This window comes from candidate division KSB1 bacterium, assembly GCA_034506255.1.
In the GTDB taxonomy this organism is placed as follows: Bacteria; Zhuqueibacterota; Zhuqueibacteria; order Zhuqueibacterales; family Zhuqueibacteraceae; genus Coneutiohabitans; species Coneutiohabitans thermophilus.
This window is the reverse complement of the sequence record JAPDPX010000006.1, coordinates 288,358-403,700: the sequence shown is the minus strand read 5'-3', so window position 1 is coordinate 403,700 and position 115,343 is coordinate 288,358. Positions and strand designations below refer to the sequence as shown.

88 protein-coding genes and 1 pseudogene (2 of these 89 only partly in view) are annotated in these 115,343 nt (G+C 60.8%); 54 read left to right on the top strand and 35 right to left on the bottom strand.

Annotation, left to right across the window (positions count from 1 at the left end):
• Nucleotides 1-820: the 3' end of a M1 family metallopeptidase gene (locus tag ONB52_14665; GenBank protein ID MDZ7417378.1), read on the top strand. Its footprint begins 1,100 nt before the window's first position; only the last 820 of its 1,920 coding nucleotides appear in the window; the start codon falls outside the window, past its left edge; its stop codon occupies nt 818-820.
• A gap of 132 nt (nt 821-952) precedes the next feature.
• Nucleotides 953-1,258 (top strand): hypothetical protein, encoded by a 306-nt coding sequence (locus ONB52_14660; GenBank protein MDZ7417377.1) that lies wholly within the window; start codon nt 953-955, stop codon nt 1,256-1,258.
• A gap of 39 nt (nt 1,259-1,297) precedes the next feature.
• Here the strand turns inward: ONB52_14660 and ONB52_14655 are convergent, their stop codons facing one another.
• From ONB52_14655 to ONB52_14625, 7 genes are all read right to left on the bottom strand, one after another.
• Nucleotides 1,298-1,711 (bottom strand): acyl-CoA thioesterase, encoded by a 414-nt coding sequence (locus ONB52_14655; protein ID MDZ7417376.1) that lies wholly within the window; start codon nt 1,709-1,711, stop codon nt 1,298-1,300.
• A 566-nt stretch (nt 1,712-2,277) separates the two neighbouring features.
• Entirely contained in the window at nt 2,278-2,643 is a 366-nt protein-coding gene (locus tag ONB52_14650) for a cupin domain-containing protein (GenBank protein MDZ7417375.1), read from the bottom strand.
• 584 nt (nt 2,644-3,227) lie between these two features.
• Complete coding sequence (locus ONB52_14645) at nt 3,228-4,187, bottom strand: acetyl-CoA carboxylase carboxyltransferase subunit alpha (GenBank protein ID MDZ7417374.1); 960 nt, start codon at nt 4,185-4,187, stop codon at nt 3,228-3,230.
• A gap of 276 nt (nt 4,188-4,463) precedes the next feature.
• Nucleotides 4,464-6,629 carry a glycosyltransferase gene (locus ONB52_14640; GenBank protein MDZ7417373.1) on the bottom strand — a complete coding sequence of 722 codons (2,166 nt, stop codon included), beginning with the start codon at nt 6,627-6,629 and terminating at the stop codon, nt 4,464-4,466.
• 51 nt (nt 6,630-6,680) lie between these two features.
• Nucleotides 6,681-7,436 (bottom strand): polyprenol monophosphomannose synthase, encoded by a 756-nt coding sequence (locus tag ONB52_14635; protein ID MDZ7417372.1) that lies wholly within the window; start codon nt 7,434-7,436, stop codon nt 6,681-6,683.
• 131 nt (nt 7,437-7,567) lie between these two features.
• The gene (rfbD, locus tag ONB52_14630; GenBank protein MDZ7417371.1) at nt 7,568-8,485 is read right to left on the bottom strand and encodes a dTDP-4-dehydrorhamnose reductase; all 918 of its coding nucleotides are present in this window, start codon (nt 8,483-8,485) and stop codon (nt 7,568-7,570) included.
• 184 nt (nt 8,486-8,669) lie between these two features.
• The gene (locus tag ONB52_14625) at nt 8,670-9,605 is read right to left on the bottom strand and encodes a carbohydrate kinase family protein (protein ID MDZ7417370.1); all 936 of its coding nucleotides are present in this window, start codon (nt 9,603-9,605) and stop codon (nt 8,670-8,672) included.
• Nucleotides 9,606-9,848: 243 nt separating this feature from the next.
• Here ONB52_14625 and ONB52_14620 point away from each other — a divergent pair, with 243 nt between their 5' ends.
• The 11 genes from ONB52_14620 to ONB52_14570 all read left to right on the top strand — a co-directional run bounded on the left by ONB52_14620 (nt 9,849) and on the right by ONB52_14570 (nt 22,903).
• Nucleotides 9,849-11,684 carry a PDZ domain-containing protein gene (locus ONB52_14620; protein MDZ7417369.1) on the top strand — a complete coding sequence of 612 codons (1,836 nt, stop codon included), beginning with the start codon at nt 9,849-9,851 and terminating at the stop codon, nt 11,682-11,684.
• A 162-nt stretch (nt 11,685-11,846) separates the two neighbouring features.
• Nucleotides 11,847-13,817, top strand: coding sequence for an aconitase family protein (locus ONB52_14615; GenBank protein MDZ7417368.1), 1,971 nt, complete (start codon nt 11,847-11,849; stop codon nt 13,815-13,817).
• A complete protein-coding gene (locus ONB52_14610) occupies nt 13,753-14,742 on the top strand; it encodes a hypothetical protein (protein ID MDZ7417367.1) in 990 nt (329 codons plus the stop codon). Before ONB52_14615 ends, ONB52_14610 begins: the two co-directional genes overlap by 65 nt.
• On the top strand, nt 14,743-14,925 hold the full coding sequence (locus tag ONB52_14605) for a DUF4351 domain-containing protein (protein MDZ7417366.1): 183 nt from the start codon (nt 14,743-14,745) through the stop codon (nt 14,923-14,925). It begins immediately after the preceding gene.
• 4 nt (nt 14,926-14,929) lie between these two features.
• Nucleotides 14,930-15,346: a secondary thiamine-phosphate synthase enzyme YjbQ gene (locus tag ONB52_14600; protein ID MDZ7417365.1), complete on the top strand. Its 417-nt coding sequence runs from the start codon at nt 14,930-14,932 to the stop codon at nt 15,344-15,346.
• A 6-nt stretch (nt 15,347-15,352) separates the two neighbouring features.
• Nucleotides 15,353-16,714: a BamA/TamA family outer membrane protein gene (locus ONB52_14595; protein MDZ7417364.1), complete on the top strand. Its 1,362-nt coding sequence runs from the start codon at nt 15,353-15,355 to the stop codon at nt 16,712-16,714.
• Between the two features lie 6 nt (nt 16,715-16,720).
• Nucleotides 16,721-17,368 carry a DUF4390 domain-containing protein gene (locus tag ONB52_14590; GenBank protein MDZ7417363.1) on the top strand — a complete coding sequence of 216 codons (648 nt, stop codon included), beginning with the start codon at nt 16,721-16,723 and terminating at the stop codon, nt 17,366-17,368.
• Nucleotides 17,365-18,840, top strand: a complete 1,476-nt coding sequence (locus tag ONB52_14585) for an ATP-binding protein (protein ID MDZ7417362.1) — start codon at nt 17,365-17,367, stop codon at nt 18,838-18,840. Before ONB52_14590 ends, ONB52_14585 begins: the two co-directional genes overlap by 4 nt.
• 49 nt (nt 18,841-18,889) lie before the next feature.
• Complete coding sequence (locus ONB52_14580; protein ID MDZ7417361.1) at nt 18,890-20,188, top strand: alginate export family protein; 1,299 nt, start codon at nt 18,890-18,892, stop codon at nt 20,186-20,188.
• 6 nt (nt 20,189-20,194) lie between these two features.
• A complete protein-coding gene (locus ONB52_14575) occupies nt 20,195-21,223 on the top strand; it encodes a hypothetical protein (GenBank protein ID MDZ7417360.1) in 1,029 nt (342 codons plus the stop codon).
• A 333-nt stretch (nt 21,224-21,556) separates the two neighbouring features.
• Complete coding sequence (locus ONB52_14570) at nt 21,557-22,903, top strand: ammonium transporter (protein MDZ7417359.1); 1,347 nt, start codon at nt 21,557-21,559, stop codon at nt 22,901-22,903.
• A gap of 463 nt (nt 22,904-23,366) precedes the next feature.
• On the opposite strand, the gene ONB52_14565 is transcribed toward ONB52_14570, so the two are convergent.
• Together ONB52_14565 and ONB52_14560 are read right to left on the bottom strand one after the other, a co-directional pair.
• Nucleotides 23,367-24,503 carry a trypsin-like peptidase domain-containing protein gene (locus ONB52_14565; GenBank protein MDZ7417358.1) on the bottom strand — a complete coding sequence of 379 codons (1,137 nt, stop codon included), beginning with the start codon at nt 24,501-24,503 and terminating at the stop codon, nt 23,367-23,369.
• A 146-nt stretch (nt 24,504-24,649) separates the two neighbouring features.
• Nucleotides 24,650-24,922, bottom strand: a complete 273-nt coding sequence (locus tag ONB52_14560) for a hypothetical protein (GenBank protein ID MDZ7417357.1) — start codon at nt 24,920-24,922, stop codon at nt 24,650-24,652.
• A gap of 207 nt (nt 24,923-25,129) precedes the next feature.
• On the opposite strand from ONB52_14560, the gene ONB52_14555 reads away from it, so the two are divergent.
• The 3 genes from ONB52_14555 (at nt 25,130) to ONB52_14545 (ending at nt 26,859) form a co-directional block, all read left to right on the top strand.
• Nucleotides 25,130-25,750 carry a ribonuclease HII gene (locus ONB52_14555; GenBank protein MDZ7417356.1) on the top strand — a complete coding sequence of 207 codons (621 nt, stop codon included), beginning with the start codon at nt 25,130-25,132 and terminating at the stop codon, nt 25,748-25,750.
• A 54-nt stretch (nt 25,751-25,804) separates the two neighbouring features.
• Nucleotides 25,805-26,167: a YraN family protein gene (locus ONB52_14550; GenBank protein MDZ7417355.1), complete on the top strand. Its 363-nt coding sequence runs from the start codon at nt 25,805-25,807 to the stop codon at nt 26,165-26,167.
• Between the two features lie 272 nt (nt 26,168-26,439).
• Nucleotides 26,440-26,859: a secondary thiamine-phosphate synthase enzyme YjbQ gene (locus ONB52_14545; GenBank protein MDZ7417354.1), complete on the top strand. Its 420-nt coding sequence runs from the start codon at nt 26,440-26,442 to the stop codon at nt 26,857-26,859.
• 3 nt (nt 26,860-26,862) lie between these two features.
• Here the strand turns inward: ONB52_14545 and ONB52_14540 are convergent, their stop codons facing one another.
• Nucleotides 26,863-28,095 carry an AAA family ATPase gene (locus tag ONB52_14540; GenBank protein MDZ7417353.1) on the bottom strand — a complete coding sequence of 411 codons (1,233 nt, stop codon included), beginning with the start codon at nt 28,093-28,095 and terminating at the stop codon, nt 26,863-26,865.
• 496 nt (nt 28,096-28,591) lie between these two features.
• The gene (locus tag ONB52_14535) at nt 28,592-29,530 is read right to left on the bottom strand and encodes a DUF4097 domain-containing protein (protein ID MDZ7417352.1); all 939 of its coding nucleotides are present in this window, start codon (nt 29,528-29,530) and stop codon (nt 28,592-28,594) included.
• A 349-nt stretch (nt 29,531-29,879) separates the two neighbouring features.
• Between ONB52_14535 and ONB52_14530 the strand changes: the two genes are divergently transcribed.
• The 3 genes from ONB52_14530 to ONB52_14520 all read left to right on the top strand — a co-directional run bounded on the left by ONB52_14530 (nt 29,880) and on the right by ONB52_14520 (nt 34,295).
• Complete coding sequence (locus ONB52_14530) at nt 29,880-32,501, top strand: T9SS type A sorting domain-containing protein (protein ID MDZ7417351.1); 2,622 nt, start codon at nt 29,880-29,882, stop codon at nt 32,499-32,501.
• Nucleotides 32,502-32,597: 96 nt separating this feature from the next.
• On the top strand, nt 32,598-33,113 hold the full coding sequence (gene purE, locus ONB52_14525; GenBank protein ID MDZ7417350.1) for a 5-(carboxyamino)imidazole ribonucleotide mutase: 516 nt from the start codon (nt 32,598-32,600) through the stop codon (nt 33,111-33,113).
• A gap of 30 nt (nt 33,114-33,143) precedes the next feature.
• Entirely contained in the window at nt 33,144-34,295 is a 1,152-nt protein-coding gene (locus ONB52_14520) for a 5-(carboxyamino)imidazole ribonucleotide synthase (GenBank protein ID MDZ7417349.1), read from the top strand.
• Nucleotides 34,296-34,767: 472 nt separating this feature from the next.
• On the opposite strand, the gene ONB52_14515 is transcribed toward ONB52_14520, so the two are convergent.
• Nucleotides 34,768-35,835: a hemolysin family protein gene (locus tag ONB52_14515; protein ID MDZ7417348.1), complete on the bottom strand. Its 1,068-nt coding sequence runs from the start codon at nt 35,833-35,835 to the stop codon at nt 34,768-34,770.
• Between the two features lie 158 nt (nt 35,836-35,993).
• On the opposite strand from ONB52_14515, the gene ONB52_14510 reads away from it, so the two are divergent.
• From ONB52_14510 to ONB52_14480, 7 genes are all read left to right on the top strand, one after another.
• Nucleotides 35,994-36,941 carry an ABC transporter ATP-binding protein gene (locus ONB52_14510; GenBank protein ID MDZ7417347.1) on the top strand — a complete coding sequence of 316 codons (948 nt, stop codon included), beginning with the start codon at nt 35,994-35,996 and terminating at the stop codon, nt 36,939-36,941.
• Nucleotides 36,922-37,725, top strand: a complete 804-nt coding sequence (locus tag ONB52_14505) for an ABC transporter permease subunit (GenBank protein ID MDZ7417346.1) — start codon at nt 36,922-36,924, stop codon at nt 37,723-37,725. The genes ONB52_14510 and ONB52_14505 overlap by 20 nt, the downstream gene beginning before the upstream one ends.
• A 247-nt stretch (nt 37,726-37,972) precedes the next feature.
• On the top strand, nt 37,973-38,671 hold the full coding sequence (locus ONB52_14500) for a phosphonatase-like hydrolase (GenBank protein ID MDZ7417345.1): 699 nt from the start codon (nt 37,973-37,975) through the stop codon (nt 38,669-38,671).
• Between the two features lie 122 nt (nt 38,672-38,793).
• A complete protein-coding gene (locus ONB52_14495) occupies nt 38,794-40,014 on the top strand; it encodes a thiol oxidoreductase (GenBank protein ID MDZ7417344.1) in 1,221 nt (406 codons plus the stop codon).
• A 174-nt stretch (nt 40,015-40,188) separates the two neighbouring features.
• Entirely contained in the window at nt 40,189-40,623 is a 435-nt protein-coding gene (locus tag ONB52_14490) for a Rieske (2Fe-2S) protein (GenBank protein ID MDZ7417343.1), read from the top strand.
• A complete protein-coding gene (locus ONB52_14485; GenBank protein MDZ7417342.1) occupies nt 40,620-41,834 on the top strand; it encodes a hypothetical protein in 1,215 nt (404 codons plus the stop codon). Before ONB52_14490 ends, ONB52_14485 begins: the two co-directional genes overlap by 4 nt.
• A 589-nt stretch (nt 41,835-42,423) precedes the next feature.
• Nucleotides 42,424-45,219: a TonB-dependent receptor gene (locus tag ONB52_14480; protein MDZ7417341.1), complete on the top strand. Its 2,796-nt coding sequence runs from the start codon at nt 42,424-42,426 to the stop codon at nt 45,217-45,219.
• A gap of 199 nt (nt 45,220-45,418) precedes the next feature.
• Here the strand turns inward: ONB52_14480 and ONB52_14475 are convergent, their stop codons facing one another.
• The gene (locus tag ONB52_14475; protein ID MDZ7417340.1) at nt 45,419-46,981 is read right to left on the bottom strand and encodes a hypothetical protein; all 1,563 of its coding nucleotides are present in this window, start codon (nt 46,979-46,981) and stop codon (nt 45,419-45,421) included.
• 48 nt (nt 46,982-47,029) lie between these two features.
• On the opposite strand from ONB52_14475, the gene ONB52_14470 reads away from it, so the two are divergent.
• The 4 genes from ONB52_14470 to ONB52_14455 all read left to right on the top strand — a co-directional run bounded on the left by ONB52_14470 (nt 47,030) and on the right by ONB52_14455 (nt 55,585).
• A complete protein-coding gene (locus ONB52_14470; protein ID MDZ7417339.1) occupies nt 47,030-47,878 on the top strand; it encodes a glycerophosphodiester phosphodiesterase family protein in 849 nt (282 codons plus the stop codon).
• A 205-nt stretch (nt 47,879-48,083) separates the two neighbouring features.
• Nucleotides 48,084-50,408, top strand: coding sequence for a DEAD/DEAH box helicase (locus tag ONB52_14465; protein ID MDZ7417338.1), 2,325 nt, complete (start codon nt 48,084-48,086; stop codon nt 50,406-50,408).
• A gap of 327 nt (nt 50,409-50,735) precedes the next feature.
• Nucleotides 50,736-53,615, top strand: a complete 2,880-nt coding sequence (locus ONB52_14460; GenBank protein MDZ7417337.1) for a hypothetical protein — start codon at nt 50,736-50,738, stop codon at nt 53,613-53,615.
• Between the two features lie 62 nt (nt 53,616-53,677).
• Nucleotides 53,678-55,585 (top strand): PorV/PorQ family protein, encoded by a 1,908-nt coding sequence (locus ONB52_14455; protein MDZ7417336.1) that lies wholly within the window; start codon nt 53,678-53,680, stop codon nt 55,583-55,585.
• Between the two features lie 123 nt (nt 55,586-55,708).
• On the opposite strand, the gene ONB52_14450 is transcribed toward ONB52_14455, so the two are convergent.
• From ONB52_14450 to ONB52_14390, 13 genes are all read right to left on the bottom strand, one after another.
• Complete coding sequence (locus ONB52_14450) at nt 55,709-57,208, bottom strand: Ig-like domain-containing protein (protein ID MDZ7417335.1); 1,500 nt, start codon at nt 57,206-57,208, stop codon at nt 55,709-55,711.
• A gap of 3 nt (nt 57,209-57,211) precedes the next feature.
• Nucleotides 57,212-57,826, bottom strand: a complete 615-nt coding sequence (gene rdgB, locus ONB52_14445; GenBank protein MDZ7417334.1) for an RdgB/HAM1 family non-canonical purine NTP pyrophosphatase — start codon at nt 57,824-57,826, stop codon at nt 57,212-57,214.
• A 10-nt stretch (nt 57,827-57,836) separates the two neighbouring features.
• The gene (locus tag ONB52_14440; GenBank protein MDZ7417333.1) at nt 57,837-58,103 is read right to left on the bottom strand and encodes a EutN/CcmL family microcompartment protein; all 267 of its coding nucleotides are present in this window, start codon (nt 58,101-58,103) and stop codon (nt 57,837-57,839) included.
• Nucleotides 58,104-58,370 (bottom strand): EutN/CcmL family microcompartment protein, encoded by a 267-nt coding sequence (locus tag ONB52_14435; protein ID MDZ7417332.1) that lies wholly within the window; start codon nt 58,368-58,370, stop codon nt 58,104-58,106.
• Nucleotides 58,371-58,414: 44 nt separating this feature from the next.
• Complete coding sequence (locus ONB52_14430) at nt 58,415-59,674, bottom strand: S1C family serine protease (GenBank protein MDZ7417331.1); 1,260 nt, start codon at nt 59,672-59,674, stop codon at nt 58,415-58,417.
• Nucleotides 59,675-59,680: 6 nt separating this feature from the next.
• On the bottom strand, nt 59,681-60,283 hold the full coding sequence (locus ONB52_14425) for a zf-HC2 domain-containing protein (GenBank protein MDZ7417330.1): 603 nt from the start codon (nt 60,281-60,283) through the stop codon (nt 59,681-59,683).
• Between the two features lie 64 nt (nt 60,284-60,347).
• Nucleotides 60,348-60,947: a sigma-70 family RNA polymerase sigma factor gene (locus tag ONB52_14420; GenBank protein ID MDZ7417329.1), complete on the bottom strand. Its 600-nt coding sequence runs from the start codon at nt 60,945-60,947 to the stop codon at nt 60,348-60,350.
• A 141-nt stretch (nt 60,948-61,088) separates the two neighbouring features.
• Nucleotides 61,089-62,132, bottom strand: a complete 1,044-nt coding sequence (holA, locus tag ONB52_14415; GenBank protein ID MDZ7417328.1) for a DNA polymerase III subunit delta — start codon at nt 62,130-62,132, stop codon at nt 61,089-61,091.
• A gap of 307 nt (nt 62,133-62,439) precedes the next feature.
• Nucleotides 62,440-63,252, bottom strand: a complete 813-nt coding sequence (locus ONB52_14410; protein MDZ7417327.1) for a transporter — start codon at nt 63,250-63,252, stop codon at nt 62,440-62,442.
• A gap of 69 nt (nt 63,253-63,321) precedes the next feature.
• On the bottom strand, nt 63,322-65,190 hold the full coding sequence (locus ONB52_14405) for an ABC transporter substrate-binding protein (protein ID MDZ7417326.1): 1,869 nt from the start codon (nt 65,188-65,190) through the stop codon (nt 63,322-63,324).
• A complete protein-coding gene (glmS, locus tag ONB52_14400; protein ID MDZ7417325.1) occupies nt 65,187-67,019 on the bottom strand; it encodes a glutamine--fructose-6-phosphate transaminase (isomerizing) in 1,833 nt (610 codons plus the stop codon). The genes ONB52_14405 and glmS overlap by 4 nt, the downstream gene beginning before the upstream one ends.
• A 70-nt stretch (nt 67,020-67,089) precedes the next feature.
• On the bottom strand, nt 67,090-67,476 hold the full coding sequence (locus tag ONB52_14395) for a hypothetical protein (GenBank protein ID MDZ7417324.1): 387 nt from the start codon (nt 67,474-67,476) through the stop codon (nt 67,090-67,092).
• A 310-nt stretch (nt 67,477-67,786) separates the two neighbouring features.
• On the bottom strand, nt 67,787-70,282 hold the full coding sequence (locus ONB52_14390) for a TonB-dependent receptor (protein MDZ7417323.1): 2,496 nt from the start codon (nt 70,280-70,282) through the stop codon (nt 67,787-67,789).
• Between the two features lie 415 nt (nt 70,283-70,697).
• Between ONB52_14390 and ONB52_14385 the strand changes: the two genes are divergently transcribed.
• The 3 genes from ONB52_14385 (at nt 70,698) to ONB52_14375 (ending at nt 74,244) form a co-directional block, all read left to right on the top strand.
• Complete coding sequence (locus ONB52_14385) at nt 70,698-72,053, top strand: bifunctional folylpolyglutamate synthase/dihydrofolate synthase (protein MDZ7417322.1); 1,356 nt, start codon at nt 70,698-70,700, stop codon at nt 72,051-72,053.
• Between the two features lie 269 nt (nt 72,054-72,322).
• Nucleotides 72,323-73,207, top strand: coding sequence for a VOC family protein (locus ONB52_14380; GenBank protein ID MDZ7417321.1), 885 nt, complete (start codon nt 72,323-72,325; stop codon nt 73,205-73,207).
• A 128-nt stretch (nt 73,208-73,335) separates the two neighbouring features.
• A complete protein-coding gene (locus ONB52_14375; GenBank protein ID MDZ7417320.1) occupies nt 73,336-74,244 on the top strand; it encodes a PEGA domain-containing protein in 909 nt (302 codons plus the stop codon).
• Between the two features lie 45 nt (nt 74,245-74,289).
• On the opposite strand, the gene ONB52_14370 is transcribed toward ONB52_14375, so the two are convergent.
• Complete coding sequence (locus tag ONB52_14370) at nt 74,290-77,340, bottom strand: Ig-like domain-containing protein (protein ID MDZ7417319.1); 3,051 nt, start codon at nt 77,338-77,340, stop codon at nt 74,290-74,292.
• 730 nt (nt 77,341-78,070) lie between these two features.
• Between ONB52_14370 and ONB52_14365 the strand changes: the two genes are divergently transcribed.
• Nucleotides 78,071-79,420, top strand: coding sequence for a DUF4809 family protein (locus tag ONB52_14365; GenBank protein ID MDZ7417318.1), 1,350 nt, complete (start codon nt 78,071-78,073; stop codon nt 79,418-79,420).
• A gap of 147 nt (nt 79,421-79,567) precedes the next feature.
• On the opposite strand, the gene ONB52_14360 is transcribed toward ONB52_14365, so the two are convergent.
• From ONB52_14360 to ONB52_14335, 6 genes are all read right to left on the bottom strand, one after another.
• Nucleotides 79,568-81,103: a metallophosphoesterase gene (locus ONB52_14360; protein ID MDZ7417317.1), complete on the bottom strand. Its 1,536-nt coding sequence runs from the start codon at nt 81,101-81,103 to the stop codon at nt 79,568-79,570.
• Between the two features lie 497 nt (nt 81,104-81,600).
• On the bottom strand, nt 81,601-84,675 hold the full coding sequence (locus tag ONB52_14355) for a YiiX/YebB-like N1pC/P60 family cysteine hydrolase (GenBank protein MDZ7417316.1): 3,075 nt from the start codon (nt 84,673-84,675) through the stop codon (nt 81,601-81,603).
• A 16-nt stretch (nt 84,676-84,691) separates the two neighbouring features.
• Nucleotides 84,692-85,489 carry a hypothetical protein gene (locus ONB52_14350; GenBank protein MDZ7417315.1) on the bottom strand — a complete coding sequence of 266 codons (798 nt, stop codon included), beginning with the start codon at nt 85,487-85,489 and terminating at the stop codon, nt 84,692-84,694.
• The gene (locus ONB52_14345) at nt 85,486-87,312 is read right to left on the bottom strand and encodes a M3 family oligoendopeptidase (protein ID MDZ7417314.1); all 1,827 of its coding nucleotides are present in this window, start codon (nt 87,310-87,312) and stop codon (nt 85,486-85,488) included. Before ONB52_14345 ends, ONB52_14350 begins: the two co-directional genes overlap by 4 nt.
• Before the next feature lie 184 nt (nt 87,313-87,496).
• Entirely contained in the window at nt 87,497-87,967 is a 471-nt protein-coding gene (locus tag ONB52_14340; protein MDZ7417313.1) for a nuclear transport factor 2 family protein, read from the bottom strand.
• Between the two features lie 409 nt (nt 87,968-88,376).
• Nucleotides 88,377-89,474, bottom strand: a complete 1,098-nt coding sequence (locus ONB52_14335) for a beta-lactamase family protein (protein MDZ7417312.1) — start codon at nt 89,472-89,474, stop codon at nt 88,377-88,379.
• A gap of 339 nt (nt 89,475-89,813) precedes the next feature.
• Here ONB52_14335 and ONB52_14330 point away from each other — a divergent pair, with 339 nt between their 5' ends.
• Complete coding sequence (locus ONB52_14330; protein ID MDZ7417311.1) at nt 89,814-90,362, top strand: DUF4416 family protein; 549 nt, start codon at nt 89,814-89,816, stop codon at nt 90,360-90,362.
• A 24-nt stretch (nt 90,363-90,386) separates the two neighbouring features.
• A complete protein-coding gene (locus ONB52_14325) occupies nt 90,387-91,601 on the top strand; it encodes a ribonuclease H-like domain-containing protein (GenBank protein ID MDZ7417310.1) in 1,215 nt (404 codons plus the stop codon).
• 86 nt (nt 91,602-91,687) lie between these two features.
• On the opposite strand, the gene ONB52_14320 is transcribed toward ONB52_14325, so the two are convergent.
• Nucleotides 91,688-91,969 carry a hypothetical protein gene (locus ONB52_14320; protein MDZ7417309.1) on the bottom strand — a complete coding sequence of 94 codons (282 nt, stop codon included), beginning with the start codon at nt 91,967-91,969 and terminating at the stop codon, nt 91,688-91,690.
• A gap of 400 nt (nt 91,970-92,369) precedes the next feature.
• On the opposite strand from ONB52_14320, the gene ONB52_14315 reads away from it, so the two are divergent.
• The 9 genes from ONB52_14315 to ONB52_14275 all read left to right on the top strand — a co-directional run bounded on the left by ONB52_14315 (nt 92,370) and on the right by ONB52_14275 (nt 105,717).
• Nucleotides 92,370-94,574 carry a DUF4331 family protein gene (locus tag ONB52_14315; GenBank protein MDZ7417308.1) on the top strand — a complete coding sequence of 735 codons (2,205 nt, stop codon included), beginning with the start codon at nt 92,370-92,372 and terminating at the stop codon, nt 94,572-94,574.
• A 313-nt stretch (nt 94,575-94,887) separates the two neighbouring features.
• Entirely contained in the window at nt 94,888-96,117 is a 1,230-nt protein-coding gene (locus ONB52_14310; GenBank protein MDZ7417307.1) for a tetratricopeptide repeat protein, read from the top strand.
• Between the two features lie 1,446 nt (nt 96,118-97,563).
• Nucleotides 97,564-98,139: an N-acetylmuramoyl-L-alanine amidase gene (locus ONB52_14305; GenBank protein ID MDZ7417306.1), complete on the top strand. Its 576-nt coding sequence runs from the start codon at nt 97,564-97,566 to the stop codon at nt 98,137-98,139.
• 94 nt (nt 98,140-98,233) lie between these two features.
• Entirely contained in the window at nt 98,234-99,556 is a 1,323-nt protein-coding gene (locus ONB52_14300) for a P-loop NTPase (protein MDZ7417305.1), read from the top strand.
• A 49-nt stretch (nt 99,557-99,605) separates the two neighbouring features.
• Nucleotides 99,606-99,899, top strand: a complete 294-nt coding sequence (locus ONB52_14295) for a co-chaperone GroES (protein MDZ7417304.1) — start codon at nt 99,606-99,608, stop codon at nt 99,897-99,899.
• Between the two features lie 307 nt (nt 99,900-100,206).
• Complete coding sequence (locus tag ONB52_14290) at nt 100,207-101,634, top strand: hypothetical protein (protein ID MDZ7417303.1); 1,428 nt, start codon at nt 100,207-100,209, stop codon at nt 101,632-101,634.
• Between the two features lie 40 nt (nt 101,635-101,674).
• Entirely contained in the window at nt 101,675-102,274 is a 600-nt protein-coding gene (locus ONB52_14285) for a flavodoxin family protein (protein ID MDZ7417302.1), read from the top strand.
• 478 nt (nt 102,275-102,752) lie between these two features.
• Nucleotides 102,753-103,991, top strand: a complete 1,239-nt coding sequence (locus tag ONB52_14280) for an anion transporter (protein ID MDZ7417301.1) — start codon at nt 102,753-102,755, stop codon at nt 103,989-103,991.
• Between the two features lie 211 nt (nt 103,992-104,202).
• Entirely contained in the window at nt 104,203-105,717 is a 1,515-nt protein-coding gene (locus ONB52_14275; protein ID MDZ7417300.1) for an MFS transporter, read from the top strand.
• 447 nt (nt 105,718-106,164) lie between these two features.
• Here the strand turns inward: ONB52_14275 and ONB52_14270 are convergent, their stop codons facing one another.
• Nucleotides 106,165-106,467, bottom strand: coding sequence for a hypothetical protein (locus tag ONB52_14270; GenBank protein ID MDZ7417299.1), 303 nt, complete (start codon nt 106,465-106,467; stop codon nt 106,165-106,167).
• A 182-nt stretch (nt 106,468-106,649) separates the two neighbouring features.
• Between ONB52_14270 and ONB52_14265 the strand changes: the two genes are divergently transcribed.
• The 9 genes and pseudogenes from ONB52_14265 to ONB52_14225 form a co-directional block, all read left to right on the top strand.
• On the top strand, nt 106,650-107,441 hold the full coding sequence (locus ONB52_14265) for an enoyl-CoA hydratase-related protein (protein ID MDZ7417298.1): 792 nt from the start codon (nt 106,650-106,652) through the stop codon (nt 107,439-107,441).
• A gap of 75 nt (nt 107,442-107,516) precedes the next feature.
• Nucleotides 107,517-108,098 (top strand): hypothetical protein, encoded by a 582-nt coding sequence (locus ONB52_14260; protein MDZ7417297.1) that lies wholly within the window; start codon nt 107,517-107,519, stop codon nt 108,096-108,098.
• 296 nt (nt 108,099-108,394) lie between these two features.
• Nucleotides 108,395-109,834: an aldehyde dehydrogenase family protein gene (locus tag ONB52_14255; protein ID MDZ7417296.1), complete on the top strand. Its 1,440-nt coding sequence runs from the start codon at nt 108,395-108,397 to the stop codon at nt 109,832-109,834.
• A gap of 20 nt (nt 109,835-109,854) precedes the next feature.
• On the top strand, nt 109,855-110,382 hold the full coding sequence (locus tag ONB52_14250; GenBank protein ID MDZ7417295.1) for a DUF1648 domain-containing protein: 528 nt from the start codon (nt 109,855-109,857) through the stop codon (nt 110,380-110,382).
• Between the two features lie 12 nt (nt 110,383-110,394).
• A pseudogene (locus tag ONB52_14245) lies at nt 110,395-111,595 on the top strand (aminotransferase class I/II-fold pyridoxal phosphate-dependent enzyme).
• Between the two features lie 300 nt (nt 111,596-111,895).
• Nucleotides 111,896-112,219, top strand: coding sequence for a DUF4258 domain-containing protein (locus ONB52_14240; protein MDZ7417294.1), 324 nt, complete (start codon nt 111,896-111,898; stop codon nt 112,217-112,219).
• Entirely contained in the window at nt 112,216-112,422 is a 207-nt protein-coding gene (locus ONB52_14235; GenBank protein MDZ7417293.1) for a DUF2283 domain-containing protein, read from the top strand. Before ONB52_14240 ends, ONB52_14235 begins: the two co-directional genes overlap by 4 nt.
• A 739-nt stretch (nt 112,423-113,161) precedes the next feature.
• The gene (locus ONB52_14230) at nt 113,162-114,346 is read left to right on the top strand and encodes an acetyl-CoA C-acetyltransferase (protein ID MDZ7417292.1); all 1,185 of its coding nucleotides are present in this window, start codon (nt 113,162-113,164) and stop codon (nt 114,344-114,346) included.
• 704 nt (nt 114,347-115,050) lie between these two features.
• Nucleotides 115,051-115,343, top strand: the beginning of a protein-coding gene (locus ONB52_14225) for a class I SAM-dependent rRNA methyltransferase (protein MDZ7417291.1). It continues 886 nt past the right edge of the window; only the first 293 of its 1,179 coding nucleotides appear in the window; the start codon lies at nt 115,051-115,053; the stop codon falls past the right edge of the window.

The following is a 115,343-nucleotide window of genomic DNA, read 5'->3' as shown; positions in this document are numbered from 1 at the left end:
CCACATGACGGCCGTTGCAGGTGTTCTGGACGGCGGCGGCATGGAATATCCCATGCTGACCGTGATTCAGAACTATCAGGACACGCTGCGTCTGGCCGGCAACCTGATGCATGAGATCAGCCACATGTGGTTTCCCATGCACGTCGGCTCCAATGAAACCCGCCACCCCTGGCAGGACGAAGGCCTGACGCAATTCAACAGCGCAAAGGGCGTGAAGCAACTCTTCAACTTTGACCGTGCGGTGATGGGACGGGAAAGCTACCTTGCCATCGCGCGCGCCGGCCGCGAAGTCGAACTCATGCGGCACGGCGATCTCTTTCCGGCTGCGGATCTTTATTATGCCCTGCCTTACAACAAAACCGCACAGGTTTTGTTTGCCCTGCAGGCCATTCTCGGCGAAGAAACCTTTCTGCGTGCCTACCGGGAATACGGAAAACGCTGGCAGAACAAGCATCCTCAACCGTACGACTTTTTCAACACCTGCAATGATGTCAGCGGCCGGGATCTCTCGTGGTTCTGGCGCATCTGGTTCTATGAAACCTGGACGCTCGACCAGGCGATTGCAGCGGTTCAAACGGTGGGTGATTCCCTGGAGATTATCATTGAAGATCGCGGACTGGCCGCCATGCCGGTGCCGCTCACGATTACCCGCGTGGATGGCACCGTCGAGGAGCATTGGCTGTCAGAAGCGTCGTGGCTGGCAGGCGGCCGGCGTCAAAGCCTGCGGGTTGCCCGCGAGCCCGCTGTGCGGCGCGTGGCGATCGACGCGCGCAACGATTTTCCGGACATCGACCGCAGCAATCAAGTGTGGCAGCCCTGAGCAGGGTGGCGCCTGCGCAGAGACGTTTCGTGCGAGATCGCAATGCGACTTTTCAGCCCCCGCCCGGCCGGGAACAAGTCGCGCGCGGCGTTTTGCTTCTTACGGTCGGCAATTTTTGTTGAGACATCTGTCATGAAGAAAACTGCCGGCAAAATGCTGTGTTTGACGCCCACACCGGGCAAGCAGGGCACCCACATCGATCGGTGGAAGTATGAAATGCTGCGCCGGGCCATTCGTCGTGCCGTCCCCAAAAACAAAACCAGCGTCGAGTTCCGCAAGCTTGCCGGGCTGGTGCGACAACAGCTTGCCGCGGAGGAGTTGCAAACGATTGGCTCGTTGCCGTGGCACACCACCACGGTCAAATTGCATCTGGAGGTCATCGGCGAAATTGCGCGCGTGCCCGGCGCACAGCCGCAACGCTTGCGGCGCGCAAATTAGCCCGGGCTGCGGGGGCGGTATGGTCAGTTGCCCGCCGTCTCACGCCGTCTTTTCGAAGAAGGGTCGCAGCGTTTGCAAAAAAATCCGCGGTGGCCGCACCGGCCTGCCGTCGGCATTGATGAAAACATGGGTGGTGTGGCCGCTCGCCAGCAGCTCGTCGTTTTGGTTGAAAATTTCATACTCGATGCGCAGGCTGGCGCGCGGGAACTCACGCAGGCGGCTGACGATGCGCAGAAGATCATCGTAGTGGGCCGGCTTGCGATAGGTGCAGCAGGCCTCCGTGACGGGCAGGGCCACGCCCAACTGCTCGATTTCGGCATAGGGCAGGCCGGTGGCGCGCAGCATTTCCGTGCGGCCGGCCTCGAACCACTTGAAGTAGTTGGCATAGTATGCCACGCCCATTTTGTCGGTGTCGGCATAACGCACGCGCAGATGCAGATTGTTTTCGATCATGTCCGGTGGCTTGCTCTGGCAAAAGGCAACGCTGGCAAGCAGCCGGCACCAGGCAATGCTCAGCGCCGGCTGCTTGTGTTCATTTGATCGGACCTGACGCACGGCCTGTGCCGGCAAAGCGCAGAGCGCTTCCCACCCCTCCCTGCCGCAAGCGTTCCCGCAGCGGCTTGCCCCCGGATCAGACTCATCAAAATTCGCTGCAACACGCCAAGCTTTGGAACCTTCAGCTTTTGGTGCCAATCTTCCCGCAACCACTCAGTCGTTGCTGCGGAACCCTTCCGCTCCCCCAGCCCCGTGATACTTTGGAAAACTCCGGCGCAGTCGCGTGTTGATCATTTACAGATAAACCTTGCCACCCGCCGGTGACCGGCGCAGGGTGGCAAACCCGCGCATCATCCTTGCCGGGCAGGCCGCGCAGGCGATGCCGGCTGCTTTTGGTGGGAAGGTCAACAGTTTTGTAGTGGCACGCACCCGGGCGATGCGCGCCTCCTGATGACAGCACGACCAGGCAGGCAAAACGGCAGAAGGCCTGCAAGAGGAGGGTGCCTTTGCTTGTCGAGAATGGCTCACTCCCCGTCGCGATGCACGATTTCCGGGGAGAAGGCTGGCAGGCACACGGCCAGGTATTCCGCGCCCTCCGCGCCCGGCGTGCTGTACTGCACCCACTCGCCGCGCGGAACGATCACGGCCTCACCGGCCCTGACCTCGTGGACGCCAGTTTTGGTGGTGACGCGCAGCATGCCGGCGAGCACCACGGTGTATTCCTCGAACTCTGGAGTTTGGCCCGGCTCGCTCCAGCCGGCGGGGCTGCGCATGCGCGCAATGCTGACGGTGGCCGTCTGGGTATTGACCCGCCCGACGAATTCCTCGATGCGCTTGGGTTTGTTGCCGGCGGCTGGAATGAGGGCGGGACTTTTGATGTGGATCGGCATGTGTCTCCTGGACAAAAACAAAGGCAAAGCCGCGGAGCCGCAAAGTGCTTTTCTGGAAGCATTGCCCAATACCCGTCTCAGCACCACCAGGATCACAAAGGCTGGAAAGATTTCTTTCGTGCTCCCGGCGGGTTTTGTGGTTTAAAAATCTTTCCACAAACTGTGCGGCCTCGCGTCTGTGCCCGAGAGTTTTTCGCTGTGCTTGCAAAGTGGGCGACATTGGGCTGGCAGCCCGGGTTACGCATATTCGCTGCAATTGCCATGTCCGTATTGGCATCCATCGGGATGAAAATGTCAGGCAGACCTCGTGTCTGCATACAGATTGGAAGCCTGCACTGCGGCATTTTCATGGTGATCTCGTGCAAAGCCCGGCAGGGTGGCGGCATCCGGCACGGGCCTCTTCCTGCATGACCTGCAGCGGGGCAGTTTATGGGTATGAAGACCGGCACCCCAACGTGGGCAAGCCGCAGCCAAGATGAAAATTCCAGCCGAGAGAAGAGCCCAACTGTTAAAATGTTGGCCGTTGGATTTTTCATCAGTTGGGAAAATTTTTGCCTTTTTACACGGATTCAACGCTCAAGAGACTAAATCCTTTCGAAGAACCCCATGCGGCCGTACTTGGCGATGCGCTGCTCCACCAGTTCCTCCGGCGGAATCTTGATGAGCTTGTCCAGCTCGAAGATCAGACACTCTTTGAGAATGCGCGCCGCTTCATCATAATCGCGATGCGCGCCGCCCTTGGGTTCGGCGATGATGGCATCGATGATGCCGAGTTTGATCAAATCGCTGGCACCGATTTTCATGGCTTCCGCGGCCTGCTCGGCCTTGGTGCTGTCGTGCCAGAGAATGGCGGCGCAGCCTTCCGGCGAAATGACGGAATACCAGGTGTTCTCCTGCATCCACACCCGGTCACCCACCCCGATGCCGAGCGCGCCGCCGCTGGCGCCTTCACCCACGATCACCACGATGATCGGCACCGGCAGGTGGGACATTTCGAGCAGGTTGCGCGCAATCGCTTCGGCCTGGCCGCGTTCTTCCGCACCAATGCCGGGATAGGCGCCCGGCGTATCGACGAGTGAGATGATCGGCCGCTGGAATTTCGCGGCGAGTTTCATGATGCGCAGGGCTTTGCGATAGCCTTCGGGGTGCGGCATGCCGAAATTGCGGTAGAGTTTTTGTTTGGTATCGCGGCCTTTTTGCTGGCCCACAATGAAGACATAATGCGGCCCCAGCCGGCCGAGGCCGGCAATGATGGCGGGATCATCGCCGAAAGCGCGATCGCCATGCAGCTCGACGAAATCGTCGATCATGCGGTCGATGTAATCCTGGGTGTAAGGCCGTTGCGGATGGCGGGCGAGCTGGACGCGCTGCCAGCGGGTGAGTTTGGCGTAGGTTTCCTCGCGCAGTCGTCTGGCTTTTTCCTCGAGTTTGCGGATTTCCTCCCCCAGACCGGCATTGGCGGCGGCGTCGTATTCGCGCATCTCTTGAATGCGCTTCTCCAGCTCCGCGATCGGGCGTTCAAATTCGAGCATGAAACCGCTCATGGTGGTCGTTCCTTTTGCGAGTTTGGGGAGTTTGGGGATGGTCTGCGCCACCGTGCGCAGAAAGTTTACTCATGCCCTGTTGCCTGAAAAATCCCGACGCCGGCCTCTTGTTGGTCTGCCGGCCTGCATTGCGGCGTTTTCGCGGTGGCACAAGATCCCTTTTCATGGTGATCCGGCGAAGCACCTGCGAAGATCCCGGCAGGCGGCCCGGTCTTTCACAACATTCGCCGGCAGGACGTTTTGCGAGCCCCTCCTGCGAACTCAGGCAACAAGTCATTAAATTCGAAAGAAAGCGCGAAACAGAATCTCCAGATCGAGCAGCGGACTGTAGTGTGTAACGTAGTACAAATAATACTTATCTTTTTCTTCTTGTGAAAGGGGGATTTTGCGCTTGCTCACCTGCGCCAGACCGGTGAGGCCGGGCAGCAGGCCGAGGCCGCGCACACGTTCGAAATCGGCGGCGTCCTCCCAGAGCTCGCGGCCCACCCAGGTGAGACGGCCGCGCAAAATTGCCAACAGCCAGGGCCAGCGGTCAATCCGGCTGCCCCCCGCAAGATGCCACAGGCGCAGCGGCGGCTGCGGCGGCATGGCAATTTCCACCGTCTCGCAGCGTCGCACCAGCAGCAGCCGTATCAGGAAAAATGGTGCGAGCAGCACGAGTGCCAGTGCCGCCAGCCCGAGGTCGAAGCCGCGCTTGCTCAGGCGCGGCAGGGTGCGCGCCAGCCGGTTTTCGATTTCAATCAGCGGCACTTGCGCAATATCATCGATGCCGGATTTGCCGATGATGACATCGAGATGGCTGGGTACGAGTTTGAAGCTCACCTGATGCCGGCGGCTGCGGGACATGGCGCGCATGATGCGGTCAAACGGCACGCGCTGGGTGGAGAAAATGATCTGCTGAATCCGCGGCACGTTGCCGGCTTGCAGCAGGGTGTCCAGCCCGGGCAAGGCGGCAATCACCGGCAAGCCGGCGAACGTTTGCCCGATTTGCGCCGGCTCCAGACTCACCAGCCCCACCAGCTCATAGCTGCCGCCGAAGTTGAGCTTGAGCCGCTCCACCAGCGGCACATCGGAAGGGAAATCGCCCACGATCAGCGTGCGTGTGCCCAGCAGGGTGCGGCCCACGGTCCCGCTGAAAGTCCCGATGCCGAGATGGTAAAGCACTTTCACCAGCAGCCGCCAGCCGGCCAGCAGGATGAGATTGAGAACGCCTGCCAGCAACACCACCTGGCGTGAGAAGGCATATTGTTTGAAGAAATAGGTCAGGCTGGCGTTGATGAGAAAGCCCGTGAGGGTGGCCACCAGCGCCTGATAAGAAGAAAAGCGCGCGCGCTGGTAGCAGCCGAACAGCGCCAGGCAGGTGAGCCAGACGAAGGAGTAGACGAGATCGACGACCAGGTAGTGGGTGAGCACGGAGCTGCGCTCGAACCGCAGCCAGATGGCCAGCCCCAGATTGAGCTGCAGGATGAACAAATCGAGCAGCGGCAGCGCCAGCCGGTCGAACGCGGACTTGGCGAAGGCCATGAGGGCGCGCACCCAGATCGCGGCGTGCAGCAGCCAGTAGGTGATGATGAACATGCGCCGCCGAAAATGCTTGCGCACGAACAATCCCATGGCCTGATAGAACGCCCGCAGGCTGTCCAGGCTGCTGCGCTTGGAACTTTCGCCCTTGAAGTGGACGATTTGCGTGCCGGGGAAATAGTGAATCTGCCAGCCGGCGGCACGAAAACGGAAGCACCAGTCGAGATCCTCGCCATACATGAAGAACGCCTCATCCAGCAACCCCACTTGCGCCATGGCTTCCCGCCGTGCCACCATGAAGGAGCCGGAAATCGCCTCGACCTCGCAGGTTTCATCCTCCGGCAGATAGGTGAGATTGTAGCGGCCGAACCAGCGGCTGCGCGGGAACAGGGCGCTCAAACCGGAGAGCTTGGTGAAGGCCACCCAGGGCGTCGGAAAGCTGCGGCGACAGGCAAGCTGCAGCGAGCCGTCAGGATTCAAGACCTTGCAGCCCACCAGGCCGGTTGCGGGATGCGCGAGCAGGAAATCCCGAATGGCGCTGAAAGTATCCTCCTGCACCACGGTATCGGGATTGAGCAAAACCACAAAGCGGCCGCGACTCTGCGCCAGCGCCAGATTGTTGGCCGCGGCAAAGCCGAGATTCCTGGCATTCTCGAGCAGCACGCATTCCGGAAACTGCGCACGCACCATGGCCGCGGAACCGTCATCCGAGGCATTATCGACCACGAAAATTTCCGCCGAGAGACCCGCCAGCGCGCGGCGCACCGACAGCAGCGCCTGCCGCAGAAATTCGCGGACGTTGTAACTCACGATGATGATCGAAAAATCCGGTGCACTGGCCGGTTCCGCAGGCCGGCGCGCCGGCGCCCCGGCCCGGGGATGCCGCTCGAGATTGTCCGGTGAGAGGGTTGGAGTCTGCATGAGCTGAAAGATTTTGCCGCGGGCAGCCGCCACGTGTTGCCCGGCGCGGGCTCAAGCGTTGAGCTTGCCCAGCAAATCGCGCAGCTTCAGGCGCCAAACCATCCTGGCAGCCTCCAGTTGAATCTGGCGGGACATTTTCGACTTGCCCGCCAGGCGCTCGGTGAAAACGATGGGAATTTCACAGATGCGAAAGCCTTTGCGCCAGGCTTTGTAGTGCAGTTCGATCTGGAAAGCATAGCCGTTGGAAACAATGTTGTCCAGCGCGATGGCCTCCAGCACGCGGCGGTGAAAGCACTTGAAGCCGCTGGTGCAGTCATGAATCGGCATGCGGGTGATGATGCGGGTGTAGGCATTCGCAAACAGGCTGAGCAGCAGCCGGGAAAGCGGCCAGTTGGTGACGTTGACGCCGGTGAGATAGCGTGAGCCGATCACCAGGTCGTATTCGCCGGCCTTGCTGAGAAAACGGGGGATATCCTCCGGGTTGTGTGAGAGGTCGGCATCCATTTCGAAGATCAAATCGAAGCCGTTTTGCAGCGCGAATTTGAAACCCGCGACATAGGCGGTGCCGAGACCCATTTTCTTCTCGCGAGGCAGCAGGTGCAGCCGTGGTTCATGCCGGCAACGCCGCGCCACCAGTTCCGCGGTGCCATCCGGCGAGTTGTCGTCCACGATCAAAACATGCAGGGTCGGGATATTGAGGCCGAACAGGCGGTCCAAGAGCAGGTCAATATTCCCGGCTTCATTGAAGGTTGGAATCACCACCAACACATGCTGCTGGATGGGAGCTTTCAGGTCACACTCCTTCATGCATGGGAAAACCCGATGGCCGTGGCGATATTCTCGCGACCGGTGCGCGCCGGCCCTCTGGTCCTTGCCGCCGCTGATCCTTTCGGATCGGGCTCGCCCTCGGCGCTGGGGACCGCACCGCCGCTCGGCATTCATGCCGCCTGGCCGTCCGCGCTCTCCCGTTTGAATTTCTGCAGACCCTCGACCACGCCGGACATCGCAATCCCCAGCTCCTGCACCGCCTTGGAGATGTCGAAGCCCGAATGCATCGGCCGGGGTGCCTGCTGCTTCAAATCCACGGTGCGAATCGGCGCAATCAGTCTGGCGTTGAGAGCGAAGACTTCCGCAATTTTCAGGGCAAAATGATAGCGGTCGATGATTTCCCGGCCACAAATGTGATAGATGCCATCGCGGCCCGCTTCCGCCAGCACGCGCAGCGCCGCGGCCAGTTCGCTGGCGAGTGTGGGATTGCCGAATTGATCGGTGACGATGCGCACGGCATTGCCGTTCCGCAGTTGCCCGATCAGCCAGGTGACGAAATTCGGCCTGAGCCGGCGGCCGTGCCCATACAACACCATCGTGCGCGCAATGGCATAAGAGGCCCCGCTGCCAATCACCGCATTCTCGCCCGCCAGCTTGGCACGGCCGTAAAAACCCAGGGGATTGGGACGATGCGCCTCGGTGTAGGGCCCGCTGGTGCCGTCAAAGACATAATCGGTGCTGACGTGGATCAGTCGCGCCCCAACCTGGCGGGCCGCCTCGCTGAGATAGCCGACGGCGGTGGCATTGACCTGCCAGCAGGCCTCACGTTGTTGCTCACTGCCGTCAACATCGGTGAACGCGGCGGCATTGATGATGAAGTTGGGCATCACTTCGCGCACCAGTTTGACCACTTCGGCGCGCCGCGTGATGTCGCAGGGCCGGTAGCTCACCTCCGGCCGTGCCGCCACAAACTCCGGGTTGCGGCCGCTGGCAGTGCAATCGTAATTCTGCGCGAAGACGTGCAACAGGTTTTGACCGAGCAAACCATTGGCACCGGTGATCAAAACACGTTTGCGCATCAGTTTCATGGTCGTCAAAGAATCCTCCTGATTGCTGCTCAATCCGGGCATCTCATGTTGGTTCACGATTGGCCGGAAACGTTTCGCCCTGGCTGAACCGGGGGCATGCCCAATCTGCAGCTTTTGCAACAGGGGCGGGCCGTCATGCTCACATTTTCCTCCGGCGGGTGCCAACATTGCCGCCTGCACAGGCTCAGGCGTGCAGATAGGGCTGCACATGCGACCGGAACAACTCCGGCGTAAGCGAACCCCAAAAAGTGGTGTTCAGGGCGGCCACCCGGTTGGCAAAACGGGCAGCAGCCAGCACGTCACCGTGTTCGAGATAGTGATGAAGAAAGGCCGCACCAAAGGCGTCGCCACACCCGATGATGTCAACCGCCTTTGCCCGCACCTCCGGCGCAATGAACACCCGCTGAATCGTGCCGCGTTCACGATAACACAGCAGCGAGCCGCGGCTGCCCAGCGTGATGTGGCAAATCGTCGGGCCTTGGGCCACCACTCGTTCGCTGAAAGCGGTCAAATCCGCCTGCTCCCCTTCGCGGCCGAGCAGCGTGGCCGCCTCTTTCTCGTTCATCTGCAGAATGTCGGCGGCCTGCAGCCAGCCTGCCGCCTGCGGGATGGCACGGTAGAAGCGTCCGCCACCGGGCGCGATGCCGAGCGCCAGGGAATGCACGTCCAGGTAGATGAGCGGTCGCGGCGATTGCGCCTTCAGCCATTGCAGCGCCGGCAATTCCACATCCCTGCCGGTGATGAGATTGACCAGGGCGGCATCACAATTTTTGACAGCCGTGAGTTCATCGTGACCGAGGGCTGGCATGGGCGGCGAGGTGCTTTCGTCGCGCGTTTCGGCGCTGCGATAGACCAGCGTCACCCGGGTGTTGGGTTGCGGCACACGCTGCACCAGGTCGAAGCTCACCTGCGGGCCGAAACGTGTCAGCGCCGCCACCACCTCATCGTAGAAGTCCGTGCCAATGCGGCAGCATGGCAGGATGACAGTGGAAGGCCGCGCCAGGCTGGCGAGAAAGGCGCAGGTGTGATAAAGACCGCCGATGCTTGGCACTTCCTGCTGTGCCAGTGTGATGATGGTGTCGCGGATGAAGGTTCCAATTGCAGCAATCCGATATGCCATGCCTTGCCCGATGGTTTTCCGGCCGGTTTTTTCGCGGCGCAATGTAAGAATTTGAGTTCTAAAAGCAAAGATGAAATCCCGCAACCTGCCACGCATGCCGCCGACCGAGGCTTGCATCTGGGGTGATTTTGAATTATCATTCGGCAAAAAATGCCCGCGGTGAAGCAAGGCAGCGCCACGGTGTTGCGCCAACCCCGGCCCTTGCCTTGCCGCCTCTCATTTTGCAAATGGACGAAGAGTAGCATGAACGCTCCCACCCTGTTGTTCTTGATCACAAGCATGGGGCTTGCCGTCATGAACGCACCGTCTGTAAGTTCCGCGCCAACGATTCACTATCGTCTCGCCATGTCACAACCACACACACACCTTTTCGAAGTCGAGATGCGTGTTGCCTCGCCAGCCCGGGAAGACACCCTGCTTGATTTCGTCATGCCGGTGTGGCGGCCGGGCCGCTACGTGATTTTCGACTTCGCCGGCGGCGTGCAGGAGTTCTCCGCCCACGCCGGCGCAGGGAATGCGACCCCCCTGCCCTGGCACAAGATCGACAAAACCACCTGGCGCGTTGCAACCCAGGGCCAGCCAATGGTGACGGTGCGATACAAGGTTTACGCCAATGAGTTCAGAGACCGCACCCGCGGCTTGAATGATCAGCACGGTTTCGTCAGTGGAACGGCAGTCTTCATGTATGTCGAAAAATTCCGCCGCCTGCCGCTGACCCTGCAGGTCGAGCCGTTTGGGGATTGGCACGTGACCACCGGCCTGGAGCGCGTGCCCGGCAAGCCGAATTTGTTTCAAGCACCGAACTACGATTACTTCATCGACTGCCCGCTGGAAATTGGCACGCAACAGGATTTTCCCTTTCAGGTGCGGGGCAAAAAGCACATCCTCAGCATTTTTGGCGAAGGCAACTGGGAGAAGGACAAGTTGCTCGATCGGCTGCGGCAGGTGGTGGAAGCCTGTTTCAAGTTTTGGGGTGATCTCCCCTATGAGCACTACACTTTTCTCGTGCACAGTGCGCCTGGCATGGGAGGTGGCACGGAGCATATCAATTCCACCATCATGGGAATCAATCCGTTCGGGTTCCGCAATGAATCCGGGTATGACCGTTTTACCAGCCTGGCGATGCATGAATTCTTTCACACCTGGAACGTGAAGCAACTGCGGCCGGCCGGCATTCATCCGTTTGATTTCACCAGGGAGAACTATACCCCCTGCTTGTGGATCAGTGAAGGCATGACCGACTATTATACCGCGCTTTTGCTCCGGCGCCAGGGCCTGCGCTCTGTTCCGTCGTTCCTGGCCGAACTCGGCAGGATGATTGAGAACGACCGGCGCCGGCCGGGGCGCAAAGTGCAGTCGCTGGAGGAAGCCAGTTTCGACGCCTGGATCAAATTTTGGAGGGATGGGGAAGACAGCCAGAATCGCGAGGTGAGCTACTACGACAAGGGCAGCGATGTCAGCCTGATCCTCGACCTCGAAATCCGCCAGCGCACGCAGAACCGCGGTTCGCTCGATCAGGTGCTGCGGCGGATGTATCAGGCCTTTCCCCTCTCCGGCCCGGGTTTTACGCCGGCAGATTTTCAGCGCCTGGTGGAAGAAGTGGGCGAAGGCAGCTATGAAGATTTTTTTGCGCGCTATGTGCGCGGCACGGAGGAAATTGATTTCGCCGCATTTTTGGGCTATGCCGGTCTGGAAGTACAGGAAGTCACCGCCAATCCGCCCAGGCCGTGGCTCGGCCTCACCGCGGCGGAACGGGAGGGCCGCACCCTGATCACTGCGGTGCTGGCCGGCTCACCGGCCCACACCGCCGGCCTGAACACCGGCGACGAACTGGTGGCGCTCAATGATTATCGCATTCGCGCCGAGCAGTTGACGGAGCGGCTGGCGGATTACAAAGTCGGCGAGGAAATTCGGCTCACCGTCTTTCGTCATGAAAAATTGCGCCACTTTCAGGTGAAGCTGGCGGCACCGCCGGTGCCGGAGATCATCGTCAGGCACAGCAGTAATCCCACCGACCTGCAAAAGCGAATCTATGCGGATTGGCTGGGCACGGCATGGCCGGGCGAGGCCGCCAAATGAGCCGCGGCACCCCGCAGCGCTGACAACAGGGTTGCATTCGGCAGCAGGCGATTTTATATTGCCGTCGCGCGTCATGCGCCAATCAGCCGCAGGAAAGGCGGGGCTGATTTCTTACAATCCAACGGCGGAGCAGCAGCAAACTTTTCTCTTTGGGTGGCGGGCATGACTTCCCCTCGTCCGATGACACTGACTGAAAAAATCCTTCTGCAGCATGCTTTGGGCTGGGAGAGGAATGACGTCCAGGCCGGTGATATTCTTGCCATCACGGTGGATTGGACGATCGCCAGCGAACTGGCGTGGAACGGCATGAACCTGACCTACGAGGCGCTCGGCCGGCCGCCGTTGTTCAACCGGGACCGTTTTTACCTGGCACTCGATCATACGGTTGATGCCGGCACGCTGGCCTCCGACACACGCACGCAAAACCTGGTGCAACTCGCGCGCGGCTTTGCACGGGAGGCGAAGCTGAAGTATTTCTATGACGCCAACCAAACCATCATGCACACCGAGTTCTTTCGGCAACTGGTGCGACCGGGCGAAATCGTGCTGGGCGCGGATTCCCACACCAGCTCGCATGGTGGCATGGCGGCACTGGCGATCGGCCTGGGCGGCGCGGACATTGTCGCCGCCATGGTGCGCGGCTATTCCTGGCTGCAGGTGCCCGAGGCGATTCGCGTGCATTATGCCGGCGCCCTGCCCTTTGGCCTCACCGGCAAGGATGTGATCCTCAAGACCCTCGGGCAGTTGGGCCGCAACACCGTGGCGATGGAGCGCACGGTGGAATTCAGCGGCGATCATCTCGAGGATTTTTCCACCGACTTTCGCTTCACCATTGCCAACATGACCGCCGAATTGGGCGGACTCAACGGCATCTTCCCCGCCGACGGCCGCGTGCGGCAAACCATGCAGCAGCGCCGCGATCCGCAATTTCGCGAAGGCGGCTGGTGGTTCACGGCGGATGCCGATGCGGCCTATGTCGCCACCTTTCGCATCGACCTGGCCGGTCTGGAACCGCAAGTGGCCAGGCCGTACTCGCCGGATAATGTCGTGAGCGTCACCGCGGTTGCCGGCCAGCCACTCGATGGCTGTTTCATCGGCGCCTGCACCACCACTGAGGAGGAGCTGATACTCGCCGCGCTGGTGCTCGAGGCTGCACTGGAACAAGGCAAACAGCCGGTGGCCTCTCCCAATCGCATCGTCGTTCCCGGCAGCCTGGAAATCGCACAGCATCTGCAGGAGAAGGGGCTGTTGGAGATCTATCGCCGCGCCGGTTTTCGTATCAACGAACCGGGATGCAGCATGTGTCTCGGCATCGCCAGTGAGCGCGCCCAGCCGGGGGAGGTTTGGCTCTCTTCGCAGAATCGCAACTTTCCCAATCGCATGGGAAAGGGCAGTATTGCCTGGCTGGCCTCGGCGCTGACAGTGGCAGCCTCGGCATTCGATTTGAAAATTTCGGATCCGCGGCCGGACCTCGCACGCCTCGATCGCGATCGCGTCAGCCGGCTCATGAGTGCGAAAAGCGGATTGCCGGAAGTCGTGTACACGAACCCCCGGCCGCCGGCCGCCGGTACGGTAACAGAGGCCGGCCGCGTCGCGGCCGGTCAGGCGCCGCCCGCCCTTCTCACCGGACGGGCGCAACTGTTCGGCGATCATGTTGACACCGATGCCATAATTGCCGGCGAATTCTGCCATCTCTCCGACCTGAAGGAAATCGGCGCCAAGGCTTTTCATTACTTTCGGCCGGACTTTGTGCAGCGCGTGGCCGCTGGTGAGAATATCATCGTCGCCGGCGAAGGCTGGGGCAGCGGCTCCAGTCGCGAGCATGCCGTGTGGGCGCTCAAGGGTGCCGGCGTGCAGGCGGTGATCGCCAGGAGTTTCGCCTACATTCACAAGCGCAACCTGGTAAATGAAGCGCTGCCGTTTTTGATTCTGCCTGACGAGGAGTTTTATCGCCGTGTGCGGGACGGTGATTTGCTGCAGCTCGATCTGGCCGCCGCCACCGTCACGCTGGACGGCACCACCTACCAGGCCGCGGCCCTGCCGCCGGTGATGCGGCGCATCATTCAAAGTGGCGGCCTGGTGGCAAACGTCAAACAGGAGTTGGAGAGCATCCAAGGGGCATCCGCCATCTGACGCCCCGTGCATCGGCAAGTGGGAACATTTGCGAAAATGTTCCGGCTGTGGCTTGTTGGTTTTGTCAAAATTCGGCTGCAGTCATGCGCTCCGCGAAAACTTGGCGAGCTTGGCGCCGCCAGAGTGGAACCTTGTCGCACCGGCACTTCATTCAATTGGGAGGGGAACCTTGCACGATATCGACCGGGCGTTCAAGACCGTGCTCGCGCTCACGCCGGGCTGCTTTTGGGATTTGCTTTTTGGTCGCAAGCGGAAAATCGTGTTGCAGGAGTTGCCGGACCCACAGATCAATCTGCCCGAATTGCGCGGGGACAAGGTGCTGCTGGTGCGGGAGAGGCGCAGGGTTTATGCCGTGATCCTGGAGGCCATGCTGCAACCCAGGCGGGGAGAGTTGCCAACTTTTGCGCTCAAGGCCCTGGCCTTGCAGTATCTTTTGAAGGTGCCAGCGCTGGTGATCATCGTCTACTTGGAGAGAAAGCGGCAGGCTGTTTTCCCGGACCAATATGAAATCCGGCTTGGCGGTGTTTCGAATGAATTTCGGCTGGCGAGTATCCGGCTGTGGGAATATGAAGCCCGGATTTTGAGGGGCGAATTGCGGGAGCTGGCACCGTTTTTACCCCTGTTTCACCGCGAGCCTGAGCCGCAGCTCATGGCGATACAGAAAGAGCTGCTGCAGGGAGTTGCAGACCCCCGGCTGCGTGCGAATTTGTTTGCCACGGCCATGATCGTTGACCTTCGCTCGTTTGGGATGGCAGCGGTGCAGACCCATTTTCGAAAGGAGGTTCATATGCTCAAGCGAACCAGTATCGTCGAAGGTTGGCTGAAAGAGAGCTTCGAAAAAGGCAGGAGAGAAGGCAAGCTCGAAGGCAGGAGAGAAGGCAAGAGAGAAGGTGGGCATCAGGCCAGGCTTGCGCTGGTGCAGTAGATGCTGAAGCAGAAGTTCGGGCGCATACCGCTCGCGCTGCAACGCCGGTTGGGAATGCTGGATGATGCGCGGCTGGACCGTCTTATTTTGGCGTTGCTGAACATCGACAGCTTGCAGGAACTGAATCTCTGGCTGCGCAATGGCACGGCAGCGCGCCGCGCCACCGCGCAACGCAGCAGGTGAGACCATGATTTTCACCACCACCCTTTCCGTTGCCACCAGGGGCTTTACTGACATTCGCGATCTTACCCCGCAAATCCGCGCGGCCCTGCAGGAGTCCGGGTTGCAAAACGGCAGCGTAACCGTGTTCGTTGCCGGCTCGACGGCCGGCATCACGACGATCGAATTCGAGCCGGGTCTGTTGCAAGACCTGCCCGCCGCCTTTGAAAAAATCGCGCCCATGCATGCCGCCTACGCACACGACAACACCTGGCACGACGGCAATGGCTACGCCCACGTGCGCGCCGCGCTGCTGGGTCCCTCCCTGGTGGCGCCTTTCTCCCGCGGCGAACTGCTGCTCGGCACCTGGCAACAAATCGTCCTGGTTGATTTTGACAACCGGCCACGCCACCGGGAGATTGTGGCACAGTTTGCTGGCGAGTAAGTCATCATGTCTGTCGCGATGCGAAACCCTCTGGTGGTGCCCGCACTTTGCCTGTCCCTGTTGGCTGCTGTGACCGAGGCGGCGGTCGCACAGGGCCGGGATTCCACGACCGCGCTGCCCACCACGGCATCCTCCCCTCCAACCCTGGTCGTGGAGCGTATCGAAATTCTCGGTGCCACCAAAACCCGCCCGCAGGTTATTCACCGCTATCTCCAACTCAAACCCGGCGATGTCGTCACGCCCGCAGGAATTGCCCGTGACTACACCGCGCTCACCGCCACTCATTTTTTCAAGCAAGTTGATTTCAGCGCGAAACCCGGCAGTGCGCCGGGAAAAGTCGTGTTGGTCATCGAAGTGGTCGAGCGGCGCTGGCCCTGGCTGGAATTTGCCGGTGGTTTCAGTGAGTTGGAAGGATGGTATTGGGTGCCGGCCGGTGTGCGTTGCGACAATCTCCTGGGCGGCGGCAACATCGCCGGCGCGCGCCTGGTCATCGGCGACCGCACCGGCGGCTTTCTTCTCCATTACCGCCAGCCGGAAATCTTCACCACCGGTTTCGATTTGCAGATCGAAGCCGGTTCCGGGGCCACCGATTACATTCATTATATCGGCGGCCGCCAGGCGCTGCACAAAGTCAGAACAGGGTCAGCCACCATCACGCTGGCCGGCAGCCCCGGCTGGGCGCGTCATTTTGCCGCCGGGTTGCATCTTGCCAACGTTCGCCCGGAGGCAAAATTCAAAGTAAATGACACCACGCGCACGGATTTCCCGCCTGCGCTGGCCTCCCAGTTGGCAAAAGAGAAGATCAACACTTTTTTCGTGCGGTTGCACCTCGATACCCGTGACGATCATTACTTTCCCCGCGCCGGCCTTTGGGGTGCGCTTTCGTTCGAGTTTGCCGGCCCTGCGCTGAAGGCCACGCGGCATTTCAACCGCGCTGTGTTCGACGGCCGCTGGTATCATGCTTTCGGCAACAGCGTCCTGGCTTTGCACGGCAAGGCCGGCCGGGTGACACCGGCAGCGCCGTTTTACGAGCGCTTTTATCTCGGCGGCGCCTATGCTCTGCGTGGCTTTCCCGAACGCGGCCTGACCCCGCTGGGCTGGGGCACGGAGTTGGTGCTGGCGCAGGCGGAAATGCGCTTCCCGGTGGCCGGCGAACTGCACCGGCCCGGGCTGATGGGAGCAATCTTCTTTGATGCCGGCCGCATCCGTACCACAAGCCTGCCAGACGATGCCGGCCGCTTTTTCACCTCTGCCGGTTTCGGCTTCCGTGCGAAAGTGCCGGTCATCGGTTTGTTGCGCATGGATTTCGCCTATCCGCTCGACCGCGATGCTTTCCGCTTTCATCTCGCCCTCGGGCAGACCTTCTGATTTGCCATGCGCCGCCTGCTGCTGACAGCCCTCCTGCTCCCATGGCTGCCCGCCTTGCCGCTGGCCGCACAAGCACCGCGCGTTACCGCGTTGACCGCCGTTCTGCAAGGTGACAGTCTCTTCGCTGATGTCCAGGTGGCCGGCTTGTTTTCACCCAAAATCGTCAACACCATCCGCAGCGGCCTGCCCGCCGTCGTTCGTCTTGATTTCCGCGTGCTCAATGAGCACAACCGCGAGGTGACTCGCGCGCTGCCAGTGATGGAAATCAAGTATGACATTTGGGCACAGCGTTACGATGTGGTATTGAATCACCACCGCCGTTCCGGCGGCAGCTTTGAAGAGATGGAAAAAATTTGCAGCACACTCACCCGCCTGCCGCTGGCAACGCTGGCGGGCTTGCCCGCCGGACGCACCTGCCGTGTGCGCCTGCAGGTGACCGTCATTCCCATCAGCACCCGGCAGAACCACCAGTGGCGTGAACGCATCGAGTCCGCGGATTTGCAGGAAACTTCGGCCCCCTCGGAATCCGGCCGGTCCGGATTCAGCGTGAATGTCAGCCGGCTGTTGTCCTTTTTTCTTGGCGGTCAGGAGCGCGTGCACGGAGCCTCGGCCTGGGCGACATCACCGCCGCTGCCGCTTGCCCGCACACCATGAAACGGTTGCGTTCAAAATTCATTCTCACGTTTCTGCTGCTGACCCTGCTGCCTGCGGTGGCCGTCGCCTGGTTTGCCAGGGATTTGCTGGACAAGGCACTGGCCATTGGCTTGCAAAGCCAGACAGCGGAGGGCCTCAACGCTGCGCTGGCGGCCGTGCAACAGCTCACGCAACAGCAACGCGCCAGCCTTGCCCGGGATCTGCAGCAACTTGCCCAGGCGCTGCGCCATGCTCAGAGCGCCCGCCAATGGTCACCACATCCGGCTCACCGCATGGTTTTGTATGACTGCCGCGGCAACCGGGTGCGCCACTGGCCGGCCCATACCACGCTGTCGGATTTGCCGCCACCGCCCACGCCACCGCCGCCGCGGGATTCCCTGAGCGAAGCCGGCAGTGATTCCCTCGCGATTCGTCTGGCCCTGGCACTCGGCGACAGTCTGCTGCTCGTGGGCGAGCGCCGGGTGCCGGAGGCGCTGCGCCGGCAAACGCTGGCTGTGTTGCGCGCCGCGCAGTTTTTCAACATCATAGACCTGGAAAAGGCCAACCTGCAGCGCAGCTTGATTGCGGTGTTTCTCACGGTGTACGCCCCGGTTTTGCTGCTCAGTGTGGGACTGGGCTGGTATCTGGCGGCACGCATTACCGCACCGTTGCAGGATCTCGGCGAGGCCGCGCGCCGCATTGCGCAGGGCGACTGGCAGTATCGCGTGCCGGTGCGGTCCCGCGATGAAGTCGGTGCAATGGGCCACGCTTTCAACACCATGGTGGAAGATTTGCGGCGGCAGCAGGACCAGGTGATTGCGCTGGAAAAGATGGCAGCCTGGCGGGAAATCGCGCGGGTGCTGGCCCATGAAATCAAAAATCCACTCACACCGATCCAATTGCTGGTGCAGCAGATTCAGGATGAATATCGCGGGCAGGAGGAGAACTATCGCGCCACCCTGCGCGAAAGCAGCACCATCATCAACCAGGAGATCGAAAAGTTGCGCCGTCTGGTGCGTGAGTTCTCGGATTTTGCGCGTCTCCCCGACTTGCATCCGGCACCGGCACAATTGAATGATCTCATCCGGGAGGTCGCCCGTCTTTACAGCCAGCGCACCGTGCGCGTGGAACTCGATCAGGAACTGCCACTGCTGACATTCGACTGGGAGGGGATGCGGCGGGTGTTGCTGAATCTTCTCGAAAATGCGCTGCAATCGTCGCCCCAGGCTGAAGTCGCCATTCGAACGCGCCGGGTGGAAAATCAGGTTGAAATGAGTGTGGCCGACACCGGCCCCGGCATAGCGGCGGAAAATCTCCCGCGCATTTTCGAGCCGTATTTTTCCACCAAAAAGTCGGGCATGGGTTTGGGGCTGGCGATCGTGAAGCAGATCGTCACCGAGCACGGTGGCAACCTCACCGTCACCAGCACCGTGGGCCGCGGCACGAGCTTTCAGGTGCGGCTGCCCTGCCCGGCGCCGGAGTCGCCCAATTAACGCAGACGTCACTGTTGGGAAATGCACAAAGCGAAAAGGATGGATGCGAATGGCAAAAACCAAAACCAAAACCAAAACCAAAACCTTGCACTGGCTGCTCGCGGGTGGTTGCCTGCTGCCGCTCACTCTGGCGGCGCAAACACCGCTTGAGATCACCGGTGAGCTGCGCCAGCGCTCGGAGTACCGCCAAAACGCGGATTTCGACACGCAGCTCGGTGACGAGCAGGTGTTCGTGCTGCAGCGCCTGCGGCTGGGATTGCACTGGCACCTGCCCAAAAATTTGGAAGCCTTCGTGCAACTGCAGGACAGCCGGCTGTGGGGTGAGGCCGGCAGCACAACGCAGCCACTCGGCAATGCCGATCTGTATCAGGCTTATTTCGAATTGCACCAGCTCGCCGGCAAGCCACTCAGTTTGCGGCTCGGCCGCCAGGAATTGAATTTCGGCAGCCGGCGGCTGGTGGCGGCACCGGAGTGGGGCAACACCGGTCGCGCCTTCGAAGCTGCGCGGGTGCTCTATCGTCCCAACAACTGGGCGCTCGATTTTTGGCTGGCGCAAATCCGCGACAAGAACGCCACCCGGGTGGATGGCAATCAAGAATTCGCCGGCGCTTTTTTTACCACCGGTAAAAGCAGCGAGCGGCTGTTGGATCTTTACGCCTTTGTGCTGGTGGATGACCGCGATTTTCCCATTGGCAGCAGCAGTGGCAAAAATCTGATGCTCGGGACGCTGGGCGGCCGGCTGGCAGGCACACTCTGGTCACGCCTGGCTTATGATGCCGAGGGTGCATTGCAATCCGGCCGGCACGGCAGTTTGCCGGTCGGCGCCTACGCCCTGGCGTTGCAGGGCCAGCTCAGGCTGTGGCAAACCTGGGCACCGCAAATTGGCGTGGCCTACAAGTTTGGCTCGGGCGACAGCGATCCCAACGACAACAAGCTCGAAACCTTTTCCGCGCTCTTTCCCGCGGGCCACGGCCAGTTCGGCGCGATGGATTATGCAAGTTGGAGCAACATCGCCGATGTGATTCTCTCGGCTGACATCGCGCCGGCGCCGCGGTGGCAACTGCGCGCGCAGTGGCACTACCTCCGCCTCGCACACGGCAATGATGCCTGGTATGCGGTGCGCGGGTTCAATTTTGACCAGCGCAGCGAGACCCTGTTGCCCGCGCGGCCGGGCGACAGCATCACGCTCGGCCATGAGTTCGATCTGCAAGCCGACTGCGATGTTCGTGAGCGCGTCAGCCTGAGCCTGGGTCTCAGCCGTTTCTTTGTGGGCGATTTCGTGCGCGCCGGCAATCCCGAAGCTGATGATTCGAACTTCGCCTACTTGTCCATCAAAATGAAATGGTGAGCAGTCATGCAGGTGAGACAGATTGCGGTGCTGGGTTTGTCCGCGCTGCTGGCCGGCTGCGCGCAGCGCGGCACGCCCATCGCGCCCGCGCCGGAAACAACGCTGCTGGACAATCCCACTGCCGCTTTGCCCGGGAAAATTTCACAGACCGGATTGTATCACGACCCGCTGGCGGAAACGCCCGACCCCCGTCTGATTCCCTACACCGTGCGCTACGCCCTTTATTCGGATGACAATGACAAGAGCCGCTACTTGTTTTTGCCGCCCGGCGGCAAAATCGACAACCGTGACCCGCAGCAATGGTTCTTCCCGGAAGGCACGCTGTTCTTCAAAACCTTTTACCTGACAACGATGGGCAACCACAGCCTGACCCGGCGCAAAATCGAAACCCGTGTGCTGCAGCGCCGCCGCGACGGCTGGCAAGTGGGTGTCTATCAATGGAACAGCGCCGGCGATGAAGCCTTTCTCACCGATGGCAATGACATCCGCTTTCGTTTCCGCCTGCCGCTGGGCGATTATGTCTACACCATTCCCGGCCGACTGAGCTGCCTGGCCTGTCATCAGCCGCAGAAGGATTTTGTCATCGGGTTCGAGGCGATACGCCTGAGCGGCGTTGTGACAGCCGACGGCGAGGATCAACTGCGGGCACTGGCAGCCCGCAATATTTTCCTGCAACCGGCTGCAACGGCGCCGGTGGAAATCCCCGGCCCGCCGCTGGAAGCGGCCGCGATCGGGTATCTGCATGGCAACTGCGCCAATTGCCACAATCCCCACTCTCCGGTTTTCTTTACCACCGGTTTGGATTTGCGCTACACGCATCTCAAGCAGAGTACCATCAATGTGCGGCCGCAGAAATATGCCTCCGATGACACCGCGTTGGTGCGCATCAAACCGGGCCGCCCCGGGCAAAGTTTGTTGTTCCAACTGCTGGCGCGCACGCTCCCGGACAGCACGCAGTTCATGCCGCCGATTGGCACCAGCCGGGTGGATTCCGCGGGCGTGGCGTTAATCCGCAGGTGGATACTATCTTTGTGAAAAAATCAAACTTGCTTTGATCTGTGCGGTATTTATCCGCCGAGGGGATGCCTTTGACTTAAAGCTGGCGTGGGCGCTGCAATTTTCTAAAATGCGCAGCAGGAGCACATTGCAAGAGTCCAGAGGATGCGAGTCATTCTCTGGACTTTATTTTTTTATGAAAAAATAGAATAAACAAAAATTATTATTGACAAATCAGGTTTTTCACCCTATATTTGCCGCCATTAATTTAATTAGTATGGTAAAACAACTGATTAGTTCAAATAATTAATGTTTATGATGGTCATATAATATTTTTTGAAATTCCCCATCCACAAACCTGAAAGGGCAAATATGCGAAAAAAGCGTTCGCTTCTCCCGTTTGGGATTCTGTTGGCAGTGAGCCTGTTGGGAGCCGTTCTGCCAACCGCTGCGCCGGCTGAGAGCGGCGGGCCCATCGTCGCTGGCGATGTCGCCTGGATGCTCACCGCCACCGGCTTGGTGTTGCTTATGACACCCGGGCTGTCGTTTTTCTATGGCGGCATGGTACGGCTGAAAAATGTCATTTCGACCATGCTGCAGAGCTTCATCGCGCTCGGTGTAATCAGCCTGCTCTGGATCGTAGTGGGTTTCAGTCTGGCCTTCGGCAAGAGCATTGCCGGTTTGGTTGGCAATCCACTCACCTATTTCATGTTTCGCGGTGTCGGCGGAACCACTGATCCGGCGCTGGCACCGACCATTCCACTGGTGCTGTTCGCGCTGTTTCAGCTCAAATTTGCCATCATCACACCGGCGCTGATCACCGGCTCGTTTGCGGAGCGGGTGCGCTTCTCGAGTTACCTGCTTTTCATCTGCCTGTTCAGTTTGTTCATCTATGCGCCGCTGGCGCATTGGACCTGGCACCCTGAGGGCTTCCTGCGGCAGTGGGGTGTGTTGGATTTTGCCGGCGGCACGGTGGTGCACATGTCCGCCGGGCTGGCGGCGCTGGCAGGTGCGCTGGTCCTGGGCCGGCGCCGCGATTACAGCCGTGAGCCTCATGTCCCCGCCAATATTCCTTTTGTGATCCTGGGCACCGGCATGCTGTGGTTTGGCTGGTTCGGCTTCAATGCCGGCTCCGCGCTGGCCGCCTCGGAAACCGCCACGCTGGCGTTTCTTACCACCAATACTGCCTCGGCCTCGGCCATGCTTGCCTGGATCCTGTTCGACACTGTGCGCGGCCGCAAGCCCTCGGCGCTGGGTGCCTGCATTGGTGCAGTGGTGGGGCTGGTCGCGATCACGCCGGCCGCAGGCTACGTGACGGTGGGCGCCAGCATTTTCATTGGCACGCTGGCGAGCATCGTGAGCAACCTGGCTGTTGGGCTGAAATCCAAAGCCACGCTTGATGACACGCTCGATGTGTTTCCCTGTCACGGCGTGGGCGGCATGGTGGGAATGGTGGCGACCGGAGTGTTCGCGCAGGGGGTGGGGCTGCTTGCGGGCAATCTCCATGTCTTCCTGCATCACCTGCTGGCGATTGCGATCGTGAGCGGCTATTGCTTTGGCGGGTCTTTCCTGCTCTACAAGCTCACCGATTGGCTGATTCCGTTGCGCGTCTCGGCCGAACAGGAGGAAATCGGATTGGATCTCAGCCAGCATGGCGAGAGCGTGCAGGCCGAGCACAGCAGCAACGGCCGCCAGCTCGTGGTTGCGCAGGCGGCATGACCCGGGAACGGCCAACAAGGCAACGTTCTCGTTTGGGGCAGCGCTGTCGACGAGCGGCATCCCGGCCGGCACGGCGCTTGTGAGCCATGCCCGGGAAATCTGTTCACAACCCCGGGCAGGATTGTGGAAAAGGTGCCGGTTGGTGGGATTTGACCAAAAACAACGCGCCATTCTGCAAGTGGATCATGGCTGGCGAGGTCAGAGTTCCGTCAAGAACCCATGTTTGGTGCGTTGGAGGGCGGCGACATACCGGCTCACTTGGAATTGCCGCAGCAAAGCTTCAAAATCGGCGCCTTGCCGCAGGGCAGTTTTTTCAGCAGTGGCCGCGGCATGAGCAATTCGGCCGCGCATTCATCGGCCTCCACCTGCATTCCCCAAAACAAACGGCCGCGCCGGCACAATCTTGCAAAGGCCGGCGTGGCCGTCGGAAAAACCTGCTCCGCGGCAGGGAGGGGGCTGCAGCCTACAGCTCCTGCAGCCGCACGCGCACCGACATCTCGTCCTCACCGCGCAGGATGTTCACGGTCACGGTTTCACCGATTTGATAGCGCTCCAGCTCGTTGCTCAGCTCGTCGAAGTTGGTGACGCGCCTGCCATTGATGCCGGTGATGATGTCACCCAGGCGCACCTCCCCCCAGCGATTCTGGGTGATGCCGCGCAAACCCGCGCGTGCCGCCGCCCCGCCCGGCTGCACCCTGCCAATAATCACGCCCTTGATCCCCCACCGTCGCGCAAAAGAATCATCGACGATGCTCACACCCAGACCCGGCCGGATGACCTTGCCATAGCGGATCAACTGCGGCACCACGCGCTTGACGATGTTCACCGGCACGGCGAAGCCAATGCCGGCACTCGAGCCGCTGGTGCTGTAGATGGCGGTGTTGATCCCGATCAATTCCCCCTGGGAATTCAGCAGCGGCCCGCCGGAATTGCCGGGATTGATGGCGGCGTCGGTCTGGATCACGCCTTCGATCGTGCGGTTGTTGCTGGATTTGATCTGGCGGCCGAGCGCGCTCACCACGCCCGTGGTCAGGGTTTGATCCAGGCCGAAGGGGTTGCCGATGGCGATTACCTTTTGCCCGACCCGCAAATTTTCCGAACTGCCGACCACCACCGGCGACAGCTTCGCGCGCGGGGCATCGATCTTGACCACGGCGATGTCCTTGCTCGGCTCGGAGCCGATCAACTCCGCGTCATAAGTCGAGTTGTCGCTCAGCGTCACACTCCAGGCATTGCCGTCCTGCACCACGTGATAGTTGGTGACGATGTAGCCGTTGTGATCCCAGATGAAGCCGCTGCCCGAGCCTTGCTGCACTTCGAAGACATCGAGCGAGAAGAAATCCCGGCGCAATGCCTTGTTGACGATGAACACCACCGAGGGCGAGGCGCGCTGAAAAATTTCGATGGTGTTGCGCTCGTCCTCCAGCAGGGCGTTGTTTTCCGTGCGCGCGGCCACCGGGGCGATGGTTAGCGAATCCCGGCGGGCGGGCGGCTCCTGGCGGGTGGGGGCGGGCGTATGGAAATAGACCGTCGCAATGGCGATGCCCGCGACGATGCCGAAAATCAAACTCGGCAACAAAGAGAAACGATGCCGTGACATGACGAAGGATCCTTGTGTTGAAATTGCAAAGCCTGAGGGCTGAGGGGAAGATGCTGTGCAGATCCGTCTGGTGGATGGCAGGCATGGGTGCCATGCCGGCAGGCGGCTCAGATGCAGCGTCTGCCACACCGCCCCGGCCCTTTTAGCTACTTCATGAATGCCTTGTATTTCGCGAAGGGATCCGGCGCATCGAGGGCGGGTGTGAGGGGACCGGCGATTTGTTGCACTGAAACGATGCGTTTTTCCTCCAGGCTGAGATGGATGCGGAACTTGCGGTCGGCAACGGTCTCCACGAAGATGCCCTGATGGCCGGGGCGAAAAAACTCCACCTGCAAACAATTGGTGTCGAGATTGAAAGCTGCGGCGACCTGCGCAATCTCCTCCTCGTCAAAATGAAATCCGATTTCGGAGTAGGTCATGTGCTTTGCCTCCCTGGCATGCCGTGATTCGGGCAACTTTGACCGCGACAACCTGCCGATCAAATCCGGCGAATATTACCGATTTGCCCCTGAACCTGCAAGCCTTTTTTCTCATTGCATTCCCATCATGGCCGGATTATATTGCGGCATCAAAAATCCCGCTGTGCCCGGAGCTGTTGATAAGGAAGGCGAGGGTGACTTTCCCCCATGCAGGTGGCGCCTGACAAATTGCAGTATGAAAACCGATTGTGGCAGCAGGGGCTGCAATATGTCGCCGGCGTCGACGAGGCCGGTCGCGGCCCGCTCGCCGGTCCGGTGGTGGCCGCCGCCATCATGTTCCCGCCCGGCGAAAGCATCCCGGGCGTCGATGATTCCAAGAAACTGACCCCGCGGGTGCGCGCCGAATTGTATCCGCTGCTGATCGAGCGCTGCACCAGCTACGCCGTCAGCATCGTGAATGCCGACGAAATCGACCGGCTCAACATCCTGCAGGCCACCATCCTGGCCATGCAGCGGGCCATCGCCGGCCTTGCACCCCGGCCCGAGCACGTGTTGATCGACGGCCGGCCGCTGCCGGGCTGCCAGGTGCCGCAGACCGCCATCATCAAAGGCGACGCGCTGTCGTTCACCATCGGCGCCGCTTCGATTCTCGCCAAGGTCGTGCGCGACGAGATCATGGGTTACTATCATCGCCGCTTTCCGCAATACGGCTTCAATCAGCACAAGGGCTATGGCACGGTCGCGCATCTCGCCGCGCTGAAAAAACTTGGGCCGTGCGCCATTCATCGCCGCTCATTCAAGCCGCGCCGCTCGGCCGGCATGGAGTAAAGCGTCCTGCGGGTTCGTTCTCCGTTCACCGCGTTTCTTTTGGGGAGGGTAACGATGAGTCAAGCGAGCAACAAGCTGGGCAACTGGGGCGAGCAGCGCGCCGCGGAATATCTCAAACAGCTCGGCTACACCATCGTGACCAGCAATTTCCGCTACGGCCACGGCGAGATCGATCTGGTGGCCGAACACGACGGCATGCTGGTTTTCGTCGAAGTGAAAACGCAAAGCTCGGACGCCATGGGCGAGGCCTTCAACTGGGTGACCCGCCGCAAGCAGCGCCAGATCGGCCGGGTGGCGCTCGCCTATCTCACCGCCAACAACATCGTCAACCACGACTGCCGCTTCGACGTGATCGCGGTGGCGCGCCGCGGCGACGAGGTCGAAATCAAACACCTGCCGAATGCGTTTTGGCTGTGAAGTAGTGCTTTGGGTGGGAAGCCTTCCCAGGTAAAGTCAGCAGACTTGAAAACGCCGGGTGAGATTTTCATGCGCGATGACTTTCGCAAATATGTTGCCGCCTGAGCTCATGCTGCCGGGATCCTGTGAGAATTCGGCGTCTTCAAAGGATGCGTGTTCTCCCCAGCAGATGAGGCAGAATAGCGCAGATAAAAATCGAATCTGAGTCCTTTGGCATCCGGGCATTCCCACAAGCAGGTCTGCCATTCCCATTCTTATGAAGGAGCCACTCCATGAAATCCCTCACTGAATACCTCTGGTTCAACACCCCGCATCGCCGGGACTATATCAACATCACCGATCAGGTCGCCGCGCTGGTGGCGAAAAGCGGCGTGCAGGAAGGACTGGTGCTGGTCGCGGCGCAGCACATCACCGCCTCGGTGTTCATCAACGACAATGAATCCGGCCTGCTGCAGGATTTCGACGCCTGGCTGGAGGGCCTGGCGCCGCACGCGCCGACCGCGAAATATCGTCACAACCGCACCGGCGAAGACAATGCCGACGCCCATCTCAAGCGCCAGGTGATGGGCCGCGAGGTGGTGGTGCCCATCACCAACGGCAAGCTCGATTTCGGGCCGTGGGAGCAGATTTTTTACGGGGAATTCGACGGCCGCCGCAGGAAGCGGGTGGTGGTGAAGATTATTGGGGAGTGACTGTCACGTTCGCTTGGCAGGAGCCGCGCTGGCAGCAACGCCAGACTTGGGCGGCGGTGATTGCGTTTGCAGCCAAAAAAAGAAATAATAGAGTTCACTGGCAAACTCATAACTGCCAGGCCCGCGTTCCTTGTCCTTGCGGAGTGCCCCCAGCTTTTCCATCCGGCGCAGGAAATTATCGAACATCCTGGCTTCCGTTGCCGATAATCTTGCCGCAACCTCTTTGCGGGAAAAGCGGTGTTCAAAAGGCCGTTGTGCAATCTTTCTCAAGATGTCGCGATACTTCTCGCTTCGTATCGCAGCCAACACCGTGGGTTCGATGTACTTTCTGCCGATTAAATCAGCGCCACGGAGGATGCCGGGAAAGATGTCCGCATCGTCAATGCGATTGTCCTCGTCCACTTGGAAAACTGCATCTCCTAACTCATGCACAAACACGGGAAATCCGCCGGAGAGGCGCTCCAAGATTCGCAGAGCCTCCTCGGTAATCGCCACATTCGCCTTTTTGAAGGCCCGCTGATAAAACTCAGTCGTTTCGCTTGCTGAGAAACTCCTGATTTCGATGAGATCGAAAACACGGTCCAGAGAGGGCTGCTTGGCAATCAATTGCTGTCGTCGTTCGGGAAGCCCCACCAGGACCAACACGACCGGGACGGGATTCGGCTTAGTCGCCATTTCATCAACGAAGCTCTTCAACCAGTTGGCGAATTGTTCGGAACCTGCCAGGACGTTCAGATCATCGAGAATCAGCAAAATGCCCTGCTTCTCGGAAACCAGCTTGGTCAGCAGGTTCTTCAGCGCAGGCACGAAATCGCTCACCGCGCGGCTGAGTTCTCGGTCTGAGGCCGAAAACTCGACGGTCAGCCCGAAAATATCGAGCTGGCGAATGTGATTTCCCAGAAATTCCTTGGTTTTTTCATACCAGGGCTTGTCAATACTCTCGCGCAGCAGCCGCTCGAAGATTCTTCGCACCATCTCCTCGAGGGTGTGCACCCCTCCCAGGAAAACATGAAGCCCCAACAGTTTCACATCCCGCTCGATGACAGACAGGGCAAATTTGCAGATTGAGCTTTTTCCGATTCCGCGCTCGCCCAAAACAAACAACCTTTCCAGGGTTTTGAGCGCCACCGCTTTGCGCGCGCTGTTGATGATCCTTTGGATTTCCTCGGCTCTGCCGACGAAAAACTCCAGCGGGACTGGAACGCCGGGGGTGAAAGGCGAGAACTCTTTGGCCATGAGAAATCCTCAATGAGAACTGGACACAACTGCTTGGCGCAAATGCACAGACTATTGCGCAGCATTTAAGCAATTCCTGCCAACAATGTCAAGGCTGATCTTGCCCTGTGCCTGTCCGCGAAGTTCAATTGTGAAGAGAAAAGACCGGCAGCAATGCCATGGGGAACGATCAGCATCCTAGCGACAGGTGCGGCTGCTGCCAGAAATGGAAGAAGAGGCTACTTCCGGAAGCGGTGGCATAGCGTTCCTCTTTGCGCTGGGTACGCCAGGGCGCAGCGATCCTCATGGCCTAATTGGGCCACCGATCAATTAGGACTTTGATACTGCTGGATGCGGAGAGTCTTTTGTTTGAGCTCAAATGAAAAAGCCGGAGGGTTATCCCTTCGGCTTTTTTGTTTCGCCAGCAGCTTGGACGCATTGTCGCCGCAGGCTTGCCTCTTCAGATGATCCCTCCTGGATGACCAGCGCGCATGAAGTCTTGATCAGAGCAGGAACGTCAACGGCTGCGCAGTCGAATATCGCCGCCGCTGGTGCGCAACGTCAGCAAGGGCCCGCCGCCATTGAGCTTGCCCTGCAGTTTGCCCTCGCCAATCGCGCCTTGCACGGTAATGGGCAAGTCGCTCTCAACCTCACCACCGGAAGTCCGCGCATCGACATCGGCCTTGATGCCCGGCGCAAGATAAACCGAGATGCCGCCGCCGGAGGTGGAAAGATCACAGGGCGCGTTGAACTGTTCGAGCAGCTCCGCGCTCAGTGAGCCGCCGGAAGTGCTCGCGGTGACCGAGCCGCGCAAACGCCGCAGCGTAACGCCACCGCCCGAAGTGTGCGCGCGCAGACTGCCGCCGGCACCATCGACGCTAATCGAACCGCCCGAAGTTTCGACCTCGACCTCGCCGTCCACCTCGCCGACGGTGATGCTGCCGCCACTGGTGCGCGCGTCCACCGGCCCCTCGATGCGACCGAGCGTGAGCGAACCGCCGCTGGTCTTCAGACGTGCCTCCCCGATGAGATTATCCACGGAAATGCTGCCGCCCGCCGTGTTCAAATCGAGATTGTACTTCTGCGGTACCGACAGCCGGAATTCGACTTGCAGCCCGTCATTGCCGCCCCACCAGCGCCGGCTGCCGCCATACATCTTGGCGACGATGGCAACGCCGTTCGCCGTTTGATTGTAAGTGATCTCATAATCCTTGAACAACTCACTCGCCCTGCGCTGCGAGCGGCCTTCCACCCTTTTGGTCACTTCGACCCTAACTTCGTCTTTGGCCCAGGAAGTCACCTCCACCGAGCCAAAATCCGCGCGCAATTCCAGCCAGCCGCCGGGTTTGACGGTAAAGGATTTTTCACTGCGCTCTTCCTGCGCCACGGCCAGCAGAGGCAGCACCAGCCAGGCCAGCAAGATTCCACTGCGCCAAATGTTTGTGCGATGAGGCATGTTCTCGTCCTCCTTGGTGAAATTGACAAGGCACTGCACGACGCCGTGTCTTACGGCCTGCCTATTCGAAGGTTTCTCCCGGGCAACGTCCGGCAGCATCGGCAGTCATGAGTTGCGGCTCTGCCAGAGTATGACTCTGGAAAAACGAGTGCGACCGTGAAATAACTGCGCACCTGCGACGTTTGCTGCCCGGCAGGCTGCGCCACGCTTCACCCTCCGAGCTCTTCAATAGACAATTCCGCAGGAGGAATCGCTTGCAGGCAATCTCGCTCTTGCCTTTTGATTTTTTTGTGCTACAATACAGCCTGTCGATACCCTGCTGATCACTGCAGCAAACAGGAATCCTGCGATGCACCGTTCCATTCCCCCGTTCCGCAAATCCAGAGTTGTGCCGCCGCTGTTGTTGAGTGGTTTGTTGAGTTTGCTCTTTCTCTTCTCGGCGGGGCGCAAGCCGGATGCCGAGCGTGACGACACCGGCGCGCGGGCACTGGCCGAGCAAAAAGCGCGGGCCAAAAGTTATCCTTCCGATTGGGCCTGGCGGCAGCGCACGTTTCCCCATGGTGTCGCCGCCAAAACCGCCCATCTCGAGGCGCTCGCCCAGGCGCGCCGCCTGCGGCAATTGCACAAACCCAGCCAGGCGGCGGCGCGCTGGCGCTTTGCCGGGCCGCTCAACATCGGCGGCCGCATTTCCGATATCGAATTCGATCCCTTCGATGCCGCCACACTTTATGCCGGCGCGGCCACCGGTGGCGTGTTCAAATCCACCGACGGCGGCGAGACCTGGCTGCCGGTTTTCGACGAGCAGGCCGTTTTGCCCATTGGCGATCTCGCGGTCGATCCCAACCAGCCGGGGGTAATTTATGCCGGCACCGGCGAAGCCAACGGCGGTCACAACAATTTCCCCGGCGGCGGCGTGTTCAAATCCAGCGATGGTGGCCTGACGTGGCAGCTCATCGGTTTGGAGGCCACGACTTCGATCGGACGCATTCTCGTTGATCCTTCCAATTCGCAGCGCGTGTTTGTTGCCGCGATCGGCGATTATTTTGCGAAGGATTCCCATCGCGGCGTGTATCGCAGCGATGACGCCGGCACGACCTGGAAGAAAGTGCTGTTCATCAATGACTCCACCGGCGTGATTGATCTCGTCATCAATCCGGAAAATCCGGCGATTCTCTTCGCGGCAGCGTGGGAACGGATTCGCCCGCCGAAATTCAACACCCATCTCTATGGCGCGTCGAGCGGCATTTATCGCAGCACGGATGGCGGCGACACCTGGCAGCGTCTGGGCGCGGCGCAGGGCCTGCCCGACGGCCGCCGTGATATTGGCCGCATCGGCCTTGCACTCTGCGCCTCGCAACCCAATCATCTCTACGCCCTTTACACCAACGCGAACTACACCTATGACAGCCTCTATCGCTCCGAGAACGGCGGTGAGACCTGGCAGCGCACGGATTTGAACCGTCTTTTGCGCGGTGGCTTTGCCAACTTCAGTTGGTATTTCGGCAATATTCGTGTAGATCCCAATGATCCCGAGCGCGTTTTTGTGCTGGATTTGACCCTGCAAATCTCGGAGGACGGCGGGTGGCAGTGGCGGACGGCGGCCACCTCCCATGTTGACCATCACGCCCTGGCTTTCGATCCCGCTGACCCGCAACGGTTGGTCGTCGGCCACGACGGTGGCATCGATATTTCGGAGGACGGCGGCGGGAGTTGGAGAAAAGTGGCCCTGCTGCCCGTCACGCAATTTTATCAAATCACCGTCGATGCCTCCAATCCCGCACATTTGCTGGGCGGCACCCAGGACAACGGCACGCTGCGCACGCGCACCGGCAGCACGGATGATTGGGAGATGATCTACGGCGGCGACGGTTTCTACGTGATCGTCGATCCCACCAACCCCAACATCATTTATGCCGAGTCGCAGTTCGGCGCGCTGGGCAAGTCGCTGGACGGCGGCCGCACGTTCAGCTATGCGCTCAATGGCATCAATCCGAATGAGCCGACCAATTGGGCGACGCCGGTGGTGATGGATCCCAACAACAGTGCCGTGTTGTACTACGGCACCAACCGCATCTATCGCAGCACCAATGGCGCCCTCTCCTGGCAGGCCCTCAGCGGGGATCTCACCGACAGCGAGCCGGGCTCGCGGCTGGGCACGATCACGACCATCGCAGTGGCGCCCTCAAATTCTGCGGTGATTTATGCCGGCACCGATGACGGCAATGTCTGGGTGTCGAGTGACAACGGCAAAACCTGGCAGGATATTTCCGCGGGCCTGCCCTACCGCTGGGTCACGCGCGTGGCGGTCGATCCCACCGATGAGAACATTGCCTACGTCACATTTTCGGGTTTGAAATGGAGCGCGCCGCAGCCGCACGTGTTTCGCACGCAAAACATGGGTGCCCTGTGGGAAGACATCAGCGCGGGCCTGCCGGATGCACCGGTGAACACCATCGCGGTGGATCCCGCCCACCCGAATTATCTGTACGTCGGCACCGATGTCAGTGCCTACTATTCCCCCAATGCCGGCGGCGCCTGGTATCCGCTCGGCGAGGGGCTGCCCATGGTCTCGGTGTACGATTTTGCCATTCATGCGCCCAGCCGGACGCTGTTTGCCGGCACCCATGGCCGCTCGATGTATGCTCTCGCGCTCGACCAGCTCACACAAGTGGCAACGTCCGGTGGGGAGGTGCCGGCCTCCTTCACGCTTGCGCAGAACTATCCCAATCCCTTCAATCCCACGACGACGATTGCTTATGTTGTGGCGGCCGGCAGCGCGGCGGCGGTGCCGGTGAGTCTGATCGTTTATGATGCCTGGGGCCGGCAGGTGGCCACATTGGTGAATGAGCGGCAGCCTGCCGGACGTTACGAACGCCGGTTCGACGGCACGGGGCTGGCCAGCGGCGTGTATCTCTATCGCCTGCAGGTGGGAGAGCGGAGCCTGCAGCGAAAAATGCTGTTGCTGCAGTGAGGGTCTGCTGCTGTCAGTGCGATCAGGCAGGCGGTTGCGCTGACGGCCTGAGGGCGGGAAAGCCATCGCTGCATTTTCACATTCAGAGTTGCCGTTATGTCTGAGAAGCGTTTGATGCTTGATCAGCCTCCCGTGGTTGCCGTGGTGATGGGCAGCAAATCGGATTGGGAGACCATGCGGCCGGCCGCGGAGGTGTTGCAGCAATTCGAAGTGCCGCATGAATGCCGGGTCGTGTCGGCGCATCGCACGCCGGCATGGCTGGCGGAGTTTGCCACGACGGCGGAAGCCCGCGGCCTGGAGGTGATCATTGCGGGTGCCGGCGGCGCGGCCCATCTTCCCGGCATGCTGGCGGCGCAGACGCTCGTGCCGGTGCTGGGCGTGCCGGTGCAGAGCAAAGCCCTCAACGGGCTGGATTCGCTGCTCGCCATTGTGCAGATGCCGGCCGGCATTCCGGTGGGCACGCTGGCGATCGGCACGGCCGGTGCCACCAATGCCGCGCTGCTGGCGGTGGCCATTCTCGCCAACCAGCGGCCGGAATTGCGCGAGAAGCTGCGGCAATTCCGCCAGCAGCAGACGCAAAGAGTTTTGGACAACGCCGAGCTGCGGTTGTAGTGGACTGCCATCCTTGAGAGAAAAGCCGAGATGAAGCATATCATTTTGCCGGGCGCGACCATCGGCATTTTGGGCAGCGGCCAGCTCGGCCGCATGCTGGCCCTGGCCGCGCGGCGCATGGGCTATCGCGTGCACACGCTGTCGCTCGACACCGATTCCCCCACCGGCCAAATCGCCGATCATGAACTGGTGGCGGCCTACGATGATCTCGATGCCGTGCGCGATTTCGTGCGCCGTGTCAATGTCGTGACCTTCGAATTCGAAAACATCTCCGCCGAGGCAGTCGAGATTGCCGCCGCGCATGTGCCGGCGCATCCGAGCGCACGGGTGTTGCATATCACGCAAAACCGTTTGCGGGAGAAGTCCTTCCTGACCAGCGCCGGCCTGCCGGTGGTGCCCTTTCAGCCGGTGCAATCCCTGGAGGATTTGCGGCTGGCTTTGCAGCAGGTGGGCCTGCCGGCCGTGCTCAAAACCGCGGGTTTTGGCTATGATGGCAAGGGCCAGTCGCAAATCACTTCACTGGAGCAGGCGGCTGTCGCTTTGCATCTGCTCGCCGGCGAAGAGGGCATTCTGGAGGCTTTCATTGATTTTGAGAAGGAAGTGTCGGTGGTGGCGGCGCGCGGGCAGGACGGCGCGTTTGTGCATTACGGTGTGATCGAGAACCGCCATCGCAATCACATTCTCGATGTTTCCCTGGCGCCGGCCGCGGTTTCCCCCAGGGTGGCGCAGGAGGCGGTCGCCATGACGCGCGCGATTTTGGACCAGCTCCAGGTGGTCGGTGTTCTGTGTGTGGAATTTTTCCTGACGCGCGATGAGAAACTTTATGTGAACGAGCTGGCGCCGCGGCCGCACAATTCCGGGCATTTGACCATTGAAGCCACTCTCACCAGCCAGTTTGAACAGCAAGTGCGCGCGGTGTGCGGCCTGCCGCTCGGTGCGACCGACCAGCTCCGGCCCGCAGCCATGGCCAACCTGCTCGGCGATTTGTGGGAAAATGGCGAGCCGGACTGGGCGGCGGGGGCGGCTTTCCCCGAGGTGAAGTTGCATCTCTACGGCAAGCTGGGCGCGCGTCTCGACCGCAAGATGGGACATCTCACCGCGCTGGCTGATTCGGTGGAGAAGGCGCAGGAACGGGTGTGTGCCGCACGCCAGGCGCTGGCGCGCAAGTCGGCAGCCCGCTAGCCATCTCATTTCAACCTGCCTGCCAGGCAGTGGCAAATCGGCACGTCAATTCCCCGGCGTGGACGAGCCACAGCCAAAAAGAAAATCTCCAACGGATAGAAATACCCAACGGATAAGGCTTTAACAGTTCGTTGGGTTTTTCTATAGTTGGAAAAAGTCTTTGCTTTTTCTGCAAAGATTTGTCTTGTAACAGATCACTGCCGTGGCCGTGATGCCGGCGCGGAGAGGCAGCCGCCTTTCCATCATCCCCGCCAGATGAGCGGGTGGTAATTGCCCGCGGATAAGATAGACAAAATCCATCTCCCGGCTGAAGGTCGCAGGCTGGGAGGCGGGCAGTTTTGCTTTACGGCGGGCAGGCGTTGGCGGAATGCGAAAATAAATCCGGCTGCGTGCCAGCCAATTTGCAGTTGCAAGCCTGCGGGCTTGCATGAGGACAGGCGGCGGTGAGACGAGCATCTGCCAATCCTAGTTCCTACTGCACATCGTGCTCATCCTCGATCTCGCCGACGATTTCCTCCAGCACGTCTTCGAGTGTGACAATCCCCAGCACCGGGCCGTTGCGCTCCTTCACCACCGCCATTTGCTTTTTTTGGTTGCGGAATTCGCGCAGTGCCACCGCCACCGACATGCCGGGTGGAAAGAACACCGGCGGATACATGGCATCACCCAGCGTGATCACGCCGCGCAGGCTGAAGAAATAGAACAGATCCTTGGCATTGACAATGCCGACGATGTTGTCAAAAGTGCCGTCGTAAACCGGCATGCGGGTATGTGCACCTTCGCGCACCGCCTCCATGATTTCGTTTTCCGGCGCGTGCACCTCCAGAGCTGCCACCCTTTCGCGCGGCACCAGAATGTCCTGCACCTGCTTGGACGAAAGACGGAAGACGTTGCGCAAATAAACCGCCTGATCCGCCGGCAGGATGCCGGCCCGGCTGGTTTCCTCGACCAGCAGGCTGAGCTCATCCACCGAATGCACCATCTGATGTCCGGACACCGGCTGAAAGCCGAGGCGACGCACCACCCAATTGCCCGCGCTGTTCATCATCAAAATCGCCGGCCGCATGACGCGCGCAAACACCAGCAGCGGCGTGGCCACCACCACGGAAATGTCATCCGGCCGTTGCAGCGCCAGCGCCTTGGGCGCCAGCTCGCCGATCACGACATGTAAAAACGTAATGAGGGTGAAGGAAGAAATCGCGGCGAGTGAGTGGCTGGCTACTGTGGAGAGAGAAAGCGGCAGCCAGCGCAGCACCGGCTCGAACAAATGCGCCACCGCCGGCTCGCCCACCCATCCCAGCGCCAGGCTCGCCAGCGTGATGCCGAGTTGGGTGGCGGCGATGGCATCATCCAACCGGCTGATGGCGCGTCGCACGGCGGCGGCACCTGCGCGGCCTTTTTGAATCATTTCCTCGACCCGGGTGCGCCGCACCGCCACCAGCGCAAACTCCGCGGCAACGAAAAAACTGTTCAACAACACCAGCAGTGGAATCGACAACAGGCTCAAGAATTGCCAAAGAAACTTCAGCACATCTTCCATACCTCACGGGCTCCCTATCACTTCTGCAGGACGGGCTTGCGGTACATGCACCGGGTGAGGGTAACAGAAAAAATGCTTGCATACAATTAAAATTTCGCCCTCATTCCGCCAGCAGGCTTCACCCACGTGGCGCACCATTTTTTACCTGTCAGGCGACCATGAGTCCGGTGATCCATACCCACAATCTCACCAAGAATTTCGGCACGCTGACGGCGCTGGCGCAGGTGAATCTCACAGTCGCGCCCGGCACGGTTTTCGGCTTTCTCGGTCCCAACGGCGCCGGCAAAACCACCACGGTGCGCTTGCTCAACGGCCTGTTGCTGCCGACCGCAGGCCAGGCGTTCGTGTTGGGCCACGAGGTGCCGCGCGACAGCCAGCTTGTGCGGCAGCGCTGCGGCGTGCAAACCGACACCAATCTCTACGAGAAGCTCACCGTGCAGGAGAATCTGGAAATTTGGGGCGGGCTTTACGGCCTGCGCGGCAGCGCGCTGCGGCAGCGCCTGGGCAGCTTGCTGGAGCAGTTCGATTTGGCGGAAAAGCGCCGGGATTTGGCCGGCAGCCTGAGCAAGGGCATGAAGCAAAAGTTGAGCATCGCGCGCGCGCTCATTCACGACCCCGAAATTCTCTTTCTCGATGAACCCACCGCCGGGCTGGATCCGGAAACTTCGGAGGAGCTGCTGCACTATTTGCGCCGCTTCATCACCGGCCGCCCACGCACGGTGTTTCTGTGCTCCCACCGGCTGGAGGAAGTCGAGCTGCTGTGTGAAGCGGTGGCGATCATCGATCACGGCAGCCTTCTCGCCAGCGGCACAATTGCGGAGCTGCGCCGGCAATTGTGGCCCGAGCGCGTGTGGTGGATCGACTTTCTCGAACCGCGGGAACAATTCTTCGCCGCCCTGCGGCAGGCAGGCTGGCAGCCGCAGCCGGCGGCACCGGCACACCATCTGAGGATCGCGCTGCGCCATCCGGCGGAAATTGCCGCCGTGGTGCGGACCCTGGTGCAGGCCGGGGCTGACATTGTCGCCGTGCAGGAGGAGCGCCGCTCACTGAAGGACATCTATTTCGCACTGGTGCCCGGGCAAAACCATGAATCTGTTTCGCATTAAACTCGTCTTTGCCAAAGACTGGATGGAGCTGCGCCGCAGCCGCCAGGCGGTGTTGCCCATGCTGCTTGTGCCCCTGGTGTTCGTGGTGCTGCTGCCCGTGGTGGTGGTGATTTCCACCGGTCAGATGGCCGTCGATCCCAACCAGGCCGCCATGCTGAAACGACTGCCGCCCGTTGCGCTGCCCGCCGGCCTGAATGAAGAGCAGGCGGTGCTCTACATGATGCTGATCATTTTCCTCGGGCCGCTGTTTCTGTTGATTCCGGTGATGATGGCCGGCATCATTGCCGCCAGCAGTTTTGCCGGCGAGAAAGAACGCAAGACCATCGAGGGTTTGCTGTATACGCCGCTCACCGATCAGGAGCTGGTGCTGGGCAAGATTGCCGTTTGTTTCATTCCCGCCGTGCTCATTTCCTGGCTGTGCTTTGTCATTTACGGTGTCGTGGCCAATGCGCTCGCCTATCCGTTTTTCGGGCGTTTGATCTTCCCGACTGCGAGCTGGGTGGCGATGATCTTTTGGCTGGCACCCGGCCTGAGTTTTCTCTCGCTCGCCCTGGTGGTGGCGGTGTCGCAGCGTGCCGCCGGCGTCTGGGAAGCGCAGCAGATTTCCGCATTGCTGGTCCTGCCCGTGATCGCCCTGGTGATTTCACAGATGCAGGGGATTTTCGTGTTGACCGTGCCGCTGATCCTGCTCGTGGGGCTGGTGATTTACGTTTTGGATGTTTTCCTCTACCGCTGGCTGGTGCGACGGTTGCACCGCGAACGGATGGTCATGACGTTGCTTTGAACCGTGCCCTCGAGATCGAGCGCAGCCGCCCCGCCGTTTCGGTTGGGTTTCCGTATGACGCAGTCTGTCCGCAGTTTGTGCCTCATTTGAAAAGTTCATCTTTCATCCCAGCAGCCATGCCCGCCTGAAACACTCTTGCCTTGCATCTGCCTCCCATTCAAAAAAACTCTTGCGAGTTGTGTTTGACAGATTAGATTTAGGTTCGTCTAAAAAAATTTTTTGCAATCAATAATCCTGGATGGTTTTGATGAATCAGATTCAGTTGGTGGTTTTCGACATTGCTGGTACCACCGTGGCGGATGACGGCCATGTAGTTCGCGCCTTTCAAGCAGCATTGCGGCCGCACGGCATCGTGCTGGACGAGTCGGCATTGCGGCCCTGGCGCGGTGCCGCCAAGCATGCGGTGCTGCAGCATTTCATCGCAGAAAAATACGGCGCCACGGCAGCGGCAATACCCGGCCTGGTGCAAGCCGCTGCAGCCGGGTTCCGCGCACAACTGGAACAGAGCTTCCGCGAGGGGGGCGTGCATCCGATTGCCGGCACGGAACAGACCTTTGCCTGGTTGCGCGAACACCGCATCAAAATCGCCCTGACCACCGGCTTCGACCGCAAACTCACCAATCTCATTCTCGCGCAACTGGGCTGGGGCGACAGCCTGCTCGCCGCGGTGGTGTGCAGCGAGGAAGTGGCGCAGGGCCGGCCGGCGCCTTACATGATTTTTCGCGCGATGGAAACTGCCGGTGTGCCGGACGTGCGGCAGGTGATGGTGGTGGGAGATACGGTGTTGGATCTCGAAGCCGGCGCCAATGCCGGGGTTGCCGCAGTGGTCGGCGTGCTCTCCGGCGCACAGGGCCTCGCGCAACTCGGCAAAGCCGCACACACGCATTTGCTCGCCAGCGTAGCCGAATTGCCTGCGCTGCTGGCCGGGCAGGCAAAGCGTTGTTGATCACCCCAAACCTTCAACTGTACCGGCTTCACCCCGGCTGCGCCGGGTTTTCACATGACAGGCCACCTCGCACTTGCCCCGTTCATCCCCGTCCTGTTGCAACCAAACTTCCGGAGGAAGATATGACACTGACAGTCAGAGGATTGCTCCTGCTTCTTTTGCCCTGGTTCGCCGCCTGCGGCCCTCTGCTCACCGAAGCACCGCCGCCCGACCAGGTGCTGGATGCCACCGTGGAGAATCTCTCGCCGGCGCAACTGGCGGCGCATCTCGCCGGCGATGAAGCTTTCGGCGAAGCCTTCACGCCCGCCACCGGGCTGGGGCCGATTTTCAACCAAACCTCATGCGAGAGTTGCCATCCCGCGGAGGGCCGCGGCCACCCCTCGACCAATCTGACTCGTTTCGGCCGCGCCACTGCCGGTGGCTTCGATTATTTGCCGGAGCGGGGCGGCCCGCAACTGCAGGATCGCGCCCTTCCCGGCTATCCGGCGGAAAAACTGCCGGCGGAAGCCACCGCCATTTCCGAACGCGGCGGTCCGCTGGTCGTTGGCCTGGGTTTGATTGAAGCCATTCCCGATGAAACCATTTTGGCACGTGAGGATCCGAATGATGCCGAGGGCGACGGCATCTCGGGCCGGGCCAATTTTGTGCTGCCGCCGCCCTATCTCGTGCTCGATCCCGCGAAAGTCTCGCGTGACGGCAAATACCTTGGCCGTTTCGGCCGCAAAGCCACCGCGATCAATCTGCTGCAGCAGACAGTGACCGCCTATCGCAACGACATCGGCGTGACTTCGGAATTCGAGGCGGAGGAGCTTTTCAATCCCGTGCTGGGCAATCGCGTCGGCGACAATGTTCCGGATCCCGAAGTTTCGACCGAGGTCATCAACCAGGTGGTGTTCTACCTGCAGACCTTGCGGCCGCCGCTGCGACGGCACCGCGAGGAGGCGGTGGTGCGCACCGGCGAGCGGTTGTTCGACGCGATCGGCTGCACCGGCTGTCACGTGCCGGAAATGCAAACCGGCCCGAGCGCGATTGCCGCGCTGGCATTTCAACGCGTGCCGTTGTACTCGGATTTGCTGCTGCATGACATGGGCCCGGCGCTTGCCGACAACTATCCGGAGGGCGAAGCCACCGGCTCGGAGTGGCGCACCACGCCGCTGTGGGGTTTGGGCTTGGTGGGCGAATTGCTCGGCGGCACGCCGTTCTATTTGCACGACGGCCGTACTGCCAGCCTGGAAGCGGCGATTCTGCTGCATGGCGGCGAGGCGCAAAAAAGCCGTGACAACTTCGCGAATCTGAGTGCGCAGGAGCGGGCGGCCGTGCTGGCCTTTCTGAATTCACTCTGAGAGCAGCGGGACCGTTTGACCGTGAACCACGAAAAACACAAAAACGAAAGTGACGGAAAAGCGCCTGTTGTTTTTTCGCGGCGGGCGCTTCGACCCCGCCCAAACTGCATCGCTGTGATACGGGCTGGTGCTCCGGGTTGATCGAGGCTGTTTCAAACTGCGAGGCTTCTCACCATGTCAACGCGACGCGAGTTTTTGCAAAAGTTGGCCGGCACGCTGGCGGTGGCTGCGGCGGCGGAGTGGCTGCCCGGCTGTGCCGCCGGCCTGCCCGCAGTGCACGGAGAATGGCATGGGGAGGCCATCACCATTCCCCAGGCGGCGGCCACAGCGCTGGCTGCGCCCGGCGGCGTGCTGCTGGTGCGGCCGCCAAACTTTCCCGTGACCATCGTTGTGCGCCGCCTGGCTGACCAGCGTCTGCTCGCACTCTCCACCGTGTGCAGTCATGCCGGTTGTGAAGTGCGCGTGTTGCCCAATGCCCTGCAGTGCCCCTGTCACGGCTCGGAGTATGATGTCACCGGTGCAGTCGTCGAAGGACCTGCGTCCCGCGCGCTGCAGAGTTTCCCAGTGACGGAAGACCAGAACAGCATAACCATCCGGGTGAAATCATGAGACCTTCGTCAATCTCGTTTTTGGTTTTCTTGCCCAGCGCGCTCGCGGCGTTTGTGGCCGGCGCGCAAACCTCTGCCGCTGACAGCCTGCCGACACCGTTCCAGCGCGGCGGCATTTATGATCGCCCCTACATCCTCAAGCTCGGCGGCAATACTGCCCTGGGCGGCTACGCCGAGATGAACTCGAACTACCGCCGCGTGGACGGCATCAGTGAAGGCTTCTCGCTGGAGCAGCGGCGCTTCAATGTGTTCCTGTATTCCGCCGTCTCCGCGCAGGTCAAGCTCACCGCCGAGCTGGAGTTCGAGCACGGCACCGAGGAGATCGCGCTGGAAACCGCACTCGTCGATGTCCTGTTCGCCACTCCGGTGAATTTGCGCGCCGGCATTTTGCTGTCGCCGATCGGACGCTTCAATATCACCCACGACAGCCCGCGCTACAATGTCATCGACCGGCCGCTGGTTTCCACCGAGATCATTCCTGCAACCTTGTCGGAAGTCGGCGTGGGATTCTTCGGCGCCTTCTATCTGGCGGCCTATGATCGCTTCACCTACGAACTCTATGCGGTGAACGGTCTGGGCGAGGGCGTGGTGCTGGGCAGCGGGGAGGGCACGCGCATTCCCCTCGGCAAGACGGGCGCGGCTTTCGCGGAAGACAACAACGGCTCGCCCGCACTCAGCGGCCGGCTGGCATACAATCCGCGCTTCGGTGGCGAGTTCGGCGTCTCGCTCTACACCGGGCGGTACAACACCTGGCAGCGCGAAGGTGTGCGGGTGGATGCGCCGCGCAGTTTGCGCCTGCTCGCGGTGGATGCGGAGTTTCGCAAACGGCGCCTGCTGCTGCGGGGCGAGGCGGCGCTGGCGCAAATCGAGCTGCCGCAGGATCATGCCGATGATGATTTGCTGGCGGAATGGCAGCGTGGCTTTTATGTGGAGGGCAACTACACGCTGCTGCAGCGGCGCATGCTCAACATGCCGGAGGCGGGTTTGATTGCCTTTGGCCGCTGCGACTATCTCGATCTCAATCACGGCACCTTCGACAAAACCGGGCAAAATATCGGCGACAGCATCACGCGGGTCACGGCCGGTCTGGCCTTTCGCCCGACGGCCGACACCGTCATCCGCCTGAGCTGCTGGCGGCAGTGGAGCCGTGATCGCTTCAACAATCTCTCGCATGCCGCCAACATCCAATTCGGCCTGGCGACTTATTTCTGAATGCCGGCGGTGTGCGCGTGGCTGGTGCAACCCGGGACGGCCCTCATGCCGCCCCTCTCTCGGAAAAAAACTTCTTGACAAATCCCCGTCGCCTGTTATAATACAGGCAGCATTCCAATCCACTTGTCTGATCGTAAACGCGATTGCCCTCTGCCGGCGCCTGTCAGCCGGTTTGGTGCGCTGCCCAACAGCACGCCGGATGCGGGCGCGGGCGATGTGACCATCTTCCAGCAAACCCCGGTTCACTTCACAGGAATATTTTTTCTCCCCCTCAGGATGACCATGAGTTGATCATGGTGGCGCATGCCGCGGTCACGCCGAGGCCGGCGGGCGGAGCGCCACCGCAGCCATGACCAGTCCTGCAGATTTGAAACGCATGCCAGCACAAGCTGATTGTCCCGCGCTAGGCGAATGCGGTGCTGCGATCCTCCCTGTCCGTGCCCCTCCGGCGCGCGCCTCCTTCCTTGTCTGCCGAGATGTCATGCCGTGAAGTACCACGCTTGTCGCGCATGGTCCCGTCTCATTTTTCAATCCACCCTGTTTTGCATGTGACGGGCGAGAGTATATGAATTTTATCGCGAGGTGCCTTATGAAACGAAGTTGCCATTTCGGGGTGGCTTTTTTGATGGTGATTGGGTTGCTGGCTCCGGTGGTGGCGCAGGTCACCACGGTGAGCCTGGAGGGGAAAGTGGTGGACAATGAAAACAATGCTGTGCCGGGAACGGCCATCATGGTGAAAAATGCGGCAACCGGTTTGGTGCGCGGTGCCAGTTCGGATGCGGAGGGACGATACCGGATTTTGGGCATTCCGCCGGGCAGCTACACGGTGCAGGCCCAGCATATTGGTTACAAAACCGCCACGCGCGAAAATGTCCGCTTTCTCACCGGACAGCGGCCGGTGCTCGATTTTGTTTTGGTCTCGGACGCCGTGCAATTGGGTGAGGTGCAGGTGATTGGACAGCGGGTGGCGGAATTCGAATTGACCCGCGTCGATGTCTCGACCCCGGTGGTGCGGGATCAAATCGTCAACCTGCCGCTGAATTCACGCAGCGCATTGAATCTGGCGGGACTGGCGCCCGGCATTCGTACCTATGCGCCGACCGCCGGACGGTCGCTGCCCTCCTCCGGCTCGTTGCCCGACCTGCGCTTCATCAACTTCTATGTCGATGGCGCCGAGTGGAAGAGCATGTTCAACGGCAACATCGTGGGCATCCCGCAAACCGGCTCGCCGCTGCCGCAGGAGGCAATCGAGGAGTTCCGCGTGATTCTCACCCCCTTCGACACGGAATTCACGCGCGGCGGCTCATGGGTGATCAATGCCCTGACCCGGCGCGGCACCAATGAGTTTCATGCCGAGGCCTTCTCGTTTTTCCGCGATCGCGAGCTCAACGCCCGCGGCCCGTTCGAGCAGAAAAAGCCGGATTTCAACCGCCAGCAGGTCGGCCTCAACTTCAGCGGGCCGCTCATGCAGGACAAGCTGTTCTTCGCCGGCTCCTATGAGCTGCACAACACCAACGACTTCATCGACGTCGTGCCGGGCCGGCCGGCCTTCAACCCCGGCATTTGGGATCGCTACCGCGGCACTTTCTCCGCACCCAACAAAAATCACACCGGCGTGGCACGCCTGACTTATCAGCCGGTGAGCACGCACTCGCTCGATCTCATCTGGTCCTCGCGCTACCTCGAGAGCAAAACCTTCTTCGGCGGCACCGCTGCCGAGCCTGCCGGCATTTTCGGCAAGTACCATATCAACAGCGTGATGCTGAAACACACCTGGCTGGCCTCCAACAATGCCTTCAACGAACTGAGCGTGCAGTATCTGCGCTGGCGGCATCATGAGCCGACCATCAACACCGGACCGGCCTACGTCTATCCCAGCGTCCGCCTGGGCCGCGGCACCTTCCCCATCAAGGTGGCGGAGGATCATTACCGCCTGATCAACAAATTCTCCGTCAAAGTGGACGATCTGGCGGGACCGCATTTGTTGAAGATCGGCGGCGAAGTGACGCGCGTGAGCATGACGCCCTGGTTTCCCAGCTATCTCTATCCCGAATTCACTTTCGCCACCGACAGCAGTGCCCTGCCGCGCACCGCCTCGATTGGCATCGGCTTGCTGCATCCGCTCGATCCCAACGGCAGCGATGCCGAGACCGATGACAAGGGTACGCTGGTGGGTGTTTATGTGCAGGATCAGTGGAACCCCACCCCGCGGCTGACCCTGAATCTCGGCGTGCGCTATGATGTCGAGATCAACACGCTCAACAACAAGCAGCGCCTGCCGTGGGCGGACAGCACGGTGCTGGTGAATGCCCTGCCGGCCGGCGCAATCAACACCGGCAACCGCCGCAACGACACCGACAACCTGGCGCCACGTTTCTCCTTCAACTATGACGTGGGCGGCGACGGGCGGACGATTTTGCGCGGCGGCTACGGCATCACCTTCGACCGCACCGCCTACTTCATCGCCTATTTTGAAAAACGCGATGCTTTCTGGCGCACGTATCAGTTCATCAATCCCGGCACGCTGGATCCCGAGGTCTTGCGGCAACGGGTGGCCTCGGGCGGCGGCAGTTCGGCGCCCACGATGAATCTGCTGGCCAACAAGATGTCCACCCCGCAGATCAACCAGTTCTCGCTTGGCCTCGGGCGTCAACTCACCGACCGGCTGGCGCTCAACATCGATTACATCAACCAGCGCGCCAGTGGTTTGTATGCCTCCCTCAACGCCAACTATTTCAGCCCCGCCCTCAATCGGCGCGTGATCTCCAGCCGTTTTGGCGATGTCATTTTGTGGGGCAGCATCGCACGGGCGCACTTCCACGGCTTCCTCACCAATCTGGCCTATCGCACTGCCAAAGCCCGGCTGTCGGCCTCCTACACCCTGTCGTGGGCCGAGTCCAGTCTCGACGGTTCGCCGGATCAGCGTTACACTGACATCAACAGCTACCGCATGCAACGCAGCAATGCGGATGAGCGGCATCGCCTGGTGCTGGCCGGCAGTTTCAATTTGCCCTTTGGTTTCAATCTCGGCACCCTGGCCACCGTTGCCAGCCCGCGGCCGTTTGATGTCACTGACGGCCGGGATTTGAACAAGAACAACTTGTTCAGCGACGATTGGCCGAACGGCGCGAGAAACCAGTTGCCGGCGTCGACTTTTCGCACCTGGTACAAGGTGGTTGATCTCCGCATCTCGAAATCCTTCATTCTGCCGCCGGCACAGGCCGAATTGATTTTCGAGGCCTTCAATGTCTTCAACTGGTTCAATGCCTCCGGCTATTCCGGCCGCAAGTACGACGCTGCCGGCAATCCTCTTTTGAGCTTCGGCAAGCCGACCGGTGCCTACGCTCCGCGCCAGATGCAGCTCGGCTTGCGCGTGTCTTACTGAAGACAGCGCCGGCGCGGGCTGAAACCAACCACAACCGGCGGGTGGTTACTCGCCGGCTTGGGTCACCGTGCTGAGAGGCAGGTACCCCGTGCACCACGGGGTGCCTGTTTTTTTTAGTGGCGCTTTTCTTTGGGGGAATGCGTGGCCGGTGGTGTCTGCTGTACAACCAGGCTGCGCCAGTTGAAGCGCAGGCAGGTTGTCATTCCGAAGGCACCGGCTCGTCGGAGAAACGCCAGCGCTCATCCCATTGCGCGATTTCATAGCGGTCGGTCATGGGGAAATGGGGCGGCCGGCGGGTTTCAAAGCGGGGGTCGAATTCGATGCGGGTGGCATAGCGCGGCTCCGTGGCGGAGAGCGTGCCGGCGCTCAGGCTGCCGAACAAATAGAGGGTGGCGCTGCCGTCGCCGCGATGATAGTCCCGCACACGAAAGGCACTTTTTGCGAACAGGGCGGCATGGATGGCGAGATCGCCAGGCCCGGTGACGTGCGGCGGTGCGATTTCAATATCGCCGTCACTCAGCAACCCGAGATAATCATCCGATCGCCACAATTCTGCCCGCGGCGTGGCATACACCAGGTTGCCTGAGATGATGATTTTGTTTTGAGCACAAACCAGGACGACGCCCTGCACCACACCCTGCAAGTGCAGCGAGGCTTTGCCCTCACCGCAAATGAGAAACAGGGCGCGCGGCAGGCGGCGTGTTTGTGGTGCGTGTGCGGGATCGCTGTCGCGCCAGGAGAAAGTTCCCCCCTGTTCGAAGGTGATCCAGACTTCGTGATCAAAACGCTGCACCAGACTGTCGGGCAGCAGGGCGGGCGGGCTCACGTTTTTGGGCACACGCAAAGGCGGGACGCCGGTCTCCAGGCCCGCCGGAAAAACCGCGGCCTTGTCGAGCAAAGCATGCGGATCGCCGGACTTGATGTCGAAAGCCGAGGTGGTGACTTTGCCGCGAAAGCGGGGTTGCGCACGGCCGCTGCGACTCACGATGATGGAAGAGTTGGAATGAAAGCGGCCCACCAGCTCGTCATCATGCAGCGCCACGGCGGGATTCCAGTAATCGACGAATTGCGCAAAATGGGAGAAGGCCAGCCGGCGCAGGCGCAGGCCGGTGGTGAGCGTTGTGCCGTGCTCTATGCGGGAAATCTCCACCTGTATTTCATCCAACGCCATTGCATGTTGCGCCGGCTGCTGGCGCCATCGCATGGTGTAGGTGCGGCCTGCTGCAGTGACAAGGTAGGTGGAATCCCGGCGCGGGAATTTGGCGGTCAAGCGCAATACGGCTTTTGCGAGGGCATGGCGCTCGGTCGCGGGCAGGGGCAGGGAAGCGGGAGTGGGCGCGGGCAGGGGGCCGGGCAATGGGGTTCCGGCATATTTGATTCTTCCGGGCAGTGGCGGCAGTGTAACAAAATTGTTGTGGACGTCCGCGTTTTGAAGTAGATTGTCGGCCGTCGTCGACGGCATCGGCGCTGCCGGTGGTGAAAACCGCGGACGCGCAGTTTTTCCTTCCTGCCGGGAACGGCGTGGCACCTCGGCCGCCGGTTGCCGCGCGGCGGCATCTTCCGTCTCGCCGGAAAGCGAGATCAATTCGAAATGCAGTGGCTGGAATGGCATTTCCGGCCGGCCCATCAGCCGCAGCAGCAACGAGAGCAACAGCAAGCCGGTGAGATGACAGCCCGCCGAAAGGAAAAGCGTATACGGCCAGGTCATAATTCGGCGGTCGAAGCACAGGCGGGCGGCGGATTGCAGCAGTCGCTTTGACATCTTCGTGGGGAATTGCCGGATGAAAACACAATGATGGGGAGACCAGCCATGCTCCGCATGAATCTGCTGTCCGTGGCTGCCGGCCATCTTGCGTCACTTTCTGCGGTGTGGGCGATTCTTACGGGTCTGGCCGTCACCCTTCAGGCACAGGAAAAGGAAATGTCAATCACTCCACAAAGCGTGATCAACTGCGGCCATCGCGGGGCCTCCGGACACGCGCCGGAAAACACCCTGGCCGCGATTCGTCTGGCGATGGCGATGGGGGCACAGATGGTGGAAATCGACGTGCAGCAAACTGCCGATGACCAGCTTGTCCTGCTGCATGACGATTCGCTCCGCCGCACCACCAACGGCAGCGGTCTGCTCTGGCAAAAGCGCGCAGCGGAATTGCAGACGCTCGATGCCGGCCGCTGGTTCAGTGCCGCGTTTGCCGGCGAGCCGCTGCCGACGCTGGCCCAGACGATAGCGCTTGTGCGCGGCAAAATCAAGCTGAATATTGAAGTGAAATTGCACGGCCACGAACGCAACATCGCGCAATTGGTGGTGGACACGATCCGGCGTGAAAATTTTGTGCAGGATGGTCTCATCACCTCCTTCGGCCATGCGGTGGCGGACGAAATCAAGCAGCTTGCGCCCGAGCTGCGGGTGGGCTACATTTTCGGGCCGCGCGAATTGCACGAAACGGTTTTCACCGCGCCGGTTGAGGTTTTGAGTGCGCATTACAGCCTGGTGAATGAGGAGTTCATGCGCAAGGCCCGCACTGCCGGCAAGGCGGTGCACGTGTGGACAGTCAACGACAAGGCCCTTATGACGCGGCTGATCGCTTTGGGCGTCGAGGCGATCATCACGAATTATCCCGATCGTTTGAGCGAGGTTTTGCGCGCGCAGGCGCAGTGAGAAGCCATGACGGATCCCGCCATCAGTCGCGCCGGTGTTGCGGGACTGATGGCCGGCATTGGGGCGGGCTGCACGCGCCGGCGGTGGGGAGGTGCCGCGCGCCTGAAATTTTTCAGGGAACCCGGCGTTTAGCAGAAACAGCGCCGGAGGAGCGGCCTGACATTCCAATCCGAGTACAACGAGTCTGAAGCATCCGGCAATTCCAATGAACCTCCTGCAAGTTCTCGATCAGTTGCGCGCCGAGCCGGACTTCATGCGCAACGTCACCCATTGGCGCACGCTGCCACCGCGGCCGGCGCAATGGGCCGATTTGCCGGCTGCGCTGCCTCCGGCTCTGGCCGAGGCACTGCGACGCCACGGCATCACGCGATTGTACAGCCATCAAGCCGAGGCAATTGCCAGGGTCGCCGCGGGCAAAAATGTGGTGGTGGTGACGCCCACCGCCTCCGGCAAGACGTTGTGTTACAACATTCCGGTGTTGCATCGCGTGCTCAATGACCCGCAGGCGCGCGCGCTTTATCTTTTTCCCACCAAAGCCCTGTCGCAAGATCAGGTCGCCGAGCTGCATGACCTTGTCACCCGGCTCGGTGATCAGATCAGTTTCGACCTTAAGACTTACACGTTCGACGGCGACACCCCGCAGTCGGCGCGCCAGGCGATCCGCAGCTCCGGCCATATTGTGGTCACCAATCCCGACATGTTGCATCAGGGCATCCTGCCGCATCACACCAAATGGATCAAGCTGTTCGAGAATTTGCGTTATGTCGTCATCGATGAGCTGCACCACTATCGCGGGGTTTTCGGCAGTCATCTCGCCAATGTGATCCGGCGGCTGCGGCGGATTGCGGACTTTTACGGCGCGCGGCCGCAGTTCATTTGCTGCTCAGCCACCATCGCCAATCCCAAAGAGCTGGCCGAGCAAATCATCTCCCAGGAAGTGGAAGTGGTGGACAACAACGGCGCGCCGCGCGGGGAGAAGCATTTCATCCTCTACAACCCGCCGGTGGTCAATCGCGAGCTGGGCATCCGGCGTTCGTCGGTGAAGGAAGCGCGCAGCCTGGCGATGCGGTTTCTCGCCAACAACATTCAGACCATCGTGTTCGCGCGCAGCCGCTTGCGCGTGGAAATTTTGGTGACCTATCTCAAGCAGGCGATGACGGCGCAACAGCGCCCGGCGCGGCTGATTCGGGGGTATCGCGGCGGTTATCTGCCCACCGAGCGCCGCGCCATCGAGGCCGGTCTGCGCAGCGGGGAGGTGCTGGGAGTGGTGTCCACCAACGCGCTGGAGCTTGGCATTGATATCGGCCAGCTTACGGCCTGCGTGATGGTGGGTTATCCCGGCAGCATTGCGAGCGCCTGGCAGCAGGCGGGCCGCGCCGGCCGGCGTTCCGAGTCCGCGGTCGCAATCATGATCGCCTCCAGCAGCCCGCTCGATCAATACATGATCAACCATCCCGCTTATTTCTTCGAACGCCCGCCCGAGGCCGGCATCGTCGACCCCAACAATCTCGTCATCCTGATGAGCCATCTCAAATGCGCCGCCTTCGAACTGCCCTTTCAAGACGGCGAGAAGTTCGGCCATGGCCGGAACGTCGTCGATGCCACGCCCGAGATTTTGGAGTATCTCGAGGAGAACAAGGTGCTGCATCACAGCGCGGGCCGCTGGCATTGGATGACCGACGCCTATCCCGCCGAGGCGGTGAGTCTGCGCAGTGCGGCACCGGAGAATGTCATCATCATCGACACCACCGACAACGAGCGTGTCATCGGCGAGGTGAACCTGCTCGATGCGCCGGTCATGCTGCATGACGACGCCATCTACATTCACGAGGGCCGGCAGTATCACGTGGACAAGCTGGATTGGGAGCGCCGCAAGGCCTATGTTCGCCAGGTGGCGGTGGATTACTACACCGACGCCCACACCGATACCAGCATTCATGTGCTGGAAGTGTTCGAGGAGAGAACGGCTGCCGGCGCACCGGCGGACGGCGGGGCCATGAAGATCGCGCACGGCGAAGTGAACGTCAACTGCCAGACGACGAAATTCAAGAAGCTCAAGTTTGGATCGCACGAGAACATTGGCTATGGCCCGGTGGAATTGCCGGAGATCAGCATGCACACCACGGCGTATTGGTGGGAATTGCCGGCGGAGATGGCGCAGCGCCTGGGGCTTGCGGAGTCGACTTTGGGTGACGGGCTGAAGGCCGCGGCGCATGCGTTGCATGGCGTCGCGGCGGTGTTTCTGCTGTGCGACAGCCGAGATATTCGCGCCGTGCCGATGGCGCGTGCCCTGCTCACCCAGCGCCCGACGATTTTCATTTATGACAATCACCCCGGTGGCGTGGGCTTCAGTAAACGCCTGTTCGGCATGCACGCAGAGTTGCTGGCGGCAGCGCGCGAGCTGGTGAGCCAGTGCGGCTGTGAAGACGGTTGTCCGAGCTGCGTCGGTCCGATGCTGGAGGTGGGAGAGCACGGCAAGCAAGTGGCCCTGCAGCTCCTGGCCATGGGGCAGTGGCAAGAAAACAGTTGACATTCGCCAAAAAAACATTATACTGGTGCCAGTTGACTGCACAAAAAATAGTCCCGCCACCAGTTCGTGCAGCGTTCCAGTGTCTGGCATGATCAGCCGCATGACGCCAACAGCGCTGATCAAGGTCATCCCGCTATGTGCTCTCGCCTCCGGGTGAGCAGGCAGAAAGCCGCCACTCCGTCTCCGCTTGCAGTTTTGGGTGAAGGGAATCTCAAAACAGACTGCTCCAGTTTGAAAGCCATTCATATTCGAATCATTTAAGAGGATGATCCGCGCATGCAAAAGGGATCTGATTCATCATGCTTTGCGTCGCCGCAAAGCCAGGGCATGAGGAGTTGCCTCGTTCTTCTGGCATGGCTTTCCTGCCTGGCGGGCGCCGGTTTCGCGCAGCAGCAGGAGCGCGAATGGCGCGATGACTTTCGCAATCGCGATCGCATCGAGGCGACCAGCAACCTGGTGTTGCGCCCCACCGGGATTTCAGGGGCCGACACCGGCCAGGTTTCCCTGCTCACCATCGATTCCACCCTCAGCACCGGCTCGGATTTCCGGATGTTTCTCCGCGGCATCGAAGCCGGTTATATTGGCAGGAAGGCGGTCAAAACCGTGGTGGATATCGACGTCTATCCCGCCAATCCCAATTTCTATCTGGTCACCGACGCGGGGACGAAATCGGTCTTCACCTACAACAGCAATGAGAGCAGCCCGGGTGCCGGCGATGTCGGCCTGCAGATCGATCTGACATTCACGCCGGCGGATGCCCATGCCTTCGTGGAGGGCGGCCGCTCGAAGGTCATCGTCACCGGCAGTGATGACGCCGACGGCGCCGGGCACGTGGTGAAATATGATCTGGAGGGCGGCCCCACCCTCGTATGGGAATACAACGCCACCAGTCAGGCGCTGAAGCTGCTGCGGCCCTCGGACGCCGTGGCGGTTCCCGGCAATCTCAATCAAGTCATCATTTGCGATACCGGCAATGACCGTTTGCTCGCGGTCGATCTGACCGTGCCGGGCGACGCCGGCGTGACGGTTTTGAGTGGCGAGAGCTTTCGCACACCGGTGGATATCGAAGTCGATCGCAATGATCCCAGCCTGTATCTCGTCACCGATCAGGGCAATCATCGCGTCGTGCTGGTGCGGCGCACCGGCAGCACGCTGACCCGCGTTTTTCAATTCGGCACCGGCAGCCCGGTGAGCTCGTTGGCCGGACTGACCCGGCCGAACGATGCCGATCTTCTGGACAACGGCAATGTGCTCATTTGTGACGCGGGCAACGACCGCCTGATCGAGGTCACCCGCACCGGCGGCATCGCTTTCCGTTTTGAAAGCCCATTGCGCAGCCTGACCGACGCCGATCGCATCGCCAACAACCGCACGCTGGCGGCATATCGCAGCAACGGCACCGACGTGGTGCCGCGCCGGCTGGCCTATGTCACCACGGACTCGGTCATCTCACAAATTTTTTCCTTTGGCCGTTCCGTCGATTTTGACTCCCTGTTTTGGGAGGGCGAGGATTTGGGAACCGCCGGGCGCGAAGGCACGCGCCTGCGCTTGAAGATGCGTTCCTCCAACAGCCGCAGCGATCTTCTCACCCGGCCCTTTTTTGGCCCCACCAGCCAGACAGACTACTATGACAACCGCCGCTCCGCCATCAACCCGATTCATGAACAGAACGGTGACAGCCTCTTCCAGTTTCTGGTGCGGCTCGAAACCACCAGCCCGCTGCGCACTCCGCTGTTGACCAGGATTGGTGCCACTGCGCATTTCATCCGTTATGAAACGCCCGGCGTGCTGCTCTCCAAAGTCATCAAAGACTCGGCGGACAAAGTCATCACCGATTGGCGGGTGCTGGCGTTTCCGCATCAGGGGCAGGGCATCACCGTCGAGTTGATCAACGCGCAAAACAATGCGGTGTTGGCATCCTTCACGGATGCCGAGGAACCGATTGCGAGCCTGTCGGCGCGGGTGCCGGGTTTGCGCGGCAGGCAGCAACTGCGGCTGCGCGCCACGCTGCGCACCTCCTCGCCTTTTGTGATGGCAAATACGCCGGTGCTGGAGAGCTGGCGGCTGGTATATGCCGTGATGGCCAGGGGCCCCTCGATCACGCGCTTCACGGATGCGAAATTCGCACCGGTGGAGCTGTACAAATTTGCCAACGCGCCGAGCGACAGCATTTTTATTTCCGTGCAGGATCCCACGCTGGCACCCGCGTCGGGGGCACGCGACACCGTGGCGGTGCAGGTGTTCAGCACGCTCAGCGAGGATTCGGCGCGCGTGGTGCTGCGCGTGAACCCGCGCAATTTTGCGGAATTTCGCGGCGGCCTGCCGGTGGCCTTCAATGCCTCGCGCCGCAACAATGACACGCTGGAGGTGAAGGACCGTGACGTCCTGATCGTGCGCTATGTGGATCCCGACGACAACACCGATGTCAGCCGGGACTCTGCGCGCGTGATTCAGCGTTCCTTCGGCCAGATTCGCATCGAAAACATCGATGGCGCCCGCATCGACTCGATCGACGTCGGCGGCTTGTTCTACCTGCGGGTGACCGGCGAAACCGATCAAAATCTCTCTCCGACGGCCATCGATTCCATTCAGGCGCTGGTCTTCGTGAACAAGCAGAATGGCGAGCAGGAGCTGGTGCTGCTCTTTGAAACCGCGGTGGATGCCGGTGAATTTCGCACCCGCCAGCCCCTGCAAGTGGCCGGTGTGCCCACCGGCGCACGCGATTTCCGCCTGCGCGCCGCCGGTGGCGATGACATCATCGCACGGTACACCGACGCCGTGGCCGGGGACGTCACCGCCGACACCATAGCGGTGCGCAGCGGGACGCCGCCGGTCGATCAGTTGAGTGAGGCGTTTGCCCTGGATATTGCGCCCAATCCCTTTCAAGCCGGCCGGCACAGCCAGCTTCGGCTGCGCGCGCGCGTCCGCACCGGCACCCTGACCATACAGCGCATCGAGGTTTACAACCTGGCGGGTGATTTGGTGGCGGTGATTCCCGGCTCGCAGATCTCGCTGAACGGCAGAAACAGCATCACTGCCGCCGATAATGCCGTAATCGCCGACGGCTGGTGGAACCGGCGAACCGCGAACGGCACGCTGGCGGCAAGCGGAACTTATTTCGCCAGGGTGCATGTTCGCCTCACCCAGCAGCCCCGCGGCCTCGAGGGTGGTGACGTGCGGTTGCTCAAATTTGTGCTCATTCACTAACGGCTGGATGCCATCGTTCATGCATTCCTGATTTTGTGACGACGACCAGCAGGATCACTCTTATGAATCATATCCCCTTTCCTTCACGTCGTGCGGGAATCGCCACGTTGCTCGTGCTGACTGCCGCCGCGCTGGCACAGGCGCAGGTGGCCGGGCAATATGCCGCGCCGATGCTGCGCATCAGCCCCTATGCCCGCCAGGTGGCCATGGGCGAGGCGTTTACGGCGCTCGCGAACGATCTCAGCGTCATGCGCTACAACGTCGGCGGTCTCGGCAGCCTGAGCAACGCGTCGCTGTCACTGCATTTTCATCGATGGATCGATGACACCTATCAGGGTGCCCTGGAAGGGGCGCTGCCCACCCGCTACGGCACCTTCGGGCTGGGTTTCGGTTATTTCAACGAAGGTGACATTGTGGCGCTGGCTGATGATTTCTCACCCCTCACCGGTGATTTCAGCAGCAGCGATCTGCTGCTGACGCTGGGGTACGGCAATTACATCTATCTGCTCGACAACCGCCTGTCCTTTGGCGCCGCCCTCAAGGGCATGCGGCAGGATTTGATCAGCAGTGCCGGCACTGCCCTGGGCGTCGACCTCGGCGCGCTTTACGCACTCGAGAATTTTTCGGTGGGCGCCACCCTGCAGAATCTCACCCTCAAAAGGCTCAAACTCACCGGCGGCGGCAGCGCCGGCCTGCTGCCGGAGACGATTCGTGCCGGCATCGCCGCCCACTTTCCCATCGGTCTGGGTGCCAGCGGCCGCCGTCTGCAATGGCGCCTCGGTCTGGATGCCTCAAAATTTCTCGACAAGCGTGACAAGGACATCCGCCTGCAGGCCGGCACCGAGTTTTTTCTCTCCGAAGTTTTTGCCGTGCGCGGCGGCTACAAATTTCACAACCTCGACGACAACTCCCGCTGGGGTGCGGGCTTTGGGCTGGTGATTCCCATGAGCTGGTTCGGCGGCTCAAACACCCATTTCGATTATGCCTTCAGCCCGCTCGAGGCCTTCGATTCCCAGGCGCATCGTTTCTCGCTCTCTTTCAACTTCGGCACGGCCGAACCGCAGGGCCTGTTCGTCGATCGCGGCGAGATTGACCGCGAACTGGCGGAAGCGCGCCGCGCCCGCCAGGAGGCGGAAGAGGCGCGGCTGGCGGCCAAGGAAGCGGAAGAACGCATCCGCGACCTCGAAGCCCTGCTGGCGGAGCGCCTGCGCAAGGCCGACTCGCTGGCCCGCCTCACCGAAGGCCGCATCACCGTCGAGCAGAAAGGCCGCGATGTGCTGATGACCCTGCGCATCAATTTCGATTTCGACAAGTCGGATATTCGCACCGACATGTATCCCACCATGTACAAAGCCGATGAGATTTTGAAGCTCTATCCCGAGTCGCTGGTGTGGATCTCCGGTCATACCGACAGCATCGGCACCGATGAGTACAACATCAAGCTCGGCGACCGCCGCATGAACAGCGTGATGAAGTTTCTGGTGAATCAAGGCAACAGCCCGAGCAAGTTCTACAATCCCGTCTCCTACGGCGAATGGAAACCGTTGAACGACAACAGCACCGAGCAGAAGCGTTTTCTCAACCGCCGTGTCGAATTTCTCATCTACACCATCGACCATCAGCCCGAGTTGCCCGAAGCCTCCAAGATCGAACAGGTCTATGTGCTGGGTGACACCGTCAAGGTGGTTTACAATGGCCGCGTGCCGGCTTACACCACCGATTTGCTGGCCGATCCCGTCCGCCTGCTGCTGCGGTTCGCCAAACTCTACATCGCGGACCCGCTGACGGTGGAGGTGAATCGCGGTTCGGTGCTGCGCGCCCGGCTGGGCTATCATCCGGAAGATGCCAGCACCTGGGTCGTGCTGGATATGAGCGAGGCCGTGGTGCCGGAGATGATTGCCAGCGGCAAGACGTTGAAGATCGTGACCACGAAATTCACCAGTAGTGCCGGCCGCGGCGGAGGGAGGTAGGCCGGTTGCGCAAGTTGCCCGGCAGCGCTTGAAAACAAAACTCCCACGGCTGGGACCCGGCGGGGTGTCAACCGTGGGAGTTTTGTTTGTGGGTGAAGAGTTTTGGCGATCCGCGTCGCTGCCTCAAAAGACGATCGTGATGTTGGATACCGTGGTGCCGTTGGATACCACCACGCTGTCGGCACGTGACGCGGCTTGATCACCATCGCGATCGTAGAATCCAATCGGCTCCGGCGGCACGGCCGTGGGCTCCAGGCTGCCGTCCAAATCAGTGTCTTTGGCGCCCACCGGCCAGTAGGTGCCGTCGGGGACATTCGCAATCACGAATTCGCCGGTTTCCATAGGCACATAGGAAATTGCCGCCAGTGTCTTGCGCAGGACAGCGGTGGCCTGGCTGGGATTCGGAAAGATTTGCTGAATGACGTCGAGCAGATCGGTGTTGAGCAGCGCGACCAGTGTGTTGCGTGGCGAGATGCCACCGCCACGGAAGAGCACCCGTCCCTGCACTTTGCCGCCGGGGAAGTCTGTGCCGGTGGTGAAGGTGACCTGCTGCGGTGTCTGCAGCATTTGGCCACGCGTGCTGGTGGCGGTATAAAGCACGGCCGTGTACACCGTGTTGGGTTTGAGCGTCACGGGCGCGGAAAGTTCGCGCCGGTCGGCGCTCGGCCGCAGCGTGGCGCCAGTCAGGCCTTCGGGAATCGGCGCAATGAACAGGCCCAGGCGGCTGCTGTCGACCGCCGTGGTGAAGGTCAGGCGGAAGGTGGTGTTGAGCGGCACGTTTTTCTGGCCATTCACCGGGAAGGTGCTGACTACTTTCAATCCGACCACCGGGGTTTGCAGGGTGATTTGCGTGAGTGCGGTGGCGGCCACGGTCACGCTGTCGAGTGCCTGATCGGCATTGGCGTCGTGGCCCTGCAACTGGTCGCCGTCCTGCAGGCGGAAGCGGCCGTCACGATTCACATCCAGCGCAGCGAATGGCCAGTACACCCCTGCGGCGACGCCAGTAATGCTGTATTTGCCCGAGGTGTCAGTGATCGCTGAAACCGCGGCGAGATGTTCATAGAATGCCTCGTCCGGTGCGGCGGCTGCCAGAATCGTTTCGGGATTTTGCGTGAGCAAACCGGCGAAGCACTGCAGCGGCTGGTTGAACGGCTTCACGGAAGTGCCGCTCACGCTCGCTCCCGCAATGCTGCTGCCGGTTGCAAACCTGCTGACGAACGGCGTGCGCAGATAATCGCCGTAGCGATCGTTGGCAGCGAAGACGACGAGCGAGTAGGTGGTGTTGGGCGCCAGGGTGGTGGCCACGCTGATTTGGCGGGCATCGGCACTCAGTTGCCAGTTGGCGAAGAAACCCGGCGGCGTGGGTGCAAGTATGAGCCCGAGATTTTGCAAAGACATTTCAGCGCTGAAGGTGAGCGTGATGCTGGTTTGCGTCGGTACGCCGGTGGCGTTGGGCCCGGGCGAGATGCTGACCAGGTGCAGATCCGGGTAGGGGTCGGGAAGATTGGGGGAAATTTTTTTGCTGCAACCCACGCCGGCAAGCAGCAGCAGCGAGAATGCCGGCAAAATCGAGCACCCCGGTCTTCGTTTTTTGTGGAACAGACCCCTCATTGCTTCAGCCATGTTTCAATCCTCCACTCGAAAGTATCGCTTCAGAAGTTGTCGGGCGGCAGCCAGCGCCCGTCCGCGATGGCTCACCGCGTTCTTTTCCCTCAGAGACATCTCTGCGAACGTGCGTTCGCTGCCGGCCACGATGAAAATCGAATCATAGCCGAACCCGCCCTCCCCCCGCGGCGCCAGGGCCAGGTGGCCGTCGCATGATCCCTCCACGAAGTGCACGGTGTTGCCATCAGTGAAGGCCATGACCGTGCGAAAACGCGCGTTGCGGCGCTCTGGCGGCACCGCCTGCATTTCCGCCAGCAGCTTGCACACATTGTCCTGATAACTTGCGCCGGGGCCGGCATAGCGGCTGCTGTACACCCCCGGGCGGCCGCCCAGGGCGGCAACGAACAAACCGGTGTCATCGGCGAGCGCCGGCAGGCCGGTATGGTGGTGCAGCGTCACCGCCTTTTTGCGGGCATTCTCTTCCAGGGTGTCGCCGTCCTCTGCCACCTCCGGCAGGTCGGGAAAGTCGTCCAGGGAAAGAATGGTAACTGGCAGCGCTCTCAGCGCTTCCTGAATTTCACGGATTTTGTCGCGATTGTGGGTGGCGAGAACCACGCGGGCGGGCGGCAGGGGCATGGCTGGGACGTCAGTAGTTTTCGATCGTATCAACGATACCGACGATGGAAGCATCGACCGGTGACAGGCCGTGACGCAGCGGGAGGGTGGCTTCGCGTGCGGTGACGTAAAACACCATCTCACCCGGACCGGCGCCCACGGTGTCGACCGCGATCAACGGCGTGCCGCTGGGAGCGGCAAAACGGTCGAGCGGTTGAATGATTTGCATTTTGGTGCCGATCAGGCTGGCATCTTTCTGCGTCGCCCAGATCGTACCCAGCACGCGTGCAAGAAACATTCAGGCAACATCCAGTTTGTCAACGATGGCCATGATGGTGGCGTCCACCGCCTTGTTTTCGGTGACTGCCGTTTGCCGTGCCGAGCTGCCCTGCACCACGAGCACAACTTCCCCGACGCCGGCGCCCACGGCATCCACCGCCACCAAAAAGCCCTCCCGGTCTTTCAAATCGAGGCTCACCGGCCGGACGATCTGCAGCTTCAGGCCCTGCAGCCGTTCATCTTTGCGCGTCGCCCACACCGTGCCGATTACACGTGCGAGAATCAAGCAGCAATCTCTCCTGGGATGAGGAAAAAAACTGCCGGCACCTGTCAGTTGTTTTTTTGATAGAGATTTTTCAAAGCGCGCAGTTCCTTTTCCAGCGCATTGAGGCGCTGCCGCAGCCAGGCGGGTTCGGGCCGCGCACTTTCGCCCGGCTGCAGGCCGGACTCCGTTTCCACGGTGGATTCGGCGGCGGGCAGACGCAGTTCACTGAGCGCGATCGGAATCCGGGTTCCCAAACGCACCTTGACGCGGAAGGATTTTTCCTGCCGCACCACTTCCAGCTCCACCTCTTCGCCGGGCGGGGTGGCCGCCACCAGTGTGCTCAAGGAGGTGAGGGAATCCACCATTTGTCCGGCGAATTTGCGAATCAGGTCCCCCACTTGCAAGCCGGCATGCTGTGCCGGACCGTCCGGCACAATGGTGAGGATGCGCGGCCAGGTTTGCCCGCCATCCGTCACGACGGTGATGCCGAGCCAGCCGTGCGTGGCATAATACTGTTCCGCCGCGGTGCGCACCGCCGGCAGGAGGGCGCTCAGCGCATATACCAGCGCCGTATTGCTGAAGAAATTGCCATTTTGGGCATTGGCGGCATCGATACCGACACGGCCGGCGACCATGCCGACAGCCCGGCCCTGGGCATCGAAGACCGGCGAGCCGTTGCTGCCTGGATCGACATTGGCGGTGATGTGCAGGCTGCCATCCGCCTGAATTGCGCGCACCACACCCACTGACACGGCTTGCGGCACGCCCAGTGCATTGCCAATCACTGTAACCCAGGAACCGGCACGCAAGTCGCTGGCCAGACCGATGCGCGCGGGCTTCAGACCGGTGGCGTGAATTTTCACGATGGCAATGCCACGGGCGGAATCCGCCCGCACCAGTTCCGCGCGATAAGTGGCGCCATCATCCATCGCCACATCAATGTAATCCGCCGCCCGCACCACCGACTCTTTGGTCAGCACGAAACCATCGCTGCTGATAATCAAGCCGCTGCCGACCACCAGCTCCTTTGCAGCCGCGCGGCGGTCGGCGAACATCTCAAACAGCCGGCTGCCGCCATCACTGGGTGCCTTCAGCGCGGTTATGGTGACCACCGAGGGTTTGGCCGAAGTGACGATGCCGGCAATCTCGCTCTCCAGCGCCGAAAGCAGACTCTGCCCCTGCACGCCACCGGCGTGACAGCACAGCAGAATGACACCCAATCCCGCCTGCCACATGGCATGCGGCCGGGTGCTTTTGGGCAGGGCTGATCGACGCCCGCTCGCAGAGCGCAACCAGCAAAGTGTCAGGGTGGGCTCCACGACCATGCACCCTCAGAAGGATGAAATGAAAGTCGCCCTTACAGGACGGACGCTAGAGATCACCCTGCCATGCGCAGAATCGGCCGCAGTGGCGTTGGCCGCAGGCAGGCCGCGCAGAATATGGGCCGGGAAAATTGGATGCGCAGGGGTGATTTTATCGAGGGGATAAGTGATGCGTGCGGGATAGGTTGCAGGGTCATCTTGCCAGTCGGTCACGGCCGCGTCCCGGGTTGGCGAAGGGCGCAGGTGGGACGCCGCAGCGGTGGGTGTTTGCGGACGCCAGACGAGATAGCCGAGAACCATAACGAGCATGAGTGCGGCGCCGGCGTAGCCGGCGGTACGCACCAGGCGGTTGGGAGTGCCCACCAGTCGGCCGGGGTGCGGCACACGCTGCTCGCGTTTCAGGCGTGCCCGCAAGACTGCCGTGAAATCATCGGAGGTGCGAACCCGGGGCAAACTTCTCAACTGACTCCGCAGGTGGTGGAGGCGGGTAACCGTGTCATGACAGGCATGACAGGCCGATAGGTGGGTCTCCAGTTTTTGTCGTTCAGCGGCGGGCAGACTGTTCTCGATGTAGTCCGAGAAGGACTCGGAAAACCTCTCGCAAGTGTTCATACGTAACCTTCATTGTAGCAAGTGATACCGGCCACTCCTTTGGAGTTTGAATGTGGAAGGCTGATTATTTGCGCTGATCCAGTATTTTCTTCAGGCGCTTTTGCAGACGGAGCCGGGCACGATTAACGCGCGATTTGACCGTACCAATTGGAACCCGGATAATCTTACTGATCTCTTCATACGAAAGTTCCTGGACATCCCGCAAAATGATGACCTCCCGGAACTTTGGCGAGAGCTTGCTGATCTCGCGTTGGATCAACTCCTCGCCCAGTGTGCTGTTCGCCTGTGTCTCAGGATTGAACACCTCGTCCGAAATTTCATAATCGCGATCCTCCAGCCCCATGTCGGTCAGGGAGAAGAACCGCCGGCGCTTGCGGCGGCGCAGTTCGGTGCGCGCCAAATTGCCTGCAATCGTGTAGATCCACGTGGAAAATTTCGCGATGCGCGTATAGGCAAAGCGGTTGCGATACACCCGCAGGAACGTCTCCTGCACCACGTCCTCTGCTTCCTCGTGATTGTTGAGAAACCGAAAGACGAAGTTGAGCAACTGATCCTTGTAGCGCCGGACAATCTCTTCGTATGCCGCCAACTCTCCCTGCTGAAAACGCTCGATCAGATCTTCATCGGTGGGCTTGCCCTCGTTTCTTTTGGAATTTTCCTCCATTCATCTTCCTTCCCTCATGCGAGGATTGTGGCGGGTGACTTCCATGCAAACCAGCCTCACCAAAGAGCAACATCAACCCACGCCCAAGCCACTTTACGAACGGCGAGCCGCCGGCACGCGTTTGCAGCGGAACGAATGAGTCTACGCTTCAAGCAACTCGTTTGCAGAAACCCGCGGAAACGGCAGGCTTTGCACCGGCAGTTGCTTGATGATGGCGATGGTCATCAGTCGCAACAACAGCGGCGCAGAAATGCTCTGGCTCTTGGCGAGATAATCGACATGGCGCAGCACCTCCAGCGCATTGAAAAGTGCGCTGCTGCTGTAGGCTCTCGCCTCGCGTTGCAGCCGTTCGGCAAAGAACGCATGCACCCCGGTTTTTTGCGACAACACCGCAAGATCCTGCCGCCGTGACAACGTCTGTGCCAGATACAATTGTCCGAAATAACGCGCCAGGCTGCTCACGATCGCGCCGGGGCTGGTGTTCTCCGCCAGCACCTCGACGATGCGCAGCGCCGCCGCCAAATTCCTGCCGCCCAGCGCCTCCTGCAGTGAAAAGACCGAGAATTCCCGCCGAAATCCGGCAACCTCCCGCACATGTTCGAGCGTGATCTGTCGTTCACTGCCGAGATAGGTCTGCAACTTATCAATTTCGCTGCGCAGCGCCTGGATCGAGTTGCCCACTTCAGTGGCCAGCCATTGCGCCGCTTCCGGGGAGATGGTCATGCCCAGGCTCGCAATATGGCTCTGGATCCAGGGCACGATCTGATTGTCGTAGAGTGGCCGGCAATCAACAAAGCCTGCAATTTTGCTCAACACCTCCAGGCCTTTTTTCTTCGAGCCTTTCTCGCGCTGCGTGAGAATCAAGTGGGTGGTGGGGCAGGGCTTTTTGGCATATTCGGCCAGCGCCAGGAGATCGCCCGCCGGCATTTTATGCACATCCCGAACGAGAACGGTGCGATAAGCTGCCAGCATGGGATAGGCACAGGCAATGTCCAACACCCTGGTGGCCGGCACGTCGCTGCCATAAAAAGCATCGAAATTGAAGTCGCGCATCTCCGGCGTGACAAGCCTGTCCAGCAACAGTCGCACGCCCTCTTCGATCAAGCCGGTCTCCTCCCCGGCGAAAAAATAAACCGGTTTGAAATCTCCCCGGCGAATCGATTGGGTAAACTCCGCAAATTTCATGGAATCTCTATGGATAACACAGGGCGGGCCGCAGGTTTATTGCCGTTTTTTCACAGCGCCGGCGGCAAATATAGCAGGCTGGCTGCTGGATTGCAAGCGATTTTCCGTGGCATGAGCATGCCCCGCGGCATTCACAGCCAGGCGGTTGGCGGTGGCAGGGGAGGGAGGGAATGTTGTATGACAAAGCTCACCCCCTTCTCCTCCCGGGAAGAGAGAGGGTGAGCTTTGACGCTTCAACAAAGCTGTTTCACCCAGTGGCGTTTTGTGGCGCGCGGCTCCGTCGCTTGAGCGGCGCCTGGTTCCCGGCTCAAAAACCCAGCAAATAACCGGCGCGCAAGGTGAAATTGGGCGCGCCATCGTCCAACCCCAGACCCAGGCCGCCACGCAACCGGCCGCCGGACTTCAGCGGATAATCGATGCCGCCCGACAGTAGAATGTAATCCCCCTCGGTGCGGAAGTTGAGCTCGCCGATGAGATTGAGTTTGTTTTTGGTCGGATAAATCACGCCGCCGCCGAGCAACAGACTGTTGTCATATTCGGAATCTGTTTCGTTTCGCCCGGTGCTGGGATTGAATTTGGGCACTTTCGTCTCTGCGAAATCCAGGCCGAGCGTACCGGTCAGCACCAGGCCGCTCTCCAGCCGGTGGCGCAAGGAGCCGAAGCCGCCGAAATCCAGCGTGCCCTCGCCAATGTCCTCACTGCCGATGGGCAGGGTAAGCAGGGCGCCCACCGAAATCACCGTCGGGCCGGGCACGACGTTGTAGCGTCCGGAGACCAGCAGGTCACTGATGCCGGATTGGCTGTCGCCCACATCCGGGGAGATATTGCGAAATCCCAAACCGCCGCCGAGCTGCAGTTTCTCCGCCACCGGCAGCGCCGCCTGCACCGCCAGGTCGATGCTGGAAAGGTCATTGTCATAAGTGGAATACTGAAACAACCCCTCGCCGTACGGGGCGGTGGCGATGGGAGCATCCTGGAAAAAGGTCTGGAACAAACGAATGTCATCCGTTTCGTTTTTCGTCTGACTCACACCGACTCCCCATGTCATCAACAGAAAAAAAGCTGCAGTGCGGTACTTCATTTCACGTTTCTCCTTTTGAGGAATGATGAGAATGACCATGGCTCATCCGGGCGCTTTGTTGTGTCAGCTACATCATTTTTTGGCAAATGCCCGGACGAATAAAACAGTCTAGTTCACCCGCCGGATCTCCGCGTTGAGAATTTGCAGAAGGTTCACGCGGCGGTTGACCCGCTGGGAGTTTTTGAAGCTGATTTCACCTTTCAGGCCGGGGTAACCGTCAATCCGGGCAAGGGCCTCACGAATCTGATCCGGCTTGCGGGCGCCACGCTCCACGCAATGCAACAGCAGGCTGCCGGCATCATAGCCCAGGACATCAAAGCGCTCGGGCGTGGCGCCGGTGAGCTTGCGATAAGCGATGCGGAACTGCCGGCCGCGCTCGCTCTGCCAATCGACATAATAGTCGCTGGGAAAAACCGTGCCGTCGATATAGGGGCGCAGCTCGCGCATGCGCTCCGGCTCGATCCACTGCCAGTCGTCGCCACCCAACAGCAGGCACTGAATGTTGTAATAAGCGCGTTGTGGCGCAATCAAAGTGATGTCTTCATGATACAACGGCAGGAACAGGGCGTGAATGCTGGTGACCGGCGTGGACACATCTTCGACCAGGGCGGCATTGCGCACCCCCTTGAGCGAACGGTAATTCTGTTCGAGCTTGAGAGTGTCGGCCAGGCTCAGCTCGAAGGCTGCGGCCCGAATGCCCTTGAATTGCTTGCCGAAATCTTCGGTGCCCTCATAGTACCACTTTTGCGTGATGATCTGGCCGCCCAGGCTGTCGACCGCGGCACTCAAACCATCGGTCATCTGCTGGCCGTACTCATCCTGCGGCGCGAAGGTGGCAAAGCGGCGGCAGTTGAGATAGCGCACGGCATACTCGGCCAGCGCGCGGCCTTTCATCTCGCGGTCGGCGTTCATTTGAAACACGTACTCGCCCAGCCCGGCAATACCGTTGGCCGTCGAGACCGGCACGAGTATGGGAATGCTCTTCTCCTGCGCCAGTGCGGCAATTGCGCTGCTCGCGGAGTTTTCATACTCGCCGATGAGAGCCACGATGCTGGGGTCGCTCAACAAGAGCTGGGCGGCTTTGAGCGCGCCCACCACGCTGCTCTCCGAATCGCGCACCACAAATTCAACCGCGGGATTTGCGCCGGGCAAATTGCCGCCGGCCCCCGCCTGTGCCAGGGGCCCGCTGCTGCTGCCGCGTGTGCGCAGGGCGTAGCGCATCCCGCGGTAGAGTGCCTGGCCGGCCTCGGCATCCATGCCGCTCAGCGGCACGATGACGCCGATGCGCACAGCACTGGTGAGATCCGGCTGCGGTGTGTTTTTGAGTTGCTCCAGTTGGCGGGTGAAACGGGTGTTGGGATGCGCGCGCAGGAAGGTCTCGACGATTTTTTGCGCTTCGCTGCGGCGGCCCTGGGCATATTCATTTTTGGCGAGCGCGATCGCCACCAGGGCCAGGCCGTTCTCGCCCAGATAGCCGCGGCGCAGTTTGCGGCGCAAATCATTGGGCTGGAGATAATCATCGAACAGGGTCTGGGCATGTTTGGCGGCGGCCTCGCGCAGCGCCGGCGTTTCGGCAAAATCGAGCACCCAGATGAATTCGCTCGCGGCCTCGGCATAGTTGCCCTCTTGAAACGCCGTCATGCCGAGCAAATAATGCGCCTGCTCGCGATACCGGCTCCCGGGGTGTGCCTCCATCAGGCGGGTGAGCGCCTCGCTCACCTGGCTGTACTGGCCCAGGTGATAATGGCAGCGCGCCTGCAGGTAAAGCCCGGCGGTGTAAAGTTCGTCCTGCGCGCCGCGCTCCACGGTGCGCAGGGCCTGTTCCAGTGCCAGCGCGTAGTTGCCCTGATTGTAGGCGGTCACCCCGCGCTGGAACTGCAGTTTTTTCTCCCGCAACGTCTCCTGGGAAGCTGCCGTCGTAACAACAAGGCCCAGCGCCAGCCAGGCACAACCGAAGAGGACGGAGGAGGATTTCATTCGACCGTTACGCTTTTGGCTAGATTTCGCGGTTGATCCACGTCGCAGCCGCGCAGGATGGCGATGTAGTACGCCAGCAGTTGCAGTGGAATGATGGTGAGAATGGGCATCAGCATTTCGATGGTCGGCGGGATGTAGATGACGTGATCGGTATGACGTCTGATTTCCTGGTCGCCCTCGGTGGCGATGGCGATCACACGGCCGCGGCGGGCCCGCACCTCTTCGATGTTGCTGATAATCTTGTCGTAGGTCGAATCCTTCGTGGCGATGAAGACCACCGGCATGTTTTCATCGATCAGCGCGATTGGGCCGTGTTTCATCTCGGCTGCCGGATAGCCCTCCGCGTGAATATAGGAAATCTCCTTGAGTTTGAGCGCCCCCTCCAGCGCCACCGGGAAATTATAGCCGCGGCCGAGATAGAGGAAATTGCCTGATTGGTGATAGATTTTGGCGATTTCCCGCACCTGCTCGCGCTGCTGCAGAATCTGTTCGACCTGCCGCGGCAGCGCCTGCATTGCCTGCACCGTCTCGCGGCCCTTGCTGGCCGACATGTTGCGCATGCGTGCCAGCAACAGGGTGATGAGCGACAGCACGGTCACCTGGGAGGTGAAGGCCTTGGTGGAGGCCACCCCGATTTCCGGGCCGGCATGCAAATACACCCCTGCGTCCGTCTCGCGCGCGATGGTCGAGCCGACCACGTTGCAAATGCCCAGCACCTTGGCGCCCTTGCGCTTGGCCTCGCGCAGCGCGGCCAGCGTGTCGGCGGTTTCCCCCGACTGGCTGATGACCATCACCACCGTGTCGCGGTCCAGTACCGGATCGCGATAGCGGAATTCGCTGGCATATTCCACCTCCACGGGAATGCGCACGAACTCTTCCAGCATATACTCGCCGATGAGCGCCGCATGCCAGGAGGTGCCGCAGGCGGTGAGCAGGATGCGGCGGGCATAGAGCAGGGAGTCGATCTCATGGCGGATGCCGCCCAGCCGCGCCATGCCCTCCTCGGGCAGCAGGCGGCCGCGCAGCGCGTCTTCGATGGTGCGCGGCTGCTCCATGATCTCCTTCATCATGAAATGGTCGTAGCCGCCCTTTTCGATGCGCTCGATGTCGAAGGCGATGCGCTCGATGGCCTTGGTCACCGGCTGGTTGTCAATGGTCTTGATCTGCACGCCGTTGCGCGTCAGCACCGCCATTTCGCCGTCGTCGAGATAGGTGACGTTTTTGGTGTGCTCGACCATGGCGGTGGCATCGGAGGCAACGAAGTACTCGCCCTCGCCGATGCCGATCACCAGCGGGCTGCCCCGCCGCGCCGCGATGATGGTGTCGGGATGCTCGTGCGAAATCACCGCGATACCGTAAGTGCCCTGCACCTGTGCCAGTGCGGCGCGCACCGCCTCTTCGAACTGCAAACCCTGCTGCAGGAATTCCTCGATAAGATGCACCAGCACCTCGGTGTCGGTCTCGGAGCAGAAACTGTGGCCCTTTTTGACCAGCTCGCGCTTGATCACCAGGAAGTTTTCGATGATGCCATTGTGAATCAACGCGATGCAGTTCCTGCTGTCCGTGTGCGGATGGGCGTTGACGTCGTTGGGGACGCCGTGCGTGGCCCAACGGGTATGCGCGATTCCCACGCTGCCCCGCAGCGGGATGCCGTTCATCCGGCGCTCCAGGTTCGAGATTTTGCCCGCCTGTTTTTCGATGACAAGTTTGTTGCCCGAGACGATCGCCAATCCCGCAGAATCATAGCCGCGATATTCCAGCCGCTTCAAACCCTCGATCAACAACGGAACCAGCGGTTTCTCTCCGACATATCCGACGATGCCACACATGGCGCGAAACTCCTTTATGGTTGAGGCGGTCAGTGCGAACGTGCTTGGCCGGCTGTCCTGCTGTCCAGCATCAAGACACGGCGCTGTTGTGACTGAGTGGGAAGAATGGCATTTGGAAAAGCTGGTGTGGATTGGCCATCAACAGGTGTGCGAGATCGCGCATGAAATGCCCACGGCTGTTCACTCGCTTCCCGGCTTTGGAATGGCGGCAAAATAGAAATCGCCTCTTAAAAATGCAAGACCTGAATTTTGCACCCAGATTGATCTCCTCCGCGAGAAGCGCCGCTGTGATCGCGACGGCCAACCACCCGGGGTGGTGCATAAAAAATTTTGCAGGCAACCGTGCTGTCAACTCCGGTAGAAGTGAACTGTTTTGCGTGAAGTGGCCTTTCGCATTTCTCAAAACTTCGTCAGGTGTGGCCTGCCTGGCCCTCCTCAAAAAGCCGCGCCAGATCATGAGAAATTCTCCAGTTCACTCCTGACGGAGTTTTGTGAACACGTCATTTCTCCCGGGCAATGGCAAGTGAGCATGCAACATTCAGGGAAGACAAAAGTTGCCTCAGCGTCGGCGTGCTCTCTGCCTTGGCTGGGCGGGAGGCTTCAGCGCACAAAAACCTTTTGAAGGTGCCTGGAGTTTTGCACCATGATCACGCCGCGCTACTGCGGCCGGCGGCACATAAAGCAGGCTGGGCGCCCTCTTGCCGCAGGTGCCGCGCATGGCAGGTTGTCAAAGGAAGGAGGTGGGAAAGCGAGCAGGTGCCGCCGGCTCACCGCAAGCTGAGGCCAACCCAAATGCGCCGGCCGTAGTGTTCCTGAAACTCCAGCGTGGGCTGGCCGAAATCGATGCCGCCCTGCGCCGGATCTGCGCTGCGTTGATCGAGCAGGTTGCGCACCTCCAGAAACGGTGCCAGCGGCAGGCCGAGCCGCGCCAAAGACGGTCCCGCCAGTTTCAGATCGATAAAATGACGCCAGCCCAGCTCCGTCTCTTTGTTGCTCAGCCACTCGATCGCACGTGCCGGCCCATTGATTTTGGCGAACAGGCTCACCAGCAGGCCTTGGGGCGTGTGGTAAGACAGACGCAGCTTGAAGGCGTGACGTTGATCCCACGCCAGCGGCTCCTCCAGATGGCTGAGCTGCACTTCATCGCGGCTGCGGCTCAACAGCGTGGTCTCCGGCCAGGAGCCGGTGCCGCTGCTGGTCAAGTGAGTGTAGGCAAGGCTTGCCTGCAGCGCCATGCCGAAGCGATGGGAGTAGGCTGCTTCCAGACCGCTGGTGCTGGCCCTGGCGCGATTCTCATAGCGAAACACCGCTTGTTGTTCCCCCGAGCCGGCGGCGGGATTGCCGTATGGGAAGGTGTCGATCAAATCTTCAAAGTCACGCAGGAAGCCGGTGAGCGTGAAGGTGGAATGCCCGGCCAGCACGCGGCGGTATGTCAGCTCCCAGGCTTTGGCGCGGATCGGCTTGATGTTGCTGTTGCCGAAGATCGGCCAGCGGGCCTCGAGATTGCCTGCGGGGTTGGTATACAAGTAATAAAACGGCGGCAGCTCGAAAAACCAGCCGTAGTTCACCGCGAGATGTTCGACGTTGCCGATGGGAATGGCGATGCCCAGGCGCGGCGCCAGGGTGAAGTGAAATTTGTCCGCCGGTGGTGCCGGCGCCACTGCAGAATCATTGGCCGCCGTGAAGGGTGCTGTGGAGGGCAGTCGCGCCGGTTTGGCATTCGCGGAGAAGTATTCGGCGCGCACGCCCATGGTGGCCAGAAAACTGGGGAGCTCGATTTTGTGCTGGAAATAGGCGGCGAGCGCATACGGTTTGCGCTGGAACGCGTCCTGATAGCGGCTGTACACCCGGCTCTCTGCCAGGCGGCCGTTGGGCCACAGCAGGAAGCGATCGCGGTTGAGCGTGATTTGCCACAGGTTGGTCTCGAAGCCCAGCCGAAATTGGTGCGTGGGATTCAATTGCCGCACCAGGCTGAGGCGGCCGAAGTAGTGGCGCTCGCGCAGATCCTCCCACCAGGGTTCGAACTCTCCCGGCCACACCTGCGCCAGCGATTGCGAGTGTTTGAGGATGAGATTGCTGGTTCCCGCGCCGGCGATGGCGCCGGTGATGCGCTGCCGCAAACGCAGGAGACTCAATTCAAGCTTGTAAAACGTCTCCGCACTCAGGGTGTGAATGATGGACAGGTCCATCCGGCTGCTGTTGTTGAAGCGTTTGGGCAGCGCCGACACACGGCCGGCCCACGCCGCATCATAGCGCCGCCATTCCCAGTTGGAAAACAAGCCCTGCCAGCGCAGAAAGACCGTGTTGGACAGCCGGAGCATCAGCTTGGAATTCAGATCATAATTGAACAGCACCGGCGTGTTAAAGATCTGCCGAAGCTGCTTGCGCTGGGGCGTGTCGGTAAGGTAGGCACTGCCGGAAATCAGGTAATTGGAATCGATCAACGGCCCGCCCAGGCCGAGTTTGAGCGGCCCGCCCACGGCAAACTCCGCGCGCCGGGCGTTGTCATAGCTCCAATCGCGGCGCGCCGGTACATCCTGCGCCAGTTTGAGTGCCGCGAAAAAGTCATTGCGGCCCTCGCGCGTGATGATGTTGATGACCCCGGAGGTAACGTTGCCGTATTCCGCACTGAAACCGCCGGTCTGCACCACCATCTCTGCGATCGCGCTGGTGGGCAGGCTGAACGCCGCCGCACGGGTCATGGCACCGGAAGCCGGCAGCCCGTCGATGAGATACTGCACGTTGCTGCTGCGGCTGCCGCGCATGTGGTTGGCGACGTAGCCGGGCACCAGAGCCAGCTTGTCGTGATAGGTCAGCCCGGGCGTGGTTTCCGCTATGGTTTCCTCGCTGAGATATTCGGTGCTCGACATCAGATCACGAAAAATCTGCACGCGCGGCGCGGTTACCACGATTTCTTCGGACGTGTTGAGCACGCGGCTGGTGAGCGCGATGTCCAGGCTGGTATTGAGATCGGTTTTCACCTCCACGTCGGTCAGCTTCAACGTGCTGTAGCCGATCATGCTCACCCGCAGGTTGTAGTTGCCCACCGGCAGGTTGTAGATGATGTAGTGCCCGTACTTGTTGGCTTTGGCGCCAAAATTGGTGCCTTCCACTACAATATTCGCGCCTGGCAGAGGAATATTTGTCTCCTTGTCTCTCACGAAACCGGAGATATTGCCGAACGCGCCGCTGAAGCTGTTGCTGGCCGGCAGGAGGAGCGCCACCAGCACGAGGATTTTGGCTCTTGGGGAAGAGGTTCTCATTTGCGCAAGATCTTGTTTTATCAAAACAATATTCTTTGCAAGGCTTATGCCATGCTGCGCTCTAAAGTCAGCTTGCCTCGCCTGACTGCGCAGCTCATCCGGCAGGTTTTTCATCTCGCACGATTTCAAAGAAGTTAAACTTGTACACCCGCCGGCATGGCGACCGCAACATGCGCCGTGTCCGCCAAAGATGTGCGAGGATATGCAAAAAGCTTCCAGAAAACGGAAAATTTTTGCATATTGGCGGCCATTTCTGCAGCAATCAATTGTGTGGCGCGCGCGGCGCCCATCAGGATGAAGCAAGACCACTTTTGCAGCCAGCCATGCTGTGCTCATCTCACAAGGGTTCTCAGCGCTGCTGAGAATCGTTGCCCAAGTGGTGGCAGGCAAGTCCCGCAATCATACCTCGGAAGCCATGTCACGATCTGAAATGGCCATAAGTAGCCGCACTCAGGCTTATTTGAATAAACTGGGATTTTTTGGCTGGCAGCTCGGCTTGCAGCGCATTCGCCGGCTTGCTCGTTTTCTTGGCAATCCCCAGCGGGCCTTTCCGTGTGTACATCTCGCCGGCACCAATGGCAAAGGTTCGACCGCGGCGATGCTGACAGCCATTGCCCAAGCCGCCGGTCTGCGTGTCGGGCTTTATACCTCCCCCCATCTGGTCCATCTCAATGAGCGCATTCAAATCAACGGCGTGCCCATCTCCGGCCATGACTTCGAAGAGTTGTTGCGCTCCTGCCGGTCGCGGATCGATGCCTGGCAGGCCACCTACTTTGAAGTCCTGACCGCGCTTGCTTTCAAATATTTTGCCGAGCAGCAGGTCGATCTGGCGATTATCGAAACCGGTTTGGGCGGCCGGCTGGACGCCACCAACATCATCCTGCCCGAGATCAGCATCATTACATCCATCGCTCTGGAGCATCAGAATTACCTGGGCAGGACCCTGGCCGCGATTGCTGCGGAGAAGGCCGGCATCATCAAACCCAAACGGCCCTGCCTGAGCGGCGTGCTGCCACCCACGGCGGCTGCCGTGGTGGCGGCCCGCTGCCGCGAGCTGCGCGCACCGCTGCTCGAGGTTCGCCGGCGCGCGAAGGTTTCCAAAATGCGACTGGCCGTCACGGGAACCCGCTTCGACCTGCGTTTGCCCGCTGATGAAATTGCCTATTCCGCTTTGCAGTTGAACTTGTTGGGTGCGCATCAAGTGCGTAATGCGGCTCTGGCGGTTTGTGCCGCGAGCTTGCTGCGCCGGGCCGGATTTCCGCTCTCCGACGAAGCCATCCGTGCGGGGCTGTCGCACACACACTGGCCGGCGCGGCTGCAATTGCTGCCGGGCCAGCCGAACACGCTGTTGGACGCGGCACACAATCCCCATGGCATGCGCGTGCTCACCCAAACGATTCAGACGCTCTTTCCCGGCCGGCCGGTCAAAGTGGTGATGGCGCTGATGCAGGACAAGTCGGCGGCCAGGGTGCTGCGCCTCTGGCAGCCGCTGCAGCCGGCCTGCTTTTTCGCCACGGTGGCAAGCGATCGCGCCCGGCCCGGCCGGGAATTGCTGCAACATGCCCGCGCCCTGGGATTGCGCGCCCGGGCGTTCGACCACAGCGAGCAGGCGCTGCAGGCGGCGCGCGCACTCTGCCGCGACAACGATTTGCTTTGCGTCACCGGCTCGCATTACCTGCTCGGCGAGTTGATGCGCGCGGGCAGTCTGCCCGATCCCTACACCGGCAAGGTCCGGCGCAAATCGCAACCCCGGCGTGTGCCGTCATCTTGATGCCGTGGCGGCGGGAACAATCCGCGAATTGACTTTTAGAGGAATTAGAATTATTTTGCCGCCGCTGACTGTAGTCTTTCGCATATGCGAAATCACAAATGCCGCAGCCTTTCATTCCCATGCACCCCAACCATGCACTGCGCGGCAAAAAACACCGGAATGCCAGGAACGGAACCGGTTCCAATTTCTCAACAATCCAGGACGGAGCCTCGACCTTCAACGACCGCGATTTCCTGCAAGCAAAAACATCTTTTTGGGATAGGTTCGTTATGCACCCCGATACACACATGGGGCCGGTGCATCTCACGGTTGCAGATTTGAAACAAGCGCTCCATTTCTACAGCAACCTGCTCGGCCTGAAAATCCTGCAGAGCCAGCGCGGTACCACCTGGCTCTCCGCCGACGGCTCGCACCCCCTGCTCGCGCTCACCCGGTTGCCGGACGCCAAGCCCCGGCCGCACTTCAGTGCCGGCCTCTATCACTTCGCGATTCTGCTGCCAGGCCGCTACGATCTGGCGCACGCTCTGCACCATCTGCTCGCTCTGCGCTACCCGTTGCAAGGCGCTTCGGATCATCTGGTGAGTGAGGCAATTTACCTCGCCGACCCTGAAGGCAACGGCATCGAAATCTATGCCGACCGGCCGCGCAGCGACTGGCTCTGGCAGGACGGCCAGTTGCGCATGACCACCGAGGTGCTCGATTTGGATTTGCTGCTGGCGGAATTGGGACGCGGCAAAGTCACCTGGGAAGGATTGCCGCCCGGCACGCGCATCGGCCATGTGCATTTGCAAGTCGGCGATCTGGAAAGTGCCGAGCGTTTCTATCGTGAGATTCTGGGTTTCGAATTGACCGCGCGCTACGGCAGTGAGGCCCTCTTTCTCGCGGCCGGAGGCTATCATCATCATGTGGGATGCAATACCTGGGCGGGAAAGGGAGCACCCCCCGCGCCTTCCGACGCCCGCGGTCTCCGGTATCTTACCATCTGTGTGCCGAATGAAACAGAGTTGGCACTGGTGGCAAGCCGCCTGGAGCGCCACGACTGGACGTTTCAGCAGAGGCCCGGCCTGCTCAGCCTGCGCGATCCCTTCAACATCGGCATGCTGATCGTGGCCGGCGAACCCACCCTTGGCCGCAACGGCAGTCTGACCTGGTGAGTCTGAGCGGTGCCCGGCCCGGTGTTTCGTCTGCTGCGTTTGACTTAGGAGATCAACTCTTTCCATCATCCCGCTGCCAGGCCGGCCTTGGCGTGCAGGGGCACCTTTTTACTCCAAGGGAGAAAGTCATGATCACCAGATGCCTTTACCCAGCGCTGCTGTTTTGCCTCATCAACCCGGCTGCCGGCCTTGTTGCCGGCGCGTTGGCCGCCGTCTCCACCACTTCCCCCGGTTTGCTCGTGCAGATCAACAATGTGCGCGACCAGCGCAACAACAAGGGCGAAGTCGAGCTGTATGTCGAGGGCAGGAGAATTCAACCGCTGCGCACCACCGAACGCACGCCGCGCAATGAAGTCTTCGAGCTGCCTCTGGCCCAGGGCGTGTATCAGGTGAAGGCCGTCTATCGTGCCAAATCTTTTTGGAAGGAGAAGGAATACGAGCTGCAGACGCATGACGGCCGGGTCAGAATCTATCCCGGCCACGTGACGCTGCTCACCATCACACTCGAAAAGAATCCCGACGGCAGTCTGGTGAGAAAGAAGAATTTTTTCACGGAGAGTGCACAGCCGCTGGCGGGCGCAGCCGGGCAGGTAACAGCCACTGCACCGGCAGCATCACCGGCAGCAGCGGGCGGGCACGAGTCGAAGCCAACGCCGGAGGTGACACCGGCGGTGCGAGTTGTCCCTGCGGCTGTCGCGCCGGAAACTGCCCGGCCGCCGGCCGTGCCTGACTCCCCCATGGCCCCGGCGCCCGCTCTGCCTGCGCCTGTGCCACCGGTGGAACCCGCGCCCGTTGCCCCGCCCGCAGATGAAAAAATCGCACTGCAGATCAACACCATTCCCACCCATGCCGAGGTGATCGTCGACGACAAATACCTGGGACAGTCACCGCTGATCACATACATCTCCCGCGGGCAGAATCATGTGATTCAAATTTCCAAAGCGGGACATCGCGACCGCATCAAGATGCTCGAGGCCGCGCAACTGCGCAGCGAGAAAATCTTTTTTCTGATCGAAAAACTCGAGCCGCAGCCGTAGGTCCCCCCCTTTCCCGCCCGGACGCCTTGCATCTCCGGGCGGGGCTCATTGCAACAGCAGCAGCTTCCGTGTCGCGGTGAAAATTTCACCGCGGTGGTGCAGCCGCGCCTGCAGGCGATACAGATAAACCCCGGAATGCACCAATTGCCCCGCTTGGTCACGGCCGTCCCAGCGCAACACGTGTGCGCCTGCCGGTCTCTCCTCCTCCGCCAACACTCTCACCAGCCTGCCGTTCATGTCATACAATTCCAGCCGCACCAGCGCCGCTTCGGGCAAGTCAAAAGGAATGTTGGTTTCCGGATTGAAGGGATTGGGCTGATTCTGCCACAAGGCAAATTGCACCGGCACATGACCGGCAGCCGGCTCCTCCACTGCCGTGATCAACGCCAGCGCCGTGAAGGTGAGCACCGGTGCGGCCAGGCCGGGCACACTGACGTTGAGGCGGTTGAAGCCCAATGACGGCCCCAACCGCCAGCGTGCTTGTGCGATGCCATTGCTGTCCGAGAACACGAGGCCACTGCCGTTGGCGAGAATACTGCCGCCGCCCGCCGTCACCTCGAATTTCACCGCCGTGGGCTGCGGGGGATTGCCGAGTTTGTCGTGCAGGCGCACCGCCACCGGCAGCGCCAGCAGTTGATTGATCGCACCGCTTTGTTGATCTCCTCCTGCCTTCTCAAACGACACCGCCGGCAACGCCACAAACTCCACCTGCACGCTGTCCGCCAGTTTCAATGCCGGTGACCGCAGATAGGCCGCCACCGTTTTGCGACCGGCACGCCACGAACGCAGTCGGAACACCGCTGTGCCATTGGCATCCGTCAGCCCGCTGGCGGGCGCAAGCAGGTTGTGCTGCCCGGACACCGTCACGCGCACCGCCTGGCCGCTGACGAGTTGGTTGAGTTCATTGCGCAGCGTCACGGTGATCGTTGCCACCGCCTGACTGTCGGCCGGCAGGCCGGTTTGCGGGCTCACGCTGAGATGTGAGAGCGTGGGACTGATCACTACTGGTTTGGCCGTGGCATGAAAGGCGAGTGGCGAATGCCGCAGCTTCACGCCTTTGAATTCCGCCCTGGCGTTGACCTGCTGGCTGCCGGCGAGTTTGCCCAGCGTCCACCTCACGCGCGCCACGCCGCTGGAATCGGTGCGCACGCGGACTTGGGTGGTGTCATGGTTGAGCCTGCCGCCGCCGGAGACAATGCGAAAGGTGACGCTGAAATTCCCGGCTGGCAGGCCGTTGGCGTCGAACACCTGCACGCTGAGCGGCTCCGGCAACGTCGTGCCCGCGAAAGCGGTTTGCTGGTCCCCGCCGGCAACAGCCATCGAATCCGGCGCTGCCGTTTTGATGAGAAATTGCACTGCCGGTGTGGTGCTGGCCGCCGGCGAGGCGACAACCACCGTGGAGTCACCGTACACCTCACCCGCCAGGCACGTCGCCGTCGCGGTACCGTTGGCATCGGTCACGGTTTGCACCATGGTCTGGCCATTGGCGAAGTGTCCGCCGCCGGTGAGAATGGCAAACTGTACTGCGTGGCCGACAATGCCATTGCCAAAATCATCGCTGAAGCGTGCCACCAGCGGGGCGGAAGGCTGGCCGGCGGAGACCATCTGCCGGGCGCCGCTGACAATGCTGGCCTGCGTCAGACTGCCCGTGGTGGCAGTGACCACGCAGCGTGCGGGTGAACCGCTCAAGCCGTCGGCGCGAATCTCGACTTCGTTGGTGCCGGGGGTGGGGCCGAGCGTCCAGGTGGTGCGGGCATAGCCCTGGGCATCGGTCAAAACCGTGCGCCTGGCCTGGCCCTGCAGATTGCCATTGCCGGCAATGACCGTGAACTGCACGGCGAAGCCGCTGACCGGCGCACCAAAGCGGTCGGTCACCTGCACGCCCAGCGGCTGCGGCAGAGTCTGGCCTGCTTCCCCGTTTTGATGGCAGCCAGCGGCGAGCAGCAGTTTGCTGGCTATGCCGTCACCGCGCGTGCGCAATTGGGCAACGTTGGAGAGGCCGCCGGCCCGGCCGGTTTCATCGAAGGCGCGCAGCGCGACGTAGTAGGTTTGATAAGGCAGCAAACCCTCCAGGCGCACGCGTTGCACCTCGCCGCCACGGTTGGGCACCGGTGGAGTCGGCAGCAATTGTGCGGCGGAAAAGTTCCCGCTGGTGATGGGCGCGGTCGAATAGCGAATTTCATAGCGTTCGGCTTGGCCGTCCCAATTGTTGTCGCCGGGTGCGCGCCATTCGAGGGTGAGCGCGGAGGAGGTGCTGTCCACGCCGTGCAAATCCGTCACTGCCGCCGGCGCAATTTGATCGACTTGCAGCCAGGAGACGGTAAAGTCATCGACTTGGTTGTTGAGCTGCTCGCCGTGAATGAACACTCCCACATACCACCGATTGTTGAGGGCAAATTCCTTGCTGGTGTCCGCGCAGGTGGCGTCGAGACGGTCATTGACGTAGTAATCAAAATAGACGGCCTCGGGACGATTGCGAATGACGGCTTTTACCACGTCACCTGCTTTGGGGTTGGGAACTTTTGCCTGCTGTTGGTCGACACGCTTGCCCTGTCGCCAGGTGTATTCCCAGGTGCCATAGCGAATAATCCACAGCCAGACTTCGTGCCAGTTGGTGCGGTGCCACAGCCAGTAACCGCTGCCGATGGTGGCGAGAGTGTCGATCATCAAGGCATGCGCCCCCTCTTTGATGCCGATGGAATCCGCCTGCCGGCCCCAGCGATAGGAAACCGAGTACACGTTCAGGCCGGGTTTGTTGAACACCGGCTCGAACAGTGCCAGATAGCGCCAGCCGTAGATGGCCGCGGGCGTGAGCACCAGTTCGCCGTCTTTGATCGCCCAGTAACGTTTGTCATAGGTCCAATGCTCGCCGATTTCCGGCCGGTTGAAATCATCGCTGACGTGGATGGTATCCACGCTGTTGTGGCTGGTCGCCCAGCGCACCGTCACCGCCTCGGGCAGTTGCATGGCCTGCCGCAGGGAATCGACGTGAGGTGCGGGTAAAGTTTGGGATAACAGGGCGGGTGCTGCCGGCAGAAAACCCAGGCTGAACAGAATTGCCCGGCGGCAGGCGCCGCGCCAGACCTCGTGAAACATACGTGTTTCCCTCTCTTGTAAAAACTGGTGGCCTCAGAGGTCAACCCGCAAGCTTCAACCTGTCGGGCAGGATGAATCTCAGAACGCGGGCTTTCCGCCTGGATTGCAGACAGGAGTTCTGCGTTGCAAGTGCATGGCGCAGTCTGCCCGTCTGCAGGCAGACAAAAAGCCTGCGTCAGGGGCAGGTGATGTTGATTAAATCGAGATGAATGATTAAGATTAAAGAGGAATCAGAGTCCCTTGACTCCCGGAAGGCATGATCTCGCGGCGGTGCTTCCCGTCAAACTCTCCGTGGCAAAGCCGGATGAGCCGCCGGCGATGGGCGCGGCAAATCGCAAATGCTGCGCCACCTCGCTCCCCCCGCACCTCTTCATCCCCCTTCTCTTCTTTTTCCTGCCACCGCGGTGTTTGCCAGTTGATTTCATGGCAATTGCCGTCCCCGCAAACAACCCCCCAGGCACACCCCAGCCGGCGCGACGCGCACCACCTGCGTCTCTTTTGAGACATTGCACGGTTTGGGAACGGTCTGTCCGCAAAACTGACTTGTGACAAAAATGTCATGAGAAATCGGAGATCTGGCGGCATCTATTTTGTTGGCCGGAGAAAAACACTGCGACATTGGTCTCGTTGTCTCTGCGGAGGGCTGCTTCGCCGTGGCGCATTCAAATTTGTCCGGCCTTGTCCAACCCACATTTTCACAAACAATTCTCAATGTAAAGGTATGACCACCATGGCCCACACCAAAGATCTTATCCCGGCCTCCAAAATCCCCTGCTGCCCTGACCTGGAAACCGAACCGGTGTGCGATGTGATGCGCTTTGCCTACCGCCTCACGCGCAACACGGAGGTGATCGTCAATGACCGCCGGCTGATCGTGCCGGTGGAAGTGACCCTGCGCGCCCGCTTCGAACGCTGCGACGGCCCGCTCGCGCTCGGCGATTTGGTGTATTCCACCACGCTGCTGCCCGGCGAAAAAGTGAGACTGTTCTCACAGGATCGCCGCACACGTTTCAGTTTCGACAGCGAGAGCAAGCTGAGCTATCGTCACACCCAGATGGCGGAATCACGCGTTTACATGAACATGGTGGCGCAATCGATGAACGACGTCAGCGTCAACCAGAACGCCACCGACACCCATCAATCGCAGGGCGCCTTCGAAGGTCACGCCGATGCCGGTCTGACTTCGCTGTGGGGCGGGGAGGCCAATGCCAGCGGCTCCTACAATGCCAGTTCGATCAACACCTTTGCGCAGGAATTGAAGCGCCACGCGCAAGCCTCGCATTCCCGTTCGGAGCTGGCCACCCGCGCCGCCAGTTCGGTTTCGATCGGGGAAGTCTCCAATCGCACTCACAGTGAGGGCGAAACGCAGGATCATTTCGAATCGGCCTCGCGCGAGTTCTCCAACCCCAACCGCTGCCGCGCCATTACTTTTTTGTTTTATCAGATCAACCGTATCCAAACGGTGAAATTCGAGATCGAGGCCATCACCCGCCGTGTCATCGATCCGTTGGACAACAGCCGCGTCAGCCCCAACCTGCCCATTCCGCGCACCGGCGTGACCGCTCTGCCGGAGAGCGTGCGCGCCACCGACGCCAAACGGCTGGAGCTCGAAAACGCGGCGCGGGCCAGTGTGTTGGCCGAGCGCAACTTCGCCTTCGAGTTTCGCGGGCAGCGTACCGCCGGTTTCGCGAGCCGGGCGACAGTTTTGGCAGCCACCCTGCCGGCGGAAGAACCGTTCAGCCCGGAAGTCCGCGCCCAGGCGTTGCAACAAGTCGATCAGGAATTGGTGAAAGAAGGTTTGTTGGACAAAGTGGGTGGTGACATTGCGCCGGAAGCCAAGCTCCAGCTTTCCTTCGAATCGCGCTCTTCGCTGCCGACCCCCGGCGTGATCGTCAAGGGCTGTTTGGATGAGTGCGACATTTGCGAGCCGGCGGTCGAGCGCGAGATTCAGCTCTCGCTCGAACGCAAGCGCCTGGAGAACGAGCTGCTCAAGAAGCAGATCGAGCTGCTGGAGAAATCGCGGGAATATCGCTGCTGCCCGGCGGGCGAGAAGGAAAAGTCCGGAGACGACGATGAATAAACCGGCGCCGGCACGTGCGGCAGCCTGCGCCGTGGCGGCGGCGTTTTACCGGAGAAAAAGCAAAAGGCTCGCCACCCGAATCTTCGGGCCGCGAGCCTTTTTGTGTGTTGAGGAGGATGGGGCGTTGTGTCGAAAGTCTGCGACCGGTCAGGGGAGCACCAACACCTTGGCCGAATGCGCGCGGTTGCCGGCCTGTACACGATAGAAGTAAACACCGCGGGCTGCAACCCGGCCGTTGGCATCGCGGCCATCCCAGCGCAGTTCATGTTCGCCTGCGGCACGGATCTCGCCGTTGCTCAGACGCGCCAGCTCACGGCCGAGCATGTCGTACACCGCGGCATGCACCGGTGCCGGGCTGGTGATGCTGAAGCGAATGTGCAATCCCGCTCCCGGCGCGCTGGCGTGAAAGGGATTGGGGTAATGAATCGCGAACCGGCCGGGCGTGATCGCCTCGTCGTCGACCGCCACCAGCGTGGGCCGGCCGCTGCCGCTCTTGAGCATGACGAAACGATCCTTCCGTTCGCCCTTGTCGTTGAGCCATTCACCGATCAACGTATCGCCGTTGATGTAAATGCTCTCGAAGCCGGTGACGTTGCCGAGCTGAAAACCCATGAGCGGGTGCGGATCGACGCCGCCGGTTTTGCCGCCCGCGCCGGAGACGACATAGATCGTGCCGGGTTTGAACCCGTCCTTGGGATAGCGGTTCAGATCCCTGTTCACAATGCGGTGGTTGCTGAGCAGAAACGAACGCTCGGCGACATGGGAATGGCCGCACAGCACCAGATCGACGCCGTATTCGTCCATGATCGGCACGAAATATTTCTGGATATCCTGGTCATCGCCGTGCGTGCCGGCGCTGTAGGGCGGCTTGTGCCACATCACAATCAGCCATTGCTGGCCGCGACTTTGGGCGTCCGCCAGATCCCTCCTCACCCAGTCCAGTTGCTGTTGCAGGTTGTTGCCGGAGAAATGCAGCTCATCATCGAGCGAGACCATGTGGGCGTTGGCGTAGTCGAAGGAATAATAATTTTCGACCTTTCGTGGATTGTTGGCCGGTGTTTCGAAGAATTCGAAATAAGCGGCACCGTTGTTGGATTTGATGTCGTGATTGCCCAGCGTCGGCCACCAGGCGCTGTGGCGGATGATGTCCTGATACACCGGGAAGTAGTTGACCAAATATTTGTCGCGCGCGCCGCTGCTGTAGATGATGTCGCCCAGCAGCAGGGCGAACTGATGGCGGGGATCCTGCTTGAGCAGTTGTGCCGCGGTGGCCTGTTGCGTGTCGGAGCCGTCGCCGAAATCGCCAAAGGCAAAAAAGCGGAACGGCACGCGCGCGCCCGGCTTGGGATGGGTGCGGAAGAAATAGGCCTCACCACCGGCAAAAACAGTGTTGTCGGAGCCGACCTCATAAAAATATTTGGTGTTGGAATTGAGATTGGTGAGCTCGACACGATGGAGCGTGCCGGCTGGTGTCCGCAACGTGTTGAGCCATTGCCCCATCTCCCGGCCATAGCGCAAAAACCCCGGCTGGCTCTCGCTGGTGTACCAAATCACCACGGCTTTGCTCGTGGAAGTATTTTGCACATAAGGCCGGATTTCGAATTGTGCCTGTAACGGAAAAGAGAAACACAGCAGCAAGAAGGTGACGGGCCATCCTGCCCGCGCCAATGGGCGGGAAAACATGGTGAAATCCTTTCAACGAAGGTGACGATGAAGGAGCCTGCCGGGCTGGCTCGCCTCGCCGCCGTGATTCCTTGTATTACAAATTCGGCGGCAATTACCATCATGACAGCCAGCGCTTGTGCTAATTCCCTGTGGAATGGTGACTGACGACCGGGCTGACGCCGGTCATCTGCTGGTTGGGCAAGCCCTGTGCCGTCCGGCAACCTGTTTCTGCAATGTGATTCTGCAACGGTCTGGCCATTGCCTGACAATTTTCGCGAAGTGCTCACCCTTGGCGTTGCGTACCCTTCGGCCCAGCCGGAGGGAACGTTTTCCGACAAGCACCAATTCAGGCTTGCCGAATATTCGCAAGAGAGGGGGAAGTGTTTGGCAGGACAGGAGGGCGGAAGGTGACTGAGTGGTGTCAATTCCCCTGAAAAGGATGGCCCGGCGGGCACGCCCTCCAGCAAAGCATTGCTTCCCCCCACTTCGCATCCCACTTTCACGAAGGGCAACGCTCAATCATTCAGCGACCATTCATACTGCACACGCACCCGCCGCTCACTGTGCACGCGGCCGCGGCGGAAAAGTGCATGATCCTCCCGCACCGAAAAGGTGAGACGGTGACGGGTGGGGCGATACAAATTCGAACCGGTCAACTCCAGGCCGAAGCGCCAGTCGCGCATTTCCGGCCAGGCGGCCGATCGCCCTGTTCGCCGTGCCGCCAGCTCTCCCAGCCGCTCGCCCAGGCTGCCTTCGGCAAAAGCGCGGAAAGCGCCGAGAGTGCATTGCAGCCGCGCGCCATAATGAAAATTCACCAGCGCACCGGCGCGCCGGCCGTGATAAAAATCCCACGCGCCCAATTCCACCCGCATCATTTCTCCCAAATAGAGGCCGCCCCGGTAATGGCCATTGCCAAGACGAACCAGATGCAGCGCCGTGGTCAGCGGACCTTTGTCACCACCCGCCGCCAGCGCGAAGGGCACAAAAGTGGTGGCATAAGCGGATTTGTGCCAGTGCAGCGCCTGCAGTGCCAAATGGCCGCCGTGCGTGTAGTTTTTTTGCAGACGCGCCAGGCTGGCGCCACCCTGCCACCGTTGACGCTCCCGGCCGCGATCGTCGAACAGCAGCAGCTCGACTGGCAGAAAGGTGTAGTGCTGGGTGAAACCCAGGCCCACACGCGGCGCTTCATGGTTGCCCGCCAGACGCAAACCGATACCGCGACCGAAGGCCTGGTCTTGTTGCAGCGTGGCAGCCCCGAACACCGCCAATGCCAAACGTGCGGGACCGCCGAGCAGGTTGAGATAATCCGGTCGATAGGCGGCACCGGCCTGCCAGGAGGCAAAGTCATCCGCGAGCAGCCGTGCCATCTCTGCCGGCGCCAGGCCGGCACTGTCGCGCCGCGCGTATTGCAGCAACGCGCGCGTCTGCCGGGCAGCAAGCCCGGCCGCACTGGCACCCGCCGCGCGCGCGTGCGCGAGCTCCTCCGCAAGTGCGATATAGAAATTCACGCGCCGCCGCTGTACCGCACGCCCCTCGGCCGGGGGCTGCCAGCGCACCGTGGCAGGCACCGGCAGACGCCGCAGGCGCTCGCTCTCCCGCGCCCGCCACCGCGCAGCGGAATCCTGCAACGCCGTCCACTCCCGTCGCTCACGATCGCTCAGGAGTTGCAAGCCGCCCTGCTGCTCACGAACATGGGCCATAAAGGCGCGCTGCACCAGGGAATCGCTGCGGGCGTGTGCCGCCGGCAGGGGATAGAACGGCATGGCCTGCACCAGCCACTGTTGCAACGCGAAGGGCGGTTGCAACCGCTGACCGGCAAGCGTGGTGGCCACGCCGGCCTGTTGCGCCACGTGATCCGGCGAAATGGTGCGGGAGCCGAGCGAGGTCTCCGTGGCAAAATTCACCTCCACGAAACTGTGATAGATCAGCTCGCTGCACACGATGGCATCGAGGGTGTTGACGTCGAAGCGAAAATCATAGGGCTTGCCATATTGCAACAATGCCAGCGCCAGGAAGCGGGCCAGGGTGTGGCGCGTGCGCTGTTCCGGCCGCAGCCGGACGGCGGCCAAGTCATCGACATGCAGAAAATCTTCGAAGCGGTTGAGCGTAACGCCACCGGTATGAGGGGCCAGGGTCTGACCGTCACGCAACGCCTCGATCACGTTGCCGTGGCGGTCGCGCAGACGGTAAAGCGCCTCGAAAAGCAGGGGATTGAGCGGCCGGCCCTGATAGCTTTCGCCGGCCAGTCGCCGGCGCAGTGCGGCGAGTTGCAGCCATTCCGGTTTGTCCGCCAGGTGCTGCAGGGCAGCCGCACAATCATCGAGTTTGGCTTCGATCTCCACCAGCGGCATGCCGTTGAGCGCCTGCTGCAATTCAGCCGTTTCGAAAATGCCGAGCGCACGCAGGGCCTCATAGCTTTCAAGATAAATGGCGACATGTCCAAAGTATCCCGGAATCAGCTTGTCGGTAATGGCGAAGCGCGTTTTCTCGAAGAGGATGTCACCCGCCTGCAGCGCGGCTGCCAGCTCCTCCACCTTCCCGGGATGAACCGCAGCCGCCGGCTGGTCTGGTGAAGGGTAGTAGCGGTGCATGGCGGGCAGGGCATGGCCGCGCCATTCGCCGATGCCCGCCAGACTGGCGAGGCGGAAGAGAGTGGTGCCCACCAGGTTGCCGAAGAATTGTGAGGCATTGTGCAGCGTGCGGCTGGCCAAATCTGCGCTGGGTGCCCGCAGCGCGGCAACCGCGGCCCACGTTGCTGCCGCGCGTGCCGCTATTTCGTTTTGCCGGGCAATTTGCAACAGTCGCGGATCCGCCAAAAGTGCCTCGAGCTCCGCCAGCAGTGCCGGATCACCGTCCTGCAGGATTCTGCCCGCTGTGCGGCGGCGATGGTGCAACTGTCGCCACCGGCTGCGTGTGCGGCGCTGGCGGCTGGCGTCGAAATAGGCAGCCGTCATGCTTTCGAAGATGCCGTATTGCAGGCCGAAGGCGCGATTGCCCTCATTGAGCCGCTGCTGCAGCGCCAGGGAACTGCCGATGCTCCGGCGCAGCGTGTCGATCATGGCGTACAGCGCGCGATCGGCCGCCAGCAGCAGACGAAGCATCCCGGTGTGCACCAACAACGCCCGGCTGGGCGTGCGCGCCGCCGCCGTGTCGAAACGGCTGGCAAATTGTGACGGTGGCAGTCGGCGGGCGAATTCCCAGTCATCGGAGAAAGTCAGCAAATGCTGATAGCCCTGATTCAGGCCGGCGAGCAACAGCGCCCAGCGCGCCTGCTGTGCGCCGCGCAATTGCCCGCCCTGTGCCTGCCACACACCGATCTCATGCAACAGACGATTGGTGGAATCGGACACGGCCTGCAAAACGGGCAGGAGTTGCCGTGCCGCGGCCGGCCAGGTGGGTTGTGCGTGCAGATCGCTGCCCGGCAGAAGCAGCATGAGCACCAGCGCGCCGGGCAGCAAACCGGGGCGCCGCCGCTGGCGTGTTTTCCCGCGGCGGCAGCAGCCGGGGGCATGAAGCCCCTGCGACTGACCGACCGTGGTTGATTGCCCTGCGACCGCGCATCGTCGCGGTGCCGGTTTGTCGTCAGGCATGGGGCTGATCCCGGATTTATTTGAGGGTGAACAGCGAGCGCTCGACGGCGCGGCCGAGATCGCCGTCGTAAAAGCGGTGCAAATAATCCTCGCTTTCGAAGAGATGCTGCGTTTGCGGCTGCTGACTGCGTGCGATCAGATATTTCAACTCTTCGAGATGGCGTGACCAGCCGGCGCCGTTGAAGAATTCGGCGCCGCTGAATTGCGTCTTGTAGAGCGCGTTGCGGGAATAGCAGCTTCCCAGATAGAGATGCCCGAAGCCCTGTTCGGCGAAGTGCACGACCGCCGTGGTCATCATGTAGATGCCGAGATTGCGGTGATGATAGTCGAGATCGTAGAAGGCGTAATAATACTGCGCCAGGTGCGGCGGCTCGAGAAAAAGCATCACCAAACCGATGTCGCGGCCGGCCGCGGGGTCGCGAAAGATCATGAGGTGTGAAGTGATTTTGGCATGCATCAAATTGTCGAGGCGGGTGGCGGTCATCACGCCGGCACCGAACTTGAGGTCGGCATAGGTCAGGCAGAAGTCCCGCCAGGCGGGGGTGAAGCGGAAGGCGTCGCGCGGCACCAGTTCGTATGCCAGGCCGGCGCCTTTGCGGAGGATGCGGCGGTTTTCCGAGGAGGGGCTGAACCCGGTGAGGGCGACGCGCACGCTGCGGCAGAGATAATAGCGGTCGAGATTCCTGGAAGAGGGCAGGAAGCCGCGGCTGAAGAAATCGCGCGGGGTTTCGCCCGCCTCGGGAAAGGCCCAAATGGCATACGGAAAAATGTAATGCTGATAATCAGGCGGCGTTTCGGAGAACAGGAGTTTCATGGGGCAGGTGTGCCGGATGATTCCGTGAGCAGTGTTTTCAAATCAGCGAGCATGGTCCGCATCACTGCAAAGCCGCTCTCCCAAAACGCCGGCCGGCGCAGATCGAACCCCATTTGTGCCGCCAGCGCTTCCGGTTCCCGGGAGCCGCCGGCCTCCAGCAGGCTGATATAGCGGGGAACGAAGGCGGCGCCCTCTTCTTCGTAGCGGCGAAAGAGCGCCAGCACCAGCAGCGCGCCGAAGGTGTAAGCATAGCAGTAGAAGCGCGTGTGAATGAAATGCGGAATCGCCGACCAGTACCACTTTTGCTCGGGCAGAAAGGCCACCGCCTCGCCATACATCTCCTGGCGGCGTTTCACCCACAGCTCGCACAGTTGTGCGGCGGACAGGCGTTCCCGTGCGCCGGCACGATGGGCATCCAGCTCGAACAGGGTGTAGTAGTTTTGCGTGTGAATGGTGGCAAAGAGATCTTCGAGTTTGCCGGTGAGGACGGTGAGGCGGAACTCGCGGTCGCCAACTTCCTGCAACAGCTTTCGGGTGAGCAGCATCTCGGCAAAAACCGAGGCGGTTTCGGCAGCCACCAGCGGGGGATGATAATTGAACAGCGACTGCCGGCGCCGCGCCAGCAGATCGTGCACCGCATGGCCGAGCTCGTGCGCCAGGGTGTAGACGTTGTCGAGATCATCATTGTAACTCAGCAGCACGTAGGGGTGATGCTGCGGAATCACGCCGTGGCAATAGGCGCCCCCGCGCTTGTGCGGCCGGACTTCGGCGTCGATCCAGCGCCGTGTAAACATCTGCTCCGCCAGCCGGGCGATCTCCGGCGAAAAATCCTCGAACGCGCTGACAATCAGGCGCCGGCCCTCTGCGAACGGCAGCCGTGTGCGCTGCGGCACCACCGGCGCCACCAGATCGCAGCCGCGTGTTTTGGGCAGCTTGAGCAGCCGCGCTTTGAGCGTGTAGTATTCCTGCGCGAGAGGATAATGCGCCGCGGTCACCGCCATCATGGTGTCCACGATTTCCGCTGCCACGCGGTTGCGCAGGTGGGCCGGCGCCATCGGGCCGGGGTAGCCGCGCATCTCGCTTTCAAGCGCATGGTCCTTGATGAGGGCGTTGAAGACATTGCAGAAAATGACGGCGTTGTCGCCGTAGCGGCCGTCATAGGCGCGTTTGACACGTTCGCGCAGCTCCGGATCGGGGTGGCGCAGCAGGTGGCGCATCTCCTCCGCGGTCAGGGTCCGCTCTTGGCCCTCCACTTCAAGCTGCCAGGTGAAGGAAGCGGTGTATTCCGTGAAGAAATTCACCAGCGCCTGCTTGCCGGTGAGATCCTTCTTGTTGATGATCTGCTCCTCTTTTTCGGAGAGCATGTAGGGCTGAAACAGGCGGAGGCCGGTGAGATAATGGCGGTAGTCCGCCAGCTCGGGCTGCGCGATCAGTGCAGTAAAGACCGGTTCCGCCAGTTGCTGCAACTCGAGCTCAAAGAACAAAACCAGGTTTTGCACCTCCGCCTGCACTTCCTGGCATCTGGCATACAGCGCCTTGCCGGCGTCGTTGGCGGTGTCGGCGGAAAAGAAAAGATAGGCATAGGCCTCCGCCCGCAGCACCATCGCCTGAATTTCCTCCAGCTCCATAATGGCGGCCCGCAGCGCGCCGGCGGCAAGGCTGCCGCCCGCCACTTTGCCGTGGTAGTTTTGATGAAAGATGCCGGCGCGTTCGCGCGCGCCCCGGAGAGTTTCGGCGAGACGGGGATCATCCACCCCGTGGTACAGATCCGAAAGATCCCAGCGGATGCCAGCGGCTTGAAGGGGGGAGGAAGTCGAAGTCATGCGTCCCTGCGATTGTAATGCGGCAGCGGCCGGTCGGCTGCCGCTGATTCATGTCTGCTCACGAGTTCCCCGCCCCGGCCGGGCCTTCTTTCAACGCGGGGAACCGTGAACTTCGGCGGCTTCTGCGGCCGCGGCCAGGCGTTGCCGGAACAGACTCCCGGTGGTTCGCGATTGCAAGCGGACACTATTTCTGCTCCTGCTGCCGGATGATTGCCACAATTTGTCTGGCCAGGTGATTGGGAATCGGTATGGACAGATTGTATTGTGCGATCTTCCATTCGCCCGCGCTTTTCACCAGCACGCCGCTGCCGCGGCAGAGGCCGTAGCTTTCGTTGCGCAGCATTTCATCGAACCAGGCGGTTTGCCGGCCGGGTCCGAGTTGAATGTGGCGTCTCTGCACCGTGTAGGTCCAGCCCCGGCCTTGGGCGAAATAGGGCAGGGCAAAGGCCCGGAACTCCGCCAGTGTCCAGCGCTCACCGGGGTCGGTGCCCAGGAAGACGGCATTCGGTGCAAAGTGGCGAAAATAACGGTCGGCGTCGGCCTGCGCGGCGGCGGCATGCAAGTCGTCCAGCACGGCAGCCACACGGCTGCTGTCGTCCGGAGCGGCGAAGATGGAGGGGTGCAGCAGGAACCAAAACGCCAGAATCATCTTCATAGCGTTTCTCCGTTGCCTGAGTCGGTTTTCCCATCCCGGCTGGTGGTATCAGCCTGTGAAGAGTTTGCAGTGCAGGCTTCCCGCCTGCAGTGGTCGGCGGAGAAAATGTCTGCGGATGTTATTCGACCGGCCCTGCGGACGTTGCGGCGGCCTGCCATTCATCAGCAGCCCGCAAGACGCGCGTCTCTGGCGCCCGGCCTCATCGCGTGGCTGCGGACTGTTTCTGCGGCGACAGGGTCTGCAGAAAAACCTGTCTGCGGTGTGATGATAAAAAGCCCTGCTTCGCCTCTCACGGTCGTCCTGCCGGATCTTGTGAGCGAGACGGCATTGTCAAACCCTGCCTGTCGCAGCGCCGCGTGTTGACGGGAGAAATTGAGCCGCCGGGCAATCCCCTGGCCGTCGCTAGTCGCTAGTTGAGTTCCCGCTCCTCGAACTGTCTGGTTTCGTCGTGCAACCCGCGGTTCAAACCGAGATACATGTCGAGAAAAGCCGGCATCAGACCGTTGCTTTCGCTGCAATTCGACAGGAGTGCCATGCCCAGGTTGTGTTCCGGCAGCCACGCGAGTTGGGCGACATAGCCGCGCAAGCCGCCGCTGTGAAAGATCAGCGTGTGTCCGGCGTAATCAAAAATGCGCCAGCCCAGGCCGTAGTGTGCGGCGCGAATGTGGCCGTTCCAGTGTGGCCGGCGGCGTTCGCGCGGGGTGGGCACCAGCGGTTTGGTCACCTGCCGGATCACCGTCGGCGGCAGCACTTCCGGCCGCGCACCCAGCAGCGCGCTCATCCATTTGGCCAAATCCGTGATGCTGGCGTTGACTCCGGCGGCGGCGGGCACCGAATAATACGTGGGTTTGACCTCGAGCACGCGCCAGCCGCGGTGGCGCCGCACGTGTGGCGAGGCATGATTGCGGCTGGCGAGCAGCTCCTCCCGGCTGCTGGAGGCATCGTACATCTCCAGCGGTACGAACAGGCGGGTGAGCAGCAGATGTTCATAGGTGTAGCCGGTGGCCTGGCGCAGCACTTCGCCAATCAGGCCATACATCACGTTTTGATAGGCGTAGCAAGTTCCCACCCCGCAACTGAGGCGCACCTCCTTGATGCGGGAGATGATGCTTTCGAACGGCACCTGGGCCTCGATGAGATGGTCATAGGTGTGCGGCGGCAGCCCGGTGGTATGATTCAGCAGATGTGTGATGGTCAGGGCGCGCGTATTTTGGGCGTCGCGCAGCGAAAAGCGCGGCAGGTATTTGATCACCGGATCCTCCCAGCGCAGTTTGCCTTCCTCGACGAACAGGGCGGTGAGAATGGCGGCGAAACCTTTCGACACCGAGGCAACGCGGAAGACCGTATGGGGATCGATTTTTTCCGGTCGGCCGAACTCGCGCACGCCGAAGGTTTTCAAATAAACGATGTTGCCGCCTTTGACGATGGCGATGGCCGCCCCCGGAATATCAGCCTCCTGCAGGGTCTTGACCACATACTCGTCATATTGGCGGATGATTTCTTGCATCTGCGCCGTACTGTCCGTGCCGGGCACGGCTGACAGTGCAGGCGTCAAAAAAACGAACGAACCAATCAGTATCTTCCCCAAAGTTGAAAGGGCGGTTCTCCTGTTCATGCAATCTCGTGTCCTCGACTGGGATTCCGATCACTTGTTGGGGATGTCCACCGCCAGCCGCACCGCATCCTGCGGACGGGACGGGACAGGGATGGCGCCGCAACCAGCGGCCGGCAGCGGCAGGTGAAGCAAAATTTGGGGCGGCAATGTAGCCATTGGCGCGCTCTCATGCAAGCCCGAAAAAGCCCTTGCTTTCGCGCATGCCAACTTCTATTTTGCGGCATGGTGCCTATGCATGAACCCAGGCCGGTCAAGCTGATTGTCGCGATGTTGTTTGCCCGGGAAGAGTTGCTGCCGGCGGTGCGGCATGAGCTGGTGCAGGCTTTCGGCGAGATCGACTACTGCAGCCCGCGTTTTCCGTTCGACCTCACGGCGTACTACCATGCGGAAATGGGTTCTCCTCTTTACCGCCTCTTCCTCTCGTTTGCGCATCTGGTTTCGCCCCAAACGCTGGCCGGTGCCAAACAGCGCAGCCACGCCCTGGAACAGCGCTTTGCCGAGGCCGGCCGGCGCCGCGTGAATCTCGACCCCGGTTATTTGGATACCGACAAGTTCGTGCTCGCCTCGTGGAAATATCACGGTTACAAAATCTATCTCAGCGACGGCGTGTGGGCCGACCTGACTCTGCACTATGAGAAGGGCCGTTTCACCGCCCTGCCGTGGAGCTTTCCCGATTTTCGCAGCGGTCGCTATGAGCCGGTTTTCCTCCGCATCCGTGAGATTTACAAACAACAACTCCGCGCCCTGGCCGCTCACCGGCCCTCTGCTCCCATCACCTGACGCCACCACCTGCCGCAAGCCCGCATGACCATGAGCCTCAAGGACAAACTGCGCGAGTTGGAGCGCGTGCCGCGTCCCGACAAAACCCCCCCGGCCCCGCCGGCCCCGCCGCTCGAACAACTGCTGGGTGGCAGTGAGCAGGAAGGTTGCTTCGTGGTTGAACGACGCTACCCCCTGCACCAGCCCCATGGCGTGATCACGCTCGCCCGGCTGCGCGAGTTGCCCGGCGCGGTGCTCGGCATCGCGGCGAAGGATGACAGCGTCATGCACCTGACACCCGACAGGGCGTTGTTCCTCGACACTGAGACCACGGGACTGGCGGGCGGCAGCGGCACGCTGGCTTTTCTGGTGGGCGTGGGTTATTTCGAACAGGAAGATTTCGTGGTACGGCAATACTTCCTGCGGCAGCCGCATGAGGAGCGCGCCATGCTGGCGGCGTTGCAGCGTCATCTCGCCGAACGCCACGGCCTGGTCACGTTCAACGGCAAGAGTTTCGACATCCCCCTGCTGCTCACCCGCACCGTGCTGCATCGCCTGCCGATCGATCTCGACGGACAGCCGCATTTCGACGTTCTGCACGCGGCCCGCCGGCTGTGGAAAGCGCGGCTGCAGGATTGCTCGCTCGGCAATCTCGAGACACAGATTTTGGGCGCGCCGCGCCGCGCCGATGTGCCCGGTGCATTGATTCCGCAAATCTATTTCGATTTCGTGCGCACCGGCAGGGCCGGGCAGCTTCCCGAGGTGCTGGCACACAACCGCCGCGACCTTCTGACCACCGCCGCACTGGTGGGCTGCATCGGCCGGCTGGTGCAATCGCCCTTCCAATTTGCCGCCTCGCGCCAGGAGCTGCAACAAGTCGGCCGGCTCTATCGCGAAGCCGGTGAGCTGGAAACCAGCATCAAACTGTTCGAAGAGTTGATTCAACAGCAACCGCACCGCCTCGAGGATCATCTCGCGCTCGGCCTTTGCTACAAAAGCCAGCGCCGCTATGACGACGCCAATCGCGTGTGGCAGCGCCTGATCGAAGACTTTCCTTTTCATCCGTTGCCGTTCATCGAATTCGCCAAGCACCTGGAACACCGCCGCCGCGATTACCGCTCCGCCCATGCCGTGGTGCAACGGGCGTTGCGGGCTCTGGCCCAGATCGAAGAGTTGCACCGCCAGCACCACCTGCTGGCCTACAAGGCAGATTTGGCCCGTCGCGAAGCGCGACTCCGGCGAAAGCAAAAGACACCGTGAACGACGGGGCGGCAGGCACAGGCGTTCGCGGCGGGCCGGCGCTGTTCAGACAGCGCCACTGTTGCCAACTGAATTTTGCATCTTCTTTATTGCCTCCCTTTGCCTGAGAATAAATTCTCAGGCGCAAAGCAGAAACCGCCTGAAGACGGCTGCCCATCACTCGGTTGACAAGCCGGCCCCGGCGAGTTGAGTTTTGGGCCTGCGATTTCAATCGCAGACGGCAAGGGTAACACGACCGCTGCAAAATTCAGGTGCCAACCGGCGGAGCAGGCGCGGTGGCAGAAATTGCTTGTGCCTGCTGCTTTGGTTTTTTTCACGCACCATTCGACTGCGCTGCCCATGCCGTTGACCGTCGGTTTGATGGTCATACCCACCGCCGGAACTTTTCCGGCCGGGCAAACCGCGTCGCCCGCTGGCGCGCTCAACCGGCATGCCGGGCGCACCGTCGTTGTTGTTGGTTTGTTCCGATCGCGCTGGCGCTGGTGTGATCGGGCATTTTCGTGTTGCAGGGGGTGGCACATCCCCTGCTCGCCGGGCTGTCCCGTCCCGCGTGCCGCCTCCCGCCCGCTTTGAATCCGTTTTGCGAGGCACTTCGTATCTGAACTGAGCGTTGCGGGAAGAATGCCACAGGCCGCGATTGCTTGATCCCGGGATGGAGTATGCCCTGCTCGCATTACAGGCTGCGGTCCGGATCGCTGACTGCCGGCGCAGTGCGCACGCTTTGATCAATCTCACCAACACTCACCCAACAGCCAAGGAGAAGTGTGTATGCGGAAGTATTTGATTGCGCTGGCAACGCTGCTGGTCGCGCTGGTGTGGTTGCTGCACCACCAGATGCCGACCATTGAGGCCTCCAGCCATCGTGAGGCGCCGTTGATTGCCAACGATCCGCTGGCGGACAATACCGATCTGTGGGTGTTCCGCTCGCCCGATGATCCCAACTATGTGACGATCGTGGCCGGCTACATCGGTCTGGAGTTGCCCGAAGGCGGCCCCAACTGGGTGACTTTTGCGGAAGGCGTGCGCTACGAAATTCACATCAAGAACAAGACCTCAGTTGGCCCGCTGGGTTCGGCGAAAGACGACATCACGTATCGCTTTACGTTCCGTCAGCAAAACGAAGACCCCACCACGTTTTTCAACATTCGCCTGGGCAAACAAAATCTCAAAACGACCTACACGATGGAAAAGAGCGTGGACGGCGGCCTCACCTGGAACACGATGATCAGCAACGGCATCGTGCCGCCCAACAACATTGGCCCGCGCTCGTTCGAGGGCAGCCCGGCGGGTCTGGGCAAGACCTATGATCAGGTGGTGCAGGAGGCGATCAACACCAGTTCGCCCGACGGCGAAAAGGTCTTTTGCGGTCCGCGCGATGACGTGTTCTTTGTTGATCTCGGCGGTGTGTTCGACCTCGGCCAGACGCGCAGCGCATATGGCAGCAACGAGGCGGATCCCAACAACGCCCGCGATGCGGTGGCGGGTTACAACGTGCATTGCATCGTGCTCAACATCCCGATCAGCAAGCTGCAAAAGGATGGCAAAACGGCCGCGCAAGCCGCCAATATCCTGGATGGCGATTTCGTCATTGGCGTGTGGGCCTCCGCCAGCCGCCAGAAAGTCACCACCCTGCAGCCGGAAGGCCCGGGCTCCAAGCCGGCGTACAGCGGCGAATGGGTGCAGGTCTCACGGCTGGGCATGCCGCTCACCAATGAAGCCGTGATCCCGATCGGCATGAAGGACTATTGGAACGCGGTCACGCCCTACAGCGTCGATGAGCAGAACTTCATCCCCTACTTCGTCAATCCCGAGCTGGCACTCTACATGGATGACAGCCAGTTTGGCGGGGCGGTGCCGGCGCTCTCCCCCCTGCGCATTCAGACGCAATCCTATCCCGCCATTGGCGTGATTCCCGGCTACAGCACGCCCGGCTTTGATTTTCGCAACGGTAAAGACGGCGCCTTCGCCGCCGCCAAAATTCCCGGCATTGATTTCACCGGAACGGCACTCGCCGTGCCCACCGGTCCCAAGCATGCGAGTGTGCCGCTGCAAACCGCGCTCGTGGCGCCGGGTGAACCGCGGCGAATCGATATCTTTCCCATCTTCTATTTTGGCGTGCCCAATGCCATTCCCTATCAACTTGCCACCGGCAAAACCGGCGGCCCGCTCAGCGCCGGCAAACCCTTTATCAACAACTTCCTGCCCATCACCAACGACAACGGCGTGTTCTATGGCGGCGACATGCTGCGCTTGAACATGGCCGTGCCGGTGACCGCGCGCACCTCGGCAGAGTACAGCGTCAATGCGCGCTTTGGGCTGGTGCGGGCCGCCGTGCTCGGCCTGACCACCTCGCCCTACAACACCAATACCAACATCGAAGCCATTCCCCACATGGATGGCTTTCCCAATGGCCGTCGTTTGGAAGACGACGTCACCACCATTGAGCTGCAGGCAGTCGGCGGTTTGGTGTTGGCAGCGGTGGGCTTGCCCTTTGATGATGCCCTGCAAGCCAATTACTCGGATCTGGCTTCTGCCAAGCTGCTGGCCGAATTGCTCTACAATGCCGGGCCGACCAGAAACGATCTGCCGATTTCGACTGCGTTTCCGTATCTGCCCAATCCCCATCGCGGCTATGATTATGTCAAGAAGCTGGTGGCGGATGCGCCGACTTTGGTGCAAAGCCGCGGCCTGGGTCTCGGCGTACCAAACGGCTTTCTGCTCGAGCAGAATTATCCCAACCCCTTCAATCCTGCCACGCAGATCCAATATCATGTCGCACGGCCGGAAGTGGTAAAATTGAAGGTCTTCAACGCCATGGGACAGGAAGTGGCAACGCTGGTGGACAGACCGCATCAGCCCGGCACCTACACTGTCTCCTGGGACAGCAGAGGCTTCGCCAGCGGCACCTACTACTACCGCCTGGAGGTCGGCAATCAAGTCCTGCCCGCCAAAAAGGCGATCCTGGTGAAGTAACACAGTCGGGTGGTCTAACTCCCAAACCAACTCCTGCTCTTACTCTCACTCGGGACAATCCCCAGAGTAAGAGTAGGAGTGCTTGCCATCGGCAAAATGCAGCACAGACATCCTGTCTGCCGGCGGTCAGACAGCCTGCGCGAGGCGGGAGGTACGGCAAGCACGACACGCCCGCAGCGTGTGGATTGGAACGACAGAGGCGACTATGCGTCATTGGAACAGGAATCAAAAAATCGCGGCGGCCATTGCCGGCTTTCTGATATTATGGTTGGGGGCCTACTTGATCACTCAGCGGCCCGCAGCGGAGCCCCCCTTGCCCGGGCTGAGTCCGCGACCCGGTGCCGAGTTCCTCAACGCGCAGAAGGCAGTGGAGTATTATCAGTATGAGATTCGGCGCAAGCCGGAAATCGTGACGCACTACGTGCATCTCGCGGAGATCTTCCTGCAGGAGGCGCGCATCACCGGCCGGCACCACGAGTATGTGCCGCACGCGCAGCGCCTGCTCGCCGAGGCGTTGCGTCGTGATCCGGATCATTTCCTGGCGCTCGGCACCAAGGCGGCATTGCTGTTGACCCTGCATCAGTTTGCCGAAGCGAAGGCGCTGGCCGAGCAGGCACTGGTGCGCGCCCCCAAAACCGCCTTCCTTTACGGTGTGCTGTGCGACGCACTGGTGGAGCTGGGCGATTATGCCGGCGCCGTCAAGGTATGCGACGAAATGCTCAGCCTCAAACCGGATCTGCGTGCCTATGCCCGCGCCGCCCATCTGCGCGAGCTGCACGGCGATCTCGCCGGCGCCTGCCAGGTCATGAAAATGGCCTGTGACGCCGGCGTGTTCGGCCAGGAGAATCGTGCCTGGGTGTTGTATCAATTGGGCAAGCTTTACTTCATCCAGGGCAAGCTCGACACTGCCGCCTATCTTTACAACGGCATTTTGCAGGAGCGGCCGAATTACGCCTATGCATTCGCCGGCTTGGCGCAGGTTCAGGCCGCACGCGGGCAACACGCGCAGGCCGTCAACTTGCTCAAGCAAGCCTACCGCGCGACTCCGGATCACGGCTTTCTCGAACAGCTCGCCACACTCTATCGCGAGCAGGGCGACGCCGCCAGCGCCGGCGAAATGATTGAACAGGTGCTGGAAAATTTCCGGCAGCATGAAGCGCAGGGCTGGAACGTGGATCTCGAGTTCGCGCGTTTCTGCCTCGAACATGATGTGCACCGGCAGGAGGCCCTGCAGCGCGCCCGCCGTGAATATGAACGCCGGCCGGCTCATATCGAGGTCCTGGCCACTTATGCCTGGGCCTTGCATGGCATCGGCCAGACTGCCGAAGCCCTGCCCTTGATGGAACAGGCCCTGCGCTTGCGTACGCCGCGGCCGGAGTTTCACGTCCGCGCTGCCGTGATGGCCGAACACCTGGGACAACATGACAAAGCCATTCGCCACTTTGAAGCTGCCCTGGCGCTGCCCGCCGGCCTGCCCCTCAAAGACCGGCAATTTGCGCGACAGCAGCTTGCCGAATTGCAGCGCGCAAGCAAGTTGAGCTGACAGCCGTGTGAAAACGTTCCCCTCCCGGCGGAACCGAAGCTGTGGCGGTGAAAGCTCCGGCGATCTTGCGGCAACGGGCTGGCCGTGACAGGAACATTGTCACGGGGCTCCCGATCCCGAATGCACACGCTTCGAATTTCTCCCTCTATCGTGTTGGACTCTGCCGCGGCCGTCCTCTCCCGGCCCAGCGGCAGAGTCTTTTTCTGCCAAATGAACCGCCCAATCTGCCCATTCCCCTGCGTCCCCTCTGGCGGCATCGTTGCGGCTTTTCGCAGGAAAATGCGCTCCCGCGAAATGGCTTTTTGCGCGGGCGTTTTGCTTTCCCGGGCGGAATGTTTGTGTTTGATGTTGAGAACGACTCATATCTGCTCTCACGGAAACACCCTCCCACGAAAGTGCTTTTTCGCGGGACTTCGCTTTCGTGGGCGGATTTCGGAGTTTGATCTTGACATCGGGGGTGAATCTCTGCCTTGTTACCTGAATTTTGCATGCCGGCTTGCTGTTCCCTGGAAGAAATGGCGTGTGCACAAAGCGCCGTCAGTTGTTCCGCCCGAAGTCAAGCAAGGCTTTTTCGAATGTGGCCCGGCCCTGACTTCGAAATTCACCCGTTTGCTGAAGGCCTCACGGCTCCTCTCCCACGAAAATGGCCTGCCACGAAATGGCTTTTTCCGTGGGATTTCTGCTTTCGTGGGCGGATAATTTGTGTTTGATCCTAATCCTGAGGGTTGAAGGGCGGTTGTGCTGCCTGAATTTTGCATGCTGGCTTGCTCGAATCCTGAAGAAGTGGCGTGTGTGAAGTGCACCCCTGCCGGAGTTGACCGCACGGTGGCCGGCAAAATTTTATGCCGTATTCCTTGGGTGGTTGGGCGTCGCGATCAAATTGGCGTTCGATGCTGAATGAATCAATCTGGGTGCAAAATTCAGATCTCAAGAGATGGGGTGGGGGAGTTCTTGGGCCTTCATAAACCATGTTAACCTTGTCGAGCGGCTTCAAATCCTCCCACGGTTGCGGTCAGGAGTAAGGAGATTTCGTCTTTAGCTTGCGCTATTTTTACTTCCCGTCACTTCCCACAAGGCTGAGAGAGTATTCCAGCGCCGAATTTCCGCTTGACTTGCGGAGATCGCCAGTATATATTGGTTGCGGCTGAAGTTATGAAATGCAGGGCTGTGCTGTTTGCAGGAGTTCCTTTGATCAAACAAAGGACCTGTTCTTCTTCCATTGCAGCCGCATCCCGGCTAGGGCAAAATCCGCCGTCTTCCCACCCAGCCAGCCCCTGGGCTGAGGCTGCGTGTTGCGGGATGAGCGGAGGGAGAACGAGCTTGCGAAAAAGTAGAGGGCGATTCGAGGAGATTGAATCTGACTGACAACCACAAATACCTTGTTCAATCATCACGGAGTGGGAGTGTGCAGGCTGCTCAGCGGGGCACAAGTGAGGTTGCGTGATCATGATTATCGCGCTTGATCCGGGGCACGGTGGCATCTTCACCGGTGCCATCGGCACGGCACCCTACGAATTGCGCGAAAAGGACGTAACGCTCGCGATTTGCCTGAAACTGAAGGATCTGCTCAAGGCCGCCGGCCACAAGGTCATTCTGACGCGCAGCAGCGATGTGCACCTGGCTGAAAGCATAGCGGAGGATTTGCGCCGGCGTGCGGAAATTGCCAATCGCGCCGCGGCTGATTTGCTGGTCAGCGTTCATTGCAATGCGTTTTCCGATCCCAACCCCGAAGGCATGGAGACCTGGCATCGCCTGCATTCCCCGGCTTCGGAAAAGCTGGCGCGTGCCATCCAAGCCGCGCTGATGGCCAAATTCAGCAACCATCTCAACCGCGGGGTGAAGGCCAGGGATTTGTTGTTGTTCCGTCATGCCAATATGCCGGCATGTCACGTCGAGACGGAATTTCTCACCAACCCCGCCCAACTCGAGTTTCTTGCCTCGGAGTTCAATCAGGCGGCCATTGCCGGTGCCATCGCCGAAGGCGTGTTGCAGGTGGCCAAAGCGGCGCCCGCCCGCCGGTGAGTCGCCTTCCGCCCTGCCCTCCGCAAACGCGGCGTTTGGCAGTACTACCATTGGATGATTTCAAATTTTAGGACGCATGTGCACAGGAGAGCGAATGAGTCTGATGGATGACACCGCTGCGTGGAATGATGTCTTTGTCCGGGTGAACGACAAACAATACGGGCCGTTTTCCCCGCAGGAATTGCGCTCGCTGGCGAGCACGGGCGGCTTTCGGCCCTCCGATGAGGTGTGGGATGATGAAGACGGCCGGTGGGTGCCGGCCACGGAATTGCGCTCGCTGCAACCCTTGTTCGAGAGCGGGGCCAATGCCCCTTCTGAAGGCGGCAAGCGCATCATTGCCGTGGGCGGCGGCAAGGGCGGGGTCGGCAAAACCGTGCTGACCGCCTCGCTGGGGGTGGGCCTCGCCAGTCTGGGCAGGGAGGTGGTGCTGGTCGATGCCGACTTGGGCGGCGCCAACTTGCACACAGTGATGGGCATGCTCGAACCGGAACGGACCTTTCACGACTTTTACACGCTCAAGGTTGATCATCTCAATGACATTGCCCTGCCCACGCCGATTGCGGGGCTGCGCCTGATCAGCGGCGCCTGCGGCACGCTCGGTCTGGCCAATCCCAAATACGCACAGAAACTGCGCTTCATCAAGCAACTGCGCAGCATCCCGGCCGATTTTATCCTGCTCGATCTTGGCGCCGGTTCCTCCTACAACGTCATCGATTTCTTTCTGGCGGCGGATGAGGGTATTGTCGTCACCAATCCCGAACCGACCGCCATTCAGGAATGCTTCAACTTTCTGCGCGTTTGCCAACTGCGGCGTTTGCGGCTGGCGTTCCAGGACAATCCCGCGGTCACCGCCATCCTTAACGATGAAGAGGTGGACAAACCCGGCCGCCTGAATCTGACCACCAGCCAGTTGCTCGACAAGGTCCGCGCCGCGGCGCCGGAGGCCGGCCGGTTGATGCAGACGATGGTGGAATCCCAGCGCGTGAAATTGATTTTGAACATGGTGCGCGAGAAGGATGACCTCAAAGAGGGGCTGGCGATTCAAACCGCGGCCGCGGAGTTGCTCGCTCTGGAGGTCGATTATCTCGGTTTTGTCTCCCATGATCCGGCCGTGCGCACCGCGGTGCGCGAGTTGAAACCCTTCCTGCTGGCGGATCCCGGCTCGCCGGCCGCCCAGGATCTCGCCCGGCTCATCAGCGTCAAGCTGCTGGGCACGCATTCCGTGGTCAAAAGTTTTTGGGAAAAACGCCGGCTGCGCCGGCAGTTGCTGGAGCAGCGCGCGGAATATCCCGAGTTGCATTTGCAGGCACAGGCGCCGATTTGTTCAATCAAGTGCTTCTACTGGGATGACTGCGAATATCAAAACGGCGGGCATCCCTGTTCCGTACGCCAGCTCGAGCCGATCTTCAAATCCTGAAGTCGGCGTGGTGGAATAACTCTTCCAATGACTCACAAGGAGGTAGGTTATGGCATTCACCATTCGACCTTTGCATGATCGTGTGATGATCAAACGCCTGGAAGACGACGTCAAGAAGCACGGCAGCATCATCATTCCCGATACGGCCGCCGAGAAACCCATGAAGGGGGAAGTGCTGGCGGTGGGCAAGGGCAAGATCAGGAAGGATGGCACCCGCCAGGAATTGACCGTCAAGGCCGGGGACAAGATCGTATTTTCGAAGTGGGCGGGCGATGAGTTCGAATACGATGGTCAAAAATTCCTGATTTTGTCCGAAGACGACATTCTCGCCGTCATTTCCTGACGCGGCCGTCGCCGCAACCACTTTATTCGCCGCGGGGAGGCTACGGACAGCAGACGCAAGCCCGGGCTTGTCCTTCCGGCCGCTGCCTCCCGGCCTCGTCGCGGTTGTGATGATCCTGCCGGGGTAAGAATCCCGACGCTGGCCGGGAGAAGGGCGGCCCGCAGCCCCGCTCCCGGCTTTTGCCACCGGCCCCCCGCTTGACATTTCCCACCAAAGTCGCTATCATTACTGGCAACTCCCCCCGTGGAACACGCCCCATGTGACGGGGTACGCATTTCTGCCGTGCCACTCTGGGATGGGAAATCTCATGCTGCGACGACTTTTCGGCGATGATGTGGCGGAAAACGACGCCCACCTTTCCGAATACTTCATCGAAACGCCCGCGTATCGCATGGCCCTTTCCGGGGAGAAGCGCTTCATTGTCGGCCGCAAAGGCGCAGGCAAAAGCGCGATTTGCCAGCAACTGCAAAAGCAGCTCCCCAAGACCGGCGCGCTGTGTGTGCCCCTCTCGCCACAACGCATCCAGTTCACCGCTTTGAAAATGGACCTGCACGATCTCTGGCGCTGGGGCAGCGAGTCCGACGTGGTGCTGCAGCGCGTGTGGTATTACGGCCTGTTGTGTGAGACCGCGCTGGCCTTGGTGCGCTACAGCCGCAAGGAGCATGATTCGGAGTTTGCCAGGATTGCGGCATTCGTGCACAAGCACTACAACCACAGCGAGCCCAGCCCCTTTGCCCGCCTGCTGAAGACCGCGGCACTCTTTCTCGAACAGCTCGAACTCGGCATCGGGCCGGTGAGTGTGCGCCGCCCCGGGCGCAGCTTCGATCCCATTGCGGTGGAAACGGAAATGGAAAATCTGCGGGTGCCGCTCGCCAGCTTCATCGCGCGCCATCTGCCGCAGGGCGTTTATATTTTGATCGACAACCTCGACGAGGGCTGGGACAACTCCGCCGAAGCCAATGCCTTTGTGCGCGGCCTGTTGCTGGCGGTGTATGAAATCTGCCAGCCCAACATCCCGGTGCGGCTGATCGTCTTCTTCCGCGCTGACATGTACGACTCGGTGACGCGCCAATTCCAGCACGTGGACAAATACCGGCAGTATCAGGAGCACATTTTTTGGGACCACCGGGAGATCATCGAACTGGTGGCGCAGCGCATTCGTGTGAACCGCAAGATAAAACGCCCGCTGAGCGCGGTCGAAGTGTGGGAAACTGTATTCGAGCCGCATCCCACCCTCAGCAACGTGCCGGCTTACATCATCGAACGCAGCCTGCTGCGGCCGCGCGAGGTGCTGCAGTTCTGCCGGCTGGCCGCGGAGAAAGCCCATGGCCGGGGCCACGCCAAGATTACCGTTGAAGACATCCTCGGTTGCGAGCGCGAATACTCGCGCTGGAAAATCGACGATCTCTGCAATGAATTTCTCTTCTCCTATCCCGGCCTGAAGGAAAACGTGCTGCAGCGCTTTCTCGGCGGGCCGCCACGCTTTCCGGCGGCGCGCTTACGCAACCTGCTGGAGGAAGCACTCACCGACCCACGGCCGGCGCGGCGACCGGCCTGGCTGGAAAACATACGCAATGCCGACGAGTTGGCCCAGGTTCTTTATGACATCGGCTTTCTCAAATGCAGCAGCCACGGCAAGCACTGGCAAAGCGCGAAAGACCCGGACTACAACATCGCACAGGCTGAATCCTTCATCATACATCCTGCCTTCCGCAGCTACCTGCGCATCAGGTGAGCGGCCGTTTTCCGGCAATGATTCCGCACAAGGGAGCCCCATGACAACCGTTCTCGCTTTTTGCTGGCTCGCGCTGCTGGCGCTGCGCGGCGAGGTGCGCGGCCAGGACAGCGTGACCGTGCTCATCGTTTACCACTCCGAACATGGTCACACTGCGGCGCTGGCGGAAGCCGTGGCGCGGGGTGCGCGCCACGTGCGCGGCGCGGTGGTGGAATTGCTGCCGGTCGCGCAAGCCTCCCCCTCGAGGGTGCTCGCTGCCGATGCCGTGATTCTCGGCTGTCCGGTGCACAATGCCAATGTGACACCGGCGCTGCAAGCGTTCATCAACCGCTGGCCGTTTGCGGGCGCCCCGCTGCGCGACAAGATCGGCGCGGCCTTTGTCACGGCCGGTGGCATTTCCGCCGGTGAAGAACTGGTGCAGATGAACATTCTGCACGCCATGTTGATCTTCGGCATGATCGTGGTGGGCGGGCCGGATTGGCGCTCGGCCTTCGGCGCCTCGGCGGTCGTGGCAGAGGAGCCTTTCAGTGCAACCCGCGACTCAACGCTGGTGGCGGCGCCATTTCTCGTCAAAGGCGAGGCCCTGGGCCGGCGCGTGGCGGAGGTGGCGCTGCGCTGGCGGCGCGGTGGGACCCGTTGAAAGGCAGACAGTGCGGCGGGAATGACCACAAAAATGTCGTAACGCGGGCTTCCTGCCCGCCTGCAGAAGAGATGTCCGCGCTGCATTTTCATCGTCATGGGGGGCGAATGCACATGGCAAATTATCAAGAAAACTGTAGGAATGCCACGGCCGAGCCGTGGCCGATCAAATTAGGGAGCTGAATCGTTATTGGTTGCCACGAAAATACCGAACCCTCAGGGTCGGTGCCGGAAGGCACGACTACGGAAAGTCCATTTTCATCCCGATGGATGCCCATACCGGGATGGCAAATTTCCCCGGATAAAAGTCTGCCGACGGTCACTCGCGGGATTGAACGGCGGCGTGAGAAATCGTGCCATTGGCAAAGACGCGGTTGTCGGGAGATTTTTATCCCTTGCACTTTGCCCCCGCCTGCGGTTATTTTGTCCCGCCTTTGTTGCAAGCACTGAAGCCGTCTTTGATTCGTGTCAGCCTGCTCATGTCACTCAACTCTCTCGTCGTTCTCATCTTTGTCGCCACCTATCTCGGCATTGCCGGCGGCCGGCTGCCCGGCTTACAGATCAACCGCACCGGCATCGCCATTTTGGGTGCCATCATGATGATGGTGGCGGGTGCGTTGTCCGTGGAACAGGCAACGACCACCATCGACTATTCCACCCTGCTGTTGTTGTTCGGCTTGATGATTCTCTCGGCGCAATTGCGCGTGGCCGGCTTCTACCGGCTGGTGGCCCGGCAGGTGCTGGCATTTGCCCACCGCCCGTTTACGTTGCTCATCGGCATCGTGCTGGCCAGCGCCGTGCTGTCGGGCGTGTTTGCCAATGACATTGTTTGTCTCGCCTTCACACCGGTGCTGTGCGAAGTCGCGCAAACCGCGCGACGCAACCCCCTGCCCTACTTGATTGCCCTGGCCACCTCCAGCAACATCGGCAGCGTCGCCACCCTGATTGGCAATCCGCAAAACATGTTCATCGGCCAGATTTCCGGCCTGGATTTTGGACAATACTCGCTGTTGCTGGCACCCGTGACGCTGTTCGGGGTGGCGGCCAATGTGCTGGTGGTGCGCTGGATTTATCGCGCCGAATTCACCGCCGGCCACGAGCCCGCCGGTCCCGCCATGTTGCCGCACGAGCTGACGGCTTTCAAACCCGATTATCGCTCGATCAAGAAAACACTGCTGATCACCGGCTTGTTGCTCGTGGCTTTTCTGCTCGGCTGGCGCCGTGATCTGTGCGCGCTGGCCGCCGCCGCCCTGCTGCTGCCCTCGCGCCGCAATCCCTCCGAAAAATTGTTTGCGCTGGTGGATTGGAATCTCATCATGCTGTTCATCGCGCTGTTCGTCATTATCGGCACGCTGCAGCAACGCGGTCTGATGGCGCAAGCGCTCGCCGGTTTGGTCGGTGCGGGCATTCACCTGGACCAGCCCGTGGTGTTCGTCACGCTGTGCACGTTGCTGTCGAATTTGGTCAGCAACGTGCCCGCCGTGTTGTTGATGCAGGATATTCCCGGTGAAGCGAGCCGGCTGTGGTATTTGCTCGCGCTGGCGAGCACGCTGGCGGGCAACCTGACCCTGCTCGGCAGCATCGCCAATCTCATCGTCGCGGAAAAGGCCGCCAGCTACGGCATCACACTCTCCTTCCAGGAGTACGTCAAGGTTGGCCTGCCATTGACGCTGATCACTGTGACGGCCGGTACGTTGTGGATTTTGTTTGCCACCTGAGTCGGCACCCAAATGACACTCCTCCCCATCATCCCAAACCCCGGGCAGCCTTCCGGGTCGGCGGTGCCCGCATTTTGCCGGTGGTCTCCCGGCCTCGCCCGACTCCGGAGATGGCGACCTGCCGGTGGCTGTGGGGCCGGCGGAAAAACTGCGGTTGGCACGCAGCCGGCGTGAGCAGAAAAACACCGCGACAATTTGCACGGACGCTGTCGTGATACTTGCCCCTTCCCAGAATCAACTGTCCGAGTCCCAGATAGAAGCCGGTCTGCGCGGCGTGCTCAAGGATGGTTTGACCACGCAGGCGATGTTGACCTTGAGCGGCGGCGCTTTTCTGGTGGATTTTGCCCTGCAGTTTGGCGCCTCCAATTTGCTGATTGGCATACTGGCCGCGATCCCCTTTTTGGCGCAGCTCGTGCAGGTGCCCGCGATTTATTTGATCGAAAAGCTGCGTGCCCGGCGCTTGATCTGCGTGTTGAGCTCCGGCGTGGGCCGCGCCTTTCTGCTGCTGGCGGCGGCCATCCCGTTTTTCTCGAGCGGCGGTGCGGCACTCGCCGCCCTGATTGCCTGCATTTTGATCTACGCCCTGTTCGCCGCGATCTCCGGCTGCAGTTGGAACTCCTGGATGCGTGATTTGATTCCGCTCGATCGTCTCGGCGGCTTTTTCGCCAGGCGCATGGCATGGATGGCGGGCTTCGGCATTGTGGTGAATCTGGCAGCCGCTGTCTTTGTCGATTGGTATGAAGCGCATGCCTTTGCCGCCAAAGTGTACGGCTACTCCGCCTTGCTGTTCGCCGGTGGACTCGCCGGCATGCTCGGGGTTTATTTCATCTCCACCATTCCCGAGCCCGCGATGACCGCGGAAAGCCGGCATCTGCCCTTTGCCGTGCTGTTGCGCCAGCCCTTCAAGGACCGCAATTTCAGAAGGCTGATCACCTTTCAAGGGGCCTGGAATTTCGCCATCAATCTCGCCGCCCCCTTTTTCACCGTCTACATGTTGAAGATGCTCGCGCTCGACATGCGACTGATCATCAGCCTGCAGGTGCTCAGCCAGGTGATGAATCTGCTCTTCTTTCGCATTTGGGGCAGGCTCGCCGACCGTTTCAGCAACAAATCCGTGCTCAGCGTCAGTGCGCCGCTTTACATGATCTGTGTTTTTGCCTTCACCTTCACCACCCTGCCGGACAAGTATGTGCTGACCGTGCCGCTGCTTATCTTCATTCACGTGTTCATGGGGATTGCCACGGCCGGCGTCACGCTGGCCACCGGCAACATCGGCTTGAAGCTGGCACCGCAAGGCCAGGCCACGGCCTATTTGGCCGCCAACAGTCTGATCAATTCCCTGGCCGCCGGCCTGGCCCCGATCCTGGGCGGCAATTTCGTGGATTTGTTCTCCGGTTATGCACTCTCGTGGACGTTGCGCTGGCGATCCCCCGCCGGTGAAGTCGCGATCGAAACGCTGGATTTGCAGCACTGGGATTTCTTTTTCATTCTCGCCTGCCTGCTCGGCTTGTATGCCATGCACCGCCTTGCGAAGGTGAAGGAAGTCGGCGAGGTGGAAGAGGAGATCGTGATCGTGGAGTTGATCGCCGAGGCCCGCCGTTTCATGTTCAGCCTGTCGACCATCGCCGGCTTGCGCGCTGCGCTGCAGTTCCCGTTTTCGCTGCTGGCGGGAGGCCTGAAAAAACGCAACAACGAAAATAACCGCCGCCAGGAGCTCTCTGGTTGATGGCCTGAACGCTGCGGGGTTGCCTCCTCTGCCTGGATTTGACAGGATCGTTTTACTCCCGGAATTTTGCACGCTGGCTCGCCGTTGCCCGCAAGAAATGCCGTGTTCACAAAGCGTCAACAGTTATTCCATGTCAAGCAAGACTTTTTTCGAATGTCGGGCGGTTTCGAAATTCGCCCGTTTGCCAAAAGCAACACGGCTTCCCTCCCACGAAATGGTTTTTCCGTGGCAGTTCTGCTGTCGTGGCCTGCTTTCGTGGGCGGATTTTGGGGGTTGCTCTTCAATCGAGGGGTGAATCTCTGCGCTGCTATGAACAGAGCGTTCCGAGCGGTGCTGCCGGTTGTCCTCCCTCTCATCTCAAGGCAGCACCAGGAAACAGCTTCAGCCAAGTGAACTGTTGGTGGCTGCGCCCGCAGGAGTTGACCGCACGGTTGCCGGCAAAATTTTTTACACACCCCTCGGGTGGCTGGCGGTCGCGATCAAAGCGGCGTCTCTCGCGGAGGAAATCAAGCCGGGTGCGATATGCAGGCATCCTGTGAATTCTGTCGCTCCCGAAAAACCTGGGGTGGGCGAGCGGTGGTTTGAAATTGCACCTTTCCTGCCCGGAAAGCGGGACATGATGCGGATCAGCGCATTGATCGAGCGTTTCCCGGTTGTGCCTGTCAGGCGCACAACGATCCGGGCAGCGGCTTGCGGGAGAAGGTTTGCGAGCATGCCCGGTTCTTCGAAATGCGGGATGCCGGTTTGCATGTCCAAACGCGGCGGGCACGGCCTCGCATCGTGATCCCAACCCCGGACCGCCATCCCCCCAGCCTTGACATTCACCATTTTTTTGACTATTTACTCGTGTCTTTGCGCGCGCATCTGTGTGTGAGTAGGCAGCATATCCCCGCAAACAATCCCGCTTTGCCAAATCAATCAAGGAGAAGGAGATGTCCGATAAGAAGCTGGTGAACTATTCCACCGATGGCGGTCTGGCCATCATCGAATTGACCTGCCCGCCGGCAAACACCTACACCTATGAGATGATGAAGCAGTTGGACGCCGCCATTCTCGATGCCCGCATGGATGACAGCGTGCATGTCATCCTTCTCAAGGGTGCGGGCGACAAGTTTTTTTGCGCCGGCGCCGACATCCGCATGTTGCAGGAGGTGACGCCACGCTTCAAATACTTCTTCTGTCTGCACGCCAACGAGACGCTGAACCGCCTGGAGCAAACTCCCAAACTGGTGATCGCCGCGTTGAACGGCCATTGCGTCGGCGGCGGTCTGGAAATCGCCATGGCCGCGGATATCCGTTTGGCGAAAAAGGGTGCGGGCAAGATCGGTTTGCCGGAGGTGACGCTGGGTGTGCTGCCAGGCACGGGCGGCACGCAGCGGCTGGCGCGTTTGGTTGGCAAGGCGCGCGCCCTCGAGATCATGACTACCGGCCGCATCTTTGAATTCGAAGAGGCCGAGCAGATGGGGTTGGTCAACCATGTTTTTCCCGCGGAAGGGTTCTGGGAAAAAGTGCTGGAATATGCCCGCCAATTCCTGCCGCCCAACAAGGCCAGCAAGGCGGTGGGCTTGATCAAGCGGGCGGTGCAATCGGGTCTGGAGGTTTCCTTCAGCGAGGGGCTGGCCCTCGAGCGCGAGCTGCAGCAACAGCTTTTCCAGAGTGAAGACGCCAGGGAAGGTCTGAGCGCCTACAACGAAAAGCGCAAGGCCAGCTTCGCGGGCAAGTGAAGCAGCCGCGGGCGGGTCTGGCGCCGGCCCGTCCCGGCCGGCACGCAGTCTGCCACAGCGGCAGGGCTGTAAGAGATGAGAAGGAAGAAGAACCGTTTTCAAGAGATTGCAGGCACCACCTGGCAGGTTTACGGACCCGGGGAGCAGGCGGCGGAGAATGAATTCGACCCCGGCGATTTTATTCTGACCCAGGGCACGCAATGGCACAATCGCGTGATCCGCTGGGGGCAGTCGCTGCGCCATCGCGGCCGCTATCGCAAATACATCAAATGGACGCATGCCGCATTGATCGTCTCACGCCAGGGTGATTTGATCGAAGCTGTGGGCTCGGGTGTGCGGCGCTCGCATCTGCGGGAATACAAAGACGTCGAGTACCGCATTGTGCACCTGGGCGGGATCGCCACCGATCACGACCGCGAGAAAATGCTCCGCTTTGCCGAATGGTGTCTGGGCGAAGAATATGGCTATGCCACCATCGCCAGCATTGGCATCAGCCTGCTGATGGGTGGCAAATTCAAATTCGGTTTCGACGGCCAGGCCATTTGTTCGGGATTGGTGGCGCGCGCCCTGGAGCGCACCGGCGCGATTTTCGACAAAGATCCTTCCCACATCCTGCCGGCTGATTTGGCACGCTATTTCAAAGTTGTTGACGAGTGATTCGTGTCTGACTGAAATCTCCGGCTTTTGATGAAGTGTTGCTGCAATGATCTGGCCGTTGCAGAACGATCCCGGAGGGGCATGCCCTGCAGCGTCGGAAAACCGCAGTGCAGCCCAAGTTGGAACGTCGCGAAGCGGCACGGGAAGGCCATCACCGGAAAGTTTTCCCGCACGGCCGGGTCCGGGCATTCAAGTTTCATCCCGTCACAGCCGGAGGGAACTGATTCGTACAGACACTCAGCCGCGTTCCCCGGCCTCGTGGCCGTGATCCCTGTCACTCATTTTGAAGAATCACCATGCTCACCAAACTCTTCATCAACGGAAAATGGGAGGAGGCGGCCAGCGGTCGCACTTTTCCCACCATCAATCCCGCCACCACGGAAGTGATTGCCCATGTTGCCGAAGGCGATGCGGCGGACATTGACCGCGCGGTGAAAGCCGCGGTTGCCGCCCTGGAGGGCCCCTGGGGCCGGATGGATGCCGCCCAGCGCGGCCGCATCCTTTGGAAGATGGGGGAGCGCATCCTCGCCCGCGCCGATGAACTCGCCCGCCTCGAAACCCTCGACAACGGCAAGACGATCACCGAATCCAGCCGCATCGATGTGCCTTATGCGGCAGACTTGTATTTTTACTATGCCGGCGCTGCCACCAAACTGGAGGGGCACACCATCCCGGTCAACGGGCCGTACTTCAACTACACTCTGCGCGAACCGCTCGGGGTGGTGGGGCTGATTGTGCCGTGGAACTTTCCCCTGCTGCTGGCTTCGCGCAAAGTGGCGGCGGCGCTCGCGGCCGGCAACACGGTGGTGTTGAAACCGGCGGCCCAAACACCGTTGACGGCGCTGGTGCTGGCGGAAATCGGCATGGAAGCGGGCCTGCCGCCGGGCGTGTTGAATGTCGTGCCCGGCCACGGAGCCACTGCCGGCGCCGCGCTGGTGAAGCATCCGCAAGTCGATGGCATTGCCCTCACCGGCGGCACAGCCACCGGCCAGCAGCTCATGCGCGACGCCGCCGCCACCGTGAAGAAGTTGCATCTTGAGCTGGGCGGCAAATCGCCCAACATTGTTTTCGCCGATGCCGATCTCGAGGCCGCAGCGCGCATGGCGCTGCTGGGCATTTTCTACAACAAGGGCGAAGTATGCACCGCGGGCTCCCGCCTGCTGGTGGAAAAACCGATTTACGACAGTTTCATGGCGAAGCTGCTCGAACGCGCGCAGAAGCTGCAGCCCGGGGATCCGCTCGATCCCAAGTCGCGTCTTGGCCCGCTGGTTTCCGAGGCGCAGTTGGCCAACGTCAAACGCTATGTTGAAATCGGCGAACGCGAAGGCGCCCGGCTGATCTGTGGCGGGCGGCCGCCGGAGCCGGCACCCGGCAAGGGATATTTCTTTCAACCCACAATTTTTGACAACGTCGCCCCGAATGCCACCATCGCGCAGGAGGAGATCTTCGGTCCGGTGCTCGCGGCCATGCCGTTTCACGATGGCGAGGAACTGCTGAAAATCGCCAACGGCACCATTTACGGACTGGCGGCGGCGATTTGGACGAAGGACATCAAGAAGGCGCACCGGCTCGCCCGGGCCCTGAAGGCCGGCACGGTGTGGATCAACACCTACAATAATTATGACGCCGCCATGCCTTACGGTGGCTACAAGGCCAGCGGCTTTGGCCGCGAGAGCGGCATGGAAGCGTTCGAGTTTTATTCCCAGTCGAAAAGTGTGTGGGTGGATCTGAGCTGAATTTTGCACGAGCATGCAGCATGGCAGCCATGAAAACGGCAGTCTCCCGGCCGGCAGAACGCCCGGTGCTGGCCCTTTCCCCCTCCCGCTTCGAGATTTTTCTCCGCTTCACGACTGCGCTGGGAATGCTGACATTCGTGTATCTGTTGATGAAGCACTTCCCAACGCTGCCCGACCGCATCCCGGTTCACTTCAACGCGGCGGGGGAAGTGGATGGCTGGGGCAGCAAGAGCCACCTGCTGGTGCTCTTTGGCCTGATTGTGGCCCTCACACTGCTGCTGACCATCCTGCGCCGCTTTCCCCACAAGTTCAACTATCTGTATCCCATCACCCCGCAAAACGCGGAGAAGCAATACCGTCTGGCGTGTGAGCTGCTGGCACTGCTGCAGACGGAAGTGGTTTGGTTATTCACCTATGTCGGTTGGCGGATGATCATACCCGCGCAGCAAGACGCCGGCAGGTTGAGCATTCTGTTCTTGCCGGTGATCATTGTGATCAATGTTGGCACTTTGATTTTTTATTTCGTCCGGTCCTCCCGAGCCCGCTGAAGAGAAACCGTCATGTCATTCGACCCCGCCAGCGAGATTCAAGATCTGTTGATGTTCGGTGAATTCGGGGATGTCAATCCCTCGATCACCGACAGCTCAACCTACACCTTTCGCAGTCCGGCGCGCATGCGGGAGGTGTGCGATCATGAAATCGAAGGCTGTTTTCTCTACTCGCGACAGTGGAATCCCATCAACCGCTATCTTTGCCGGGCGCTGGCAGCGCTGGAGGCCACGGAGAGCGCGCAGGTCACGGCTTCCGGCATGGCCACCATCTGCAGCACGCTGTTGCAGCTCTGCCAGGCGGGCGACGAGATCATCTGCAGTTGGACGGTGTATGGCGGCACTTATGCCCTGCTGAAGAATTTTCTGCCGCGCTACGGCATCACCACGCATTTTGTGAATTTTTCCGAGCCGGCGGAAATCGCGCGGGCATGCAGCCCCCCGCACCCGCGTGCTCTACACCGAGTTGATCAGCAACCCGTTGCTGCAAGTGGCCGATCTGCCGCGCCTGCGCCAGTTCGCCGACACACACGGTTTGACGCTGCTGGTTGACAACACCTTCAGTCCGATGGTGATAACCCCGGCGCGCCAGGGCGCCCACGTGGTGGTGCACAGCCTCATCAAATTCATCAACGGCACCAGTGACTGTGTCGCGGGCGGCATTTGCGCCTCGCACGCCTTCATCGAGCGCCTCACCGACATCAATCACGGCGCCACGATGCTGCTCGGTCCGGTGCTCGACAGCCTGCGCGCGGCAAGCATACTGAAAAATTTGCACAGCCTCCATATTCGCATGCAGCAGCACAGTGCCAATGCGCTGCGACTGGCCCGGCGCCTGCACGAGCTGGGGCTGGAGGTGCATTACCCCGGCCTGCCGCATCATCCCAATCACGCCCTGATGCAAACATTGATGAATCCCGGCATGGGGTTTGGCGGCATGGTGGTGGTGAATGTTGGCGATGAACAACGCGCCGACGCCCTGATGGTCAAAATGCAGGAGGAAAAAGTCGGCTGCCTTGCCGTCAGCCTGGGGTATTTTAAAACCCTGTTCAGCGCGCCGGGCAGCAGCACCTCCTCGGAAATCCCCGCTGAGCTGCAGGCAAAGATGGGCCTGAGCCGCGGTATGATCCGCCTGTCGGTGGGGCTCGATCACGACATGGAACGTTCACTCGCACGCGTGGAAAAATGCCTGCGGGAAACCGGCATCATCTGACGTCGCTGTGGCCCCGCCGGGAGTTGTGTCCCTTTGGATTTTTTGAGTCGGCGTGCCGAGCGGAGGCGTTACCGGAACTCAAATTGCAACCCGGTAGAACCGTTTCCGGCAGCGTGCAAGCCACTGCAGGGCAAAGGAGTTTTTGTTTTGTTTGAAAATTAGTGGCATTGGACATCTTGTCTGCGGGCAGGGATACCGGCGCCAGTGCACATATTACTGCGAGATTGCTGGGGAGCCGTGTCCCTGCTGCAAAGGTTGCCGATTGCAAGTGACATTGGCGTCGTCTCTGCATAGTATTTTATGGCTGCGGTCAAAGGGGGGGCGAATAGCGAGAGCATGGCGGAAACAAAATCCCTTACCAACTACCGCATCACTGACCACGCCCGCGACGAGATGGCTCGTTGTCAAATCACCGCGGCAGAAGTGGTCAGGGTGTTGGCCGCCCCGGAGCAGATCGAAACCGTGCGTGAAGGTCGTGAAGTTTATCAATCCCGGCTGCAAGCCGGCGACCCGCCCACAATTTATCTGCTGCGCGTGTTTGTAGATAGTGACCGCTTTCCCCCGGATGTGGTAACCGTGTATCGAAGCAGCAAAGTGGCGAAGTATTGGAGAACTGCAACATGAAAGTCATCTATGACCGCGCAACGGATACGCTCACGATTATCTTTGCCGAGACCGCGGTTGCGGAAAGCGACGAAGACAAGCCGGGAGTGATTTTGGACTACGATGCTGCCGGCAATTTGGTATCCTTGGAAATCCTCGATGCTTCCCGGCGGGTCGCTTCACCAAACCAGATTGAATATCAAATGGCTCCGATGCCGGCATGACCTGGCGGCTGTAGACATGCCATAATAACCTCATGCGGGTTGGGCGAGTTGCGTCGCGATGGCCGGGAGATGACTAACGCCTGGAGCCCGCCAGTAGAACAATGTTTCCGGCAGCGTGCAAGCCACTGCAGGGCAAGGCAATCGCCAGGCCGTCCTGCCGGGCACTGCGGCGGTGACGAGGCTGATGATCCCCCGCGAATGCTACTACAACGTCAAGTTTTGAAATCCGCTTCACAACTCAAAATGTCATTACGGATGAATCTTCCTCAGTACTGGGATTGAAGCCTGTTCCAGCATGATCCCAAGCACTCAAAAAGATTTTTTACAGAATGACATCTGAGGGTGGAGGTGGCAACTTGGCGTTGCACTGTTGGCCGCCCGGGAACCTATGGGGCCAGACTTGAGCTGGGGCAGGCCTGTCCCTGCCGCAGCATGATCGCGCGCCGCTCAAGCTTGCGGCAGCAATGGCCAGGGTTGCAACGCGCCTGAGGCGGCATGACGCGATCATCCCGGCCTGCCGGGTTGGGTTACAGCATGCAAACATTTCTGCGGGTGATCGTGTTGTTGTGCAGTGCAAGGGGGGATCGCATGGGGAAGCGAGTATTCCTGCCGAGCCCGGTGCGGGAGAACTGGGCGGCGGGGAGGGGAAGCCGTGTCCCCGCTGCGAAGGTGGTTTGCAAAATCATGCTGCGGTATGTGTTCACGATTAGTCCAGGCAAAATGAGGTGGTGAAATTTTCATGTTCCCCGACATTTTCATCCTTTCGGCGGTGCGCACCCCGATCGGCAAGTTTGGCGGCGTGTTTGCGGAAATGACGGCGCCTGAACTGGGCGCCATCGCCGCCAGGGCCGCGCTCGAACGCGCCCGATTGCAGCCCTCCCAAATCAATGAAGTGATCATGGGCAATGCCCGGCCGGCGGGTGTCGGGCCCAATCCGGCGCGGCAAATCGCCCGGCGCGCCGGCGTGCCCGATGAAATTCCCGCCTACACCGTGAACAAGGCTTGCGGCTCGAGTCTGCGCGCCCTGCTCAATGCCGTGCAGGCCTTGAAATGTGGTGACGCCGAAGCCGTCCTCGTGGGCGGCAGCGAAAGCATGAGCCGCGTGCCCTATTTGCTTACCAAGGCGCGCTGGGGCTACCGGCTGGGCCATGAGAAAGTCGTTGATGCCATGTATCAGGACGGTTTTCTCTGCCCGTTGTGCGGTCAAATCATGGGCGAGACCGCCGAAACGCTGGCCAAACAGTACAACATCTCCCGGGAAGAACAAGACCGCTACGCCATGGAGAGTCAGCACCGTTGCGAAGCGGCGCGCAAACAGGGCCGTTTTGCTGATGAAATCGTGCCGGTCGAAATCACGGTGGGCAGAGGGGAAAAGCAGATGATCACGGCGGACGAACATCCACGCGACGGGGTGACGATGGCAAGCCTGGCCAAGCTGCCGCCGGTGTTCAGCCGGGAAGGGACGGTTCACGCCGGCAATTCCTCCGGCATCGTTGATGGCGCGGCCGCGTTGGTGCTGGCCACCGAAGCCTTTGCAAAACGTCACCAGACTCCCGTGTTGGCGCGCGTGGCCGGTTATGCCACGGCCGGAGTCGATCCCGCCCTCATGGGCCTCGGGCCGGTGCCGGCGGTGCGCCGGCTGCTGGAGCGGCACCAGCTCCGTCTCGACGAGATTGATCTCATTGAATTGAATGAGGCCTTCGCCGCGCAGGTGCTGGCCTGTGATCGCGAGCTGCATTTCGACCGCGCGCGCTTGAATGTCAACGGCGGCGCGATCGCCCTCGGCCATCCCATCGGCGCCACCGGCGCGCGCATCACAGTGACCCTGCTGCATGAGATGCAAAAACGGCGGGCGAAACGCGGCCTTGCCACCCTGTGCATCAGCGGCGGGCTCGGCATTGCCCTGTTGCTGGAAAGGGTGTAGCACATTTTCATTTTGCAACGACTGCGCCCGGGCCACGTCTTCTCCCGCAAAATCGCCCTCCCACCAAAATGGTTTCTGTCCTCATGCACGGATGTTCTGATTGCGTGGGAGAATTTTTGGTGTGCCGCTCACGGCAGGGCTGCGCAGGAAATTTTCCCTCCGGCAATTTCCCGGCTTCGCGGGCACGGCGGTTGTCCCTAAAACAAGCACGGCCGTCATTCGGACACGCTCCCGGCAATGGCCGGGCCGTCGCGGGAATATTTTGCTTGCAGGCTTTCCGCGCCGGGGCAGACCGCCGATGGGTTGGTTGCTCGTGCATACAGTATTACCCCGGAAAAAACTATCATAATCGCGAAGATTTTTTGAACCGCCAAGGGCGCCAAGAACACAAAGAGAATGGCATGGCTGGCTTCACGCGTTGGGGTTGGCCTGGCAACAGTGTCATGCTTGAAAACGGCGCGAGCGCGGTTTACGAGGGGATCGCGAAGGATTGCCACCGACTCCATATGACGGCCAGCAGATCGATGCTGACTACCGCATTGACAGGCTTTGCGGTTTCACGGTAACAGATTTGGTTGCGGCTTGAAAGCCGCGCTGCGCAGGTGCAACCTACATCGGCATGGTTGACGCCAGAGCGGCCGGTTGGTGGTGGTTTCGCGCGGACACTTTCTGGCAGGCAGCGGTGAGGAGAAAGGCAATCCCACATGCCCAAGCTTTTTCTCAAACCTGGACGTGACCGTGCGGTGCGACGGTTTCACCCCTGGATTTTTTCGGGCGCGGTCGCCCGGCTGGAGGGCGCGGCCGAGCCTGGCGCGGTGGTGGAGGTGTACAGTGCCGAGGCTGCTTTCCTGGCGCGCGGTTTCTACAATCCCCGTTCCCAAATCGTTTGCCGGCTGCTCACCTGGCAGGAGCAGGAGATTGGCCGCGATTTTTTTCGCGAGAGGATCGCGGCCGCCTATCACAGCCGGCTGCGGCTGTGGCCGGCGGCCGAGGTCAC

What these genes read in the sequence shown, in the direction of transcription:
- ONB52_14600 (MDZ7417365.1), top strand. Translation starts at nt 14,930, where the DNA reads ATGATTTTCACCACCACCCTTTCCGTTGCCACCAGGGGCTTTACTGAC.
- ONB52_14315 (MDZ7417308.1), top strand. Translation starts at nt 92,370, where the DNA reads ATGCGGAAGTATTTGATTGCGCTGGCAACGCTGCTGGTCGCGCTGGTG.
- ONB52_14470 (MDZ7417339.1), top strand. Translation starts at nt 47,030, where the DNA reads ATGCTCCGCATGAATCTGCTGTCCGTGGCTGCCGGCCATCTTGCGTCA.
- ONB52_14340 (MDZ7417313.1), bottom strand. Translation starts at nt 87,967, where the DNA reads ATGAAGATGATTCTGGCGTTTTGGTTCCTGCTGCACCCCTCCATCTTC.
- ONB52_14500 (MDZ7417345.1), top strand. Translation starts at nt 37,973, where the DNA reads ATGAATCAGATTCAGTTGGTGGTTTTCGACATTGCTGGTACCACCGTG.
- ONB52_14560 (MDZ7417357.1), bottom strand. Translation starts at nt 24,922, where the DNA reads ATGACCTACTCCGAAATCGGATTTCATTTTGACGAGGAGGAGATTGCG.
- ONB52_14485 (MDZ7417342.1), top strand. Translation starts at nt 40,620, where the DNA reads ATGAGACCTTCGTCAATCTCGTTTTTGGTTTTCTTGCCCAGCGCGCTC.
- ONB52_14505 (MDZ7417346.1), top strand. Translation starts at nt 36,922, where the DNA reads ATGAATCTGTTTCGCATTAAACTCGTCTTTGCCAAAGACTGGATGGAG.
- ONB52_14240 (MDZ7417294.1), top strand. Translation starts at nt 111,896, where the DNA reads ATGGCTGCGGTCAAAGGGGGGGCGAATAGCGAGAGCATGGCGGAAACA.
- ONB52_14635 (MDZ7417372.1), bottom strand. Translation starts at nt 7,436, where the DNA reads ATGAAGGAGTGTGACCTGAAAGCTCCCATCCAGCAGCATGTGTTGGTG.
- ONB52_14615 (MDZ7417368.1), top strand. Translation starts at nt 11,847, where the DNA reads ATGACTTCCCCTCGTCCGATGACACTGACTGAAAAAATCCTTCTGCAG.
- ONB52_14345 (MDZ7417314.1), bottom strand. Translation starts at nt 87,312, where the DNA reads ATGACTTCGACTTCCTCCCCCCTTCAAGCCGCTGGCATCCGCTGGGAT.
- ONB52_14520 (MDZ7417349.1), top strand. Translation starts at nt 33,144, where the DNA reads ATGAAGCATATCATTTTGCCGGGCGCGACCATCGGCATTTTGGGCAGC.
- ONB52_14320 (MDZ7417309.1), bottom strand. Translation starts at nt 91,969, where the DNA reads ATGACCATCAAACCGACGGTCAACGGCATGGGCAGCGCAGTCGAATGG.
- ONB52_14375 (MDZ7417320.1), top strand. Translation starts at nt 73,336, where the DNA reads ATGATCACCAGATGCCTTTACCCAGCGCTGCTGTTTTGCCTCATCAAC.
- ONB52_14595 (MDZ7417364.1), top strand. Translation starts at nt 15,353, where the DNA reads ATGTCTGTCGCGATGCGAAACCCTCTGGTGGTGCCCGCACTTTGCCTG.
- ONB52_14280 (MDZ7417301.1), top strand. Translation starts at nt 102,753, where the DNA reads ATGTCACTCAACTCTCTCGTCGTTCTCATCTTTGTCGCCACCTATCTC.
- ONB52_14455 (MDZ7417336.1), top strand. Translation starts at nt 53,678, where the DNA reads ATGAATCATATCCCCTTTCCTTCACGTCGTGCGGGAATCGCCACGTTG.
- rfbD (MDZ7417371.1), bottom strand. Translation starts at nt 8,485, where the DNA reads ATGAAACTGATGCGCAAACGTGTTTTGATCACCGGTGCCAATGGTTTG.
- ONB52_14395 (MDZ7417324.1), bottom strand. Translation starts at nt 67,476, where the DNA reads ATGATCTGGCGCGGCTTTTTGAGGAGGGCCAGGCAGGCCACACCTGAC.
- ONB52_14370 (MDZ7417319.1), bottom strand. Translation starts at nt 77,340, where the DNA reads ATGTTTCACGAGGTCTGGCGCGGCGCCTGCCGCCGGGCAATTCTGTTC.
- ONB52_14555 (MDZ7417356.1), top strand. Translation starts at nt 25,130, where the DNA reads ATGCAGGTGGCGCCTGACAAATTGCAGTATGAAAACCGATTGTGGCAG.
- ONB52_14285 (MDZ7417302.1), top strand. Translation starts at nt 101,675, where the DNA reads ATGACAACCGTTCTCGCTTTTTGCTGGCTCGCGCTGCTGGCGCTGCGC.
- ONB52_14350 (MDZ7417315.1), bottom strand. Translation starts at nt 85,489, where the DNA reads ATGAAACTCCTGTTCTCCGAAACGCCGCCTGATTATCAGCATTACATT.
- ONB52_14510 (MDZ7417347.1), top strand. Translation starts at nt 35,994, where the DNA reads ATGAGTCCGGTGATCCATACCCACAATCTCACCAAGAATTTCGGCACG.
- ONB52_14325 (MDZ7417310.1), top strand. Translation starts at nt 90,387, where the DNA reads ATGACCATGAGCCTCAAGGACAAACTGCGCGAGTTGGAGCGCGTGCCG.
- ONB52_14300 (MDZ7417305.1), top strand. Translation starts at nt 98,234, where the DNA reads ATGAGTCTGATGGATGACACCGCTGCGTGGAATGATGTCTTTGTCCGG.
- ONB52_14255 (MDZ7417296.1), top strand. Translation starts at nt 108,395, where the DNA reads ATGCTCACCAAACTCTTCATCAACGGAAAATGGGAGGAGGCGGCCAGC.
- ONB52_14430 (MDZ7417331.1), bottom strand. Translation starts at nt 59,674, where the DNA reads ATGGTCGTGGAGCCCACCCTGACACTTTGCTGGTTGCGCTCTGCGAGC.
- ONB52_14250 (MDZ7417295.1), top strand. Translation starts at nt 109,855, where the DNA reads ATGGCAGCCATGAAAACGGCAGTCTCCCGGCCGGCAGAACGCCCGGTG.
- ONB52_14460 (MDZ7417337.1), top strand. Translation starts at nt 50,736, where the DNA reads ATGAGGAGTTGCCTCGTTCTTCTGGCATGGCTTTCCTGCCTGGCGGGC.
- glmS (MDZ7417325.1), bottom strand. Translation starts at nt 67,019, where the DNA reads ATGTGTGGCATCGTCGGATATGTCGGAGAGAAACCGCTGGTTCCGTTG.
- ONB52_14290 (MDZ7417303.1), top strand. Translation starts at nt 100,207, where the DNA reads ATGCTGCGACGACTTTTCGGCGATGATGTGGCGGAAAACGACGCCCAC.
- ONB52_14440 (MDZ7417333.1), bottom strand. Translation starts at nt 58,103, where the DNA reads ATGTTTCTTGCACGCGTGCTGGGTACGATCTGGGCGACGCAGAAAGAT.
- ONB52_14535 (MDZ7417352.1), bottom strand. Translation starts at nt 29,530, where the DNA reads ATGCCTCATCGCACAAACATTTGGCGCAGTGGAATCTTGCTGGCCTGG.
- ONB52_14335 (MDZ7417312.1), bottom strand. Translation starts at nt 89,474, where the DNA reads ATGCAAGAAATCATCCGCCAATATGACGAGTATGTGGTCAAGACCCTG.
- ONB52_14655 (MDZ7417376.1), bottom strand. Translation starts at nt 1,711, where the DNA reads ATGATCGAAAACAATCTGCATCTGCGCGTGCGTTATGCCGACACCGAC.
- ONB52_14660 (MDZ7417377.1), top strand. Translation starts at nt 953, where the DNA reads ATGAAGAAAACTGCCGGCAAAATGCTGTGTTTGACGCCCACACCGGGC.
- ONB52_14260 (MDZ7417297.1), top strand. Translation starts at nt 107,517, where the DNA reads ATGAGAAGGAAGAAGAACCGTTTTCAAGAGATTGCAGGCACCACCTGG.
- rdgB (MDZ7417334.1), bottom strand. Translation starts at nt 57,826, where the DNA reads ATGCCCCTGCCGCCCGCCCGCGTGGTTCTCGCCACCCACAATCGCGAC.
- ONB52_14545 (MDZ7417354.1), top strand. Translation starts at nt 26,440, where the DNA reads ATGAAATCCCTCACTGAATACCTCTGGTTCAACACCCCGCATCGCCGG.
- ONB52_14295 (MDZ7417304.1), top strand. Translation starts at nt 99,606, where the DNA reads ATGGCATTCACCATTCGACCTTTGCATGATCGTGTGATGATCAAACGC.
- ONB52_14475 (MDZ7417340.1), bottom strand. Translation starts at nt 46,981, where the DNA reads ATGTCAAAGCGACTGCTGCAATCCGCCGCCCGCCTGTGCTTCGACCGC.
- ONB52_14565 (MDZ7417358.1), bottom strand. Translation starts at nt 24,503, where the DNA reads ATGTCACGGCATCGTTTCTCTTTGTTGCCGAGTTTGATTTTCGGCATC.
- ONB52_14465 (MDZ7417338.1), top strand. Translation starts at nt 48,084, where the DNA reads ATGAACCTCCTGCAAGTTCTCGATCAGTTGCGCGCCGAGCCGGACTTC.
- ONB52_14365 (MDZ7417318.1), top strand. Translation starts at nt 78,071, where the DNA reads ATGGCCCACACCAAAGATCTTATCCCGGCCTCCAAAATCCCCTGCTGC.
- ONB52_14625 (MDZ7417370.1), bottom strand. Translation starts at nt 9,605, where the DNA reads ATGGCATATCGGATTGCTGCAATTGGAACCTTCATCCGCGACACCATC.
- ONB52_14305 (MDZ7417306.1), top strand. Translation starts at nt 97,564, where the DNA reads ATGATTATCGCGCTTGATCCGGGGCACGGTGGCATCTTCACCGGTGCC.
- purE (MDZ7417350.1), top strand. Translation starts at nt 32,598, where the DNA reads ATGTCTGAGAAGCGTTTGATGCTTGATCAGCCTCCCGTGGTTGCCGTG.
- ONB52_14580 (MDZ7417361.1), top strand. Translation starts at nt 18,890, where the DNA reads ATGGCAAAAACCAAAACCAAAACCAAAACCAAAACCTTGCACTGGCTG.
- holA (MDZ7417328.1), bottom strand. Translation starts at nt 62,132, where the DNA reads ATGAAATTTGCGGAGTTTACCCAATCGATTCGCCGGGGAGATTTCAAA.
- ONB52_14490 (MDZ7417343.1), top strand. Translation starts at nt 40,189, where the DNA reads ATGTCAACGCGACGCGAGTTTTTGCAAAAGTTGGCCGGCACGCTGGCG.
- ONB52_14530 (MDZ7417351.1), top strand. Translation starts at nt 29,880, where the DNA reads ATGCACCGTTCCATTCCCCCGTTCCGCAAATCCAGAGTTGTGCCGCCG.
- ONB52_14425 (MDZ7417330.1), bottom strand. Translation starts at nt 60,283, where the DNA reads ATGAACACTTGCGAGAGGTTTTCCGAGTCCTTCTCGGACTACATCGAG.
- ONB52_14570 (MDZ7417359.1), top strand. Translation starts at nt 21,557, where the DNA reads ATGCGAAAAAAGCGTTCGCTTCTCCCGTTTGGGATTCTGTTGGCAGTG.
- ONB52_14590 (MDZ7417363.1), top strand. Translation starts at nt 16,721, where the DNA reads ATGCGCCGCCTGCTGCTGACAGCCCTCCTGCTCCCATGGCTGCCCGCC.
- ONB52_14480 (MDZ7417341.1), top strand. Translation starts at nt 42,424, where the DNA reads ATGAAACGAAGTTGCCATTTCGGGGTGGCTTTTTTGATGGTGATTGGG.
- ONB52_14550 (MDZ7417355.1), top strand. Translation starts at nt 25,805, where the DNA reads ATGAGTCAAGCGAGCAACAAGCTGGGCAACTGGGGCGAGCAGCGCGCC.
- ONB52_14385 (MDZ7417322.1), top strand. Translation starts at nt 70,698, where the DNA reads ATGTCACGATCTGAAATGGCCATAAGTAGCCGCACTCAGGCTTATTTG.
- ONB52_14230 (MDZ7417292.1), top strand. Translation starts at nt 113,162, where the DNA reads ATGTTCCCCGACATTTTCATCCTTTCGGCGGTGCGCACCCCGATCGGC.
- ONB52_14575 (MDZ7417360.1), top strand. Translation starts at nt 20,195, where the DNA reads ATGCAGGTGAGACAGATTGCGGTGCTGGGTTTGTCCGCGCTGCTGGCC.
- ONB52_14330 (MDZ7417311.1), top strand. Translation starts at nt 89,814, where the DNA reads ATGCATGAACCCAGGCCGGTCAAGCTGATTGTCGCGATGTTGTTTGCC.
- ONB52_14270 (MDZ7417299.1), bottom strand. Translation starts at nt 106,467, where the DNA reads ATGCAAACCGGCATCCCGCATTTCGAAGAACCGGGCATGCTCGCAAAC.
- ONB52_14235 (MDZ7417293.1), top strand. Translation starts at nt 112,216, where the DNA reads ATGAAAGTCATCTATGACCGCGCAACGGATACGCTCACGATTATCTTT.
- ONB52_14410 (MDZ7417327.1), bottom strand. Translation starts at nt 63,252, where the DNA reads ATGGTCATTCTCATCATTCCTCAAAAGGAGAAACGTGAAATGAAGTAC.
- ONB52_14495 (MDZ7417344.1), top strand. Translation starts at nt 38,794, where the DNA reads ATGACACTGACAGTCAGAGGATTGCTCCTGCTTCTTTTGCCCTGGTTC.
- ONB52_14585 (MDZ7417362.1), top strand. Translation starts at nt 17,365, where the DNA reads ATGAAACGGTTGCGTTCAAAATTCATTCTCACGTTTCTGCTGCTGACC.
- ONB52_14605 (MDZ7417366.1), top strand. Translation starts at nt 14,743, where the DNA reads ATGCTGAAGCAGAAGTTCGGGCGCATACCGCTCGCGCTGCAACGCCGG.
- ONB52_14360 (MDZ7417317.1), bottom strand. Translation starts at nt 81,103, where the DNA reads ATGTTTTCCCGCCCATTGGCGCGGGCAGGATGGCCCGTCACCTTCTTG.
- ONB52_14405 (MDZ7417326.1), bottom strand. Translation starts at nt 65,190, where the DNA reads ATGAAATCCTCCTCCGTCCTCTTCGGTTGTGCCTGGCTGGCGCTGGGC.
- ONB52_14620 (MDZ7417369.1), top strand. Translation starts at nt 9,849, where the DNA reads ATGAACGCTCCCACCCTGTTGTTCTTGATCACAAGCATGGGGCTTGCC.
- ONB52_14650 (MDZ7417375.1), bottom strand. Translation starts at nt 2,643, where the DNA reads ATGCCGATCCACATCAAAAGTCCCGCCCTCATTCCAGCCGCCGGCAAC.
- ONB52_14390 (MDZ7417323.1), bottom strand. Translation starts at nt 70,282, where the DNA reads ATGAGAACCTCTTCCCCAAGAGCCAAAATCCTCGTGCTGGTGGCGCTC.
- ONB52_14380 (MDZ7417321.1), top strand. Translation starts at nt 72,323, where the DNA reads ATGCACCCCGATACACACATGGGGCCGGTGCATCTCACGGTTGCAGAT.
- ONB52_14645 (MDZ7417374.1), bottom strand. Translation starts at nt 4,187, where the DNA reads ATGAGCGGTTTCATGCTCGAATTTGAACGCCCGATCGCGGAGCTGGAG.
- ONB52_14355 (MDZ7417316.1), bottom strand. Translation starts at nt 84,675, where the DNA reads ATGCCTGACGACAAACCGGCACCGCGACGATGCGCGGTCGCAGGGCAA.
- ONB52_14640 (MDZ7417373.1), bottom strand. Translation starts at nt 6,629, where the DNA reads ATGCAGACTCCAACCCTCTCACCGGACAATCTCGAGCGGCATCCCCGG.
- ONB52_14265 (MDZ7417298.1), top strand. Translation starts at nt 106,650, where the DNA reads ATGTCCGATAAGAAGCTGGTGAACTATTCCACCGATGGCGGTCTGGCC.
- ONB52_14540 (MDZ7417353.1), bottom strand. Translation starts at nt 28,095, where the DNA reads ATGGCCAAAGAGTTCTCGCCTTTCACCCCCGGCGTTCCAGTCCCGCTG.
- ONB52_14420 (MDZ7417329.1), bottom strand. Translation starts at nt 60,947, where the DNA reads ATGGAGGAAAATTCCAAAAGAAACGAGGGCAAGCCCACCGATGAAGAT.
- ONB52_14515 (MDZ7417348.1), bottom strand. Translation starts at nt 35,835, where the DNA reads ATGGAAGATGTGCTGAAGTTTCTTTGGCAATTCTTGAGCCTGTTGTCG.
- ONB52_14450 (MDZ7417335.1), bottom strand. Translation starts at nt 57,208, where the DNA reads ATGGCTGAAGCAATGAGGGGTCTGTTCCACAAAAAACGAAGACCGGGG.